Genomic DNA, 106,915 nt, shown 5'->3' with positions numbered 1-106,915 from the left:
ACTTGCGCTTTCGATCTCTCGTTAGCGGGAGGCGAATTCTACAGCGTTAGTCGCTGCTGTCAACACCTCTTTTTCTCCGCTTTCGACCGAGAGGATCGAACCGTCAATAAGGCGACAACACACTGCCCCACCAACTCCTTCTGGCTTCGATGAACTGAAGCGTAACCGCTGCCGAAAACTGTATAACTCATTGCTTATCAAGGAGTTTTCCGTTTCGACTGCGCCGGAAGTGGGGCGAATTATAGGCTTTCAGAATCTGCCGTCAACCCCTGATTTGGTTTTTCTATCAACAAACTATGGAAAGCCGAAAAACAGCGCCTTTCACTACTAGATAGAAGAGCAAAACTGCGCCCCTCTATATAGAAGGAATCCTCAGAGCACTCCGGACGCCTTGAACCCAGTAACGACACCAGCATCCAGACCCAATACCCGCTGCAGAACTTCCAGCGTGTGCTCACCCAACAAAGGCGGTGCACTACGGTACTCCACCGGAGTTTCGGACAGGCGTATAGGGCTCGCAACCTGCGGCACCATTCCGGCCAAAGCATGAGGCAGCTCAATGGCCAACCCACGCGCCTGAACCTGAGGATCGGCAAACACCTGAGCCAGATCGTTGATCGGCCCGCACGGCACGCCCGCCTGCTCCAACTGCGCCACCCATTCAGCAGTCGTCTTGAACACGGTCGCCTGGCGGATCAGTGGAATCAGCACTGCTCGGTTAGCCACCCGCAACTTGTTGGTCGCAAAGCGCGGATCATCCGCCCACTGCGATTGACCGGCCACCTCTGCAAACTTGCGGAACTGCCCATCGTTACCCACGGTTAGGATGAAATCGCCATCAGCCGTAGGGAAGTCCTGATAAGGCACGATATTCGGGTGAGCGTTACCCAGGCGTTTAGGCGCATTGCCTGTAGTCAGGTAGTTCATCGCCTGATTGGCCAGACAAGCCACCTGGACATCCAGTAATGCCATATCTATATGCTGACCGCCGCCCCCCTGATCCCGATGAGCCAAGGCCGCCAGGATCGCTACCGTCGAATAGAGACCGGTCAAAATATCTGTCAGCGCCACACCGACTTTCACCGGACCCGCACCTTCATCTCCTTCGGGACGACCGGTCAAACTCATCAGACCGCCCAAGCCCTGGATCATGAAGTCATAACCCGCACGCTTGGCATACGGACCTGTCTGGCCAAATCCAGTGATCGAGCAATAGATCAGCTTCGGATTAATCGCCTTGAGCGATTCATAGTCCAGCCCATAAGCTGCCAGGCCACCGACCTTGAAATTCTCAATGAGGATGTCCGACTTCGCCGCCAACTCACGCACAAGCTGCTGCCCTTCTGGCCGCGTGAAGTCGATGGTCACTGATTGCTTGTTGCGGTTGGCGGACAAGTAATAAGCCGCCTCGCTGGTGTTCTCGCCATAGGCGTCTTTAAGGAACGGAGGCCCCCAGGCGCGCGTGTCATCGCCATTGCCCGGGCGCTCGACCTTGATGACTTCGGCCCCAAGGTCCGCCAGGATCTGCCCGGCCCAGGGCCCGGCAAGCACCCGTGATAAATCCAGTACCCGTAGATGCGAAAGCGCGCCCATGGCCGTTCTCCTATTAATAGAACGCCTGGATGCCGGTCTGCGCGCGACCGAGGATCAGCGCGTGGACGTCATGCGTACCTTCATAGGTATTCACCACTTCCAGATTGACCAGATGCCGAGCGACACCGAACTCATCGGAAATGCCGTTGCCACCCAGCATGTCGCGCGCCATGCGGGCGATGTCGAGGGATTTGCCACAGGAGTTGCGCTTCATCATCGAAGTGATCTCGACGGCAGCCGTGCCTTCATCCTTCATACGACCCAGACGCAGACAGCCTTGCAGCGCCAGAGTGATTTCAGTCTGCATGTCAGCCAGCTTCTTCTGGATCAACTGTGTGGCCGCCAATGGACGACCAAACTGCTTGCGATCCAGGGTGTACTGGCGAGCGGTGTGCCAGCAGAACTCGGCAGCGCCCAGTGCGCCCCAGGAAATGCCGTAACGCGCCGAATTAAGGCAGGTAAAAGGACCTTTCAAGCCCCGGACATCCGGGAAGATGTTCTCTTCAGGGACAAACACGTTGTCCATGACGATCTCGCCGGTAATGGATGCACGCAGGCCGACCTTGCCGTGAATCGCCGGAGCGCTCAGACCTTTCCAGCCCTTCTCCAGAACGAAGCCACGAATGTCACCCGCATCATCCTTGCCCCAGACCACGAACACGTCGGCGATCGGGCTGTTGGTGATCCACATTTTGCTGCCGGTGAGGCTGTAGCCGCCTTCCACTTTGCGTGCACGAGTAATCATCGCGCCCGGGTCGGAACCGTGGTCAGGCTCAGTCAGACCAAAGCAACCGATCCATTCACCCGAGGCCAGCTTCGGCAGGTACTTCTGCTTCTGTGCTTCGGTACCGAATTCGTTGATCGGCACCATGACCAGCGAGGACTGCACGCTCATCATCGAGCGATAGCCAGAGTCGACACGCTCGACCTCACGAGCAATCAGACCGTAACTGACGTAGTTAAGGCCGCTGCCACCGTATTGCTCAGGAATCGTCGCACCCAACAGACCCACTTCACCCATCTCGCGGAAGATCGCCGGGTCGGTCTTCTCATGACGGAAAGCTTCGAGAACGCGCGGCGCGAGCTTCTGCTGAGCGAATTGCTGAGCGGTGTCGCGAATCATGCGTTCTTCTTCAGTGAGCTGTTGATCCAGCAGCAGGGGATCGATCCAGTTGAAGCTAGCTTTACCGCCCATGAGTGAGTCCTCTCGAATCGGGTCAAATAACGTGGAGTGATCCTAGGCCGGGTTTGGCTTCACGACAAACGAGGATTTTGCATACTGTTGTGCTAATTTCTCACTCCGTAACGTCGCAAAATGGCTTATATGCGATGTATTAGTGAGGTTGACGTACATGCGCAGGAAGATCCCCAGTACAACCGCCCTGATCAGTTTTGAAGCTGCAGCGCGCCACGAGAGCTTTACCAAGGCCGCCCAGGAACTTTCCCTCACGCAGGGAGCGATTTGCCGACAGATCGCCAGCCTTGAGGAGTTCCTCAGCGTCGAACTGTTCCGACGCTCGCGGCGTGGAGTGAAGCTGACAGAGGCCGGGCTTTCCTATAGCCGCCGAGTAGCCACACAACTCGATGCGGTTGAACGGGACACCTTGTCAGTGATGGGCCAGCAAGGCGCCAATGTGATCGAGCTGGCGGTGGTGCCAACCTTCGGGACTCAATGGCTGCTGCCACGACTCAAGGATTTTCAGCACAAACATCCGGAAGTGACAGTCAACCTCACCAATCGCACCCGCCCCTTCCTGTTTGCCGATACCGAATTCGATGCCGCGATCTATTTCGGCGACGCCGACTGGCCAGGTACCGAATCCCACAGGCTAATGGGCGAAAATCCGATGCCGGTGTGCAGCCCCACGTTATTGAGCAAAAAGACCAACCTGAGCCCCGGTGAAATCGCCAAACTGCCCCTGCTGCAACAGACCACACGCCCTTATGCCTGGCGCCAGTGGTTCAACTCTCAAAACCTTAATATCCCGCGAGACATGACAGGGCCGCGTTACGAGCTATTCTCCATGCTTGCTCAAGCTGCGATGCACGATATGGGGGTCGCGCTGATTCCACCGTTCCTGATTCAGCGCGAATTGGCAGAGAAGCGCCTGGTGATTGCCAACGCCCAGGCACTATCGAGCATCAAGGCCTACTACCTGATGATTCCCGAGCGAAAGGTCGAATCTGCCTCTTTAAAGGCATTTCGCGATTGGCTGGTGAATCAGGCACAAAGCTACAGCCTAGAAGGATAAAGGCTTCCCCCTATAAGCTGACCTCGTAGTCAGCAAAACAAAAGCACTACAGATATAAGTATTTGTCGCATATAGGCAGACTGTACTGAGGAGTAGCACAAACGTCCTACAAAGGCCTGAATACGTGGCCTTGAGCCTCTATTGGCAGGCAATGACGCCTCATTCACCGTGCCGATGTGTAAATTCTTGAATTTTGGACAGAATCCTCAGAAGCCACGGCCTGTAAGGGATTGCAATGACTGGTGCGACATTCGGTCACGGGGTGACTTGTAGTTAATTTTCCGTCACCCGTCATAATCCCTTGAAGGGCACAAAGTTCGCCTGCAAAATGCCGCGCCCCGCCTTGATTCGGCGGGATCGTGCTGATCGGCCGCCCCAGCCGCACCATCCGAAGTGCCTGGGTTTACTCAATAAGATCACGCAGGAGATTTGACGTGCACATTGGTGTTCCTCTCGAAACCCAGACGGGTGAAACACGGGTTGCTGCAACCCCGGAAACCATCAAAAAGCTGATCGGCCAGGGTCATAAAGTCACTGTGCAAAGCGGCGCCGGCATTAATGCCAGCGTTGTCGACAGTGCTTATGCAGCGGCAGGCGCGACCATTGGCAGCGCCAACGATGCGTTTGGCGCCGAGCTGATTCTCAAGGTGGTCGCCCCCAGCGACAGCGAGCTGACACTGATCAAGCGCGGCACCGTTGTGGTGGGCATGCTCAATCCGTTCAGCAATGAAACCATTGCCAAACTGGCCGAGTGCGGCATTACCGCGTTTGCACTGGAGGCCGCGCCGCGCACCTCCCGTGCCCAGAGCCTGGATGTGCTGTCCTCCCAGGCGAACATCGCCGGCTATAAAGCCGTGTTGCTGGCCGCTCACCACTATCCACGCTTCATGCCGATGCTGATGACGGCGGCGGGCACCGTGAAAGCGGCGCGTGTGCTGATTCTCGGCGCTGGCGTAGCCGGTTTGCAGGCGATTGCCACGGCGAAACGTCTGGGTGCAGTCATCGAAGCGTCCGACGTGCGTCCTGCGGTGAAGGAACAGATCGAATCGCTGGGGGCGAAATTTGTCGATGTGCCGTACGAAACTGATGAAGAGCGCGAATGCGCCGTCGGTGTCGGCGGTTATGCCCGCCCCATGCCGGCCAGCTGGATGCAGCGTCAGGCCTTGGCTGTGCATGAACGCGCCAAGCAGGCTGACATCGTCATCACCACCGCGCTGATCCCGGGCCGCAAGGCGCCGACGCTATTGAGCGCCGAAACCGTGGCGCAGATGAAGCCAGGCTCAGTGGTCATCGACCTCGCGGCAGCGCAGGGCGGCAACTGCCCGCTGACCGTGGCCGATCAGGTGGTGGTCGAGAATGGCGTGACCATTTGCGGCCCGACCAACCTGGCCGGCGCAGTCGCGGCAGACGCTTCGGCCCTGTACGCGCGCAACCTGCTGGACTTCCTGAAACTGGTGTTCACCAAAGAAGGCCAGTTTGAGATCAACCTCGAAGACGACATCGTCGCCGCGTGCCTGATGTGCCGCGACGGCCAAGTCATCCGCCAAAACGCCTAAGCAGGGATTCAGACGATGGAAGAGCTTATCTCCCCCGGTATCTACAACCTGATCATCTTCGTGCTGGCGATCTATGTCGGTTATCACGTGGTGTGGAACGTGACCCCTGCCCTGCACACGCCGTTGATGGCGGTGACCAACGCCATTTCGGCGATTGTGATCGTCGGCGCCATGCTGGCGGCGGCGCTGACCGTGACCCCATTAGGCAAGACCATGGGCACCCTGGCGGTGGCGCTGGCGGCCGTGAACGTGTTTGGTGGTTTCCTCGTGACTCGCAGAATGCTTGAGATGTTCAAGAAAAAAGCCCCGAAAGCCGTAAAAGAAGAGGCGCCCAAGTAATGAGCATGAATCTGGTAACGACGCTCTACCTGATCGCGTCGATCTGCTTCATCCAGGCCCTCAAAGGCCTGTCGCACCCCACCACGTCGCGGCGCGGCAATGTCTACGGCATGCTCGGTATGGCGTTGGCGATCCTCACCACGGTCGGCCTCATTTATAAGCTAGGGGCAGAGTTGGCTACAGCGGGCATTGGCTATGTCATCGTCGGTCTGCTGGTCGGCGGCACCGCTGGTTCGATCATGGCCAAGCGTGTTGAAATGACCAAGATGCCGGAACTGGTCGCCTTCATGCACAGCATGATCGGTATGGCCGCCGTGTTCATCGCTATCGCGGCGGTGGTCGAACCGCAATCGCTGGGCATCGTTAAACAGCTGGGGGATGCGATTCCGGCGGGCAACCGTCTGGAGCTGTTCCTCGGCGCGGCCATCGGTGCAATCACCTTCTCCGGTTCGGTGATTGCGTTTGGCAAGCTGTCGGGAAAGTACAAGTTCCGTCTGTTCCAAGGCGCACCGGTACAGTTCGCTGGCCAGCACAAACTGAACTTGCTGCTGGGTCTGGCGACGCTGGTATTGGGCATCACCTTCATGCTGACCGGCAGTCTCAGCGCCTTCGCACTGATGCTGGCCCTGGCCTTTGTAATGGGCGTGCTGATCATCATCCCTATCGGCGGCGCCGACATGCCCGTCGTGGTGTCGATGCTCAACAGCTACTCCGGCTGGGCCGCGGCGGGTATCGGCTTCTCGCTGAACAACTCGATGCTGATCATTGCCGGCTCGCTGGTGGGCTCAAGCGGTGCGATCCTCTCGTACATTATGTGCAAGGCGATGAACCGTTCGTTCTTCAACGTGTTGCTCGGCGGTTTCGGCAACACAGCAGATGCCGCTGGCCCGGCAGGCTCGAAAGAAGCTCGCCCGGTGAAATCCGGTTCGGCTGACGACGCGACCTTCCTGCTGACCAACGCCGACACTGTGATCATCGTTCCGGGCTATGGCCTGGCGGTGGCTCGCGCGCAGCACGCCCTGAAGGAGCTAACCGAGAAACTGAGCCACCGCGGCGTGACCGTGAAGTACGCCATTCACCCGGTTGCTGGTCGCATGCCTGGCCACATGAACGTCTTGCTCGCCGAGGCCGAAGTGCCTTACGACCAGGTGTTCGAGATGGAAGACATCAACTCCGAGTTCGGTCAGGCCGATGTGGTGCTGGTACTCGGCGCCAACGACGTGGTGAACCCGGCGGCCAAAAACGATCCGAAATCGCCGATAGCCGGCATGCCGATTCTCGAAGCGTTCAAGGCCAAGACCATCATCGTCAACAAGCGCTCGATGGCCAGCGGCTATGCCGGTCTGGACAACGAACTGTTCTACCTGGACAAGACCATGATGGTGTTTGGCGACGCCAAGAAAGTCATCGAAGACATGGTTAAAGCCGTCGAGTAAAACTCTTCGGAAACCTGAACGCCCCGACTTGTCGGGGCGTTTTTGTTTGTGGCTGTTACTGATCCTGTAATGGTGTTTTGTCTGAAAGGCGCAGAATAGACACCTCGAATGCGACCTTGGTAGCGGGACGGGCAACGATCAAATTCACTAGACTGCGCACCTTGCTTCCGTTGCCCGAGAAAACAATCATGTACCGTGACCGTATTCGCTTGCCTTCATTGTTAGACAAGGTGATGAACGCCGCCGACGCTGCCGCTCTGATTCAGGACGGCATGACCGTCGGCATGAGCGGCTTTACCCGAGCCGGCGAAGCCAAGGCCGTGCCTCATGCCTTGGCCGAGCGCGCCAAGGTCACGCCGCTGAAAATCACCCTGATGACCGGCGCCAGCCTGGGCAACGACCTCGACAAGCAATTGACTGAAGCCGGCGTACTGTCGCGACGCATGCCGTTCCAGGTGGACAGCACCCTGCGCAAGGCGATCAATGCCGGCGAAGTCATGTTCATCGACCAGCACCTGTCGGAAACCGTAGAGCTACTGCGTAACCAACAACTCAAGCTACCGGACATCGCGGTGATCGAAGCCGTGGCAATCACCGAGCAAGGCCATATCGTGCCGACCACCTCGGTAGGCAACTCGGCCAGCTTCGCGATTTTCGCCAAGCACGTGATCGTTGAGATCAACCTGGCTCACAACCCGAATCTCGAAGGCCTGCACGATATCTTTATCCCGACCTACCGGCCGACCCGCACGCCTATTCCGCTGGTGAAGGTCGACGACCGCATCGGCAGCACCGCCATTGCGATACCGCCAGAAAAAATCGTCGCGATCGTGATCACTAACCAGTCCGACTCGCCGTCCACTGTCTTGCCGCCGGACAGCGACACTCAGGCCATCGCTGATCACCTGATCGATTTCTTCAAACAAGAAGTGGCTGCCGGGCGCATGACCAACAAGCTCGGCCCGCTGCAAGCCGGTATCGGCACTATCGCCAATTCGGTGATGTGCGGCTTGATCGACTCGCCGTTCGAAGACCTGACCATGTACTCCGAAGTGCTGCAGGATTCGACTTTCGATCTGATCGATGCTGGCAAGCTGAGCTTTGCTTCGGGCAGTTCGATCACCCTGTCGAGCCGGCGCAATGCCGATGTATTCGGGAACCTGGAGCACTATAAGGACAAGCTGGTGCTGCGCCCCCAGGAAATCTCGAACCATCCCGAAGTGGTGCGGCGCCTAGGCATCATTGGCATCAATACCGCACTGGAATTCGACCTTTACGGCAACGTCAACTCAACCCATGTCTGCGGCACGCGAATGATGAACGGCATCGGCGGCTCCGGCGATTTCGCGCGCAATGCGCACCTGGCAATCTTTGTCACCAAGTCGATCGCCAAGGGCGGCGCGATTTCCAGCGTGGTGCCCATGGTCAGCCACGTCGACCATACAGAACATGACGTCGACATTCTCGTGACCGAGATAGGCCTGGCCGACTTGCGTGGCCTGGCACCGCGTGAGCGCGCCCGGGTCATCATCGACAACTGCGTTCACCCGGACTATCGCCCAGCCTTGAATGACTACTTCACTGCCGCTTGCGCAGTTGGCGGGCATACCCCGCACATTCTTCGCGATGCCCTGAGTTGGCACATAAACCTGGAAGAAACCGGGCGCATGTTGACGGTGTAATGGATCCAGATAGCAGCTGACGCAGACACAGTTTCGTCAGCTCGCTATTGCGATCTTCATTTCTATCTAAAACTGTACTGCTGTACCGGTCTTTTCCTACAGCAATTACCTACATTTTCGAGCCGAATGGACAAAAACGCACTATATCAGTGCGAACAGGTACAGTTGCCTCAATTTCGACCAGTACACCGCCGTTTAACAGTTAACTGGTCACTCACAATACAGGTGAACTGTATCTACAGAGACTGGCCAAACGAGAGGATCATTGGCTTCAGTTAAACCACTACCTAATCCCGCCATAAGCGGAAGGATGAAAACCATGGAACGTACACTCAGTTCCGAACTGTTCTTCGAAGACACCGCTGCAAAAACCCAGGCTTCCATGCCTCTGCGCGTTCTCGCCAACCTGATGCTGTGGCAGCGCCGCATTACCAGCCGCCATCAACTGGCTCGTCTGGATTCGCGTCTGCTGGCTGATGCCGGGATTAGCGAAGCACAACGCTACGAAGAGCTGAGCAAGCCGTTCTGGCGCTAAGTTAGCGTCGCTGGCTCTGATCCTCCGGATCCACCGCCAGCACCCCGAATTGAACAAACAAAACCCGTCGTGGGAAACTACGACGGGTTTTGTCGTTTTGGGGTTTCATACAGAGACAATCATTAAATAGGTACAGTTTTAAAATAACTTATATTTAACAAGTACAGTTTTATTGGACTGTTCTTATCGATGTGCACAGGCCTAATATCCAGACAGAACGTGGCGAACGCTTTACGACAGGCGTCTGATCCTGCGTCACCTCTCAATCGGTCTATTCAAGGAGCTACCCCATGTCCCGTCTTCGTCTGCTCAGCGCTGCCGCCTTGCTTGTCGTGGCTGCCAATGCCCATGCCACCAGTTTCATCGTGACCACCGATTCCATTGTTGGTGGGCTGAAGTCCTCTTCCGACGCTACTTCGGACATCTCGTCTTCCTTTCGCGACGACAAAATCGTCCGTGCTGCTCGTGACGATGCCGCCAGCTTCGTCGCCAGTGAAGGGGCCATTCGCGGTGTGAAACTGGAAAGCGCTCTCGACCATATCCGCCAACAGACTCCACAACTGAATGCGACCGACGCACAGCTGGCCCAGGCCATCCTGACGATCTAAGCGACAGCTCTGACGCGGGACACGTCCGCCGTGTCCCCATGCTTCGGCGCTGGCTCTAGCCCGGGCATTACGCTAGCCTTGGGACTCGCTTTCAGCTATCGAGTCTCATGCGTTTTCTTGCCAGTCTTTCGATCACTGCGGTTTTTCTTGGGGCTTGCTGGTCGGGTTCGACCCATGCCTTTGATGCTTTCAATCTGTCCACGCAAGGCACCGTGGCCAGTGGTTATGCCACCAGCCTGGTGACCTCCGCGCCCTTCGATCATAAACTGCTGATCGCCGCCCGGGATGACGCTGCCGCGTTCATTGCCAGTGACGGCCAACTGCAAGGAGCGCAACTGGAGTCCGCCCTGATTTACCTGCGCCGGACCCAGCCAAAACTTCATGCCAACGATCTTGAACTGGCACAGGCAATTCTCGTCCAATAGTTATCCCTTGTTCCTCCGGAGTCGTTCCATGCGTAGCCCGCTGATTGCTGCCACCCTTGGCCTGCTGTTGTTGGCCGATATGGCCCAGGCGCACACCCTGGTAGCCACCAGTAACATCATTATTCGTGCCTCCGAGCGCACGCTTGATTTCACGTCCGATACCACCACGTCCATTCGCGATTCGAAGATTGTCCGTGAAGCCCACGACGATGCGGCCAGTTTCGTCGCCAGCGACGGTGAAATCCGCGGTGCACACCTGGAAGCGGCCTTCGACACCTTGCGCACCCGCGTACCGGAAGCCCGCGACGCCAGTGATCAGGTTCTCGCCGAAGCCATCCTTGCACTGTGAAGTCCCTAGGCGTCTGGTTGCTGGCCGGGATCGTGTTGCTGCTTGGCAACACGGCTCAGGCCGGTCTGCAATTACGGCTCAAGACCGACGGTCTGAGTCCCGCGCAACAACAGGCCAGTCAGGCGCTGCTCGATGAAGCCATGCAGGCGTTACCGCCGCGCTTCATCGAGCAACTGGACCGGCGCATCGATGTCGGCTGGACCGACGATATGCCGAGCGATGCCTACGGTCAGGCGTCGCTGGTGTCGGAGCTCGACCTGAATCGCAATCTGCTCGTCAGCCTCACCAACGGCAGCGCCGCGATCCAAAAAACGTATCGCCCCCACGGTACCGTGCGCCGGGAAATGCTCGCCACGGTGTTGCACGAACTCACCCACATTTATGACCGTGCGCGCCTCTGGCCAACCGCCGAGCGCACACTGATCCAGCGCTGCAAGCAACGCAACAGCAGCTCCGGGCTGATCGGTATCCCCGATCAATGCCGTGGGCAGACGGAGCGACGTTGGACCCTCAGCGATGACCCTCGTCTGCTGGATTTGGCCGGTTGGCCGCAATACGTCGGCCGGCGTGGTGAGCGCGAACAGCACAACCGGCAGATTGCCCGCAGCCCGGACATTTACGAGACGAGCAGCCCGAAGGAGTTCGTCGCGGTCAACATGGAGTACTTCCTCCTCGACCCAAGCTATGCCTGCCGTCGTCCAGCGCTGTATCGCTACTACAAAGAACATTTCGGTTGGGCGCCCGCCGCCAAAGACACGTGCACCCAATCATTTGCCTTCCTCAATGCGGGTAACGATTTTGCCAAGCAGCCCTTGGGTCAGGTCGATCCGGAACGGGTTTATGCTGTTGATTATCTGCTGGCAGAAGCCAACCAGAACTGGGTCAGCCGCTGGGGCCACAGCATGCTGCGGTTGGTGATCTGCGCACCAGGTCGTCCTCGTGGGCCGGATTGCCGCCTCGATCTGGATCAACATCTGGTACTGTCCTACCGCGCCTTCGTCGGTGATGTACAGCTGTCGAGTTGGGATGGGCTGGTGGGTAAATACCCGTCGCGCCTGTTTGTCTTGCCATTGGCCCAAGTGATCGACGAATACACCAAGACTGAATTGCGCAGCCTGGCATCGGTGCCGCTGAATCTGTCGCGCAACGAAATCGAAAACGTAGTGGAACACGCCGCGGAGATGCATTGGGGTTACGACGGCAACTATTTCTTCCTGTCCAACAACTGCGCGGTAGAAGGCCTGAAATTACTGCGCAGCAGCACCAACAATGCGCAACTGGTCGGCCTCGACAGCATCATGCCCAACGGCTTGCTGGAAGTGCTCAAAGGCCGCAGGTTGGCGGACACCAGCGTGCTGGATGACCCTCGTGAAGCGTTGCGCCTGGGCTATCGCTTCGACTCCTTCCGCGAGCGTTATCAAGCGATGTTCGATGTGCTGAAGAAGCATTTGCCGATCAAGCAGGACAAGGTCGAGGACTGGCTATCCTTGAAAGCTGAAGAGCGCCGCAAATGGATTGACCAGGCTGACTTGCGCACCAGCGCGGCGTTGCTGCTGCTGGAGCAGGCCAGTTTCCGTCAGCAGTTGGTGCTGGCCCAGGACGAAGTGAAGCAACGCTATCTGGGCGCTCGGGAATTGAACAACGGCAGCCTGGATAAGGCCAATGGGACTTTGCAGCAGATTCTCGCCAACAGCGGCTTCCTCAGCCGTCCGGCGGAACTGCTCGGCACCACCGAGGGATATGGTTTGCCGCAACCGAACGAGTGGACGCGTTTGGAGTCGGAAAGCAACCTGCGCCAGAAACAGCTGCAAGCGCTGACCGGGGATCTCGATAAGGAAGTCAGAGCATTGCTCGAACCGAGTCGAGCCGCCGAGATGGCCGCCAACGAAGCCAACCTGAAGCAGGTTGGCGAACATTTGCGCAAGCTGCATAAGGCCGCGGGTGGGTTGGAATTGCCCTGAAGGACAGGCCCCCAAGAACAAGAAGGGCCTCAGAGCGTAGCCCTGAAGCCCTCGGTCTTGCTGCTTAGTGTCGTGAGGCACTGATTCCCCTGTATCAGGAACTTTATCTTCAGCTGACCCGCGCTTTACGTACACCGTCAGACAAGGCTGCGCACAGGCTGAGTACACCCTCCACAGCCTGATCCGGCGTCGAGGCATTGGCGATGTGATCGATCAGTGCCGACCCCACTACCACACCGTCAGCCAGACGCGCGATGGATGCTGCCTGCTCCGGTGTACGAATACCAAAACCGATGCTGATCGGCAGATCGGTATGGCGACGCAGACGGGTGACGGCTTCTTCGACATGCTCCAGAGTCGCCGCGCCCGCACCGGTCACACCCGCCACAGACACATAGTAAACAAAGCCGGAACTGCCATTCAGAACGGTCGGCAAGCGCACGTCATCAGTCGTCGGAGTGGTCAGGCGAATGAAGTCCAGGCCTGCCGCCTGTGCGGGATCACACAGCTCCCCGTTATGCTCCGGCGGCATGTCGACCACGATCAGGCCATCGACACCGGCCTCTTTGGCTTCAGCGATGAAACGCGGCACGCCGTACATGTGAATCGGGTTGAAGTAACCCATCAGCACCAGCGGCGTCTCGTTATTGCCTTCGCGGAACTCGCGAACCATTTGCAGGGTTTTCGCCAGGTTCTGTTTGGCGCCCAAGGCACGAATGTTGGCCAGTTGAATCGCCGGGCCATCGGCCATCGGATCGGTGAAGGGCATGCCCAGCTCGATCACGTCGGCACCTGCTCCCGGCAAGCCTTTGAGGATCGCCAAGGACGTGTCGTAATTCGGGTCACCAGCGGTCACGAAGGTCACCAGTGCGGCGCGATTCTGTTCCTTGAGTTCGGCAAAACGTGTCTGCAGGCGGCTCATCAGTGTTTCTCCTGCTGGGATTGCTTTTGTTGAGACTGTTCCATGTGGTGCATCACGGTCTGCATGTCTTTGTCGCCACGGCCGGACAGATTGACCACCATCAGGTGATCTTTCGGCAACGTCGGTGCGCGTTTGAACACTTCGGCCAGGGCATGGGCGCTTTCCAGTGCAGGAATAATCCCTTCCAGGCGACAGCATTTGTGGAACGCGTCGAGGGCTTCATCGTCGGTCACCGAGGTGTACTGGACGCGGCCGATGTCATGCAACCAGGCGTGTTCCGGGCCGATGCCCGGATAGTCGAGGCCGGCGGAAATCGAGTGGGCGTCGATGATCTGGCCGTCGTCGTCCTGCAACAGGAAAGTACGGTTGCCGTGCAGAACACCCGGTACGCCGCCGTTCAGGCTGGCCGCATGCTTGCCGGTTTCGATGCCGTAACCGGCGGCTTCGACGCCGATGATCTCAACGCTCTTGTCATCAAGGAACGGGTGGAACAGGCCCATGGCATTGGAACCACCACCGATGCACGCCACCAGACTGTCTGGCAGACGGCCTTCCTGAGCTTGCAACTGCTCGCGGGTTTCCTTGCCGATCACAGCCTGGAAGTCACGAACCATGGCAGGGTACGGGTGTGGACCGGCGACGGTGCCGATCAGGTAGAAAGTGCTGTCGACGTTAGTCACCCAGTCACGCAGGGCTTCGTTCATCGCATCTTTAAGGGTGCCAGTGCCGGCAACTACCGGGATCACTTCGGCGCCCAGCAGCTTCATGCGAAACACGTTGGCTTGCTGACGTTCGATGTCGGTAGTGCCCATGTAGATCACGCAATCGAGGCCGAAACGCGCGGCCACGGTGGCGGTCGCCACGCCATGCATGCCAGCGCCAGTCTCGGCGATGATGCGCTTCTTACCCATGCGCCGCGCCAGCAGGATCTGGCCGATGCAGTTGTTGATCTTGTGGGCGCCGGTATGGTTCAGCTCTTCGCGCTTAAGGTAAATCTTCGCGCCGCCGCAGAACTCTGTCAGACGCTCGGCGAAGTACAGTGGGCTTGGACGTCCGACGTAATCTCGCTGGAAGTAGGCCAATTCTTCTTTGAACGCCGGATCTTCCTTGGCCGCTTCATATTCACGGGCCAGATCGAGGATCAACGGCATCAGGGTTTCGGCGACGTAGCGGCCACCGAACGCGCCGAACAGGCCGTTGGCGTCGGGGCCGTTGCGCAGATTAGTCTGGGTCATGGGTCGCTCCAGTTGTATTCGAGAGGTGACGATGGCGTTCACTCTACCCCTGACGTCCCACGCTGAAAACCGATAAGATCGCCACAACCTGTCAGGAAAACTCACAGATAACATGAGCCACGACCTTCCTCCGCTGAACGCTCTTCGCGCCTTCGAAGCCACTGCCCGCCTGAACAGCGTCAGTCAGGCCGCCGAACAGCTACACGTCACTCATGGGGCGGTCAGCCGGCAACTCAAGGTACTGGAAGAACACCTCGGCGTGAGTCTGTTCATCAAGGATGGACGCGGCCTGAAACTCACAGATGCCGGCGTTCGTTTGCGCGACGCCAGTGGCGAAGCCTTTGAGCGATTGCGCAGCGTTTGCGCTGAATTGACCCAGAGCACCGCCGATGCGCCATTCGTGCTCGGCTGCTCGGGTAGCCTGCTGGCGCGCTGGTTCATTCCGCGTTTGGGGCGGCTCAATGCGGATCTGCCGGATCTGCGCCTGCATCTGTCGGCTGGCGAAGGCGATCTCGATCCACGGCGGCCCGGCCTGGATGCCTTGCTGGTGTTTGCCGAACCGCCATGGCCGGCGGACATGCAAGTTTATGAACTGGCCAGCGAACGCATCGGCCCGGTCATGAGCCCACGATTCGTCGGTTACGAAAGGCTGCAAAACGCGCCGCCAAACGCACTGTTGACCGAACCCTTGCTGCACACCACCTCACGTCCGCAAGCCTGGCCAAGCTGGGCACAGCAAAGCGGCCTCGACGCCAAGGCGCTGAAGTACGGTCAGGGTTTCGAGCATTTGTATTATTTGCTGGAGGCGGCAGTGGCCGGACTGGGGGTGGCCATCGCGCCTGAGCCATTGGTGACCGAGGACTTGAAGGCCGGTCGCCTGATTGCGCCATGGGGTTTCTGTGAAACCCCGGCGCAACTGGCGTTATGGCTACCCAAGCGCGCCGCGGACGGGCGCGCTCGGCAATTGGCGCAGTGGCTTAAAAATGAACTGCGTCAGGCACCTTAATTACCGCGTTTGCACAGCAGGTAGGCTGCCAGAAGACCCAATGCACCAACGGCGACACCGGCTGTAGTCCAAGGGTGCTCCTGGGCATAGTCACGTGTCGCGATCCCGGTTTCACGGGTTTTGACCTTGACCTCTTCATAGGCATCGGCGAGCAGATGACGTGAATGTTTCAGCGCGTTCTCGGCATTGCTTTTCAGCGCTTTAAGCGTTTTACGCGACTCGTCCGAGGCGTCCTCCTTCAGGCTTTCCAACGATTTCAGCAGACTCTCGATCTCGGCTTCCATGCTTTGCAATGAGGCTTTGCGTAACGAGGTATTGGCCATGGTGGCTCTCCTGCATTGTTGATGAGTGCGTGTGTTGGTTGGGACTTCAGAGGTTCGAGAAAGTGCAGTAAATCTGAGCTTTCCCCCGGATTGGTCGACAGAAGAAATAAAAAAAATCACTGCTAGGCTGTATTTCACATCCTGAGGAGAACGTCATGACTGACCATCACACCTACAAAAAAGTCGAACTGGTTGGCTCATCCACCACCAGCATTGAAGACGCCATCAACAACGCCCTGGCTGAAGCCAACAAAAGTCTCAAGTACATGGAATGGTTTGAAGTGACCGAAACCCGAGGGCACATCAAGGACGGCAAAGCTGCACACTTTCAGGTGACGCTCAAAGTCGGATTCCGGATTGCCAGTAGCTGAGTTTGAGCCAGGCTTCTGAACTTGCGCGGCGGCCGAGTGCCATAGGGATTGGCAAAGCGCTACGTGGCGTGCGCATCCGATGGTTGGATGCTCTCACCCTATTGTTCCGACCAGGGAGTGCAACCGATGAAGAAGTTTATTTTGGCAGTAGGTTTGTTGAGCCTTGCGGGAACAGCCTTTGCCCAAGGCAAGTCGTGCGACGAGCTGAAAGCCGAAATCGCAGCGAAACTGGATGCCAAAGGCGTTTCCAATTACACACTGGAGATTGTCGACAAAGGCGCTGCTGCTGACGGAAAAGTCGTCGGCATCTGTGAAAAAGGCTCCAGGCAAATCATCTACAAGCAGGGCTGACCCGCCCTCGAAAATGAAATAGCCGACGCAATGGCGTCGGCTATTTTGTGGGCGCTGTTTGCTCCTCAGCCCTTCATGACCTGCGCCAGCAACTCATAGGAGTGCAGGCGATCGGCATGTTCGTACAGGTCACAGGTAAAAATCAGCTCATCGGCCTGAGTCTGTTCGATCAGCACTTCCAGCTTGGCGCGAATCTTCTGTGGGCTGCCGACCATGGCCAGGCCAAGGAAATCACCGACCGCTTCTTTCTCATGGGGTAGCCACAGGCCGTCCATGGTCTTCACTGGCGGGCGTTGCACCAGGCTCTGGCCACGCATTAACGCGAGAATCCGCTGGTAGACCGAAGTGGCCAGGTAATCAGCTTGCTCATCGGTATCCGCGGCTACCAGTGGCACGCCGAGCATCACGTAAGGCTTATCCAAAACCGCGGAAGGCTTGAAGTGGTTGCGGTAAACGCGAATCGCCTCATGCATGAAGCGCGGTGCGAAATGTGAGGCGAAGGCGTAGGGCAAACCGCGCTCACCGGCCAACTGCGCACTGAACAGGCTCGAACCCAACAACCATATCGGGACATTAGTGCCGGTACCCGGCATGGCAATGATCCGCTGATCCGGCGTGCGTGGGCCGAGGTAGCGCATCAGTTCGGTCACGTCTTCCGGGAAGTCGTCGGCACTGCCGGAGCGCTCACGACGCAAGGCGCGGGCGGTCATCTGATCGGAGCCGGGGGCGCGACCCAGGCCCAGGTCGATCCGCCCCGGGTACAGGCTTTCAAGGGTGCCGAACTGCTCGGCGATCACCAGCGGCGCGTGGTTGGGCAGCATCACGCCACCCGAACCGACACGAATGGTCGAAGTGCCACCGGCCAGATAGCCCAGCAGAACTGAGGTCGCCGAACTGGCGATCCCGTCCATGTTGTGGTGCTCGGCAACCCAGAAGCGGTTGTAGCCGAATTTTTCGACGTGCCGCGCCAGATCCAGAGAATTGTGCAGGGACTGAGCCGCACTGCCGTTCTCCCGAACGGGCACCAGATCAAGGGTGGAAAACTTGATATCAGACAGTCGTTTCATCAACCTGCTTCTCCAATGGGTAAACAGGTTTTTTCACGACGAAAACCTGCCAAGTCTATAAGCGTGCTCTATGCAATGAGGGCATATACCCGAGTTTCAAGAGAACAGACAAAATTCCTACACGATTGGAGGACTGATCAGATGAGGTGAACTTTGCCTGACGGTCTATCCTCAGAACCCTGGCAACCGAAAACCACGAAGGCGCGACGTTTCGCGCCGGATCTTGAGGAGGCAGACATGGCTATCACAAAGAAAGCATCGGCTCATTGGGAAGGTGATCTGAAAACCGGTATCGGCTCGATTTCCACCGAAACCGGTGTCCTCAGAGAAGCACCCTACGGCTTCAAGGCCCGTTTCGAAGGCGGTAAAGGCACCAATCCGGAAGAGCTGATCGGCGCGGCTCACGCGGGCTGTTTTTCCATGGCGTTTTCAATGATTCTCGGCGAGGCCAACCTTAAGGCCGACAGTATCGACACCAATGCCGAAGTCACCCTGGACCAGGTAGACGGTGGCTTTGCAATCACAGCGGTAAAACTGATTCTCAAGGCGAAAATCCCCGGGGCGACCCAGGCGCAATTCGAGGAACTGAGCAACAAGGCCAAAGAAGGCTGCCCAGTCTCCAAAGTATTGAATGCGAAAATCAGCCTGGAGGCGACGTTGATCAGCTAAACCGATAAAAGATCGTCCGCACGCGGCCCGAGCCTTCGGCAGCTTCCTGTAGGAATTGCCGAAGCTGCGATCTTTTTTGTCCTGAATTACAGCCTGACCGGCGAAACTGTGGTCGAATAAATGACAGCAGCTTCAGCGCATCCCCCCTGCGCGCTGCCTCAAGGGAGCTTCAACCATGAAACGTTTTGCCTTGGCAGTTATCTGTTGCACGCTGGCCACATCGGCCCTCGCGGCACCGAAATCCTGTGAGGAACTCAAGGCCGAGATCGAAGCCAAGATCCAGGCCAATAACGTCACGTCCTACACCCTGGAAATCGTCACCAATGACGAAGTGCACGATCAGAACATGGTCGTCGGCTCATGCGAAGGCGGCACCAAGAAAATCATCTACCAAAAAAATGACCGCTGATCTGCCTCACATAACGCAGTTGGCCAATCGATCTTCAGCAACGATCTCCCGCTTGGCGTTGTACAACCGGGCGCTGGGGGTGAACGCTATAGAACGCGCTTCCAGCAGGTAACGCTGGCCGGCCTCGAAATGGTCGTAGTTGATGGTCAGGTAGCACAGCCGCTCCAGCGGAGCATTCATCAAGCCCGAGCCACCACCCATCACTTCAAAATCGAAACGTACTCTCAGCTCATGGCTACCCGGCGTGACCTGGAAGTAACGCCCGTCGCTCAGCCGCTGGTTGTCCAGCCGTTCGGCCATCAGCAATTTACCGCCAGGGCTCGGTGTAGCGAAGTCGACCCAGGCCATCTGCGGATCGACCGCCGGCAACGGACTCGCGCAACCGACAAAGATGCCAGCAGCGAGTAACAGCAACAACCTGCGCATGATGAATATCCCAAGGACTGGTCATTCAGCATAGCGCCGATCAGGTGCGCTGGCAGCCTGCCGGTGTGCCCTGCCCAATCACTTTGCGCTGTTGATCATAGAGCTTGGCCCACGGCCGAAAGCCGATATTCCCGGCTTGCAGCTGATACCGCTGACCAGCGTTGAAGTCCTTGAATTTCACATTCAACTGACAGTCGCGCCACAGCGGCTCGGCGTCGGGACCAATGTTGGTCGGCTGGACTGCAAACAAGTAGCGAACCGTCAGCTCATGGCTACCGGGCTGCACTTCGAAGTAGCGTTTGTCGATCGAAGCCTTGTCGTCGACTTCCAGCGCTTGCAGCGCGGTGTCTTCCAGCCGTGAATCCAGATCGATCCATGCCTGCGAAGGATCAGGGGTGGGCAATCCAGCACAACCGGCCAGCATCAGCAGGCCTCCCGTCAGCATCAACTTGCGCATAGCGGAGCTCCAATAGGCGGGATAGTCTTGCGGGCAGACTTTCCAGGGATGATTCATTTTGATCAGGCCGCGTCCAAGCCTTGGGTTACTTGATCGCGTTTTACGCATTTTGTTTCCGGGTGTGTTTCTTTTGTTGCTCAATGGCTGCGCAAGCATCAGCTATTACGGCCAATTGGCCAGTGGTCAGCTGCACTTGCTGCGGGCACGGGAGCCGGTTTCCAGTGTGATTTCAGATCCAGGCCGCGATCAGCAATTACGTGCGCGTCTGGCCCAATCACAAAAAGCCCGGACATTCGCCAGCCAACACCTGCACCTGCCAGACAACCCGAGCTACCGCTTGTACGCCGACATCGGTCGACCGTTTGTAGTCTGGAACGTCTTTGCCACGCCGGAGTTTTCGCTGAAGCCGCAGAACCATTGCTTCCCCATCGCTGGCTGCGTCGCCTATCGCGGGTATTACAGCCAGAGCGCTGCCCGTGGTGAGGCCGCCTTGCAGCGTTTGCAAGGTATGGACGTGTCGATCGGCGGCGTCGAGGCCTATTCGACGCTCGGTTGGTTCAACGACCCGATCATGAGCTCGATGATGGGGTGGGGCGACGAACGGTTGGCCACGCTGATTTTTCACGAGCTCGCCCATCAACGTTTTTATGTGAAAGACGACACCGAGTTCAACGAATCCTTCGCTACCTTCGTCGAACAGGAGGGTACTCGGCAATGGCGCGCATTCCGCGGCATGCCGCCGGATAATGGAGCGTTGGAGCAACAACGCGACCAGTTCATCCAATTGGTTCTGGACGCCCGCAAGAGACTGGAACGGCTTTACGCCCTGCCGCTGCCTGCCGGACAAATGCGTGAGCGAAAAGCGGCAGAGTTCGAACGATTGCGCCGTGAGTACCGGACGCTGCGCGACAGCCAATGGGCCGGGAATAAACGCTACGACGCCTGGATCAACGCCCCGATGAACAACGCCCGGCTACTGCCGTTCGGTTTGTATGACCAATGGGTGCCGGCGTTTGCCGCGCTGTTCAGGCAGGTTGATGGGGATTGGAAGAGGTTTTATGCGGCGGTGGAGAGGCTGGGCGCGTTGCCGGTTGGGGAGCGTAAGGCGGCGTTGAAAGTGTTGGCGGGATCAAAGATCCCCGGCGGCTGAGCGGGACTCTTCGCGGGCAAGCCCGCTCCCACACTAGGGCGGTGTATGCCAATTTTCTTTGGCCAGACACAAATCCCTGTGGGAGCGGGCTTGCCCGCGAAGGGTTTTGATCAGCGCTGCAAAAACGCCTGATGCAACTCATCCAGCGTCTCGAAGTGATATGCCGGACCTTCTGCGCTCAACTCCTCTCGGCTGCCAAATCCATAACCCACCGCCGCCGCGTCCAGTCCATTGCTGCGAGCACCGATCAGATCGTGTTTACGATCGCCAATCATCAGCGTATTGGCCGGGTCCAGGCCTTCTTCGCTCATCAAGTGCGCAATCAGCTCGACCTTGTCGGTTCGCGTGCCGTCCAGTTCACTGCCGTAAATCACTTTGAAATGCTTGGCGAAGTCGAAGTGCCGGGCGATTTCCCGGGCGAAAACCCACGGCTTGGAAGTCGCGATGTACAGCTGTCGCCCTTGCCCGCCGAGGGTTTCCAGCAGCGGCGTGACGCCATCGAACACGCGGTTCTCATACAGGCCGGTGACCTTGAAGCGCTCACGATAGAAATTCACCGCTTCCCAGGCCTTGGGCTCGTCGAAATCGTAGAACTGCATGAACGCCTGCAACAACGGCGGGCCAATGAAGTGCTCGAGCCTGGTCAGGTCCGGCTCATCGATGCCCAGTTTGCCCAGAGCGAACTGGATGGAACGGGTGATGCCTTCGCGCGGGTCGGTCAGCGTGCCATCAAGGTCGAACAGTACGGTTTGGTAATGCATGAAAATTCCTGAGCAGCGAGTCACTTTCCGTTATCAAGAGGCTTAGAGCTGGTCGTAGCCTTCGGCCAGATGCAGGTCCTTGAGCTTCACGTAGTTCGCCGCGCTGTAGGTGAAAAAGGCTTTTTCCTTGTCAGTCAGCGGCCGGATCTGTTTCACCGGGCTACCGACATAGAGGAAACCGCTTTCCAGGCGCTTGCCCGGGGGTACCAGACTGCCGGCGCCGATGATCACATCGTCCTCGACCACCGCACCGTCCATGACGATGCTGCCCATGCCGATCAGAATCCGGTTGCCCACGGCACAACCATGAAGCATGACCTTATGCGCGATGGTCACATCGTCGCCGATCAGCAGCGGGAAGCCATCGGGGTTGAACGGCCCGGCGTGGGTAATGTGCAGCACGCAGCCGTCCTGCACGCTGGTGCGCGCACCGATTCGGATGCGGTGCATGTCGCCGCGGATCACTGTCAGCGGCCAGACGGAGCTGTCTTCGCCGATTTCGACGTCGCCGATCACCACTGCCGAGCCGTCGACAAAGGCGTCTTTGCCCAGCAGCGGCGTGTGGTTCTGATACTTGCGAAGGGTCACGATAGGCTCTCTCTCTTTTGCTGATAGCTGCGGTGAGCGTCGATTGTAATTAAGATGGGGCCATCTTTCTTCCCGCATGTTTTCCAGCCAAGGTGCCAACCGTGAGCGTGAACAACCCTCTTCTGCAGTCCTACGACCTGCCGCCATTCTCGGCGATCCGTGCCGAACACGTGCAACCGGCCATTGAAAAGATCCTGGCTGACAACCGCGCCGCCATTGTCGACATCCTCAAAACCCAGGGCACACAACCGACCTGGGCCGGCCTGGTGCTGGCGATGGACGAGCTTAATGATCGTCTGGGCGCCGCCTGGAGCCCGGTCAGCCACCTCAATGCTGTGTGCAACAGCGCTGAATTGCGCGAAGCCTACGAGTCTTGTCTGCCGGCCTTGAGCGCCTACGCTACCGAGCTGGGCCAGAACCGTGAACTGTTCCAAGCCTATGAAGCGCTGGCCAACAGCCCTGAGGCCGCCGGTTTCGACGTGGCGCAGAAAACCATCCTGGAACACGCCCTGCGTGACTTCCGTCTGTCGGGTATCGACCTGCCTGCGCCTGAGCAAAAGCGTTACGCCGACGTGCAGAGCAAACTGTCGGAGCTGGGCAGCCGCTTCTCCAATCAATTGCTCGACGCCACCCAGGCCTGGACCAAGCACGTCACCGACGAAGCTGCCCTCGCTGGCCTGACTGAATCGGCCAAGGCGCAAATGGCCGCCGCCGCACAAGCCAAAGATCTCGACGGCTGGCTGATCACCCTGGAGTTTCCGAGTTACTACGCGGTGATGACCTACGCCCACGACCGCGCCCTGCGTGAAGAACTCTACGCCGCCTATTGCACCCGTGCATCGGACCAAGGCCCGAATGCCGGTCAGAATGACAACGGCCCGGTCATGGAAGAGATCCTCGACCTGCGTCAGGAGCTGGCAAAACTGTTGGGCTTCACCAGCTTCTCGGAGCTGAGCCTGGCCACCAAAATGGCCGAGTCCAACGATCAGGTGCTGAGTTTCTTGCGCGACCTGGCAAAACGCAGCAAGCCTTTCGCCGCCCAGGATCTGCAACAGCTCAAGGCCTACGCCGCCGAACAAGGTTGCCCGGACCTGCAAAGCTGGGACAGCGGTTTCTACGGTGAAAAACTTCGCGAACAGCGTTACAGCGTCGCCCAGGAAACGCTTCGCGCCTACTTCCCGATCGACAAGGTTCTGGGTGGGTTGTTCAACATCGTGCAGCGCCTGTACGGCATCGAGATCGCCGAGCTGAAAGGCTTCGATACCTGGCATCCGGACGTTCGCCTGTTCGAAATCAAGGAAAACGGCCAGCACGTCGGCCGATTCTTCTTCGACCTGTATGCCCGCGCCAACAAGCGCGGCGGGGCCTGGATGGACGGCGCTCGCGATCATCGCCGCACAATCAACGGCGTGCTGCAAAGCCCGGTGGCGAATCTGGTGTGCAACTTCACTCCGGCTGATAGTGGCAAACCGGCCCTGCTGACCCACGATGAAGTGACCACCCTGTTCCACGAATTCGGTCATGGCCTGCATCACCTGCTGACCCGCGTCGAGCATGCTGGCGTGTCCGGCATCAATGGCGTGGCCTGGGATGCGGTCGAGCTGCCAAGCCAGTTCATGGAAAACTGGTGCTGGGAGCCGGAAGGCCTGGCGCTGATTTCCGGTCACTATGAAACCGGCGAGCCATTGCCTCAGGATCTGTTGGAGAAAATGCTCGCGGCGAAGAACTTCCAGTCCGGGCTGATGATGGTCCGCCAGCTGGAGTTCTCATTGTTCGACTTCGAATTGCACGCGACCCACGGCGACGGTCGCAGCGTGCTGCAAGTGCTCGAAGGCGTGCGTGACGAAGTTTCAGTCATGCGTCCGCCGGCCTACAACCGCTTCCCCAACAGCTTCGCCCACATCTTCGCCGGCGGTTATGCGGCGGGTTACTACAGCTATAAGTGGGCAGAAGTATTGTCCGCCGATGCCTTCTCGAGATTCGAAGAAGAGGGTGTGCTCAATGCCGAGACCGGGCGTGCATTCCGTGAAGCAATCCTGGCGCGGGGCGGCTCTCAGGAACCGATGGTGCTGTTCGTCGACTTCCGTGGCCGTGCGCCGTCGATTGACGCACTCTTGCGCCATAGCGGCCTGAGTGAGGACGCGGCAGCATGAGTGAGGCACCCGTGATTACCAAAAAACGCTTTATCGCCGGGGCGGTGTGCCCGGCCTGCAGCGAGCCGGACAAGTTGATGATGTGGAGCGAAGACGCCGTTCCGCATCGCGAGTGCGTGGCCTGCGGTTATTCCGACACGCTGAATGAACAAGGTCTGTCGGTGCCTAAGGAATTGGGTACGCGAGTCAATACTTCGGCACTCAAGGTGCCAGATGCCAAGGTCCAGGCCGTGCAGTTTTTTCCGAACCCGAAGTTGAAGAAAAAGCCTGACGATCAGCACTGAGTGCTGGAAACCACCTTCCACTGCGCAACGCAGTGGAAGGTGTTACTTACTCGACATGGGCCGTTTAAACCAGCTCTTCATCAAGCAACTGTTAAACGGACTGGCAGTTTCGTTCAAGGATTTACAATACGGGCATATGCACTAGCCAAGGCCAGCAGTTTTACTTTGTCATCGGCATTGATAACGCCGTCGCCATCGACATCTTTATTGTTTTTACCGAGAGTGAAAGACTTACCGCCATCATTCGACGACGCGACTATCGTAGTGGAGTCCAGCAGGGTCTCAGTAACCATGGAGCTTTCAGCGTCCCAGCCTTCCTCTTTCAATGCAAACTGCATCGATACAAGTACTTCACCGGGACTCACAATCGTTGGGCCAAGCTTTTGTAGAAAAATGCCACGACGGTTAAAAAACGACATCATTAAATCCTTTTAAATGTTCTCTATGTTTATTGTTTGCAGCGACATGAATAGTACCGACACTTTCATTTCATCAACGAGCGCTTATATGTATCCGTTAGTTGCCCACCGGCACTTCACATCGACAAAAAACGAGTAGGCGCCGAACGGCACTGGTCGGCCGACTTGACTCGATATACTGTATGCGCATACAGCTATCAGGATTGCCCCATGCATACGCCATTGCCCCCACGTGGCCGCGGCACCGCGACCAACCCGCATAACCGTTTCGCGCCTAACCGCTCGGTGGCGGAGGACGACGGCTGGTATCAGGAAGTGCCGGTGACTCAAGGCACCGAGGTGCGCATCGAGACAGCGAAAACCATCATCACCCGTAACAATTCGCCGGATTTACCCTTCGATCGCTCGATCAATCCCTATCGCGGCTGCGAGCATGGCTGCATCTATTGCTACGCGCGGCCCAGCCACGCCTACTGGGACATGTCACCGGGGCTGGATTTCGAAACCAAACTGATCGCCAAGACCAACGCCGCCGATGTGCTGGAGGAGCAACTGTCCAAGCGCGGCTATCAATGTGCGCCGATCAACCTGGGCTCCAACACTGACCCTTATCAGCCCATCGAGCGCGAACACAAAATCACCCGCAAGACGCTCGAAGTGCTGCTGCGTTACCGCCACCCGGTGACCATCATCACCAAAGGCTCGCTGATTCTCCGCGATCTGGACCTGCTGGCCGAACTCGCCGAGCAAAGGCTGGTGGCGGTGATGATCAGCCTGACCACGCTGGATGACGAACTCAAACGCATCCTCGAACCTCGCGCCGCGGCACCCAAGGCACGACTGCGAGCGATCCGGGTGATGCGCGAAGCCGGGATTCCGGTGGGCGTTTTGTGTTCACCGATGATTTCAATGATCAACGACAGCGAACTCGAAAGCCTGCTGACCGAAGCCCATGCGGCCGGTGCGCAAAGCGCGGCCTACATGATGTTGCGCCTGCCGCTGGAAGTGGCACCGCTGTTCGAAGAATGGCTGGCCGCCCATTATCCTCAACGTGCGGCTCATGTATTGAGCCTGATCCGCCAAAGCCGTGGAGGCGAGCTTTACGACAGCCGGTTCGGTACCAGAATGCGCGGTGAAGGGCCATTTGCCGATCTGCTGGCACAACGCTTCGCCAAAACCATCAAGCGCCTGGGGCTCGATCGTCGGGAAGGTTTCAATCTGAATTGCGAAGCCTTTTGTCCGCCGGGTCGCCAAATGTCGTTGATTTAAGGACAATTGGCCCTATGGTTGAGTAGAGAAAACGATACACCGGTCACGCTCCCTGTGACCTGGAACACTCGTTCTAGAGCGTTTTAATTCAGTTTGAGTTAAGTTTCGACGGCTACCTTGTTCATCGAGTGACTGACGGGTCTGGCTTTTCGACCTGGATGTTTTTTATACAGCCACTGGCTTCACACCGGACAAAACGGGAAAATTCCCTGACTCCGCCAAAGAGGATGAATCATGAGTGACAAGGATAAACAGCCGTTGGCTGTGTCGGCTTCAGCCCAACCCGAGGCGGAAACCGCCGATGCAGCGCTGCAGCATATTGTTGACGGCTTTTTGCACTTTCATCACGAGATCTTTCCGCAGCAGGAAGAACTCTTCAAAAAACTCGCCACGGCCCAGCGGCCTCGGGCGATGTTCATTGCGTGTGCCGATTCACGCATCGTTCCCGAACTGATTACCCAAAGCGCCCCCGGCGACCTGTTCGTGACCCGTAACGTCGGCAACGTCGTGCCGCCTTACGGGCAAATGAATGGCGGTGTTTCCACAGCCATCGAATACGCGGTGCTGGCCCTCGGCGTGCATCACATCATCATCTGCGGGCACTCCGACTGCGGCGCAATGCGCGCGGTACTCAACCCGCAGAGCCTGGAAAAGATGCCGACGGTCAAGGCCTGGTTACGGCATGCCGAAGTGGCCAAAACCATGGTCCAGGACAACTGCAACTGCATTGACGAAAACGAAAGCATGCACATCCTCACTGAAGAGAATGTGATCGCTCAGTTGCAGCATTTGCGCACGCATCCATCGGTGGCCTCGCGTATGGCTAACGGTCAATTGTTTATCCATGGTTGGGTTTACAACATCGAAACCAGCGAAATTCAAGCTTACGACGCGGATCAGGGTTGTTTCCTGCCGCTCGATGGCAGTCATCCGATTCCGGTGGCGACGCCCAAAGCGCGCTTCTAAATCCTCCGTATGGTTTAGCCGAGGCTGCTGATCTGGCAGCCTGGCTTTGCCATGCCTGAAGAAAACTTCGGGAGAGTCACCATGGGTGCTACTCAATTAAAAGCTGTTCTGCCACGGGAGCTGCTGGCTTCGGTGGTTGTGTTTCTGGTCGCCCTGCCCTTGTGCATGGGCATCGCCATCGCCTCGGGGCTGCCGCCGGCCAAAGGCTTGATCACCGGTATTATCGGTGGTTTGGTGGTTGGCTGGCTTGCCGGATCGCCGCTGCAAGTCAGCGGCCCGGCGGCGGGTCTGGCGGTATTGGTGTTCGAACTGGTGCGCCAGCATGGTATCGCCATGCTTGGGCCGATCCTGTTGCTTGCGGGTTTTCTGCAATTGGTGGCTGGACGCCTGAAGCTGGGTTGCTGGTTTCGGGTCACAGCGCCCGCGGTGGTGTACGGCATGCTCGCCGGGATTGGGGTGCTGATCGTGCTGTCGCAAGTGCATGTGATGCTCGATGCCGTGCCCAAGCCGTCGGGGCTGGATAATCTGGCGGCCTTCCCTGCTGCCGTGATTCAGGCTTTGCCGTCGCTTGGTTGGCAAGCGGGTTTGCTTGGGCTGTCGACCATTGCCGTGATGTGGCTGTGGGAAAAACTACGCCCGCATTCCCTGCGGTTCGTTCCCGGAGCATTGCTCGGGGTCGGCCTGGCAACGGTCGCCAGCCTGGTGCTTGCATTGCAGGTCAAACGCGTGGAAGTCCCGGCCAACCTGGCGGAAGCCATCGACTGGCTGCGTCCGGCGGATCTGCTTAACCTGGCTGACCCGGCGCTGCTGATCGCGGCCTTCGCCGTGGCCTTTATCGCCAGCGCCGAAACCCTGCTCTCGGCCGCCGCCGTGGACCGCATGCACAGTGGACAACGCTCGGACTTCGACCGCGAATTGTCGGCGCAAGGCGTCGGCAATATGCTCTGCGGTTTGCTCGGTGCGCTGCCGATGACCGGAGTTATCGTGCGCAGTTCGGCCAACGTTCAGGCCGGCGCCACCACCCGACTGTCGACGGTGTTCCATGGTCTGTGGTTGCTGGCGTTCGTGCTGCTGCTATCGAGCGTACTGCAAAGCATTCCAGTGGCGAGCCTGGCGGGCGTCCTGGTTTACACCGGTTTCAAACTGGTGGACCTCAAGGCCTTTCGCGGCCTGGGCCGTTATGGCCGGATGCCGATGTTCACTTATGCGGCGACCGCACTGGCGATCATCTTCACCGACCTGCTGACCGGCGTGCTGATCGGCTTCGGTCTGACACTGGCCAAACTGGCCTGGAAGGCTTCGCGCCTGAAAATCAGCCTGATCGATCTTCCAGCGGACGGCGAAATGGAACTGCGACTGGTGGGGGCGGCGACTTTCCTCAAGGTACCGGCGCTGACCCAAGTGCTAGGGACCATTCCAGCAGGCGCAACGGTGCATGTGCCGCTCAATAATCTGAGCTATATCGATCACTCGTGCCTTGAGTTGCTGGAGGAATGGGGCCGGGCCAATGCGGCCAAGGGTTCGAAGCTACTGATTGAGGCGCGAGGGTTGAAGCGCAGGCTTGAAGGACGGTTGCGTACTACAACCGGTGTAGGCTCAACCGCTTAAACCACCTGTAGGAGCGAGGCTTGCCCGCGAAGGCGGCGTTACATTCAACATTGATGTCGACTGACACGCCGCCTTCGCGGGCAAGCCTCGCTCCTACAGGTATTGCATAGACTTACGCCGCTGGCTGATCCAGCTCAAGGCCCACGCCCAACTGGCGCGACAGGCACGGCCAGCGCTTCCAGGCAGCGCCGGTGTCCGGGCTGTTGAGCTTATCGCGGTAGGCTTCTACCGACTCCAGCGCGAAACTTTCATCGTTCAGCATCTCGTCCACAGCGTGATGCACCGCCTCATCCAGCTGATTGGCAAATTCCTCGCCAATCAGTTGGTGGGCAATCAGGTTGGCAACCGTCATGTCCAAGGGGATCAATGGCTGGCCAAAATGCTTGATGTACAGGTCGTTGACCTCTTCGACCAACCGATGCGCCAGATAAGCTTCATCCAGCAGGCCGTCCAGGCCGATATGACCGGCCATGATCGCCGGCGGCTGAAGGAAGAAGTGCTCGGCAATTTTCAATACCGGCTTGATCTGCGATTCGATGCCCGCTTCCCTGGCGACTTCATTGGCTGCATCCAGCAGGTCCGGCACTTGTTCTATATACGCGGCCACAAAACGCGTCATCACGCCGTTGGCATCGATATCCGGCAATTGGATGGCCGCATGCAGGTGCGGCAGTTGAGTTTCCAGTTGTCGGGTCAACAGGCCGGTCTCGGCTTCATGTTGTTGGGCTTTTTGGATCTGCTCGCGCAATGCGGCGGTGTTCATGAAAACTCCAGGAAACAAGGCAATGAAATAGGGAAAACAAAACGTAGCTGGCTTATGAAAAATGCTAAGACGCATTTGTCATAATTATTTCATCCTTGAGACTTCAAAGTTATATCTATTTGCCACCACTCGTCTGCATCCTTCTCCATTCGCGACCTGGAACGCAAGTCCAACCTGTTTCGATTGATTTACGCCATCGCGTTGCGAGGTGGCAGTCGCTGTCTATACTCGGTTCTGAATGGAGTTAGCTGATGACGCCCGACTGCATATGCAGCAAGGCTCGGCGATTCAAGTTCGTAGTCTGAAAAAGCCGCTCCCTTGCCGCAGGTGAAAGCCGGCGGGATAAAAAGAACTATAAGGGGAACCCGCAATGATGCGACATCCACATGTCTGGATGGGCCTCCTGTTGTGGTCGATTTTCAGTCAGGCACAAGCGGCCTGGACTGTGAATATGGCGCCTGGAGCGACTGAAATCAGTCACGCAGTATTCGATCTGCACATGACCATTTTCTGGATCTGTGTAGTGATCGGCATCATCGTCTTCGGCGCCATGTTCTGGTCGATGATGGTCCACCGCCGCTCTACCGGGCAGGTGGCCGCCAAATTTCATGAAAGCACCACCGTCGAAATTCTCTGGACCATCGTGCCCCTGCTTATTCTGGTGGCCATGGCGGTCCCCGCAACCGCCACCCTGATCAAGATGTACGACAACACGGAGCCGGATATCGATATCCAGGTCACCGGTTATCAGTGGAAATGGCACTACAAATACCTTGGCCAGGACGTCGAGTTTTTCAGCAACATGGCCACTCCCGCCGATCAGATCCAGAACAAGGAAACCAAGGGCGAGCATTACCTGCTGGAGGTCGACAAGCCGCTGGTGCTGCCGATCGGTGCCAAGGTGCGCTTTCTGGTGACCTCCGCCGACGTCATCCACTCCTGGTGGGTGCCGGCCTTCGCGGTCAAGCGCGATGCGATTCCGGGCTTCGTCAATGAATCCTGGACCCGTGTTGAAAAGCCCGGCATCTACCGTGGCCAGTGCGCCGAGTTGTGCGGCAAGGACCATGGTTTCATGCCGATCGTGGTCGAGGTCAAGGAAAAGGCCGATTACGAAACCTGGCTGGGCGAACGCAAAGCGGAAGCCGCGCAGCTCAAAGAGCTGACCAGCAAGGAATGGACCCTCGACGAGCTCAAGGAGCGCGGTGACAAGGTCTATCACACTACCTGCGTGGCCTGTCACCAGGCTGAAGGCCAGGGTCTGCCGCCGATGTTCCCGGCACTCAAGGGCTCGAAAATCGCCACCGGGCCGATCAAGGATCACCTGAACATCGTCTTCCACGGCAAGCCCGGCACCTCCATGGCAGCGTTCGGCAAACAGCTGTCGGAAGTCGATATCGCGGCGGTCGTGACCTATGAACGTAACGCCTGGGGCAACAACAAAGGCGACATGGTCACCCCTAAAGAAGTGCTGGAGCTGAAACAGGCGGAAAGCCAATGACCCGGTCTATTGCGTACGTCAGGAACCGCTCGGGGCATGATGCCTCGGCCCGCCCAGCCCATCCGTTTGCAGGAGACAGGACATGACTGCTGTAGTCGATGACCATGTTCATACCGGCACCGCTCACGCCCACGGCCCCGCCAAAGGCCTGATGCGCTGGGTGCTGACCACCAACCACAAGGATATCGGCACGCTGTACCTGTGGTTTGCGTTCTCCATGTTCCTGCTGGGCGGCTCGTTCGCCATGGTGATCCGGGCCGAACTGTTCCAGCCGGGACTGCAAATCGTCCAGCCGGAATTCTTCAACCAGATGACCACCATGCACGGCCTGGTGATGGTGTTCGGTGCGGTGATGCCGGCCTTCGTCGGCCTCGCCAACTGGATGATCCCGTTGATGGTTGGCGCGCCGGACATGGCCTTGCCACGGATGAACAACTTCAGCTTCTGGCTGTTGCCGGCAGCGTTTCTGCTGCTGGTATCGACCCTGTTCACCCCCGGTGGCGGGCCGAACTTCGGCTGGACCTTCTATGCACCGTTATCGACGACCTACGCGCCGGAAAGCGTGACGTTCTTCATCTTCGCCATCCACTTGATGGGGATCAGTTCGATCATGGGCGCGATCAACGTGATCGCGACCATCCTCAACCTGCGCGCCCCCGGCATGACGTTGATGAAAATGCCGCTGTTCGTCTGGACCTGGCTGATCACCGCATTCCTGCTGATCGCGGTGATGCCGGTATTGGCCGGCTGCGTGACCATGATGCTGATGGACATCCACTTCGGCACCAGTTTCTTCAGTGCCGCCGGTGGCGGTGACCCGGTACTGTTCCAGCATGTGTTCTGGTTCTTCGGTCATCCCGAGGTGTACATCATGATCCTGCCGGCCTTCGGTGCCGTCAGCTCGATCATTCCGGCGTTTTCGCGCAAACCACTGTTTGGCTACACCTCGATGGTCTACGCCACGGCGAGTATTGCGTTCCTGTCGTTCATCGTCTGGGCGCACCACATGTTCGTGGTCGGCATTCCGCTGGTGGGCGAGTTGTTCTTCATGTACGCCACGCTGCTGATCGCAGTGCCCACCGGGGTCAAGGTGTTCAACTGGGCCAGTACCATGTGGCAAGGCTCGCTGACCTTCGAGACGCCGATGCTGTTCGCCGTGGCGTTCGTCATCCTGTTCTCCATTGGCGGTTTCTCCGGGCTGATGCTGGCCATCGCCCCGGCGGACTTCCAGTACCAGGACACCTACTTCGTGGTCGCGCACTTCCACTATGTGCTGGTGCCGGGGGCGATCTTCGGGATCTTCGCCTCGGCCTACTACTGGATGCCGAAATGGACCGGCCACATGTACGACGAAACCCTCGGCAAGCTGCACTTCTGGCTCTCGTTCATCGGCATGAACCTGGCGTTCTTCCCGATGCACTTCGTGGGCCTGGCGGGCATGCCGCGGCGGATTCCGGACTACAACCTGCAATTCGCCGACTTCAACATGGTGTCGTCGATCGGTGCGTTCATGTTCGGGGCCACGCAGATCTTCTTCCTGTTCATCGTGATCAAGACCATTCGTGGCGGCGAGCCGGCACCGGCCAAGCCGTGGGATGGCGCCGAAGGCCTGGAATGGAGCATTCCATCGCCCGCGCCGTATCACACCTTCACCACGCCGCCGGAAGTGAAATGAACGCACACCCCGTAGGAGCTGGCTTGCCAGCGAAGGCAGCGATTCGGTGTGTCAGACATACCGCTTTCGCTGGCAAGCCAGCTCCTACAGGGGTCTATGTAGAGGGCTTTCAACGTGGCTGATTCGATTTCGACGAAGAAACTCGTCACCCGCCTGTTGCTGGTGGTGGTGGCGATGTTTGTTTTCGGCTTTGCCCTGGTGCCGATCTACGACGTGATGTGCCAGGCCTTCGGCATCAATGGCAAAACCTCCGGGCAGTATGAAGGCGAGCAAACGGTCGACGTCTCGCGGCAGGTTCGCGTGCAGTTTCTGTCGACCAACTCCGCCGACATGATCTGGGATTTCTATCCCAAGAGTGATGAGCTGACCGCTCATCCGGGGGCGGTGAACGAGATGATTTTTATCGCCCACAACCCGACTGATCGGCCGATGAGCGCCCAGGCGGTGCCGAGCATCGCGCCCAGCAACGCAGCCGCGTACTTCCACAAAACCGAATGTTTCTGCTTTACCCAGCAAGTGCTTCAGCCCGGTCAACGCATCGAGATGCCGGTACGGTTCATCGTTGACCGCGACATGCCCAAGGAAGTGAAGCACCTGACGCTGTCCTACACGCTGTTCGATATCACCGCACGTCATCCGCCCGTGGCTGTTGCAGCAAGCACCGGCGGCTAGACGTATAGCGTGCCCGATAAGGAGAACAATAAATGGCAACTCATGAACATTATTACGTTCCAGCCCAGAGCAAATGGCCGATCATCGCCACGGTCGGCATGTTCGTCACGGTGTTCGGCCTGGGCACCTGGTTCAATGACCTGAAGGCTGCGCGGCCGGAATCCCACGGCCCGCTGATCTTTTTCGTCGGTGGTCTGCTGCTGGCCTACATGTTGTTCGGCTGGTTCGGTACGGTGATCAAGGAAAGTCGCCAAGGGTTGTACAGCGCTCAGATGGATCGCTCGTTCCGTTGGGGCATGAGCTGGTTCATTTTCTCGGAGGTGATGTTCTTCATCGCCTTTTTCGGTGCGCTGTTTTATGTGCGCAACATCACGGGCCCGGCATTGGGTGGTGAGGGCACTAAAGGCCTCGCCCACATGTTGTGGCCTACGTTCGAATTCACTTGGCCGCTGTTGAACAATCCGGACCCGAAACTCTTTCCTCCACCCAAGGAAGTCATCAGTCCCTGGGGCCTGCCGCTGCTCAATACCGTGCTGCTGGTGAGTTCCAGCGTCACCGTGACCATCGCTCACCACGCCTTGAAGAAAGGCCATCGCGGCGCACTGAAAATCTGGCTGGCGCTGACCGTATTGCTCGGTTGCGCGTTCCTCGGTTTCCAGGCCGAAGAGTACATCCACGCTTACCACGAACTGGGCCTGACGCTGGGTTCCGGCATCTACGGCGCAACGTTCTTCATGCTCACCGGTTTCCACGGGGCCCATGTGACCATCGGCACCATCATTCTGTTCGTGATGCTGATGCGGATCATGCGCGGGCACTTCGATGCCGACCACCAATTCGCCTTCGAGGCGGCGAGCTGGTACTGGCACTTCGTGGATGTGGTGTGGATCGGGTTGTTCGTTTTCGTCTACGTGCTGTAGGAGCGAGCTTGCTCGCGAAGGTGTGTCAGACACTTTGATTTCGACTGAGACACCTTCGCGAGCAAGCTCGCTCCTACAGCTACCAAGGCACGTGAGATACCAACTGGCCGCTGAAAAAACCCCAGGCGATCAAGCCGACAGTGGTGGCGGCCAGCGCAACACGAACACTCAAGGCGATGACCAGGCGATTCGAGTGGCTGTCGTCCTTGACCAGAAAAAACAGGCCGCTGAACAGGCTGACAACCGTGGCAATCAGCATCAGGACGATGGCTGCTTTGAGCATGGTGACACTCCGGGGGACAGGCGATGCATTTGAGTATAGCTATCGCGATTACCGACTTTCTGGCGATGCCATGAAACGCTTCCGGCCGGGCCTGGTGCCGACCTTGGTGGTCGCGGTGCTGCTGCCCTTGCTGGTGTCACTCGGGTTCTGGCAGTTGAGCCGGGGCGCGGAGAAAAGCGCACTGCTGCAAAGCTACGCCGAGCGTCGGGCGGCCGAACCGATGGCCAGCACCGAACTGCAACACACTGAAGATCCAGCCTTCCGCCGGGTTCGCCTGCATGGCCAGTTCGATGCCGAACACAGCCTGCTGCTGGACAACCGTCAGCGCGACGGCAAGGTCGGGGTCGAGTTGCTGCAACCGTTTCAGGACCGGGCAACCGGGCTGTGGCTGCTGGTCAATCGCGGCTGGTTGCCGTGGCCGGATCGGCGCACACCACCGTCATTCACCACGCCGACTCAGCCAATGAGCCTCGACGCCTGGGTCTACGTATCCCCCGGTGCAACGTTCCAATTGCACGCCGACCCAAACGCCACGACCTGGCCACAACTGATCACCGCCGTTGAGCCGGCCAGGCTCTGGGCGGCGCTTGATCGTGACGGTTTCGCCTACGAATTACGCGCGCAAAGTGGTCCCGCGACCTACCAGGCCGATTGGCCGGTGGTGGCCATGGGGCCGGAAAAACACGTGGCTTATGCCGTGCAGTGGTTCGCCCTGTCGATCGCCCTGCTCGGCCTTTACCTCTATCTCGGCTGGCACAACGAAAAGGAGAACAATAATGGGAGCGGCCATGAATCCACCCGGCATGTCTGAGGCGAAAACGCCGGTAAATCGGCGACGCGGGCGCTTGCAGTTGCTACTGATCCTGTTGGGAGTGGTGGGTCCGATGATCCTCGCCACCGGCATGTACACATTGCAATTCTGGGTACCCGAGGGCCGCAGTTATCACGGTGAACTGATCGGCAACGGCCAGACCCGCGCCGACATCGGCGTGCAGGCGCAAGAAGACCGCTGGCAGTTACTGGTGACAGCGCCCAAGGATTGTTCGGTGGACTGCCAGCAGTTGGTGTATCTGGCGCGCCAGATCCAGATCGGCCTCGGTCGCGAGGCCTCCCGCGCCAGCCATGCGCTGGCCATCGCACAGCCGCTGAACAGCGATTACGCGACTAAACTTCAACGCGAGTACCCGCAGTTGCAGCGCTATTCGCTGGACCCGCCGACCTACATCAAAGGCGCTCAGAGCAATGACACGCCGCACCTGTGGATCATCGACCCTCACGGCAACCTGGTGCTGCGCTACGACCCGACGGTGAAGGGCAAGGACCTGCTCAACGACCTGCGCCATTTGCTGAAACTGTCGAACATCGGATAAGGGCATCGTCATGGCCAAACCTGGATTTCGCCTCGCGCTGTTTGCCACCTTACTGGCACTGATTGTGGTGTTGCTCGGCGCCTACACACGCCTGACCCACGCTGGCCTCGGCTGCCCGGACTGGCCCGGCTGCTACGGTTTTATCAGCGTGCCGAACAGCGAAGCCCAATTGGCCCATGCCGAACTGCATTTTCCCGATACGCCGGTAGAAGCCCACAAAGGCTGGAACGAGATGCTTCACCGCTACTTCGCCGGCACGTTGGGGCTGTTGATCACGGTGCTGGCGGGCCGCGCCTGGGCCCACCGTCATCACCCGGGGCAGCCGGTGAAACTGCCGTTGTTCTTGCTGGCGGTGGTGTTCGCCCAAGCGGCGTTCGGCATGTGGACGGTGACGCTCAAGCTCTGGCCGCAAGTGGTCACCGGGCATTTACTTGGCGGCTTTGCGACGTTGAGCCTGTTGTTTCTGCTGACCTTGCGCCTGTCCGGCGTGTTGCCGGCGCTGACCGTGCCCCGGCGTTTGCAGCACTGGGCGACCGCCGGGTTGTTGCTGGTGATCCTGCAAATTGCCCTGGGTGGCTGGGTCAGTTCCAATTACGCGGCGGTGGCCTGCATCGACTTTCCCACCTGCCACGGGCAATGGCTGCCACCGACTGATTTTGCCAACGGCTTTCACCTGACCCAACACATCGGCCCCAATTACCTGGGCGGGCAATTGGACAGCGAGGCCCGCACCGCGATTCACCTGACTCACCGCATCGGCGCATTACTGGTCACCTTCGTTTTGCTCGGTCTGGCCTGGCAGTTGAAGGTCGTCGGCATGACGCGCCTGGCTGCCATGGTGTTGATCGCCCTTGCCGCACAAATCACCTTGGGCATCAGCAACGTGCTGTTTCATCTACCTCTGCCGGTGGCTGTCGCCCACAACGCCGGTGGCGCAGCGCTGCTGCTGACGATGGTGCTGGTCAATTATCACGCGCGAACCAGTCTGGTTCGGGTCAAGCAGCCGACACGCTGGCGCTTCAGCCCGCGTAAACATTCAGCCGGGCCCATAACAATAAAAGGAGAGATGCCATGGCGATTCTGATCGGCGAACGTCACAGTCAGGCAATCTGGCGCGATTACCTGGAGCTGACCAAGCCGAAAGTGGTGGTGCTGATGCTCATCACCTCGCTGGTCGGCATGTTCCTCGCGACCCGCGCCGGGGTGCCGTGGACGGTGCTGGTGTTCGGCAATCTGGGGATTGCCTTGTGTGCCGGCGGTGCGGCGGCGGTCAACCATGTGGTGGATCGGCGCATCGACGCGGTCATGGCCCGGACTCACAAGCGGCCCTTGGCCGAAGGTCGGGTAACTCCGAGTGCTGCGCTGACTTTCGCTCTGGTATTGGCGGTGCTCGGTCAGGCTTTGTTGTTGGCCTTCACCAATCCGCTGACCGCGTGGCTGACCCTCGCCTCGCTGCTTGGCTATGCGGTGGTCTACACCGGCTTCCTGAAACGCGCGACGCCGCAGAACATCGTCATTGGTGGCCTCGCCGGTGCGGCCCCGCCGCTGCTCGGCTGGACCGCCGCCACCGGTCATGTCAGTGCCGAACCGTTGCTGTTGGTGCTGATCATCTTCGCCTGGACCCCGCCGCACTTCTGGGCGCTGGCGATCCACCGCAAGGAGGAATATGCCAAGGCTGACATTCCGATGCTGCCGGTGACCCATGGCGAGCACTACACCAAAGTCCACATCCTGCTTTATACCTTTGCGCTACTGGCCGTCAGCCTGATGCCCTATGTGATCCACATGAGCGGCGTGCTCTACCTGATATGTGCCCTCGCACTGGGCGCGAGGTTTCTGCAATGGGCCGTGGTGCTGTACCGTGGCACTCGGCCGCACGCGGCGATCAACACGTTCAAGTACTCTATTTACTACTTGTTCCTGCTGTTTATCGCGCTGCTCGTAGACCACTACTTACTGTTGATCCTATGACCCGAACCCAGAAAACCGTCTTCATACTCGTCGCCTTGATCGCGCTGATCCTGGGCCTGACCATCAATAAAGTACTGACCGGAAAAAACCAGGGCGACCCGACGGCACTGATCGATGCGGGAATCATCCTGTTGCCCCAAAGCCGTAACCTGCCGGACGTGAAGATGACCGATCAGGACGGTAAGCCAGTGGCGGTCAACGAGCTGAAAGGCAAATGGAGCCTGCTGTTCTTCGGCTACACCTTCTGCCCGGACATCTGCCCGACCACCCTCGCCCAGCTGCGGCAGATCAAGAGCGAACTGCCAGCGGATGCTGTGGACAAGTTGCAGGTCGTTTTGGTCAGCGTCGACCCGAACCGCGACACGCCCAAGCAACTCAAGCAGTACCTGGGGTACTTCGATCCACAGTTCATCGGGCTGACCGCATCTTCGGTCGAAGACATTCAGAAACTGGCCAATGCGGTGAGTATTCCGTTCATTCCGGCGGACACCAGCAAGCCTAATTACACCGTCGACCACAGCGGCAACCTCGCAGTGATCGGCCCGGACGGGACCCAGCGCGGGTTCATTCGTGCACCGCTGAACAATCAGAAGCTGGTGACGCAGTTGCCGGTGATGCTCAAGCGCGAATAAGCAACACCACCCCCTGTAGGAGCCCGGCTTTCCGGCGAAGGCGATCTCACGGGCGCCTTCGCCGGCAAGCCGGGCTCCTACAGGGTTGGTATTTCAGGCATAAAAAAAAGAGGACGCAATCAATGCGTCCCCGTTTTTCTTATGATCGTTCCCACGCTCCGCGTGGGAATGCAGCCAGGGACGCTCTGCGTCCCCTTCAGTATCAGAACGCCGGCAGTACCGCGCCTTTGTACTTCTCGAGAATGAAAGCTTTCACTTCCGGGCTGTGCAGGGCAGCAACCAGTTTCTGCATCGCTGCGCTGTTTTTGTCGTCCGGACGGGCAACGAGGATGTTCACGTATGGCGAGTCGCTGCCTTCGATGACCAGCGCATCCTTGGACGGATCGAGCTTGGCTTCCAGCGCGTAGTTGGTGTTGATCAGCGCCAGGTCGACCTGGGTCAGCACGCGCGGGATGGTCGCGGCTTCCAGTTCGCGGAATTTCAGGTCCTTGGTGTTCTCGGTGATGTCCTTCACGGTCGACAGGATGTTGTTCGAGTCCTTCAACTTGATCAGGCCAGCCTTCGCCAGCAGCAACAACGCACGACCGCCGTTGGTGGCGTCGTTCGGGATCACCACGTTGGCGCCGCCCGGCAGCTCGGTCAGCGTTTTGTGTTTGCTGGAGTAAGCGCCCAGCGGTTCCAGGTGCACGCCGGCAACGCTGACGAGGTTGGTGCCCTTGGCCTTGTTGAACTCATCCAGGTACGGTTGATGCTGAAAGAAGTTGGCGTCCAGACGCTTCTCGGCCACCTGCACGTTCGGCTGGATGTAGTCGGTGAAGACCTTGACCTTCAGGTCCACGCCTTCTTTGGCCAGGGCCGGTTTAACGAACTCGAGGATTTCCGCGTGAGGTACCGGGGTGGCCGCGACCGTCAGGGTGTCGGCAGCGTGTGCGGAAAAGGCTGCAACGGCAGCGAACGCGACGAGTAGTTTTTTCATTCAGCTAACTCCTTGTGGGTACCCGCTTGCGGCGCCCGTTTGGCGCCTGCCAGCGAATGGCCGGCTCATGACTTATTTACGTGAGAAGTGGACAACCAATTTGTCGCCAACGGTTTGCAGCACTTGAACCAGCATCAGCAGCAACACCACCGTCACAACCATCACATCCGTCTGGAAACGCTGGTAACCGAAACGGATCGCCAGGTCGCCCAGGCCGCCAGCGCCGACCACACCGGCCATTGCCGTGTAGGACACCAGTGTAATCGCTGTCACAGTAATCGCCGCGAAGATGCCGGGACGGGCTTCCGGCAGCAAGGCATTGGTGATGATCTGACGTGTCGTCGCGCCCATGGCCTGGGTCGCCTCGATAATGCCGCGATCCACTTCACGCAGGGCGGTTTCCACCAGTCGTGCGAAGAACGGCGTGGCGCCCACCACCAAGGGTGGAATTGCGCCGGCGACACCCAGGGAAGTGCCCGTGATCAACACGGTGAACGGAATCATCACGATCAGCAGAATGATGAACGGCAGCGAACGCAGAATGTTCACCATCAGCGACAACATTGCGTAGACGCCTTTGGCTTCCAGCAACTGGCGCGGGCTGCACAGGAACAACAGCACGCCCAGCGGCAGACCCAACAGCACGGTGAACAACAGCGAACCGCCGAGCATCAGCAGGGTATCGCAGGTAGCCAGCCAGATTTCGTACCAGTCGATATTGGAAAAGAAACTCATCAGGACTTCCATCAGCGCAGCACCTCCATGTGGACGTCAGCTGCGGTGAAGTGCGCAAACGCCGCTTCCATGTCGCCACCGGTGACGGCCAGGGTCAATTGCCCGTAAGGGACGTCTTTGATGCGATCGATGCGACCGGCCAGGATGCTGTAGTCCACGCCCGTTTCCCGGGCGACGGTACCCAGCAACGGCGCGTAGGTCGATTCGCCCTGGAAGGTCAGACGCACAATGCGCCCCGGTACGTGGGCGAAGTCATCGCGCTGTTCGCTTTCGTCGATTTGCTCGTCTTCCTGCACGAAGCGCTTGGTGGTCGGATGCTTGGGGTGCAGGAACACCTCGGCCACCGAGCCTTGTTCGACGATCTTGCCGGCATCCATCACCGCCACTTGATCGCAGACCCGACGGATCACATCCATTTCGTGGGTGATCAGGACGATGGTCAGTTTCAACTCGCGGTTGATCTCGGCCAGCAATTGCAGGACCGACGCCGTGGTTTGCGGGTCCAGGGCACTGGTGGCTTCATCGCACAGCAAGACTTTCGGTTTGGTTGCCAGGGCGCGGGCGATGCCGACACGCTGCTTCTGACCGCCAGACAGTTGCGCCGGGTACTTTTTCGCATGGTCAGACAGACCGACCCGCGCCAGCAACTCCGCCACACGCCGGTCGATTTCGCTACGGGACAGTTCACCGGCGAGGGTCAGCGGCAGCGCGACGTTGTCGGCCACGGTCTTGGACGCCAGCAGGTTGAAGTGCTGGAAAATCATCCCGACCTGCTGACGGAAGCGCCGCAGGCTATTGGCGTCCAGCGCGGTGACTTCTTCGCCATCGACGATGATCTTGCCGCCACTGGAGTTTTCCAGACGATTGATCAGACGCAGCAGGGTACTTTTTCCCGCGCCGGAATGGCCGATCAGGCCAAAGACCTGACCATTCTCAATCGTCAGATTGGTTGGATGCAGGGCGGGAATATCCTTACCGGCGACGCGGTAAGTTTTATGGACGTTTTGAAACTCGATCACGTAGCGAACCTTGTGGGGCGCGTTAGAAAGGGATCAGCGGTTAGCCGGGCGCGCATTTTAGCCTGTCCGTATAGAGGTTCTTAGCATTTATTTCGTATTCAACCAGCGATTTGGCGATAAGGCGATCAAAGGTCAGAAAAAAGGAACGGCGCCAGCTCCTCATCAGTCACTCATTAAGCAACTCGAAAATGCCTGGATGCCGTGCCTGGACAATGGCTCATAAGTCCTGGCCACGACAGGAATCGCAACGAGGAGTTTACGTGTGATGAGTACAAAAAAGCCTGCCGCCCCTAAAAGCGCACTGGCCGGGACCGAAACCCTGGACCGCAACAACACCAATGCCAAGCTCGACAGCCTGGAAAAATTTCGCTCCGACGCCACCGAGCAGGCCCTGCGCACCAACCAGGGCGTGAAGGTCGCGGACAATCAGAACACGTTGAAGGGCGGTGCCCGCGGGCCGTCGTTGCTGGAAGACTTCATCATGCGTGAAAAGATCACGCACTTTGACCATGAACGCATTCCCGAGCGCATCGTTCATGCCCGTGGTACCGGTGCCCATGGTTACTTCCAGACATACGAAACCCATTCCGTGCTGACCAAGGCCAGGTTCCTACAAGACCCAAGCCAGAAAACACCGGTTTTTGTGCGCTTTTCCACAGTGCAAGGCCCACGCGGGTCAGGCGATACCGTGCGGGACGTACGAGGTTTCGCGGTGAAGTTTTTCACCGACGAAGGCAACTTCGATCTGGTGGGCAACAACATGCCGGTGTTCTTCATCCAGGATGCAATCAAGTTTCCTGACTTCGTCCATGCGGTAAAACCCGAGCCCCACAACGAGATTCCTACCGGTGGTTCGGCCCACGATACGTTCTGGGACTTTGTTTCCCTGGTGCCGGAATCCGCGCACATGGTGATGTGGACCATGTCCGACCGGGCGATTCCCAAAAGCCTGCGCACCATGCAGGGTTTCGGCGTGCACACGTTTCGCATGATCAATGCCGAAGGCAAGGCGCGCTTCGTAAAATTCCATTGGCACCCCACCGCCGGCACCTGCTCGCTGGTGTGGGATGAAGCGCAGAAGCTTGCCGGCAAAGACACCGACTTCCACCGTCGTGATCTCTGGGAGGCCATCGAGACGGGGGACTATCCGGAATGGGAATTAGGCGTGCAAATCATCGAGGAAGAAAACGAACATGCCTTCGATTTCGACCTTCTCGATCCAACCAAAATCATCCCCGAGGAAGTCGTCCCTATCACTCCGCTGGGCAAGATGGTGCTCAACCGCAACCCGGACAATTTCTTCGCCGAGACCGAACAGGTTGCCTTCTGTCCCGGGCATATCGTGCCGGGTATCGACTTCTCCAATGACCCGTTGCTGCAAGGTCGGTTGTTTTCCTACACCGATACGCAGCTCAGCCGACTGGGTGGGCCGAATTTTCATGAAATCCCGATCAACCGTCCGGTATCGCCATTCCACAACGGTCAACGGGATGCGCAGCACCGCACCACCATCGACAAGGGACGCGCCTCCTACGAGCCGAACTCTATCGACAGCGGCTGGCCCAAGGAAACCCCACCGGCAGCGCAGGACGGCGGCTTCGAGACTTATCCGGAGCGTATCGACGCTGCGAAAATCCGTCAGCGCAGCGAGTCGTTTGCCGACCACTTCTCCCAAGCGCGGTTGTTCTTTCACAGCATGAGCAAGCACGAACAGGAACACATCATCGCCGCTTACAGCTTTGAGCTGGGCAAGGTTGAACGCGAATTTATTCGTGCGCGGCAGGTGAATGAGATCCTGGCCAATATCGATCTGGAATTGGCCAGGCGCGTGGCGCAGAACCTGGGCTTGCAGGTGCCGACCGCCGGAACGGTCGAGGTGCGTCAAACCTCATTGGACCATTCCCCCGCCCTGAGCCAGGCCAATCTGTTGTCGGGGGACATCAAAACCCGAAAAGTGGCCATTCTGGCGGCCAACGGGGTGGATGGCGCGGCGATTGATGCGATGAAGAAGGCTCTGATGACCGAAGGCGCGCACGCCAAACTGCTCGGCCCGACCTCGGCCCCCGTGACAACCGCCGATGGCAAAGCGCTGCCGGTGGATGCGTCGATGGAAGGTTTACCGTCTGTGGCTTTCGACGCGGTGTTCGTGCCGGGTGGCGCGGCGTCGATCCAGGCGCTGAGCACCGATGGCGTGGCACTGCATTACCTGCTTGAGGCGTACAAACACTTGAAGGCAATCGCGTTGCATGGCGACGCAAAGCAGCTGTTGGATGTGTTGAAGCTGGAGGTTGATGCGGGGTTGATCGTGGGTACAGATACCACGCTGTTCAAGGCGTTTTTTGCCGCGATCGCTCAGCATCGGGTGTGGGAGAGGGAGCCTAAGGCGAAGGCGGTTCCGGCTTAGGATTTTTATCGTTAGGAAGGGCGCCTTCGCGGGCAAGCCTCGCTCCTACAGGTTTAGTGTCGTTCGTTGATTAAGGAAACGATACCAACCTGTAGGAGCGAGGCTTGCCCGCGAAGCTTTTAAGGCTTACGCGGACTCAGAACCATCTGCGCCGGGATATTGCGCAGAATCTGCTTCTCCAGCTTCAGATCAAACCCCGAATCCAGTTTTTTCACCCGCTTGGTCAGTAATGTAGCCAACCATGGGTAATCCTGAGTGCGCGGAGCCTGAATACTCACATCGCACTCATAATTCACAACATCAGCGGCGATAGCATCCAGTTGACGACGAAGTTTGCTCATATCGGCAAGATTCAACGCCACCGTCGTGCTTTCAGCCGTGGGGTCGATGACTTTGGCCTGCGGTTTGGCTTCGGCAGCCTTGAGCGCCGCTTCGGCTTTATCCAGTTCAGCCTTGCGCGCATGAACGATGGCGCTGTTGACGCCACCGGTCAGCGCCGGAGCCTTGGGCATCAATACCCGGGCACGGCTCAATGCCGTGGCCGCGGCATTCACATCGCCTTTTTGCAAGACGATCTGGCTGCGCAGCAAATAAGCCTCGGCCAATTGCCGCTGGTATTGCTCAAGGGATTGATCGTTGGGCGACTCGGCCTGCAAGGCTGCCAATTGTCCTTCGGCCGTGGCCAGCTCGCTGCTGGCCAGGCTTTGTTCCAGCTGTGCAATGGCCGTGGCCCGCGCATCGGGGACTTCGGTGGCCGCCGGTGGCGTGCTTTGGCAAGCGCCCAGCAGCAACGAAAATGCGACAAGGAGCAGATAACGGGAGGCGAACGGCTTCATTCCTGCGACTCTCTATTTGCGCAAAAAACGAGCAAGTCTACACCCCTCGACGGGGCAGGACAAAACTCAGCAGAAACAGCGCGGCGGCCGTCACCACAATCGACGGGCCGGCCGGGGTGTCCTTGAACCAGGACAATGCCAGCCCGCCACACACTGCGAGCATGCCCAGCAGACTCGCGCCCAGTGCCATCTGCTCCGGCGAGCGGGCGTGACGCTGTGCCGCAGCCGCCGGAATAATCAGTAACGAAGTAATCAGCAACACCCCGACGATTTTCATCGCCACCGCGATCACCACAGCGATCAGCAACATCAGGGCCAGGCGCAACGCCGCCACGGGCAAACCTTCCACTTTGGCCAGTTCTTCGTGCACCGTGATCGCGAGCAAGGGCCGCCACAGCGTGACCAGCAATGCCAGCACCGCCGCGCTACCGCCGAGGATCCAGGCCAGATCGGTCGGGCTGATCGCCAGCAAGTCGCCGAACAGATAGGCCATCAGGTCGATCCGCACTTCATGCATGAAGCTTAGTACCACCAAGCCAAGCGAGAGCGTACTCGGTGCGAGAATTCCCAAAAGCGTGTCGGACGCCAGTGGCTGCCGTTGTTGCAACGTCACCAGCAATACCGCCAGCAACAAGCAACCTACCGTGACGGCAACGGTCGGGCTGACATCCAGCAGAAAACCCAATGCCACACCGAGTAGCGCCGCGTGGGACAGGGTGTCGCCGAAATAGGCCATGCGCCGCCAGACCACGAACGAACCCAACGGGCCCGCGACCAGCGCCAGGGCCAGACCTGCAAGCAGGGCGAAGAGCAGAAAATCAGCCATGCTTGCAGCTATCTCCATGAACGTGGGTAGAGGCCGACGGAGCCGCGCTGACCACTGAGCCATGCAGATCGTGGGCATGGTCGTGATGGTGGTGATAAATCGCCAGGCTTTGTGCGTTTTTTCCGAACAGCTCGACGAATGCCGGATCGCCGCTGACTTGCTCGGGATGTCCGGAACAGCAGACGTGGCGATTCAGACACACCACTTGGTCGGTGGTGCTCATCACCAGATGCAAATCGTGGGAGACCATCAAAACGCCGCAACCATGACGGTCGCGCAGTCGCGTGATCAAGCTGTAGAGCTCGGCTTGACCGGCGACATCGACGCCTTGCACCGGCTCATCAAGCACCAGCAGTTCCGGCTCGCGCAGTAATGCCCGCGCCAGCAGCACTCGCTGCATTTCGCCACCGGAAACACTTTGCACCGGGCTGTCGATGACTTGTTCGGCGCCGACTTCCTTGAGGGCCGCCAAGGCCCGAACGCGATCTACGCCTGGCACTAGACGCAAGAAGCGCAGCACCGACAGCGGCAGGGTCGGATCGACGTGAAGTTTTTGCGGCATGTAACCGACCCGCAGTTTCGGCTTACGCCACACACTGCCGCTGTCCGGCTTCAACAGGCCAAGCACCGCGCGTACCAGCGTGGTTTTGCCGGCACCGTTGGGGCCGATCAAGGTGACGATCTGCCCTGGCTCGACACTTAGCTCGATGTTGTCCAGCACGTTTTGCCCGGCAAAGGTGACGGCCACCTGTTCGAGGCGAATCAGCACGTTGCTCATCAAGCCCCCTGGCAACCCGAGCAGAGACCGATGACTTCAACGGTCTGGGCCTCGACGATAAATCCGACATCCTTGGCGCTGCCGATGATCGCGTCGCTGATGGATTTCTGTTCGAGTTCAATGGCGGCGTGGCATTCACGGCAAATCAGGAACTGTCCTTGATGGGCATGTTCCGGGTGATTGCAGCCAACGAAGGCGTTGAGTGAGGAGATGCGGTGCACCAGGCCGTTTTCCAGCAGGAAATCCAGCGCGCGGTACACGGTCGGCGGCGCGGCGCGGCGGCCGTCCTGCTCGCTGAGCACCGCCAGAATGTCGTAGGCACCCAGCGGTTTGTGGCTTTGCCATACCAATTCCAGCACCCGCCGGCGCAAGGCAGTCAGCCGCAGCCCCTGACGAGCGCACAAGGCATCGGCCTCAGACAGTGCGCTATGGACGCAATGAGAGTGGTCGTGGGGACGGCTGGCAATCGGTGTTTTAGGCATGAGCGGCGACGAGTTTTGTGAGAGACGTTATTATGTTACCCGTTCTCGCCTCTTCGAGTGGTCATCGTGTCCCGACTTTTTTCTATCTTTGTCGCATTTGTCGCCAGTTTCTTGCTGATCGGATCAGCTCAAGCCGAAGTCAAAGTGCTCACCAGCATCAAGCCCCTGCAGCTGATCGCCGCTGCGGTACAGGACGGTATAGTGGTTCCGGAAGTTTTGCTGCCGCCCGGCGCTTCGCCCCATCACTATGCCTTGCGCCCTTCCGACGTACGGAAAGTGCAATCGGTGGAACTGGTGTACTGGATCGGCCCGGACATGGAAGGTTTTCTGCCTCGCGTGCTGAAAGGTCGTACGCTGCCCAACATCGCGGTGCAGGATTTGCCTGGCCTGAAACTGCGACATTTCACCGAAAATAACCACTCCGAAGCCGAAGAAGCGGACGAGCATGATCACGATCACCGCCCCGGCAATCTGGATGCGCATTTGTGGTTGTCACCGATCAATGCCCGCGTGATCGCCACCAAAATGGCCACTGATCTGAGTGCTGTAGATCCAGCCAATGCGGCGCGCTACCAGAGCAATCTCAAGGCGTTCGATCAGCGTCTGGATGCTTTGGACCTGCGCCTGAAGGCCCGTTTGGCGAGCATCGCGGGCAAACCTTACTTCGTGTTCCACGAAGCCTTCGACTACTTCGAAGACGCTTACGGCCTCAAGCACACCGGCGTGTTCAGTGTCGCAGCCGAAGTCCAGCCCGGTGCCCAGCACGTGGCAGCGATGCGCACGCGGTTGCAGGAAGTCGGCAAGACCTGCGTGTTCAGCGAACCACCGCTGCGCCCGCGCCTGGCAGAAACCCTGGTGGCCGGGTTGCCGGTGAAACTGGCGGAACTGGATGCATTGGGCGGGTACACGCCAGCGACCGCTCAGGGGTATGAGCAGTTGCTGGAAAAGCTGGGGAATGATTTAGCGGGGTGTCTAGAGTCGTTGTAACCGCTGAATTTGCGGCGTCCCCTTCGCGAGCAAGCCCGCTCCCACATTTAACCTCAGTCGGTCACAGAGTTTGTGTACACAGGCGATCCAATGTGGGAGCGGGCTTGCTCGCGAAGCTTTTAAAGGGCGAACGGCAACGGCGTGCCGACCTTCTGCCGCTGCGCCAACCGCAGCTGAAATTCCATCGGATCGTGAATCAACACGTCCTGCCCGGCGAAAGACTCCGCGGCGATCAACCGCGACAACCAGAACCGTACGCACGCCACGCGCAGCATGGTCGGCCATAGCTCGGCTTCGGCAGCGGTAAACGGTCGCAGCGCGGCATAAGCGCCCAACAATGCCCGCGCCCGAGCGCCATCAATCTGCCCTTGCTCATCCGAACACCAATCGTTCAAGGCAATTGCCACGTCATAGAGCATCGGCCCCGAACAGGCGTTGTAGAAGTCAATCAACCCGGTCAGGTGCGTGCCTTCGAACATCGCGTTGTCGCGGAACAAGTCCGCGTGGATGTTGGCCCGCGGCAGTGCCAGAATTTTCGTCTTCTGCTGCGTGATTTCATCCAGAGCCCGTTGCAGCAGATCGCTTTGCTCGGCATTCAGGTGTGAGAGCAACTGCGTGCCCTCCTCCAGCATCCAGTCCAGGCCACGATCGGTTTTACGTTTGATCATGTTGGCCTGGGTCGCGAGGTGCAGATGAGCCAGCAGCTCGCCGACCTGAGCGCAATGCTGCGCATTGGCGTCCTTGATGTGCTTGCCCGCCAGACGTGGCTGCAACAGCGCAGGTTTACCGGCCAGTTCGCGCAAGGCGATGCCGTCGGTGGTGCGCAGTGCATAAGGCACCGGCAGATCAGCGTCGTGCAGTACATCGAGCAATTCGATGAAAAACGGCATCTCCTGCACCGGACCGCGCTCGACCAAGGTCAGGACAAACTCGCCCTGCTCCAGGCTGATAAAGAAATTGGTGTTTTCGCTACCAGCGGCGATCCCCTGGAAATCAAGCAGGCGGCCGAGCCCGTAAGGGGCGAGAAAGGTTTCCAGCTCGGGCCGAGCCAGGGGGGTGAACACAGACATGGTTAAAACTGCCAGTACGGGCGCTGCGACTGCCTGCGCCAATTTAAGTTAGGAGCGGTTTACCACTCGAATATTTTCCACGACGGAATCAGCATATCCGGCTGATCCGAGCGAATGAAGTTACCGTCCGAGCCATCAGCGCGCACCAGGAAATACGGTTTACCGACTTTCGGGGTCACCTTGATGGCATACAAAAAGCCATTTTGCCGATATTCCTGAATGGTTTTATCGCCTTCCGTGCGGATCGTTACATCCGGGTCCGCCGAGGGCGCGTCGTCCGCCGCCATGACAGCCAATGGAGTGATTGCAAACAAGCCAGCCAGCAACAAGCGATTTAGTGTGCGCATGATAACCTTGTCCCTTTGTCGTCAACGGTCCCGCTATTCTAGCGCCGGACCCGCCGAAAAGGTTGATCCTGCTCATGAGCCAAGCCCCCCTCGTCCTGGTGGACGGTTCTTCTTATCTGTACCGCGCCTTTCACGCGCTGCCACCGCTGACCACGTCCAAAGGCCTGCCGACCGGAGCGGTCAAAGGCGTATTGAACATGCTCAAGAGTCTGCGCAAACAGTACCCGGACAGCCCGTTCGCCGTGGTGTTCGACGCCAAGGGCGGGACGTTCCGAGACGCGATGTTCGCCGAATACAAGGCCAATCGCCCCAGCATGCCTGACGACATGCGGGTCCAGATCGAGCCGCTGCATGCCAGCGTCAAGGCCCTGGGCTTTCCATTGCTGTGCGTGGACAACGTTGAAGCGGACGACGTGATCGGCACCCTGGCCCGCAGCAGCGCGGCCGCCGACCGCCCGGTGGTGATCTCCACCGGCGACAAGGACATGGCGCAACTGGTCGACGGGCACATTACCTTGGTCAATACGATGACCGGTAGCGCGCTGGACGTGGAGGGCGTGAAGGAGAAATTCGGCGTCGCTCCCGAGCAGATCATCGATTATCTGGCACTGATGGGCGATTCGTCCGACAACATTCCGGGCGTTCCGGGTATCGGTCCCAAGACCGCTTCCGGCCTGCTGGTCGGCGTCAACGGTGGCCTGACCGAGCTCTATGCACAGCTCGACATCGTCCCGACCCTACCGATTCGCGGCGCCAAAACCCTGCCGGCCAAGCTCGAAGAGCACAAGGAGATGGCGTTCCTCTCCTATCAATTGGCAACCATCAAGATCGACGTACCGCTGGACATCGGTCTCGACGATCTGAAAATGGGTAAGCCGGATCACGACAAGCTCGCCGAGCTCTACACCCTGCTGGAATTCAAGAGTTGGTTCGAAGAGAACCAGCGCGATGCCAAGCGCTCGGGTCAGGACATTGTCGAGGTCGTTCAGGAACAGCCGGGCGCCGCCGAAGCGAAGTACGAAACTATCCTCGACCAGAAGCACTTCGAGACCTGGCTGGACAAGCTCGACAAAGCGCCGTTGATCGCCTTCGTCACCGAAACCAACGGCAACGATGCGCAACATGCACAACTGGTGGGTCTGTCCTTTTCCGTCGCGGCCAACGAAGCGGCCTACATTCCGCTGACCCATTCCTACATGGGCGTGCCGGAGCAACTGGATCGCGACACCGTGCTGCTGGCACTGAAGCCGCTGCTGGAAAACCCGAACAAACTGAAAGTCGGCCAACACGCCAAGTTCGAAACCAATATCCTCGCCAACTGCGCCATCGGTGGCGATCAGAGCAACGGAATTGTTGTTCGGGGTATTGCCTACGACACCATGCTCGAGTCTTACGTACTGGACTCGACGGCCACCCGCCACGACATGGACAGCCTGGCGCTCAAATACCTGGGCCAAAGCAAGACCGACATTCAAGAGATTGCGGGCAAAGGCGTCAAACAGCTGAGCTTCGACCAGATATCTCTTGAGCTCGCTGGCCCCTATGCCGCCGAAGACGCCGACGTCACCTTCCGCCTGCATCTGGCATTGCAGGAAAAACTGGCAGCGACGCCAAGCCTGGGCAAAGTGCTCAACGACATTGAAATGCCGCTGATGCCGGTTCTGGCCCGAATCGAGCGCCAGGGCGCGCTCGTGGACGCCAACCTGTTGGGCATCCAGAGCGTCGAGTTGGGCGAGAAACTGGTCGCCCTTGAGCGTGAGGCTTTCGCCATTGCCGGTGAAGAGTTCAACCTGGGTTCGCCGAAGCAACTGGGCGTGATCCTCTACGAAAAGCTCGGCTTGCCCGTCCTCAGCAAGACAGCCAAGGGCCAGGCCTCGACGGCCGAGGCGGTATTGGCCGAGTTGGCGGAACAGGACTACCCGCTGCCCAAGGTACTGATGCAGTACCGCTCGCTGAGCAAGCTCAAAAGCACCTACACCGACCGTTTGCCAGAGCAGATCAATGCTCGCACCGGGCGCATTCATACGTCTTACCAGCAAGCGGTCGCGGCCACCGGACGTCTGTCGTCCATCGACCCCAACCTGCAGAATATTCCGATCCGTACCGCCGAAGGTCGTCGAATTCGTCAGGCGTTCGTCGCACCGAAAGGCTACAAGCTGCTGGCGGCGGACTACTCGCAAATCGAACTGCGGATCATGGCGCATCTGGCCAAGGACGAAGGTTTGCTGCACGCCTTCCGCAATAACCTTGATGTACACCGGGCAACGGCCGCAGAAGTGTTTGGCGTGGAGTTGGATGCGGTCACCAACGATCAGCGTCGTAGCGCGAAAGCCATCAACTTCGGTTTGATCTACGGCATGAGCGCGTTTGGCCTGGCCAAGCAGATCGGCGTTGACCGCAAACAGTCCCAAGCCTACATTGACCGCTACTTCGCCCGTTACCCCGGCGTGCTGGAGTACATGGAGCGCACGCGCGCCCAGGCCGCCGAGCAAGGTTTCGTCGAGACCATTTTCGGTCGTCGTCTCTACCTGCCGGAAATCAATGCGAAAAACCAGGCTCTGCGCAAAGCTGCCGAGCGCACGGCGATCAATGCCCCGATGCAAGGCACCGCGGCGGACATCATCAAGAAAGCCATGGTAGCGGTGGACAACTGGCTGACATCGTCAGGCCTGGACGCCAAAGTCATCCTGCAGGTGCACGATGAATTGGTGCTTGAGGTACGTGAGGACCTGATTGACCAGGTACGTGAGGAGATTCGTGTGCACATGAGCAACGCCGCCCAGCTGGATGTACCGCTCCTGGTCGAGGTGGGCGTAGGCAACAACTGGGATGAGGCGCACTGAACCGACTGAACGCTCGTGCTGCGGCCTTATGCCGCAACACAAAATAACGAAGGGCTATAGTGCGGAAAATGACGTCGATTATTTCCAAAGGTTTTTGAAAATAGTCTGAACTAAATCCGTGAACCGCCACTCAGAGATACTGAATGGCTGGTGAAGCCCTTCGATGCTCCTATGTTGTGTTAAGTGTTGGCAGATATCTGGACCCCGCCCTAGCGGTCCGGAAACTTGAACCCCGGAACTTCTCCCTCCCCATACGAAGTCCGGGGTTTTTTTTGCCTGCTGATTTGTCTGGAGAGTTTTACTCGGCCGCCTCAGCGCCTTTATCCGCCAGCTCCATCCAGCCCGCCAATACAGTGTAGGCGTCTTCCAGCCCCATGCGTTTAGGTGCCGAAAACAGCTGGATAGTGATCGTATCGCCCCAGCCCTTGCGGATTTCCGACTGAACCTTGAGCAGCGTGTTCTTCGCCGCGCCGTAGGTCAGCTTGTCTGCCTTGGTCAGCAAAATATGCATCGGCATGCCACTGGCGACGGCCCAATCGAGCATCAGCAGGTCGAAATCGGTCATTGGATGACGGATGTCCATCATCAAAATCAAACCTTTCAAACTCTCCCGACCGCCCAGATAGGCTTCCAGGTGACGCTGCCAGTGCATCTTCAACGGGATCGGCACTTTCGCGTAACCGTAGCCCGGCAGGTCGACCAGACGGCGTTCATCGTCTAGCTTGAAGAAGTTCAACAGCTGCGTGCGACCCGGAGTTTTCGAGGTGCGCGCCAGGCTGGCGTGTGTCAGGGTATTCAACGCGCTGGACTTGCCGGCGTTGGAACGCCCGGCGAAGGCCACTTCAAAGCCTTCGTCGTCGGGGCATTGGTCGACTTTGGCGGCGCTGAGCATGAAGGTGGACTGTTGGCACAGGCCGAGGATGGGATTCTTGAGTTGCATGGGATTTCCGATGTGGGCGGCGCCGGGAATGGACGCGGCAAGCAGTGTCGTTTCCGTTTCAGTGACGCCAGTATATAATGCCGCAGATTTTGTGTGCGCTTTGTCCCAGCGTAGGATGAAGTTCACGAGAGCGATTGACCTTGATTGCGCATTAGAACGCAGCACGCTCTCAACCCTGAAAAGGTCGTTTTATGACGAAATGGCTGCTAGCTGCCGGTGTCTTGATGCCGCTTTACAGCGCTCAGGCTACACAGGATCCGGAAGCTGTGTACAACCGTGTTTGTGGTGCCTGTCATTCCGGCCAACTACCCATGGCGCCCCGCAAGGGCGATCAGGAAGCCTGGACGCCGAGGTTGGCGAAAGGTATGGAGACGCTGGTGCAACACGTGACCCAGGGTTTCAAGGCGATGCCGCCGCGTGGTTTGTGCATGGACTGCAGTGCCGAGGATTACCGAGCCATCATCCAGTGGATGAGCGAGTAAACCCGGTCCATAACTCTTTAACCCTTAGCCGTAGTTGGATTAGCTGATGAACAAATTGATCGTGAGTCTGCTGTTGACCGTGGGGATCTCCGGCATTGCCCATGCTGCAGGTGATGCGACTGCTGGTCAGGCGAAAGCCGCAGTATGTGGCGCCTGTCATGGCCCGGATGGCAATAGCATGGCGCCTAACTTTCCGAAACTGGCAGGTCAGGGCGAGCGTTATCTGAACAAGCAGCTGCACGACATCAAGTCCGGCAAACGCACAGTACTGGAAATGACCGGCCTTTTGACCAACCTGAGTGATCAGGATCTGGCTGATATCTCTGCCTACTTCGCCAGCCAGAAAGGCAGCGTTGGCGCTGCCGACCCGAAAGTCGTGGCTCGCGGTGAAGCACTGTTCCGTGGAGGCGATCTGGCCAAGGGCCTGCCAGCCTGCACCGGCTGCCACTCTCCAGACGGCAAGGGCAACGCAGCTGCCGGCTTCCCGCATCTGGGCGGCCAGCATGCTCAGTACATCGGCAAGCAACTGACCGACTTCAGAAAAGAAGAAGGTGGCCGGACCAACGACGGCGATACCAAACCGATGCAGAGCATCGCGAAAAAGCTGAGCGACGAAGAGATAGCCGCAGTCTCCAGCTATATTCAAGGCTTGCACTAAGGCCTGCGATCGAGTGTTGCGAGGGGTGTAGATCTCTTGCAACGTTAACACTCGATTAATCCGTCGATGCAAACATAAAAAGGGTAGCTTTGGCTGCCCTTTTTTGTGGCCGCTGCCGTTACACTACAAACTCAAGCCCGCCAGGATCTGTCTGAAAACAGATCGCGCGAGGCGACCCAATTGTCCAGGAGTAAAGCATGCGTAATCTGATCATCAGCGCCGCGCTCGTCGCTGCCAGCCTGTTCGGCATGACTGCCCAAGCCGCCGAAAAACCTGAAGCGCCCTATGTCGAGCTGAGCAATCCGGTCCCGGTGGCCGTGCCTGGCAAGATCGAAGTCGTGGAGCTGTTCTGGTACGGCTGCCCGCATTGCTATGCCTTCGAACCCATTGTTAACCCATGGGCTGAAAAGCTGCCTTCGGACGTGAACTTCGTGCGCATTCCGGCCATGTTTGGCGGCCCTTGGGACGCACACGGCCAGATGTTCCTGACCCTTGAAGCCATGGGTGTCGAGAACAAGGTTCACGCAGCGGTGTTCAACGCGATTCAGAAAGAACACAAGAAACTGACCGACAAAGAAGACATGGCTGACTTCCTGGCAACCCAAGGTGTAGACAAGGACAAGTTCCTGGCCACCTTCGACTCCTTCGCCATCAAGGGCCAGATCAACAAAGCCAAAGAACTGGCCAAGAAATATGAAATCACCGGCGTGCCTACCATGGTCGTCAACGGCAAATATCGCTTTGACATCGGCTCTGCCGGCGGTGCCGAACAAGCGCTGAAACTGGCCGACCAACTGGTCGCCAAAGAGCGAGCGGCGACTAAGGCCGTCGCCAATTAAGCGCGGCACCTGCCATGCGCCGCTGGGGAACTGAACGCATCGTTGGCCTGCATCATCCGCAGGTCAACGAGCATCACCTGGAATCGACGGGGTTGCCCGTGGACAGCCGTCTGCGCTTGCTCAGTTTCAATATCCAGGTCGGCATCAGTACCGAGCGCTATCGGCACTATCTGACCCGTGGCTGGCAGCATCTGTTGCCGCACACCGGGCGTGCCGACAACCTGCAAAAAATCGGTAATCTGCTGGGCGACTTCGATCTGGTCGCCTTGCAGGAGGCCGATGGCGGCAGCCTGCGCTCGGGCTACGTCAATCAGGTCGAACACCTGGCACAGCTCGGCGCCTTCCCCTACTGGTATCAACAACTCAATCGCAATCTTGGTCATCTCGGCCAGCACAGCAATGGCGTGCTCAGCCGCCTGCGCCCGTGGGCGATTGAAGATCATCCCCTGCCAGGGCCCAAGGGTCGCGGGGCGATTCTGGTGCGCTTCGGCGAAGGTCCGGAGGCGCTCGTGGTGGTGATGATGCATCTGGCGCTGGGCGCTCGCACCCGTAGCCTGCAACTGGCCTACATCCGCGAATTGATCGGCGGTTATAAACACCAGGTGCTGATGGGCGACATGAATACCCATGCCAGTGACTTGCTGCAAAACTCCCCGTTGCGTGATTTGGGCCTGCTCGCGCCGCAACTGGAAGCGACCTTCCCCAGCTGGCGCCCACAGCGTTGCCTGGACCATATTCTGCTCAGCCCCACCCTGACCCTTGAAAAGGTCGAAGTGCTGGCACAACCCATTTCCGATCACCTGCCGGTCGCGGTAGAGATTCGTCTGCCGGGTTCGCTCACGGCCGATGCATTACCCGCGTTGAGTCCTGCCTGAATGAGCGACGAAACACAGCGCTGGAAAGAGAAATACCTCAAAAGCATCGAACAACAGGAAAAGCTGGAGCGTCGATGGGACGCCCGGCTCGACCTGCTGCGCCGTGGGCTGGTGCGCAGTACCCTGGCCGCAGAAGGTACCGATCGCGCCGTTGACCAATGCATGAAGGAAATGCGCGAAGTCGTACGCACCGATGACATGGACGCCGGCCTGGCTGCCTTGCTGCCGCGCCTGGAAAAAGCCGTGCTCGACTCCGAGCAACGCCGGGAAACCCGGGTCGATCAAGTCAGTGCCGCCCTGACGGCGCTGGTCTCTCAGCTGCAAGCGTTGCCTCTGCCCCGTGAAGTGAGCCGGCCGCTGAAAAATTTCGCCAAGCAGCTGGACAGACGCGTAGGCCAGGCCCGCGAAATCCCGTTGCTGCTCAGCGAGCTGAGCGGCTTGCAAGGCAAAGCCTTGAACCTGCTGGAGACTCCTGCCGAACCTGATCGTCCAGGTTTTCTGCAGCGCCTGTTCAGCAGGGAAACGGAGGAGACCGCGCCACAGATCATCGCCGCCGTATCGCAAATGCTTGCCCCGCAACCTGTCGAATCGGTTGCAGCATCGGCCGAGCCCCCACAAGCAATGGCCAATCTCACGCCAGCCGCCGTTAAACCGCTAGTGGCGTTGCCAACCGTAGCAGTCGCCCTGCCTACCGCTTCGCGCACTGAGCCACCGCAGACTCAGACGCCAACAATAATGGCACCTGCAACTGAAGTCGTGGCGTTTGACCCGCCCGTCCTTGAGCCCGAAGCTACGAGCAGCCAAGTCCAGGAGTTACAAACCCGTCCGAATATCGAGCCGGTTCCATCGATCGCCACACAGGCTCCGTCGGCAATCAATCCCGATGAATTGACACCGGAGGCCATCGATTCAGAGCCTTCCGAGCACGATATTCTGTATGCCCTGCCGGATTCACCGGAGCCGTCCTACAGCTCTGTCGCCAAGCACATCGAAGATACGCTACTGGGCCTTCTCGATGACCTGGCGTTGCCCGAACGCTATCGTCCACAAGCCGAGGCGATGCGCGATCGTCTTCAAAACGGCTTGAACTGGTACGAATTGCTACCCATCCTCGATGATCTGGCAACGTTGATGCTGGCAATTACCGACAGCGGCCAGCACGAATTCGAGGCGTACCTGCAGCAACTCAACGAACGCCTCGAGTCCTTTCAGAGCAACCTGCAAGCGGCGAGCGACGGCCACGCCGACAACCGCTCGGCCGCGCGGGAAATGGATACGCAAATTCGCGAGCAAGTCGATGGCTTGCAAAGCAGCATGCAAGAAGCGGCGGACCTTGATGATCTCAAGCATGTGCTGGAAAACCACCTCGAAGGCTTGCTCGGCACCATGGACCAGCACCAGAAACAGCGCGACGAGCGTGAGCAGGAAGTAGCCGCCCGCTTGCAAAGTCTGGCCGAAAGGGTTGCCCATATGGAGGAGGAAGCCCTGGGTTACCGCGAGCATCTCGAAGAGCAGCGTCAGAAGGCGCTGATCGATCCATTGACCGGCCTGCCGAATCGAGCTGCCTGGGGCGAACGCCTGGAGCATGAAATCGGCCAATGGCAACAACAGGGCAATACCTTGTTGCTGGCAATGCTCGACCTCGACCATTTCAAACGTATCAATGACAACTATGGCCACCTGGCAGGCGACAAGGTGTTGAAAATCATCGCCAACGTGCTTCGCAAGCGTCTGCGCGGGACTGATTTCATTGCCCGGTTCGGCGGTGAGGAGTTTGTACTGTTGATGCCTGCCACACTACCTATGGTCGGCGCGAAACTGCTGGAAACCTTGCGCGCATCGATCGAAGCCTGCCCGTTTCACTTCAAGGGCAAGCGAGTCACCATTACCATTTCCATGGGACTAAGCGCCTTCAGACCAGGCGAACATAGCGATCTTGTGCTTAAAAGAGCTGATCAGGCGTTATACCGGGCGAAAAATACCGGACGAAATCGAGTTGAACTGGGCTAACGGGCCAATTGTTCCATTTTGTTTAAAGGAGCGTTTTTTGCCGTTAGCGCCGCAAGGCAACACGTTACACTGTTGCATTATTGTCTTTGCGTGTACTGTCTCCTGCCATGAAATGTCTTATTTTTATTGCGTCGCTGCTTCTATTAGCCGGTTGTGCCAGCGGCCCACGAATTGATACCAGCCACTCTTCAGCCAATCACGACAGCCGTATTCAGTTCGTGGTGATGCATTACACGTCCGCATCCCTGGAAAACTCGTTGCAATTGCTGACCCATGGCGAGGTCAGCAGCCACTACCTGATCAGCGATGACAAGCGCGCCACTATTTATAAGCTGATGGATGAAAATGTCCGGGCCTGGCACGCTGGCGAAAGCGAATGGCAAGGCCGGACCTGGCTGAACTCCAGTTCCATTGGCATCGAAATCGTTAATCAGGGCTTTGAGGACACCCCGACCGGGCGTCTCTGGTATCCCTATAGCGAAGCCCAGATTCAGTCGATGATCTTCCTGCTCAAGGACATCAGCAAGCGCCAAGGCATCAGCCCCCGCCATATCATTGGCCATAGCGACATCGCACCGATGCGCAAGCTCGACCCCGGCCCGCTGTTCCCCTGGAAGCGCCTGGCCGCCGAAGGTTTGGGGATCTGGCCGAATGAACAGGCCGTGGCGCGGCAACAAGCGCAGTTCGCCGTGCAATTACCCAGTATCAGTTGGTTTCAGGCACAGCTTGCCCGCGTGGGGTACGCCACGCCGCAAACCGGCGAACTGGATGCAGCGACACGCAATGTGCTGGCGGCCTTTCAACTGCATTTCCGCCCTTCCCGTTTCGACGGCACACCGGACGCACAAACCGCGGCGCTTCTTCAGGTGTTGAACCAGACAAAATAATGACGCCCGCCCGACGGTCAGCGCTTTTTCCTGATCAGCAGCTATAACTCATTGGTAATTCTTCGGATATTCCATGATGACTGCTGCTCGGGAGAGACTGCATAGCTGGTTCTATCGCCCTTGGTTTTTGGCGATGCTGGCGACTGCCTTGAGCGCAACGATCCTAACGGTCGGCAGTTTGTTCGTGGCGATGAATCAAGTCGAGCACAACGAAAGCCAGGAGATGAATGCCCAGGGGGAGCGCTTCCTGGCCCGCCTGGAGCAACTGTTCGGACAACTGCGCGAAAGCCTCGATGACCTGCAAGCCCAGCCGCTGCGACGTTGCGATGACGAAATGATCGCCACCCTGCAGCAGGTCAGCTTCAATTACCGCTTCGTTTATGAAGCCGCTTATATGGACACTTCGCGAACCTGCTCCAACCGCCCCCGCCAGGAGGGGCTATCGCTGATCCGACCACCGGACATCAAAGGCCCCACCTACAGCTATTGGTTGAATACCACCACCGAACCCGATGAGAACCGCGCCGCACTGATGCTTGGGCGTGGCAATTTCAGGGTGGCGACGTCGCGCGGGCATTTGACCGACATGGTCGATCTGTCTCCGGGAAGTAGCCTGTTGGTGGTGCTCGACCACGGCAGCCGGGCTGTTCCGGTACTCGGTGTCGCGCAGCCCTGGCCCCCGGCGGAACCATGGCCCCCGAAAAGCCGCGATGCGCTGCACGTTACTGATACCCACCTGATTTACCAAATGCCCAGTAACACACCCGACTACCAACTGGTACTGATCACCCCTCGCACCGGAATGCATGTACCCGCGGTATGGTGGTGGCTACTGCCGGCCAGCCTGGCGCTGAGTGCTTGTGTCGGCATTCTGGTGTTTCTGCTAGTGCGCCAGCGGCAATCGCTGGATGCCGAACTGCAAGGCGCCATTCGGCGAGGCGAGTTGCAGGTGTTGTATCAACCGATCTTCGACCTCGACAGCCGCAACTGCGTCGGCGCCGAAGCCCTGCTGCGCTGGCGAAGGCCGGACGGTACGCTGACCAGTCCCGACCTGTTCATTCCGATGGCGGAGAATACTGGCCAGATCCGCCAGATGACTGACTTCGTATTGCAGCGCCTGCTGGAACAGCTCGGGCAACTGTTGCGGTCCAATCCGCAATTGTACATTTCGGTCAACCTGGCGGCCTGCGATGTCATGGTGCCGCGTATTGGTCAGGTAATGGCGCGCCTGTTGAGCTTGCACCGAGTGGCGGCCAGGCAGATTGCCTTTGAAGTGACCGAGCGCGGTTTGGTGGATGTGGTGGTGGCCAGAGAAAACCTGCAAGCCCTGCGGGATGTCGGGCATCAGGTGCTGATCGACGACTTTGGCACCGGCTATTGCAGCCTCGCCTACCTGCAAACCCTACCGGTGGACTGCCTGAAAATCGACAAGGCGTTTATCGACGCGCTGGGCCATGATGCCGCCAGCAGCGGCGTGGCACCGCACATCATTCGCATGGCTCAGGCCCTGCAACTCAAGGTCATTGCAGAAGGCATCGAACATGAAGCCCAAGTGCTGTTTCTGAGCAGCGAAGGGGTGAAGTTCGGTCAAGGCTGGCTGTTCTCTCACGCACTGAGCGCCGTGCAGTTCATCGAACTGATCACCCGTGGCCGCCGACTGACCACGCGACGTCTGGATGACGACGCCTGAGATGGATCAGGCTTATACCACCAGCGCCATGTAGAACTGCGTGCCCTGTCCAGGCCGGGAGTAGACACCCATCCGCCCGCCATGCAGCTGCACGATTTCCTTGCACAGCGCCAGACCGAGCCCGGCCCCGCCCTTTTTGCGGCCGACCTGGACAAAGGGTTCGAAGATCCGTCCCTGCTGGCCATAGGCAATGCCTTCGCCGTTGTCCTCGACACTGATAATCATCCGCTCCCCATGCCGCCTGGCCTGCAAACGTATCAGCCCGTCACGGGAGGTATGGCGCAAGGCGTTGTCGATCAGGTTGTCGAGCACCCGCTCCAGTTGCACCTGATCGGCTTGCAGTCGCGGCAACGGTCCCTGCACTTCCACCAGCAACTCAATGCCCTTCTCCTGCGCCGAGCCGGCAAAACGTACCTGGGCCTGCTCCAGCAAATCCTCAATGGAGCACGGTGCCAGCGTGAGTTTTTGCAAGCCATTCTGATACCGGGAGAAATTCAGCAGATCATTGATCAACTGCATCAGGCGCTGCATTTCTTCGTTGACCGTGTCCAGCAAGTCAGCCTCGCGGGAGTCTTCGGCAAAATGCACCCGCTCGCGGAACAGACCGAATGCCATGTGCATCCCGGTGACCGGTGTGCGCAACTCATGGGAAGCACGCAAGACGAACTCGCTGCGCGCCCGTTCGAATGTGCGCTGCTCGGTGACGTCATGCAGCACCATCACGGCGCCGAGAATATGCCCTTGGGTATGGCTGACCGGCGTCAGGCTATACGTCAACAATCGCGACTCACCATCGACCTCGATGCTCAGGTCGTCCGGCGCTCGCTCCAGCGTGCCGCCGCGCAGCACCAGTTGCAGCTGTTCATCCAGTTCGGGATGCTCAAGCGCCGTGCCCAGTCCTTGACCGAAACGATCGCTGTCCCAGCCTAACTGGCGCTGAGCCACGGGGTTAAGGTGTTCGAGATGACCTTGACGATCAATGATCAGCAAACCGTCGTCGATGCTGTCGAGCACCGCTTGCAAACGTTGTTGGCCGGCGAGCAGTTCGTCGATATTGGTCGCCTGGTGCTCACGCAAGGCCTCGGCCATGATTCCAAAACGCCGGGTCAACTGGTTCATTTCCACCGCGGAAGAAATCGGCAGGGTCACTTCGAAATTGCCCTGGCCGATATTGTCAGCGGCCTGCACTAGCGCCTCGATCGGAGTCCCGAAACGCCGGGCGATCGCATGGGCGGTAATGAAGCCGATAAACAACACCCCCACCCCGACCAACCCAAGCAGGCCGGCAACCAACAGAGCCCGCTCCCGGGCCTGACGTTCGATCTCAGTGATGCTATCGAGTGCGCGCTTCTGTTCGGAGATCAAACCGTTGCGCAACGCGTTGAATTTTTCCGTGAGATCCCCGTCATCACTGACTACCTGTACCGGAGCGCGGGAAAGATCAAAGGCCTGCAGCAAGCTCTGATAATCAGCCTTGGCCTTTTTGAAACTGTATTGGGCACCCTCGCTGGACGGCTCGCGGGCAATGCCTTCGTCGAGCAATTCAAGGGAATGCTGCCTGGAGGCCTCGAACGCCGCAGGATCAGGGTGTTCCTCAAGCATGATGATCAATTGATCACCCAGGGTCTGACGCAGCTTCAATCCCAGATCCAGCGTGACGAAGTTGTCACGGATCAGGGCTTCCTGAGTCCCTGCCATCTGCATCACGCTGACCAGCCCGAGCAACAGCCCAAGCAGCGCCACGGTCATCAGCGCGGAAATACTCAGAAACAGCCGGGTGCGCAACGTCATCGCCAGTTTCATCGATTACGACTCACAGATTGTACTGCTTGCGTTTGCGGTACAGGGTCGAAGCATCGATACCCAGGGTCTTGGCCGCCTGATCCAGCGTATCGGCCGTGGCCAGGACCGCGCCAATGTGAGCTTTTTCCAATTCATCCAGGCTCAATGCAGCGCCGATGCGCGGCGTGTGGTTGGTCGGGGTCTCGGCCATGCCCAAGTGGCTGAGCTCTACCCGCTCCTGCGGACAAATAATGCTCGCGCGCTCCACCACGTTGCGCAGCTCGCGAATGTTGCCCGGCCAGCGGTAGCCGAGCAGCGCTTCGCGGGCCTCGTCGCTGAAACACCGGGCCGGGCGCGAGTATTCCTTGACGAAGCGTGCCAGGAAACGGTCAGCCAGGTTCAGAATGTCTTCCCTGCGTTCGCGAAGCGGTGGCAGGTGCAAGGTGATGACGTTCAGGCGATAGAGCAAGTCTTCACGAAAACGGCCATCTCGAACCATGTCTTCAAGGTTGAGGTTAGTCGCTGCGAGGATTCGCACATCGGCACGGCGGGTCACCGGGTCGCCCACACGTTCGTATTCCTTGTCCTGAATGAAGCGCAGCAATTTTGGTTGCAAGGTCAATGGAAAATCGCCGATCTCGTCGAGAAACAACGTTCCGCCGTCGGCCTGGTTGACACGACCCAAGGTACTTTCACTGGCCCCGGTGAACGCGCCGCGGCTGTGTCCGAAGAGCTCGCTGTCCATCAACTCTGCTGTCAGGGACGGGCAGTTGACGGTGACGCAGGACTTCTTCTGGCGTTTGCTCCAGCCGTGAATGGCCCGTGACAGCTCACCTTTACCCGTGCCGGATTCGCCGAGAAGCAGGATATTGGCGTCAGTACTGGCGACCTGGCGCGCGGTTTCGAGCACCACTTTCATGGCCGGACTGTGCGAATCCAGGCCCTCCTTGGGTTTTCGCACTTCACCTTCGAGGGCTTCCAGGCGCGCCGAGAGTTGCCGTACTTCCAGCTGTTTGGCAGTGGCCAGACGCAACTGGTCGGGGCTGCAAGGCTTGACCAGGTAGTCGGCGGCGCCAGCCTGAATCGCATCCACGGCGGTGTCCACGGCCGAGTGAGCAGTGACGATCACCACCCGCATCCAGGGCGCCTGGATGCGCATCTGGGCCAGCACATCCAGGCCGTTATCTTCCCCCAGGCGCAAATCGAGGAAGCACAGATCGAAAACCTGGCGCTGCAACAAGGCTTCGGCCTGAGCAGCGCTGGTCGCGGTGGCCACGCTGTAGCCTTCGTCTTCGAGGCAATAGCGAAAGGTTCGAAGGATGGCGGATTCATCATCCACCAGCAGAATGCGGCCTTGATGCTCAGTGGCTGATTCCATGTTCCTACGCTCCTTTATTGATGATTGGGTTAGTCCCGGAAAAAATCGGGCAAGTTGCATGATTGAGTGTGGTCGATTCCAGACAAAACAGCGGAGCTATCTGCTCAGCAACAATATAATTCACTGATTTATCTGATTTTTTATTAATAGATCATTCTTCGGCGATTGCCTGCGTCCCTTTCTGACATCTGTGCCCTTCCCTCAATTCCAAAAATATTGAAAGTTTCGGCGAGCTCATCGTGCATTACGCACGACCTCAGAAGAGGCATCGTGCAGGATGCGTCTGAAACGATTTTCACAGACCATGTAACTTATTGATTTTAAACGTATTAAACCTAACAAAAAGGTGGCATGCAGACTGCAGGAGTCTGGGTAGTCAGGGCATTTAATGAACAAGCGCCCGCCAAAGAATACGACCCAGCGTGGGGAGGAACTTCAGGATGAATCGCCAAGGTGCCGCCCAATTGCGTATCTCCCCATTGCATGTCCAGCAAGGCCTGATTGCCTTGCTGGCGCTGTTAATCACCTTGATTGGAGGTCAGCAATTCTTGCGTTGGGAACAGAGCCAGCAGCCGGAGACGCCGCACCTGTCGATTTCACATCCCCCCCAAACCCATTTCAGCGCTGGCAGCAACCTGACTGACAACGACTCAATGCGAATGATGGACGTCGACCAGGCGCAGCCTGTTGATGAGACGCCTCAAGAACGTTGGGTGTTTTAAGCAAACGAACTTGGCGTGCTCGACACGCCCGGAAAGCACCACAAGCAACACCTTTAAACAGATGCGTAAGGAGAATCACCATGTTGAGCTGGGCAATCACATTCTTGATCATTGCCATCATCGCCGCAGTACTGGGCTTCGGTGGTATCGCGGGCACCGCCACGGGTATCGCCAAGATTCTCTTTCTCGTGTTCCTGGTGATGTTCATTGCTTCCTTCTTCTTTGGCCGCCGCGGTCGAGGCTGAAATAACTGAAGAAAGGGTTCGAAACACGAAAGAGGCCACAGCGCTTCTTTCCATTGCGCTACCCGAGGACGGTAGACGCATGACCAAGGGGTCGGGACGCTCTGACTGCTTCAGGGTCGCAGTGACCTACAGGTACAGGGAGTACCTGCGCAAGGGCCGGGTCAGGTAAAGCTGCGACGCAAGTTCGCCGGGCCCCCGAGGTGGGCTCGACGAACTTGCGGAGGGCTTCGACGTGCAAAACGTTGATCTAGAGCACTCAGCTCATCTGCTATTGCTGCATATTCCCCGCAAAACCGTTTCGCGGTGTTTCTTCGTGACCGTATATCGAGAAAGCTCCGACGTTCTCGATAAGATAATTCGCCGCCAAACGTAGGCCTTTTCCCAAATTTCCATCTATTTAAAAAACATCGACCTGCGCTGAAATGGCCGGTTCACGGCACTTATGCCCGCCTGAATGTCGTATTCAAACCGGCTGGGACGCAGGTTACAGTGAAAAAATCTCATGCCGATTCGGCATAGGGTAGGCGTTTACGGCATTAGACGGCGCTTGCCGGCATCGGAATAGTTGCGCCTTTTTTCGCCGCCCGAGAGCCGTAAATGCTCGCTCGCGGGGACCTTATACGGGGGTCGGTGCAAAACGTGTTCGCCATTGGGTGTTTCAGTTCATGCATCGGTCTGAGTCAAACGCAAGTAAGGGTAAAGATATGAAGAAGGCAAAGCTTAGCCTCGCCTGGCAGATCCTCATCGGTCTGGTTCTGGGGATAGCAATTGGTGCACTGCTCAACCATTTCAGTGCCGAAAAAGCCTGGTGGATCAGCAATGTCCTGCAACCGGCAGGCGATATCTTTATCCGTCTGATCAAGATGATCGTGATCCCGATCGTGATCTCCTCGCTCGTCGTCGGCATTGCTGGCGTGGGTGACGCGAAGAAACTCGGTCGCATCGGTCTGAAGACCATCATTTACTTCGAAATCGTCACCACCATCGCCATTCTGGTCGGTCTGGTGTTGGCCAACGTGGTCCATCCGGGCAGCGGCATCGACATGAGCACCCTGGGTACGGTGGATATTTCCAAGTACCAGGCCACCGCCGCCGAGGTTCAGCATGAACATGCGTTCATCCAGACCATCCTCAACCTGATCCCGTCGAACATCTTTGCAGCCATGGCCCGCGGCGAGATGCTGCCGATCATTTTCTTCTCCGTGTTGTTCGGTCTCGGTCTGTCGAGCCTGCAATCGGACCTGCGCGATCCGCTGGTGAAGATGTTCCAGGGCGTGTCGGAGAGCATGTTCAAGGTCACTCACATGATCATGAACTACGCGCCTATTGGTGTTTTCGCTTTAATCGCGGTGACCGTGGCCAACTTCGGCTTCGCCTCTCTGCTGCCGCTGGCCAAACTGGTCATCCTGGTTTACTTCGCCATTGCCTTCTTCGCCTTCGTGGTGCTGGGCCTGATCGCTCGCCTGTTCGGCTTCTCAGTGATCAAGCTGATGCGCATCTTCAAGGATGAGCTGGTCCTGGCCTACTCCACCGCCAGTTCCGAAACCGTGCTGCCGCGCGTGATCGAGAAGATGGAAGCCTACGGCGCGCCGAAAGCCATTTGCAGTTTTGTGGTGCCGACCGGCTACTCGTTCAACCTCGACGGCTCGACCCTGTACCAGAGCATCGCGGCGATCTTCATTGCCCAGCTTTATGGCATCGATCTGTCGATCAGCCAGCAATTGCTGTTGGTGCTGACGTTGATGGTCACTTCCAAAGGCATTGCCGGCGTACCGGGCGTGTCCTTCGTGGTGCTGCTGGCCACGTTGGGCAGCGTCGGTATTCCACTGGAAGGCCTGGCATTCATCGCCGGTGTCGACCGCATCATGGACATGGCGCGTACCGCGTTGAACGTGATCGGCAACGCCTTGGCCGTATTGGTTATCGCTCGTTGGGAAGGCATGTACGACGATGCCAAGGGCCAACGCTACTGGAACTCCCTGCCGCACTGGCGCAGCAAGGAAAAGCTGCCGGCTGGCGAAATTTCCAGCAACTAACGTAGATCCTTGTAGGAGCGAGGCTTGCCCGCGAATGGGACGCTGCGGTGTTTCAGTTGCACCGCGTTATCGTTCTTCGCGGGCAAGCCTCGCTCCTACAGTACGAGGTTGCACGCACATTAGGTGTATGACGCAATCTCGCAAACAAACCCCGGAGAATTCCGGGGTTTGTCGTTTCTGCCTGCCCCGCTATCATTCGCCGCATCTTCCGGGGGATTTGACTGATGCTTAATGGGCTGTGGCTTGGCTTCTTCATCGTGGCAGCCGTGTCGGCGTTCGCGCAGTGGCTGATCGGCGGTAACGCCGGGATCTTTGCGGCGATGGTGGAAAGCATTTTCGCCATGGCCAAATTGTCGGTCGAGGTCATGGTCTTGCTGTTCGGCACCCTCACCCTCTGGCTGGGTTTTCTGCGGATCGCCGAAAAGGCCGGGATCGTCGAATGGCTGGCCAAGGCATTGGGCCCGCTATTCCTGCGCCTGATGCCGGAAGTACCGCCCGGGCATCCGGCCATCGGTCTGATCACGCTCAACTTCGCCGCCAATGGCCTGGGGCTGGACAACGCCGCCACGCCGATCGGCCTCAAAGCCATGAAGGCGCTGCAAGAGCTCAACCCCAGCGACACCATCGCCAGCAACGCGCAGATCCTCTTCCTGGTACTCAACGCCTCCTCCCTGACCCTGCTGCCGGTGACGATCTTCATGTACCGCGCCCAGCAAGGCGCACCCGATCCGACTCTGGTGTTCCTGCCGATTCTGCTCGCGACTAGCTGCTCGACTCTGGTCGGTCTGTTGTCGGTGGCGTTCATGCAGCGTCTGCGCCTGTGGGATCCGGTGGTACTCGCCTACCTGATTCCCGGTGCCTTGGCCCTCGGCGCGTTCATGGCGCTGCTGGCGACGCTTTCGGCGACTGCGCTGGCGAGCCTGTCATCGATCCTCGGCAACCTGACGCTGTTCGGGCTGATCATGCTGTTTCTGGTGATCGGCGCATTACGCAAAGTAAAGGTCTACGAGGCGTTCATCGAAGGCGCCAAAGAAGGCTTCGACGTGGCCAAGAACCTGCTGCCCTATCTGGTGGCGATGCTCTGTGCCGTGGGCGTGCTGCGGGCATCCGGGGCGCTGGACTTCGGTCTGGACGGGATTCGTCATCTGGTGGAGTGGGCCGGTTGGGACACGCGCTTCGTCGATGCGCTGCCCACGGCCATGGTCAAACCTTTCTCCGGCAGCGCCGCCCGGGCAATGCTGATCGAAACCATGAAGACCTCCGGGGTAGACAGCTTCCCGGCACTGGTGGCGGCGACGGTTCAGGGCAGTACCGAAACGACCTTCTATGTGCTGGCGGTGTATTTCGGTGCCGTAGGCATTCAGCGTGCACGGCATGCGGTGGGCTGTGCGTTGCTGGCGGAGTTGGCAGGTGTTCTTGGCGCGATCGGGGTTTGCTACTGGTTCTTCGGTTGACCGAGAACCCTGTGGGAGCGGGCTTGCTCGCGAAGAGGCCGGTACATTCAACATCCCTGTTGACTGACACACCGCCTTCGCGAGCAAGTCGAATCGTCGCACCGCCGCTCCCACATTAAAAATGCGTCCGACCTTTATGGCCTCAACGGCGGCACAACCTTCTGACCTTGCTCCACCGTCCAAGCCACCACCTGCGCCGTCAATTGATCGCTGGCCTGGCCAAAACCGGTCACCACCGCCGGCACCTTCACATCGCTCAACGGCTGACGCACTTCAAAGCGCCGGCTGGCGAGGACTCGCTGGTCATACCCACGCACCAGCAACGCATCCAGGCGCACGACCACGCTCGCCGCCGTGCCTTGGTACTCGGTCTGGAACGCTTGCAGGTTACCGCCCAGTTCCAGGTCTGCCTGGAAATTACTGTCATCGGTGCTGAGCAACGGCACGCGACCGTCACGCTGGAAACCATCGAGCAGACGGTTGCGCAACAGCACCGGTGCCGGGTCGCTCCAGCGGGAAGCCTTGTAGCTGCTGATCAGATCACCTTGAGGGATTACGGCGATTTTCGGGTTGTTCAAGGCTTCGCTGGTCTGAGGCTTGGACAGGCGCAACGACCAGCGCTGCGGCGCGCCGTGATGGGGCGATGTCTCGCTCTGTGCCGATGGCAGTCGATAGACATCGGACGGCTCGGTCTTGGGGAAAATCGAACAGGAAGCGACCAACGAAAAACCGGCGAGGAGGGCGAGATGGGCCAGCTTCATGGCGTGAATTCCTTATTCTTGTCATTGCCCAGCAGGTAACCGCTGGGGTTGGCCTCAAGCCGCTGGGAAATGGTCCGCAACGAACTCAAGGTATCGCGCAGCTCACGCACCGCAGGTGCCAGGCCATTGAGGCCCTGCATGCCATTGTTGAGGGAATCCTGATTGGCGGAGAGCAACGCGTTGATGGTCGCGCTGCTTTGTTCCAGGGACTTCATGGCTTGCTCGGCACTGCCGAACATCAGCTTGCCCTGATCGTTGAGCAAGCCGTTGGCGTTGCGCATCAATGCGGTGGTCTGTTCCAGGGTGGCGCTGGCTTGCTTGCCAACCGAAGCCAGTTGCTGCATCGCCTGACGAATATCCCCGCGCTGGTCGGCGATGGTGCCGGTGGTTTGCTCCAGGTGCTCCAGGGTGCTGCTGATACGCGCGACGTTCTCCGAGGAAAACAACTGATTGGCGTTGTGCATCAACACGTTCACGCCCGCCATCAGATCGTTACTGTCATTCATCAACCGGGCAATGGGCGAGGGCGATGCAACGATTGTCGGCAAATTGCCGTCCTTGTCCTTGAGCGTCGGACTTTGTGGCGTGCCGCCGCTGAGCTGGATGATCGAGGTCCCGGTGATCCCGGTCAGCGCCAGTTTGGCCTGGGTGTCTTCTTTGATCGGAGTATCTCCGCTCAGGCGAATCCGCGCCAACACCCGGCGCGGATCATTCGGGTCCAGGCGCAGCATCACCACGTCGCCGACCTTGATCCCGCTGTACTGCACGGCGCTGCCCTTGGACAGGCCGCTGACCGCCTCGTTGAAGACGATTTCGTAATCCTTGAATTCGGTATCGACGCTGGACTTGGCCAGCCACAGACCAAAGAGCAAGGCACCTGCCACCACTATGACGGTGAACAGGCCGATCAATACGTGATGGGCTCGGGTTTCCATGTCAGACCTCCTTGAGCTGGTTAGCGGCCATCAGCGCCGCGCGGCCGCGAGGGCCATGGAAGTATTCGTGAATCCACGCATCATCGGTTTCCGATACCTTGTCGATGGCGTCTGCCACCAGCACTTTCTTCTGCGCCAGCACCGCCACCCGGTCGGTGATGGTGTAGAGCGTGTCGAGGTCGTGGGTCACCAGAAACACGCTCAGGCCCAAGGCATCGCGCAGAGTCAGGATCAGCTGATCGAAACCTGCGGCGCCAATCGGGTCTAGACCGGCGGTGGGTTCGTCGAGAAACAGGATATCCGGGTCCAGGGCCAAGGCACGGGCCAGGGCTGCGCGTTTGATCATGCCTCCGGACAGCGAAGCGGGGTATTTGTCAGCCGCCGACAACGGTAGCCCGGCCAAGGCCAGTTTCACTGCTGCCAGGTGTTCGGCGTCGGCGCGGCTCAGACCCGCGTGTTCAATCAGGGGCAGGGCGACGTTCTCGGTCACGGTGAGCGAGGAGAACAAGGCACCTTTCTGGAACAACACGCCGAACCGCCGCTCGACCAGCGAGCGCTCGTGTTCCGACAGGCTCGGCAAGTTCTCGCCGAAGACCTTCACCAGACCTTCGCTGGGCTGACGCAGGCCGACAATGCTGCGCAGCAGCACCGATTTGCCGCTGCCGGAACCGCCGACCACCGCCAGAATTTCGCCCCTGTACAAGTCCAGGTCGAGGTTCTCATGCACGCTCTGGCGGCCGAAGCGATTGCACAGCCCACGGACTTCAATCACCGCCTCTGAAGGCGCTCGGGGTAAACGACTCACCAGTCCATCTCCATGAAAAACAATGCAGCCACGGCGTCGAGAACGATCACCACGAAAATCGACTGCACCACACTGGACGTGGTGTGCGCGCCGACGGACTCGGCGCTGCCACTGACCTTGAAGCCCTCGAGGCAGCCGATAGCGGCAATCAGGAACGCAAAAATCGGTGCTTTGACGATCCCCACCAGAAAGTGCTGAACACCGATGTCTGACTGCAGCAGTGACAGGAACATCGCCGGCGAGATATCCAGCGACAGCGCGCAGACTACGCCACCGCCGATAATCCCGGACAGCATCGCCAGAAAGGTCAGCATCGGCAGCGCCACCAGCAACGCCAGGACGCGAGGTACTACCAGCAACTCCATCGGGTCAAGGCCGAGGGTGCGGATCGCGTCGATTTCTTCGTTGGCCTTCATCGAACCGATCTGCGCGGTGAACGCACTGGCGGTGCGGCCGGCCATCAAGATCGCCGTGAGCAACACGCCGAACTCCCGCAGAAAAGAGAACGCCACCAGGTCCACGGTAAAAATGCTCGCGCCAAAACTGGCCAGCACCGTCGCCCCGAGAAACGCCACTACAGCCCCCACCAGAAAGGTCAGCAGGGCGACGATGGGCGCGGCGTCGAGACCGGTCTGCTCGATGTGGGCGACCATCGGCGTGAGGCGCCAGCGCTTGGGCCGGAACAACCCGCGAGCGATGGTTTCCAGGATCAGGCCGACGAAACCCAACAGTTGCAGGGTGTCCTGCCAAACAGCGTCGACTGCGCGGCCGATGCGGGTCAGCAGTTGAATGCCGACGCTGATTTCCGGTTCTTTGATCGGCACGCAGAAATCAGTCAGCGAACAGTACACCGTCTGCAACAAGGCGCGATCCGCGGAAGAAAGGGTGCAATCGGGGTGTTCGGCAGATTTGCCCAGACGCTCGGCCCCCAGCAACTCCACCAGCAATGACGCACCCGCCGTATCGAGTGCGCCGAGGCCATTGAGATCGATGTGGGTGTCGTTGTCGTATTGGCCATGGAGCTTTTCGCTCAGGCGGCTGAGATCGGCGTAATGGGCGAGCGTCCAGTCACCCGTGACCCGCAACAGGGCGGGGCTGTGCGAGGTGTCCAGTCGGGCACTGCCGGGCATTGTGCTGCTGGTCATAAGCTCCGTGCTTGTTCGGCGATTGCGCAGACCAGACTAATAGCACGAACCGCGTTACTTTTCTTTGACGGGTGTGCTGTCCATGACCTTGAAGCGCAACACGCCGATCAATTGACCGTCTTCGGTGAGCACCCGAACCTGCCATTTGCCCGTGGGGTTACCGGGGAAGTTCTGCTTGTGGGTCCAGGCGCGGTAGCCTTCCTTGCGCCCGCCGTTGATGTCCAGAGGGATTCGGTCGACTTCCTTACCGTTGAACATCCAGACGTGATAAATCCGTTCGGCCAGACCCCGCGGAGCGTTGATCGCGGTGTATGCGTACAGCCCACCTCCGCGAATCTGTTCGGCGCTGACTTCTTCCAGGCTCTTGCCAGGGGTGCGGTCCTGCATTTGGGTGCTGATCGCCACATCGGTCAGCCACAAGGTCGCCGGTGGCACCCAGGAGCGCAGCACCCAACCGGCGGCGCCAATGCCTACGGTGATGCTGAGGATCGCCAACGCATTGCGCACGGTGCGAATCGGGAAGATCGAGGCCAGGCTCGGGAACGACAGCACCATGGCTATGCCCAGCGCCAGCTTGAAACTCTGGGCGGTGGTCAGGTGCAGGATCACGGGCAGGGCGGTCAGCAGGGCCGCGAACAGTGTCAGGGTATGCAGCGCCAGAAATGCCCAGCGGCGTGGCGCCAGCCATTTGTAGTAGAGCGGGTCGATGATCGAAATCAGCGCCGCCATGCTCAGTAATCCCGTGAAGAATAACTGGCCGCTGTTCCAGGTGGTGGTGATTAAAAAGAACGGCAGGACAAAGAACAGGCTTTCCTGATGAATCATCTGCGTTGCATACCGCAGCAACGGCTGGGGTATTTCGCGCTTGAAGACCCTGGCGAACAGCTTGGTGAGGCTGTTTTCCAGCATCAGCCAGACCCAGCTGACCAGCATGATGGTGGTGATCCAGGTCGCCAGACCCTGTTGACGATCCACCAACATGAAACTGCCAACCCCTGAAATGAAACCGCCAAGCGCAATGACCCCGGGATAACGCTTCATCAATTCGAGGATGCGCTGTACGTACAGGGGTAGATTCGGCATTCGGCGGTTCACAATAGTCGTGGGGAAAATCCTCGACAGGGTACCGCCCGGGGGGGGCCTGTGGCGAGGGGGCAATGCCGCGACGAGGATCCTGTAGGAGCGTGGCTTGCCCGCGAAGAACGATGACGTGTAATACCTGAAAAACCGCGGTGCATTCTTCGCGGGCAAGCCTCGCTCCTACAGGTTCTGCGCCTTGCCACAGGGAATGCTTACTTTCTGCGATGGAAACGCCAACCCAATATTCCAAGCACCATCAATCCAAATCCCCCGACAATCGCCCACATCACCTGGTCATAACTCATCAGCGGCTTCTCGATCCGCAGGTACCCCGGCTGCAGTAGCAACTGACGCATTGCCTTGTTCGCCTCGGCCAGTGTCACGCCTTGCAACGCCCTGGCCGGGTTGACGAAATGTCCGTCTTCGTAATCGCCAAGGGCGCTCCAGTAATAGTTCGCCAGGGCGCTATTGCCTTGCACGGCCCAGGCCTGGCGAGCGATGGCCGCTTGCTTGAGACGGGCGAAGGTGGCGGCATCGAGGCCGTTCTTGAGCAGATCGGCTTTGAGCTCATCCAGCAACTGTTGCGCTGCCGACACGTCGTCGCGATCAAGGTCCGCGTTCAGGCTCATGAAGCCCACCCCGCCAAATACCTCGCGCTCGGCCGAGGGGCCGTAGGACAATCCATGGGCCAGGCGCAATTGGCGATAAAGCGCCCAGTCCAGATAGTCCTTGAGCAGGTCGAAGGTTTCGTCGTGCTGGTCTTGCAGCACCGGTTCCGGCACCAGCCAATGTAATTTGGCACCGCCGCCGACGAAACCGTTACTCAAATTTCGCTCGTGGGCCGCGCTGGCCTGAATGTCTGGCAGCGGCAGGTGAGCGCTGGGCTCAACCGCTTCGAGTGCGCCATAGGCCCGTTCCAGATAGGCCGGCAATAGGCGGTCGAGATCACCGACCACGATCAGGCTCATGTTGTTGGGCGCGTACCAGGCGTCGCGCACTTTCTCCAGTTGCTCGCGGGTCAGGTGATCGACTTGCGCGTGCTCAGGGCATTTGAGGCCCAGTTCCACCGCCAACTGATTACTCGCGGTATGCCCCACGTCCTGGCGATCCAGCCAGCGTTGCAGGTGCGAGTAATGACCGCCATCTTCGCGCTCGACTATTTGCTTGGCGACGTTAATGGCATTGTCGTCAATACGGGTCTGGGTCAGCAGCGCCAACAGCAGGTCGAGGACCTTGCGCTGGTTTTTCGCCGGGGCTTCGATGACGAAGGTCGTGTCGGCATTGCTGGTGTAAGCATTCCACTCACCGCCCAGGACCTGCATGCGTTCTTCCAGACCGTCTTCGCCGGTGGCGTCGATGCCGCTGAACAGGAGGTGTTCGAGCAAATGCGGCAACTCCTTGTCGGCACAGCTGAAATCATCCAGGCCAACGCCAACCACCAACCGGATTGCCACATGCCCGCGCTCGGTGCCCGGTTTGAGCACCAGTTGCAAGCCGTTGGGCAACGTATAGCCCTCGACCTGAAAGCGATCCTGGGCAAATGAAGGCAGTGAGCCAAGCAATAGACAAGCGAACAACAAACAGCGCATAACGAAATTCCTACGACCAGCGTAAGTTCAACAGACTTCAGGCAATGATGGACGTTCAGGGTGAATGAGTGATGTCAGCCGTATCATCGACTGCCAGAGCGCCAGTGTCTGAGGTGCCCAACACCGCATAGGCACTGCTGCAAAACAATGAATTCAAGCGTCTCATGTCGGCAATCAATTCCAGATGCAACGAACTGGTCTCGATACTTTGCACGATCTTACGGTGTAAACGGCTGACATGAGCATGGGCGAGGCGGCGTTCCTGTGCACGAAAGCGACGTTTCTCACGCAGCAACTGGCGGGCACTTTCCGGATCGGCGCTGAGAAACACCGACAATCCCAGACGCAGATTGGCGATCAGCTGACTGTGCAGCCCTGCCAACTCCTCCAGACCGACCTCGGAGAAAGACCGGCGCTGCGAGGTTTTCTGCTGCTGAACCTTGCGCAGCATACGTTCGATCACGTCGCTGGCCAGTTTCAGGTTGATTGCCAGCTCGATGGTTTCCGCCCAGCGCCGGCTATCCTGCTCGCTGAGGTCTTCGCGGGGCATTTGCGCCAGATAGAGTTTGATGGCGCTGTAGAGCGCTTCGACATCATCGGTCAGGCGTCGCACTTCCTGGGTGACGGCGGTCTGTTTGCCGCGCAGCACGTCGAGCATGGCTTCGAGCATGCTGTCGACCAGATCGCCGATGCGCAGGGTTTCCCGAGCAGCATTGGCCAGCGCCAGACTCGGGGTAACTAATGCAGTCGGGTCAAGATGACGCGGTTTGGCCGTGCCGTTGATGTCCGGCCGCTCTGGCAACAACCACGCACAGAGCTTGGCCATTGGTCCAACACTGGGCAACAGGATCAGGCAGCGCGCGGTGTTGTAGAGCAGGTGGAAGCCGATGACCATTTCCTGAGGGCTGAAGTCGAGGCTGTCGATCCAGTGCACCAGCGGATCGAGCACCGGAATGATCAGCAGCAGACCAATCAGTTTGTACAACAGGCTGCCAAGCGCCACCTGACGGCCGGCTGCGTTCTGCATGCTGGTGCTGAGGAAAGCAAGAATGCCGCTGCCGATGTTGGCGCCGATCACCAGGCCGATGGCCACTGGCAAACTGATCACGCTGGCACCGGCAAGGGTCGCGGTCAGCAGGACGGCAGCCAGGCTGGAATAGGAAACCATCGCGAACAGCGCGCCGACCAAGGCATCGAGCAGAATGTCGCCGGTCAAAGAGGCGAAGATGACTTTCACCCCTTGCGCCTGAGTGATCGGCGCGGCGGCCTCGACGATCAGTTGCAGCGCCAGAATGATCAGCCCCAGACCAATACTGACCCGGCCCATCTGCCCGACCCGGGTCTGCTTGCGCGACAGAAAGAAAATCACCCCGAGGAAAATCAGCAACGGCGACAGCCACGACAAGTCGAGGGTCAGTACCCGCGCCATCAGTGCGGTACCGACGTCGGCACCGAGCATGGTCGCCAGAGCCGGGGTCAACGCCATCAGGCCTTGACCGACAAACGAGGTAACGAGCATGGCAGTGGCATTGCTGCTCTGAACCATGGCGGTCACCATGATGCCGGCAACAAACGCCAACCCGCGCCTGGACATGTTATGGGCGATCACGTGACGCAAGTTGGAACCATAAACCCGCAGGATGCCGGTTCGGACGATATGCGTGCCCCAGATCAAAAGGGCCACGGCTGATAACAAATTGAGCAGGGTGAGCATGCAGACCCCCTGTGGCGCCCCAGTGGGGCAAGTCGACGGTGCCGCGCGTTTTTCTACGTTCTGTACTTAAGCTGTAGTTGGCTAACGGTCTGGACGCCAGCATCGCATAGCTAAAGAAGGGATTGAAACAAAAGTGTCATGAAAACAGTTTGCTGCAGGCAGGAAGAAGGATGCCTGTTCATCAGGCAAAAAAATGTGGGAGCGAACCTGTCTGTAGGAGCGAGGCTTGCCCGCGAAGCGGTGTGTCAGTCGACATTGTTGTTAACTGACACACCGCTTCGCGGGCAAGCCTCGCTCCTACAGGCAGGCTAGCTCCCACAGATTCAGGTTACTGACCCGGAATATCCTTACGCAGTTTCACCGGCTCCTGCTGTTTGCGCTTTCTCGCCATCGCGGTGCGCATCTTGATGTTGATCGCTTCCACCGCCAGCGAGAACGCCATGGCGAAGTAGACGTAGCCTTTTGGCAAGTGCACGTCGAGCGATTCGGCAATCAGCACGGTACCGACCAGCAACAGGAACGACAGCGCCAGCATCTTCAACGACGGGTGCTTGTCGATGAACTCGCTGATGGTGCCGGAAGCCCACATCATCACGAGTACCGCAACGACAATCGCCGCGACCATGACCGGTACGTGGGACACCATGCCAACGGCAGTGATGACCGAGTCCAGCGAGAACACGATGTCGATGATCGCGATCTGAATAATGGTGTAAAGGAAGTTGCCACCCTTGCCGCTCGGCTCGTCGCTGGCTTCGTCTTCGCCTTCCAGCGCGTGGTACATCTCTTGCGAGCTCTTCCACAGCAGGAACAGACCACCGAAGAACAGGATCAGGTCACGCCCGGAAATACCCTGGCCGAATACTTCGAACAGGTCTGCGGTGAGGCGCATGACCCAGGTGATCGACAGCAGCAACAGGATCCGCGTGATCATGGCCAGCGCCAGGCCGAAAATCCGGGTGCGCGCCTGCATGTGCTTGGGCATGCGGCTGACCAGGATCGAGATCATGATGATGTTGTCGATGCCCAGGACGATTTCCAGGGCAGTCAGGGTGAAGAAGGCAACCCAGATTTCAGGGTTGGTCAGCCATTCCATGTGTATTCCTTTGAGGATGTGTTAAACCACGAAGGGCCCAGGCTTCAAACAGCAAAGCCTGGACCCGTCATGGTAAGTCTTGGGCTTATAGAGTGCTGAACAGCGGAAAAATCCCCATCAGCAACGCAGCGACCAGTATGCACAGGCAAACCAGCACTGCCCACTTCAAGGTGAACCGCTGATGGTCACCGAATTCGATACCGGCCAGGGCCACCAACAGATAAGTCGAGGGTACCAGCGGGCTCAGCAAGTGGACGGGCTGACCGACGATCGAGGCACGTGCCATTTCCACCGCGGTTATACCGTAATGACTGGCGGCTTCGGCAAGTACCGGTAACACGCCGTAATAAAATGCGTCGTTCGACATGAAGAACGTGAACGGCATGCTCACCAGCGCGGTGATCACGGCCAGATACGGGCCGAGGAAATCCGGGATGACCGCCAGCAGGCTTTTCGACATGGCATCGACCATGCCGGTGCCCGACAGGATACCGGTGAAGATACCCGCGGCAAAGATCAACCCGACCACCGCCAGCACGCTACCGGCGTGAGCCGCGACGCGGTCCTTCTGCTGTTGCAGGCACGGGTAGTTGACGATCATCGCGATACTGAACGCCACCATGAACAGCACCGGCAGCGGCAACAGGCCGGCGACCAGCGTGCACATCAGCGCCAGGGTCAACGCGCCGTTGAACCAGATCAGCTTTGGACGACGGGCGTCCGGGAACTGCGAAACGCTGATTTCGCTGTGATCGACTTCATCACCGACCAGATGTAGCTCACCCAGACGCGCACGCTCGCGTTTACCGTAGAAGTAGGCAATCGCCAGAATCGCCACCACGCCGGCCAGCATCGCCGGAATCATCGGTACGAAGATGTCGGACGGGTCGACATGCAGCGCACTGGCCGCACGAGCCGTCGGGCCTCCCCAAGGGGTCATGTTCATCACGCCACCGGCGAGGATGATCAAACCAGCCATGATCCGCGGGCTCATGCCGATGCGGCTGTAGAGCGGCAGCATGGCGGCCACGCAGATCATATAAGTGGTCGCGCCGTCACCATCAAGGGAAACGACGAGCGCCAGTACGGCGGTACCGACCGAAACTTTCAACGGGTCGCCCTTGACCAGTTTGAGGATCTTGCGCACGGCCGGGTCGAACAGGCCGGAGTCGATCATCAGGGCGAAGTAGAGAATGGCGAACATCAGCATCACGCCGGTCGGCGCGAGCTTGGTGATGCCTTCGAGCATCATCGGGCCGATCTTCGGCGAGAAGCCGCCGAACAGGGCGAAAATGATCGGGATAATGATCAGAGCGATCAGCGCAGACAGGCGCTTGGTCATGATCAGGAACATGAACGTGATGACCATGGCGAAGCCAAGGAAAGTCAGCATAGGAATACTCCAGACGTGGCGCGGCTAGGGAATGGCGAACCGGATGGGGGTCAGCGCAGAACGGGAAGCACGAGACGTACGGGCGGAGTGACAGCGAAGAGGCGGGTAGTAGCGGACATCAGAATCACCATTGTTGTTGTTTAATGGACCGGGCGGGCGATAAAACACTCGCATTGGCCAACCGGTCTGTTGCCGGCAGTGAGGGCGATCCTAATCGGGGAAGCTTTCAGCCAGCTTTCGAGGGTGAAAGCATTGACCGAATGTACAACCGGTCGTCGGCCGGGTTGAGCGTCCGTAAACACGGGTCAGGAGGAAAAAACATGAGCGAACTTCACACCGGCGGCTGCCACTGCGGACAAATGCGCTATCAATTCAGCGGGCCATTGCACGATATCGCCCACTGTCATTGCTCGATTTGCCGCCGGGTCAGCGGCGGGATCGTGACCACTTGGATCACCGTGCCCGCCTCAGCATTTAAATGGATGGCGGGTACGCCATCCCGGTACGAGTCTTCGTCTACTTGCGTGCGATATTTCTGCCCAAACTGTGGGGCGCAACTGGCGCTGGTGACGCAGCTAAGCCCCGAGAGCATCGACGTGACCATCGCCACACTCGACCATCCCGAGCAAGCGCCGGCCGAAAGGCATATCTGGACCGACAGTCGTTTGCCCTGGCTGCATCTGGATGAGCATTTACCCGCAGAGGCTCAAGAACAACTCTGATCAGAATACAGACAGGTTCAGCGGCCGGATCGCGCCCATCCAGATCGCATGTTCGGTGTGATCGAGCAGATCGTCGCCCGTGTCCGGATGCAGAAACACCACTAATCCCTTGCGGTTGAGCGCCAGCCACGGCAACACCTCGCCAATATATTGCGGCTCGAAAGCCAATTGGCAGCTCCAGTCGGGATGCGGGCCGACCGGGCGTTCGTGCAGGCGTCCCATCTTCAGTGGAAACAATTGCGCTGCCTGCTCACACAAGGCCCGTGCCTGAGGCAGGGTGCTGGCATCGAAATAGACATGGGCATGGTAGCCCTTGATCGTTTGCATCTGACCCCCCTCTGAAACCTTGTCGAACCCTCGCCGCTGCCCGCGGGTCACACACCATATATGCAGGAAAGAAGGGAGCACGGCCATGAAAAATGCCGAAACCCCGGTGATGAAGGTAGTGCTTTATGGTGCCATGAGTAGCCTGGGCAGTGCGCTGATGGCTGAAATGCTGCGGCGTCAGCATGAAGTGATCGCGATTATCGACGACCTGACGGCGCTCGCCCCGCGCCCGGGATTGCGCACCAAGACCGGCGACCTGTTCGATGCCAAGCGGGTCAAGCAGAGTGTGGCCGGCTGTTCGGCGGTGATCTGCCTGCTCGATGCGCCAGGGTTGCCGATGAACAGTGAACATATCGAAAAATCCTTTGTGCCCGGCCCGGTCGAAGAGGTGCTGGCGGTGGATGCGCTGATCGACGGCATGCAGGCGGCGGGCATCGCCCGGCTGTTTGTGGTGGGCGATTTCGAAGTGCTGGACGATCCGGAAATAGAAGATCCGCTGCAGCGCCACGCCGCCGAAGAAATCCGCGAGGCTCTGCAAAGCAGCTCTTTGCACTGGACCTTGGTGAATGCACCACGCCGCGTGCCCGGGCTGACCATCGAGCATTTCAGTCACGTCAGCAGTAGTCTTGAGCCTGGCCTGGCCGCAGCGCTGGAACAGTTGAATCGAGTCGCTGTGGGGATTGCCGATGAGCTATGGCTGAATTTGCATGTCGGGGAGCATGTGAGTTTTGTTGCGACTTCGGAACCGTAAAAGCCTTCATACCGCAATCGAAGGCAAAGGAAGACCATTGAGCGATTGCGCACTGCTGGCCTGTTCCGCCATCAACCAATCCACAAACAGCTGAATCAACGCCCCGCGCCGTTTGCGCTGGGGTAGGACCACGAAATAGCCCAGCCTGGAAATCACCGTATCGGCAATCGGGCGACACAACAGACCTTGCGCCAATAAGTTATCCACAAGGTGCCGCCACCCGATCGCGACGCCTTGGCCACCAATCGCCGCCTGAATCAGCAAGGTGTAGTTATCGAAGCGCAATTGCCCCGGCGCTGGGGCCGAGGTGATCCCCAGTTCGCGAAACACGCCGCTCCAATCGAACCAATTGCTGCTGTGTTCGCCTCGCAGGTGCAGCAGTGGAAACTCCAGCAATGCCTGAGCCGGCATGGGCAGGGGACGGTCCTTCAACAGCAACGGGCTGCACACCGGAAACACCTCTTCGCTGAACAGCCAATGGCTTTCCCCTTGCTTGAACCGGCCATCGCCGAACAGCACCGCCACATCGATATCGGTGCGCAACATGTTGTGGCTGCGTTCGCTGGTGACCAGGCTGACGTCCACTTGAGGGTTGGCGGTGTGGAAGCGGTGCAGTCGCGGCATCAGCCAGTACGCGGCAAAGGCGAAGTCGGTGGCCACCTGCAGCACTTCGTGTTGCTGCTGTGCGCTGATTGCGCTCAATCCTGCATCGATATTCTGCAAACCGAGCTGAACTTGCTCGAACAGAATCATCCCGGCCTCGGTCAGTTCAATACCGCGATAAATCCGATCAAACAACCGTATAGCGAGTTGTTCCTCCAGCCGTTTGATCTGCTGACTGACGGCCGGTTGTGTGGTGCCAAGCTCCACCGCGGCAGCGGTGAAGCTGCGCTGACGGGCCGCCGCTTCAAAAGCGCGGAGCAAATCCAGGGACAGATCACCAAGGGCGTCATACATAAGCTGTGCTTATCCTAGTCATTGCCTGACATGGGCTTTACCACAAAGGTAATGGGTTTCATGCTCGATCCCAGCACTCTCGCATAAATATCCACTATGGAATGCCGCGATCACATGAAGCGCAAAAATATTCTTTTCATCATGGCCGATCAAATGGCCGCGCCAATGTTGCCGTTCTACGGCCCTTCGCCTATCAAACTGCCGAATCTCAGCCGCCTCGCCGCCGAAGGCGTGGTGTTCGACGCCGCGTACTGCAACAGCCCACTTTGTGCACCGTCGCGTTTCACCCTCGTCAGCGGTCAGTTGCCGAGCAAGATCGGCGCTTACGACAACGCGGCCGATTTCCCCGCTGACGTACCAACGTATGCCCACTACCTGCGGCGTCTCGGTTATCGCACCGCGCTGTCGGGCAAGATGCATTTCTGCGGCCCGGACCAGTTGCACGGCTATGAAGAACGCCTGACCAGCGACATCTACCCGGCCGACTACGGTTGGGCAGTGAACTGGGACGAACCGGATGTGCGGCCAACCTGGTACCACAACATGTCATCGGTGCTGCAAGCCGGGCCTTGCGTGCGAACCAATCAACTGGATTTCGACGAAGAGGTGGTGTTCAAGGCCCAGCAATACCTGTTCGATCACATCCGCGAGGAGGGCGATCAGCCGTTCTGCCTGACCGTGTCGATGACTCACCCACACGACCCGTACACGATTCCCAAAGCTTTCTGGGATATGTACGACGACGCCGACATCCCTTTGCCCGAAACACCCGCACAGGATCAACTTGATCCTCACTCCCAGCGTTTGCTCAAGGTCTATGACCTATGGGACAAGCCGCTGCCTGTGGATAAGATTCGCGACGCGCGTCGTGCCTACTTCGGTGCGTGCAGCTATATCGATAGCAACGTCGGCAAACTTCTGCAAACACTCGAGGAAACCGGGCTGATCGATGACACCATCATCGTGTTCTCCGGTGATCACGGCGACATGCTCGGCGAGCGCGGCCTCTGGTACAAAATGCATTGGTACGAAATGGCTGCCCGGGTACCGCTGCTGATCAGTGCACCAGGGCAATTCGGGGCCGGGCGGGTGAGCGCGGCAGTCTCCACCGCCGACCTGCTGCCGACCTTTGTGGAATTGGCCGGCGGCTCGCTGGAACCGGGTCTGCCGCTGGACGGCCGCTCACTGGTTTCGCACCTGCAAGGGCAGGGTGGTCACGACGAAGTGTTCGGTGAGTACATGGCCGAAGGCACCATTAGCCCATTGATGATGATTCGCCGTGGCGCCTACAAATTCATCTACAGCGAAGACGACCCTTGCCTACTCTTCGATGTACACAACGATCCGAAGGAACAGGAAGAACTCAGCCAGTTGCCGCAGTATCGGCAGCTTTTCGAGGAGTTGCTCGCCGAAGCGCGGGCCAAATGGGATATCCCGGCGATCCACCAACAGGTGCTCGCCAGTCAGCGACGCCGGCGTTTCGTCGCCGACGCCCTGACCATCGGCAAGCTGAAGAGCTGGGATCACCAGCCTCTGGTGGATGCCAGTCAGCAGTACATGCGCAACCACATCGACCTCGATGATCTGGAGCGCAAAGCACGTTATCCACAACCCTGCCAAAACCAATAATGTTAAGGGGAAGTCCATGCAAAGGTTATCCACAGTACTGACGGTCGGGCTTCTGGCTCTTGGCAGCGCCTCGGCTTATGCGGAGCAAGGCTGCGAGACAGTGAAGATGGCCGATCCTGGCTGGAGCGACATCGCTGCAACCAACGCCATCACCGGGTTTCTGCTGGACGGCATGGGCTATAAGGCCAAAGTCGACACGCTGGCAGTGCCGATCACCTTTGGCGGTCTGAAGGATGGCCAGGTGGACGTGTTCCTGGGTAACTGGATGCCGGCGCAGCAAGGCTTCTACGACAAGTTCGTGGCCAACGGCGACGTGACTCAACTGGCGAAGAACCTCGACGGCACCGAATTTACGCTGGCGGTCCCGGATTACGTTTGGGACGCGGGTGTGCATAACTTTAACGATCTGAACAAATTCGCAGACAAATTCGACAGGAAGATCTATGGCATCGGCTCCGGTGCCCCGGCGAACATTTCGCTGCAAGAGATCATCAAGAAGAACGACTTCGACCTGGGTCAGTGGAAGCTGATCGAATCCAGCGAGCAGGCGATGCTGGCCGAAGTGTCTCGTGCGGTGAAGAAACAGAAGTTCGTGACCTTCCTCGGCTGGACGCCACATCCGATGAACGTGCAGCTGAAAATGCATTACCTGAAGGGCGGCGAGAAGTACTTCGGTGACACCGGCAGCGTTTATACACTGACCCGTAAAGGTTATGCACAGGCCTGTCCGAATGTCGGCAAGCTGCTCACCAACCTGAGTTTTACCCAGGAAATGGAGAACAGCATCATGGCCGAGGTGGTGAACAAAAAGGTCAGCAATGCCGCGGCGGCCAAGGCCTGGATCAAGGCCAATCCGCAGGTGCTGGATAAGTGGCTGGACGGTGTGAAGACCGTGGACGGGAAGGATGCGTTGCCGGCCGTGAAAGCCAAGCTTTAAGTTCATGTGGGAGCGGGCTTGCTCGCGAAGGGGTCATCAGATCCGGCATTTATGTCGACTGACACACCGCATTCGCGAGCAAGCCCGCTCCCACAGTGGGAACGATCAGCGTGGGCCCTGATACTCTTCCGTAAAACCCTGCCCGAGAGGACCCATGGCCTTCCCCAGCCGCCATTCACTCTTTCCCTTCCTGACCTGGTTGCCCCGGCAAACCCGCGCCAGTGTTGGTCGTGACCTGATTGTTGGCCTGAGCGGTGCAATTCTCGCGTTGCCACAATCCATTGCCTACGCCCTGATCGCCGGCCTCCCACCGGAATATGGCTTGTACGCCGCGATCATCCCGGTGCTGATCGCCTGCCTCTGGGGTTCGTCGTGGCATTTGATCTGCGGTCCTACGGCGGCCATTTCCATCGTCCTGTACGCCAGCGTCAGTCCTCTGGCCGTCCCCGCGTCGCAGGACTACGTCATGCTGATCCTGCTTCTGACACTCCTTGCAGGCATTTTCCAGTGGTTGCTGGGTTTGCTGCGTTTCGGCGCCCTGGTGAATTTCGTCTCTCACTCAGTGGTGCTGGGTTTCACCCTTGGCGCAGCGGTGGTGATTGCCATTGGGCAACTGCCGAACTTCCTGGGGCTGGATGTGCCCAACCAGGCCACGGCGCTGAACAGCCTGGTGCTGCTGTTCAGTCATCTGAGTGAGGTGGACAAACCTTCGCTGGTACTGGGTCTGGCCACAGTCGTGGTGGGCATCGTGCTGAAACTGCTGGTGCCGCGCTGGCCGACGCTGTTGATCGCTCTGGCCCTGAGCGGATTGCTGGTGTGGCTGTGGCCAGCGATGTTCGGTCATGTGAAGCTGGTCAGCGCCTTTGTCGGACGGCTGCCACCCTTTAGCCCGTTGCCGCTGGATCTGGACCTGGTGTTGCGCCTGCTGCCCAGCGCGGTGGCGGTCGGCATGCTTGGGCTGGTGACGAGCCTGTCAATTGCCCGCTCCTTGTCGGCGCGCTCGCAGCAGTTGCTCGACGCCAATCAAGAAGTCCGTGCCCAGGGTTTTTCGAACATGGTCGGGGCGTTTTTTTCTGGCTCGCTGTCAGCCGGTTCCTTCACCCGCTCGGCCCTGAGCTATGACGCCGGTGCCTGCTCACCGCTGGCGGGGGTTTTTTCGGCCGTGTGGGTGGCGCTGTTCGCTATCTTCGGCGCGGTATTGATCGCGCACATTCCGATCCCGGCCATGGCCGGCAGCATTTTGTTGATCGCCTGGGGATTGGTCGACCATCGCGGCATTCGCGCCTTGTTGCGGGTCAGCCGTGCCGAGTTCCTGGTCATGGCGCTGACCTGTGTCGCGACGCTGTTGCTGGAGTTGCAAACGGCGATCTACGCTGGAGTGCTGGCCTCACTGTTCTTCTACCTCAAACGCACCTCGCAACCTCGGGTGCAGCATTGGCGTGAGGGCGACGAGGACATTCTGCGAGTCGGCGGTTCAATCTTTTTTGGCGCCAGCCATTACCTGCAAGTGCGTTTGCAAAGGATGCACGGTGCGCGGGTGGTGATTGAGGCGCAGCAGATCAACTTCATCGATTATTCGGGGGTGGAAATGCTGCACCAGGAAGCGCGACGGCTGCTGCGCCAGGATCGCAGCCTGACCCTGCGGCGAGCACGGCCGCAGGTGGTGGAAGAATTGAGAAAGCTCGAAGGCGCGGAGAAATGCCCGATTCGCTTCGAAGATTGATAGCCCCCTGTAGGAGCGAGGCTTGCCCGCGAAGGGAGCGCCGCGGTGATTCAGGCATACCGCGTTATCGTTCTTCGCGGGCAAGCCTCGCTCCTACAAGGGGATTACAGCGCGAGCTGGCGGCGGAGTTCGGCCAATACTGGCGCTGTATCCGGACGCAAACCGCGCCATAGATAGAAAGCTTCCGCCGCCTGCTCGGCCAACATGCCCAGGCCATCCATCGCCACCGCCGCGCCGTGCTCACTGGCCCAGCGGCAGAACGAAGTCGGGTCTTTGCCGTACATCATGTCATAGCAAACCGTCTTGCCCGGCTCGATCAAACTGCTGGCAATCGGCGGTACATCGCCTGACAAACTGGCGGATGTAGCGTTGATGATCAGGTCCACCGGCTCCTGCAGCCAATCGAAACCACTGGCCGATACCGGCCCCAGATCCGCGAACAATTGCGCCAGGAATTCGGCTTTTTCCACCGTGCGATTGGCGATGATCACCGACGCCGGTTGCTCCGCCAACAACGGCTCCAGCGCACCGCGCACCGCACCGCCAGCACCCAGCAGCAGGATGCGTTTGCCCTTGAGGCTAAAACCCGCGTTAACCGTCAGATCCCGCACCAGTCCGGCGCCGTCGGTGTTATCGCCCAGCAACGTGCCATCGGCGAGTTTGCTCAAGGTGTTTACCGCACCGGCCCGTTGCGCCCGCTTGGTCAAGCTGTTCGCCAGGCGATAGGCGTCTTCCTTGAACGGCACCGTCACATTCGCCCCGCGACCTTCGAGGAAAAATGCCCGGGCACAGCCGGAAAAATCGTCGAGGGGCGCCAGCAAGGTGCTGTAGTCCAGTTTTTGTCCCGTCTGCTCGGCGAACAAACGGTGGATCAGCGGCGACTTGCTATGGCCAATCGGGTTACCGAATACGACGTAACGATCCATCAGGATTCCTCGTTCTTGGCCAACCAATCGCGGTCTTGCAGGAAGTACTCGGTCAGGCGCGCCTCTTCACTGCCCGGCTCGGCCTTCCAGTCGTAGGCCCATCGCACTTGCGGCGGCAGTGACATCAGAATCGATTCGGTACGCCCACCCGATTGCAGGCCGAACAGCGTGCCGCGGTCATAGACCAGGTTGAATTCGACGTAACGGCCACGGCGAAACTCCTGGAACTCACGCTGTTTGGCGGTGAACGCATCATTCTTGCGGCGCTGCACGATCGGCAGGTAAGCGTCGATGAACGCATCGCCGATGGCGCGCATGAAGGCGAAGCTGGTGTCGAAGTCCCACTCGTTCAAGTCATCGAAAAACAGGCCGCCGATGCCACGCGGCTCGTGGCGATGCTTGATGTGGAAGTAACTGTCGCACCAGGCCTTGTAGCGCGGGTAGACGTCCGGGCCGAACGGCGCGCAGGCCTGTTCGGCGACGCGATGCCAGTGCACGCAGTCTTCTTCATTGCCGTAATAAGGGGTCAGGTCAAAGCCGCCACCGAACCACCAGACCGGCTCTTCACCTTCTTTTTCAGCGATGAAAAAGCGCACGTTGGCGTGGGATGTCGGTACATGGGGATTGTGCGGGTGAATCACCAGAGACACGCCCAAGGCTTCAAAGCCTCGGCCGGCCAGTTCTGGCCGATGAGCGCTGGCGGAGGGTGGGAGACCGCTGCCAAAGACGTGGGAAAAGTTGACGCCGCCCTTTTCGATCACCGCGCCGTTTTCGATCACCCGGGTGCGACCGCCACCGCCAGCAGGTCGGGTCCAGGCGTCTTCGACGAAACGCGCGCCACCATCTTCGGCTTCCAGAGCAGCGCAAATACGGTCTTGCAGGTCAAGCAGGTAGGCTTTTACGGCCTCGGTGCGGGTAGTCATGGCATCACCTTGAATCGGGCAAAGCTACGCGGCGCTCATACAGGCCGGCGGCAAATTGCTGCGTAGGATAACACTGCACCTTGTGCCGTCGCAGTTGACGAAGATCAAGCTTAAGAGTCCGATAGGGCGCTCGGCAAAATGACCTGAAGGAAAGTGCAGATGGCAAAGCGTATCCAGTTCCGCACCCATGGCGGCCCCGAAGTACTCGAGCATGTCGATTACCAACCCGCCGAACCTGGCCCGCTGCAGGTGCGCGTGACCAACAAGGCCATCGGCCTGAACTTCATTGACACCTATTACCGCGGTGGCCTTTATGCGCCACCCGCCTTGCCGTCGGGCCTGGGCGCTGAAGGCGCTGGCGTGGTTGAAGCAATCGGAAGCGAAGTTACTCGCTTCAAGATCGGTGATCGCGTGGCATACGGCAGTGGCCCATTGGGCGCTTATAGTGACGTTCATGTCTTGCCGGAAGCCAATTTGGTGCATCTGCCGGACGCCATCAGTTTCGAACAGGCCGCCGGCGTGATGCTCAAAGGCCTGACCGTGCAGTACTTGCTGCGTCAGACGTATGAACTCAAGGGTGGCGAAACCGTTCTGTTCCACGCAGCGGCTGGCGGCGTCGGCTCCCTGGCCTGCCAATGGGCCAAGGCCTTGGACGTGAAGCTGATCGGCACGGTCAGTTCAGCAGAGAAAGCAGCCTTGGCGAAAGCCAATGGTGCCTGGGCGACCATTGATTACAGCCATGAAAATGTCGCACAACGCGTACTGGAATTGACTGACGGTAAAAAAGTACCGGTGGTATACGACGGCGTAGGCAAAGATACCTGGCTGACATCGCTCGACAGCGTCGCGCCTCGGGGGCTGGTGGTGAGTTTCGGTAATGCTTCGGGCGCCGTAGATGGAGTGAATCTGGGGATTCTCGCGGGGAAGGGTTCGCTGTACGTAACCCGACCGACTCTGGCGACCTACGCTAACAACGCTGAAAACCTGCAAAGCATGGCCGATGAGCTGTTCGGGATGATCATCAGCGGCAAGTTGAAGGTGGACATCAGTCAGCGCTATCCATTGGCTGAAGCGGCGAAAGCGCAGACTGAATTGTCGGCGCGACGTACGACGGGCTCGACTGTTTTGTTGCCTTAAGATTTTTGGTGTCTGAAAGGGCCTCTTCGCGAGCAAGCCCGCTCCCACACTCGATTATTGTCGAACACAAAATTTGTGTTCACCGAAGATCTACTGTGGGAGCGGGCTTGCTCGCGAAGAGGGCCAACTCGGTCTCAATCCGGGCGCACAACGCGGCCGGTGGCCAGATCGCGAATCACACTCGGATTCTTGCGCCCACCCAGATTGCCACCCAGCACCCAATCAACCTGCCCACGGAAATACTGCTCCACGCGAATCCGTGTCCGCGCTGCAGGCCGCCCCTGAGGATTGGCCGAGGTCGACACCAATGGCCCGACCAACGCACACAAATCCCGCACCAATGGGTGATCGCTAACCCGCAACGCCACTGTTTCGTGCACGCCGGTAATCCACTGGGGCAACATATTTTGATGCGGCACCAGCCAAGTGTTGGGGCCAGGCCAAGTGCTGGCCATGCGGTCCATCCACAGTTCAGGGAAGTCTTCGAAGAGGAAGTCGAACTGGCGAATATTGTCGGCCACCAGAATCAGGCCTTTATCCACAGACCGTCCCTTGATCATCAGCAGACGATCCACCGCTTCTTCGTCCCACGGGTCACAACCCAGGCCCCAGACAGCTTCGGTTGGATAGGCAATGACCGCCCCGGCGCGAATTTCTCGTGCGGCTTGTTGCACACGCCAACTGTTAACCATGAAAAACTCTCCGGAATAAGGCTCTGCGCAGTTTACCGATCTTCCTTATAAAACCTAGTTTACCCGTGCAAACCATCGGCCGCTTTCACAGACCGCACGGCCATCCATTTCCAGTTCCGTCAGCGCTACCAGCACTTTCGGCAACGCCCAACCGCTGCTGACCGCCAAGGCTTCGCTGGTATGGGGCGCCGCGTGGAGCAACAGGAGCAGCGGATGAGTTTCTGTCACCGGCGGCGTTTCTGTGGATAACGGCAGCCGTTGCCAGCCGCGCAAGGCTTCGAGGATGTGCTCGATGGTTTCCACCAGCACCGCCCCGTCGCGGATCAGCTGATGGCAACCCTTTGCCCCGGGATGATGGATCGACCCTGGAATCGCATACACCTCACGCCCCTGTTCCGCCGCCAGCCTCGCGGTGATCAATGAACCACTGGCCACACTCGCCTCGACCACGAGCACGCCGAGGGACAAACCACTGATGATTCGATTGCGCCGGGGGAAATTGCTGGGGGAAGGGCCGGCGTCCAGCGGGAACTCCGACAGTACTGCGCTTCCCGAGGCGATCATGGCGTCCGCCAATCGTCGATTGCGCTGTGGATAAAAATTTTCCAGCCCTGTGCCAAGTACGCCGATCGTTTGCCCGCCAACATCCAGAGCTGCTTGATGCGCGGCAGCATCGATTCCCAGGGCCAGACCGCTGGTGATGACAAAACCGGCACCGGCCAAAGTGCGGGAAAACGCGGTAGCAGTGTCCATGCCCGGTCGCGAAGCACGACGGCTGCCGACCATCGCCAGCTGCGGTTTTTCCAGAATGCCCGGATCGCCCGCGACGAATAACAGTGGCGGCGCATCACTGATTTGCGCCAGCAACGCGGGGTAGTCAGGTTGGTCCCACATCAGTAAATGCTGGCCCTGGCACTCTAACCAGGCCAATGCGTGACTAGCGCCGTCACGGACTTCAATAGAGCGCCGGCCCTCCGCGCAAGCGAATGGCAGGCCCAATGCACCCCAGGCGCTGGCCGGTGCGCTGATGGCTTTGGAGGCAGAACCGAAGGCCTCGAGTAACTTCTTGAAACGCGCAGGGCCGAGTTCCGGCAAACGGTGCAGGCGTAAACGAGCTTCCAGTTCCGCAGGGGAAACGGACGTACAGGCAGACAGCGACATGGATCATCCTTGATCGTTATAAAGTCCCATCGAATCGGGAATAAGCTGTGGATAACTCTGTTGGTAACTTGTGAGCAGGCTTAAGGATTTCGCACCTTGTCCATCACCGCCAAAGAGCGCGATGCGTTAAGGACCAGCCCGTAGCTGAGCTTGTCGTAGGTGCGGAAGACCATCAGCAAACCGGCCCGCTCGTCGGGAATTTTCAAAGGCTGGCCGGTGATCCGGTCACGCACGGTTTCACCGGTTTTCATCACCACCAGCACATTGCCTTCGGCCAGGCCATCGCGCTGCCCCTTGTTGAGCGTGACGACATCCAGCGCGCCGATCTGGGTCACCCCACGCGGTACATCGATAATCAAGCCGTCGATGTCGGTAGTTGGCGCACTGGGCATGAAGGTCGAATTGATCGAGCGCTCTTCGCCGCCGAACAACCGGTCGCCGAGTCGCACTTCCTGAGTGGTGCGCTGCAGGGCCAGGGTAGCGACGTCGCCCTCGGTGGCAATGATCTCGCCGCCACCGATGTCGTCGGCGTTGATCCCCAGAAACTCCTTGCTCTGCGGGTCGGTGTAGACCTTGCCCTGACGGAAGATGCCGTACACCGGTTGGGCCGGGTCGAAATGGCCACGGGCGAATATCCGATCACCGGTGCCACTGAGCACCCGTTCGGCATCACCGGCGACGATGTAGGGCGCCTTGTCGAAATCCTCTGCCTTGTCGACGATGCGATTACTCAGCAGAAAGCTATTGATCGATTTCAGCGGAATGCTCGGAATGGCGTCGGCCACCGGCGAGCTGCGGATTCGTGGCGAAAGCTTGATGGTGCCCCGTGAAGCGCCACGATTGAGGGTCAGGCGGGGCTGACCGTTGACATAGACCAGCGACAGCGTATCGCCCGGATAGATGAGATTGGGGTTTTCGATCTGTGGATTGGCCTGCCAAAGCTGCGGCCACTCCCACGGCTCACGCAGGTATTTCGCGGAAATGTCCCAAAGTGTGTCCCCTGCCACCACGGTGTATTGCTGTGGAAAACCTTCCCTGAGTTGCACTTGCCCATGCGCAAAACCGGCCGAGGCCAGAAGGAGCAAGGCGAGTAGTGATTTCCTCATGCGGTGAATCCCTTTATTATGTACGTTCGCGTGAAACGCCAGAGCCCTCGTGGCTCGCTTCCGGCTCATTATTGAAAAGCCGGAAGCTACGTTCACAACGGTAGCCTGCATCCTCGGACTCGCCAGGCCATCGACCCGACTTTACCTCACACGTGCAGCAATTGAGCTTATGGCCATTTTAGACATCCTCGAATTTCCCGACTCGCGCCTGCGCACTATCGCCAAACCAGTGGCCGTAGTGGACGACGAAGTGCGTCAGTTGGTCGATGACATGTTTGAAACAATGTATGAAGCGCCAGGCATCGGCCTCGCCGCGACCCAGGTCAACGTGCACAAACGTATCGTCGTGATGGACCTCTCCGAAGACCGCAGCGAACCGCGGGTGTTCATCAACCCCGAGTTCGAAGTCTTGACCGACGAGGTGGACCAGTACCAGGAAGGCTGCCTTTCGGTGCCGGGTTTCTACGAAAATGTCGACCGCCCGCAAAAGGTCAAGATCAAGGCTCTGGACCGCGACGGCCAACCGTACGAACTGATCGCCGAAGGCCTGCTCGCGGTCTGCATCCAGCATGAATGCGACCACCTCAACGGCAAATTGTTCGTTGATTACCTGTCTACGCTCAAACGCGACCGGATCAAGAAGAAACTGGAAAAGCTCCATCGCCAGAACGCTTGATGCCCTTCTTTCAAAGGCTTGCTGCGGCAAGCCTTTTTCTTTTCAAGACGCTTTGTAACTGAGAGTTTTCATGACTGAGCCACTGCGCATTGTCTTTGCCGGTACCCCGGAATTCGCCGCCGAACACCTCAAGGCCCTGCTCGACAGTCCTTACGAGATCGTTGCGGTCTACACCCAACCGGACCGTCCGGCGGGCCGTGGACAGAAGCTGATGCCAAGCCCGGTCAAGCAGTTGGCGTTGGAAAACAACATCCCGGTGTTGCAGCCGCCAACCCTGCGCAACGAAGACGCTCAGGCTGAACTCGCCGCACTGAAGCCGGATTTGCTGGTGGTGGTCGCCTACGGCCTGATCCTGCCGCAAGTTGTGCTGGATATTCCGCGTCTGGGCTGCATCAACAGCCATGCTTCCTTGTTGCCACGCTGGCGCGGTGCAGCACCGATCCAGCGCGCCGTTGAGGCGGGCGACCGCGAAAGTGGCGTGACCGTCATGCGCATGGAATTGGGTCTGGATACGGGGCCGATGCTGCTCAAAGTCACTACGCCGATCAGCGCTGAAGACACCGGCGGCAGCCTCCACGATCGCCTCGCAGAGATGGGCCCCCCGGCCGTGATTCAGGCGATTGCCGGCCTGGCTGCAGGCACTCTGGAAGGCGAAGTGCAGGACGACAGCCTCGCCACCTACGCACACAAATTGAACAAGGACGAAGCGCGCATCGACTGGAGTCGCCCGGCTGTTGAGCTGGAGCGCCTGGTTCGCGCCTTCAATCCCTGGCCGATCACCCACAGCACGCTAAACGGTGAAGCGCTGAAAGTGCTGGCCGCGAGCCTGGCCGAAGGGCAGGGTGCGCCGGGTGAAATCCTCAGTGCCAGCAAGGACGGCTTGATCGTCGCCTGCGGTGAACAGGCGCTGTGTCTGACCCGTCTGCAATTGCCCGGCGGCAAGGCGCTGAACTTCAGCGACCTGTTCAACAGCCGTCGTGAGAAATTCGCCCTCGGCACCGTTCTCGGGCAAATGGCGGACGCTCAATGAATCCACGTCTGGCCGCCGCCAAGGCACTGGCTGCTGTTCTTAACGGAAAAGCCTCACTCAACAGTTCTCTGCCGACGCAAATGGACAAGGTCGAAGACCGTGATCGCGGCTTCACCCAGGACCTGGCGTTCGGCACGGCTCGCTGGCAGCCACGTTTGTCGGCGTTGGCGGCCAAGTTGCTGCAAAAGCCGTTCAAAGCAGCTGATGCCGATGTCGAGGCACTGTTGCTGGTCGGCCTCTACCAATTGCTCTACACCCGGGTTCCGGCCCACGCGGCCATCGGCGAAACCGTCGGTTGCGCCGACAAGCTGAAAAAGCCATGGGCCAAAGCCCTGCTCAATGCCGTGCTGCGCCGCGCCCAACGGGAAAGCGAAGCGCTGCTGGCCGAGCTCGAACGCGACCCAGTGGTGCGCACCGCTCACCCGCGCTGGCTGCAAAAATCCCTCAAAGCCTTCTGGCCGCAGCAGTGGGAAGCCATTTGCGCGGCGAACAACGCTCACCCGCCGATGATTCTGCGGGTCAACCGTCGCCATCACACCCGCGATGCTTATCTCGGGTTGCTGACTGAAGCGGGCATCGCTGCCACGCCGTGTGTTTACAGTCGGGACGGCATCATCCTCGACGCAGCCGCCGACGTGCGCAGCCTCCCGGGTTTCGCCGAAGGCTGGATCAGCGTGCAGGACGAAGCCGCGCAACTGGCCGCCGATCTGCTGGACCTGGCGCCGGGCCAACGGGTGCTGGACGCCTGCTGCGCACCGGGCGGCAAGACCTGCCACATCCTGGAAGCCGAGCCAAAACTGGCCGGAGTGGTGGCGGTGGACCTGGAAGCCAAGCGTCTGGTACGAGTGCGGGAAAACCTCGAACGCCTGGGCCTGAGCGCCGAACTGATCGCCGCCGACGGCCGCGACACTGCGACCTGGTGGGACGGCAAACCGTTCCAGCGCATCCTGCTGGATGCGCCATGCTCGGCCACCGGGGTGATCCGTCGTCACCCGGACATCAAACTGACTCGCCAACCCGACGACATCGCCGCGCTGGCGGTGCTTCAGGGTGAGCTGCTCGATGCCATGTGGATAACGTTGGAAGTGGGCGGCATTCTGCTTTACGCCACCTGCTCCACGCTGCCGACCGAGAACACCGAAGTCATCGAAGCGTTTCTCGCTCGCACGCCGGGCGCCCGTGAACTCGACATCGCCAGTCAGGCCGGCATCAAGCAGCCCCATGGTCGTCAGTTGCTGGCCCAGGAAGGCGGCCACGACGGGTTCTATTACGCCAAGCTGATCAAGATCGCCGCCGCGCGCGGTTAACCGGTTTTAAAGGAGTGACTGGATGAAAATCATCATCCTCGGCGCAGGTCAGGTCGGCGGTTCGCTGGCAGAACACCTGGCCAGCGAAGCCAACGACATCACCGTGGTCGACACCGATGGCGAACGCCTGCGCGACCTCGGCGATCGGCTGGACATCCGCACCGTGCAGGGTCGCGGTTCGCTGCCAACCGTACTGCGTCAGGCCGGTGCCGACGACGCCGACATGTTGGTTGCGGTGACCAATAGCGACGAAACCAATATGGTGGCCTGTCAGGTCGCTCACACCTTGTTCCACACGCCAACCAAGATCGCCCGGGTCCGCGAAGCCGCGTACCTGACTCGCGCCGAACTGTTCGATAACGAAGCGATTCCGGTCGACGTGCTGATCAGTCCGGAGCAAGTCGTTACCAACTACATCAAGCGCCTGATCCAGCATCCGGGTGCGTTGCAGGTCATCGACTTCGCCGAAGGCAAGGCGCAACTGGTGGCCGTGAAGGCCTATTACGGCGGTCCGCTGGTGGGTCAGCAACTGCGACAGTTGCGCCAACACATGCCGAATGTCGAAACCCGCGTGGCGGCGATTTTCCGTCGTGACCGGCCGATCCTGCCCCAGGGCGATACGGTGATCGAGGCTGACGACGAAGTATTTTTCATCGCCGCCAAAGCGAATATTCGCGCGGTGATGAGCGAAATGCGCCGCCTCGACGAGAGCTACAAACGCATCGTCATCGCCGGTGGCGGGCAGATTGGCGAGCGTTTGGCCGAGGCCATCGAAAGCCGCTATCAGGTGAAGATCATCGAGATGAACCCGGCCCGCTGCCGCCATCTCTCGGACACTCTCGACAGCACCGTGGTGTTGCAGGGCAGTGCCTCCGATCGCGATTTGCTGATGGAAGAGAACATCGCCGACGCCGACATCTTCCTGGCGCTGACCAACGACGACGAAGCCAACATCATGTCGTCGCTGCTGGCCAAGCGTCTGGGTGCGAAGAAGGTGATGACAATCATCAATAACCCGGCTTACGTCGACCTGATCCAGGGCGGCGACATCGACATCGCCATCAGCCCGCAACTGGCGACCATCGGCACCTTGCTCGCCCACGTGCGACGCGGCGATATCGTCAGCGTGCACTCATTGCGTCGAGGGGCGGCGGAAGCCATCGAGGCCATCGCCCATGGTGATGAGAAGTCGAGCAAGGTGATCGGCAAGGCCATCGAAAACATTGGCCTGCCGCCGGGGACCACCATCGGCGCGATCATCCGCGACGAAGAAGTGATCATCGCCCACGACAAAACAGTGATCGAAGCCGGCGACCATGTAATTCTGTTCCTTGTGGACAAGAAGCATATTCGGGATGTGGAAAAGCTGTTTCATGTGGGGTTGAGCTTTTTCTGATGATCGTTCCCACGCTCTGCGTGGGAACGCCTCAACGGACGCTCCGCGTTCGGCTTTGAATGGGACGCAGAGCGTCCCGGGCTGCATTCCCACGCGGAGCGTGGGAACGATCACTGACTGAGGAAGCACCGATGATCGAATCCCTGGAAAAAATGCTCGCCAAGGGTGTGGATAACTCGCTGCTGCGCTTCGGTCTGGGCAAGGGCTATCTGGATCTTGGGGAAAATGCCAAAGCCGCTGAGCATTTCCAGCGCTGTGTCGAGTTCGATCCGAAGTATTCGGCAGCCTGGAAGCTATTGGGCAAGGCCCATCTGGCGCTGACGGATTACGCAGCAGCGCGTCAGGCTTGGGAACAGGGCCTGGAAGCCGCCCGCAACCATGGCGACAAACAAGCAGAGAAGGAGATGACGGTGTTTCTGAAAAAGCTCGAGCGTCAGATCTGACACCACCCCCTGTGGGAGCGGGCTTGCTCGCGAAAGCGGTGTGTCAGGCGACATCAATGTTGACTGTGCCGCCGTCTTCGCGAGCAAGCTCGCTCCTACAAGGGACCACCGCGTTAGATCATCCGGTGTCTCAATACCACCGTGCCTCACCCGGCGGACGCTTCTTGAAGCGCTTCATGCTCCACATATATTGGCTCGGATAAGCCCGCACGTAGCGCTCGACCACCTGGCTCATCGCCGCGCAGGACGTTGCGGTATCGGTGCTATACATGGCCTCGGGCGCAGCTTCCAGGATCACCTTGTAGCCCGAACCATCCGGCAACCGCAGGGCATGCAGGAATACGCCAACGGCTTTTCCACCGGCGAGCATGTTCGGCACGAACTTGCTGGTGAGTGCCTGGGTGGCGAAGAACGGCACGAAGATCCCGGCGGATTCGGCCGGTTCCGGGTCAGCGGGAATGCCCACTGCACCACCTTTGCGCACTTCCTTGATCACGCTGAGAATGCCTTCTTTGGTGGAAGCGGCAACCTTGTTGCCCAGTTGCACCCTTTGCTTTTGCAGCAGCTCATCCACCGCCTTCAATTTTGGCGGACGGTAGAAAATGATCGGTTTGCACTGGCTGCAATAGAAGTGGTTCAACACTTCCCAGTTGCCCAGGTGGCTGGTAATGCCGACCACGCCTTTGCCGGACGCCAAAGCCTCTTTCAAAACGTCGAGACCTTCGACTTCGCGCACCAGATCAATGGAACGCTGAGCCGGCCAGATCCACGCGCAAGCGCTCTCGGTCAGGGATTTGCCAATGTCTTTCAGGCTCTGGCCCACCAGACGCTCGCGCTCGGCAGGGTCCATCTCTGGAAAGCACTTGGCGAGGTTGATCCGTACCACGTCGCGGGAACGGTTGGGGGTTTTCCACATGATCCAGCCAATCGCCGAACCCGCCGCCTGCACTGCCCGCCACGGCAGCAGGGCAAACAACCGCAGAGCGCCTACCAGCAAGGCGCCTTTCAACTTATCCACAGGTCACTCCTGATCTTGTGCTGTGCGCGAGGCGGCTATTCTAACCGCCGTTCGCCAAGGTGGCGTAGCGATCGCAATCCCGGGTGTGGTCCATGACCATGCCCGAAGCCTGCATCAGCGCGTAACAAATGGTCGGGCCGACGAACGTGAATCCGGCTTTTTTCAGGCCTTTGCTCATCTCGACGGCACTCGGTGTCACGGCCGGTACTTCACTGCGATCCTTGAAATGATTGATCACCGGCGCTCCGCCGACGAACGACCAGAGAAACCCCACCGGGTCCTCCAGCGCCAGCCAGGCCTGGGCATTGCGTCGGGCCGCATTGAGTTTGAGGCGATTGCGGATGATCCCCGGATCGAGCATCAATTCATCGATTTCCGCATCGCTCATTTGCGCCACACGCTGCACGTCGAAGCCAAACAGCACCTCGCGATAACGCTCTCGTTTGCGCAACACGGTGATCCAGGAAAGCCCGGCCTGGAACCCTTCGAGCAAAAGCAACTCGAACAAACCCTGCGCATCGCGTAGCGGCGTGCCCCACTCCTGATCGTGATAAGCCATGTACAGCGGATCTTCGGTACACCAAAAGCAGCGTGGCATAAGGCTCCAGGGGGCGTGCGCAGGACCGAATCGGGTATACTCCCGCTCTTTAAATCGCAGCCCAAGAAACAGGTGAATTTCGTGAGCCAGCCTACGCCAGCCGTGCGTACCTTCCAAGACTTGATCCTCGCCCTCCAGCAATACTGGGCCGAGCAAGGTTGTGTGGTACTTCAGCCCTACGATATGGAAGTAGGCGCCGGCACTTTCCACACTGCCACGTTTCTGCGCGCCATTGGCCCGGAAACCTGGAACGCCGCTTATGTGCAGCCCAGTCGTCGCCCGACTGACGGCCGCTACGGCGAAAACCCCAACCGTCTGCAGCACTACTACCAGTTCCAGGTAGTCCTGAAGCCGAACCCGGACAACTTCCAGGAACTGTACCTGGGCTCCCTCAAGCACGTAGGCCTCGACCCGCTGGTGCATGACATCCGTTTCGTCGAAGACAACTGGGAGTCGCCAACGCTGGGCGCCTGGGGTCTGGGCTGGGAAGTCTGGCTCAACGGCATGGAAGTGACGCAGTTCACTTACTTCCAGCAAGCGGGCGGCATCGAGTGCTACCCGGTGACCGGCGAGATCACTTACGGTCTGGAACGTCTGGCCATGTACCTGCAAGGCGTGGACTCGGTCTACGACCTGGTCTGGGCTGATGGTCCGTTCGGCAAGGTGACCTACGGCGACGTGTTCCACCAGAACGAAGTGGAGCAGTCGACCTACAACTTCGAACACGCCAACGTCGAGAAGCTGTTCGAACTGTTCGACTTCTATGAAAGCGAAGCCAAGCGCCTGATCGAACTGGATCAGCCGCTGCCGTTGCCGAGCTACGAAATGGTGTTGAAGGCCTCCCACACCTTCAACCTGCTGGATGCGCGCCGGGCGATCTCGGTGACCGCGCGTCAGCAATACATTCTGCGTGTACGCACCCTGGCGCGTTCCGTTGCGCAAGCCTACTTGTTGGCTCGCGCCAAGCTGGGCTTCCCGATGGCGACCCCGGACCTGCGTGATGAAGTACTGGCCAAGCTGGAGGCTGCACAATGAGTGCTCAAGATTTTCTGGTTGAATTGGGCACCGAAGAACTGCCACCCAAAGCCCTGAACACCCTGGCCGAAGCGTTTATGGCCGGTATCGACAAAGGCCTGCAAGCTGCCGGCCTGAACTACGAGACCAAAACCGTCTACGCCGCGCCACGTCGTCTGGCCGTGCTGATTACCGCGCTGGCGACCCAGCAGCCGGATCGCAGCATCAACCTCGACGGCCCGCCGCGTCAGGCCGCGTTCGATGCCGAAGGCAACCCGACTCAAGCAGCCCTGGGCTTCGCCAAGAAGTGCGGCGTCGACCTGAGCGAAATCGATCAGAGCGGTCCGAAACTGCGCTACAGCCAAAGCATCGCCGGCAAGCCGACCGCGAGCCTGATGCCAACCATCGTCGAAGATTCCCTGAACGACCTGCCTATCCCCAAGCGCATGCGCTGGGGTGCGCGCAAGGAAGAATTCGTTCGTCCGACTCAATGGCTGGTGATGCTGCTCGGTGACCACGTCATCGACTGCTCCATCCTTGCGCAAAAGTCCGGCCGCGATTCCCGTGGTCACCGCTTCCACCATCCTGAAAGCGTGCGCATCACCTCGCCGGCCAACTACCTGAGCGATCTGCGTGCAGCTTACGTGCTGGCCGACGCCAACGAGCGTCGCGAGCTGATCAGCAAGCGCACCGAAGAATTGGCCACATTGCAGGAAGGTACGGCGATCGTGCCGCCGAGCCTGCTCGACGAAGTGACCGCGCTGGTTGAATGGCCGGTGCCGCTGGTGTGCTCGTTCGAAGAACGTTTCCTCGACGTGCCGCAAGAAGCGCTGATCACCACCATGCAGGACAACCAGAAGTATTTCTGCCTGCTGGATGCCGACGGCAAGTTGCTGCCACGTTTCATTACCGTGGCCAACATCGAAAGCAAAGACCCGCAGCAGATCATCGCCGGTAACGAGAAAGTGGTTCGACCACGCCTGACCGACGCCGAGTTCTTCTTCAAGCAAGACAAGAAGCAAAAACTCGAAGACTTCAACCTGCGTCTGCAGAACGTGGTGTTCCAGGAAAAACTCGGCAGCGTCTACGACAAGGCCGAGCGCGTGTCAAAACTGGCGGCGTACATTGCCGCTCGCATCGGCGGCAATGCTTCCTGGGCCGCTCGCGCCGGCCTGCTGTCCAAATGCGACCTGGCGACCGAGATGGTCGGTGAGTTCCCGGAGATGCAAGGCGTCGCCGGTTACTACTACGCCCTCAACGACGGCGAGCCGGAAGATGTTGCACTGGCGCTGAACGAGCAGTACATGCCGCGCGGTGCCGGCGCTGAACTGCCGACCACGCTGACCGGTGCGGCCGTGGCCATCGCCGACAAGCTCGATACGCTGGTGGGTATTTTCGGTATCGGCATGCTGCCTACCGGCAGTAAAGACCCCTATGCCCTGCGCCGCGCCGCGCTGGGTGTGTTGCGGATCCTGATCGACAAGAAACTCGAACTCGACCTGAATGACGCCGTGGCGTTTGCCGTGAATGCGTTCGGTACCAAGGTCAAGGCTGCCGGCCTTAACGACGCCGTGCTGGAATTCATCTTCGACCGTCTGCGTGCCCGTTACGAAGACGAGGGCGTGGATGTCGCGACCTACCTGTCGGTACGTGCCCTGAAACCGGGTTCGGCCCTGGACTTCGACCAGCGCGTACAAGCGGTAGAAGCGTTCCGCAAATTGCCGGAAGCCGCTGCCCTGGCCGCCGTGAACAAGCGCGTTTCGAACTTGCTGAGCAAAGTCGAAGGTTCCGTGCCGACGGTCGTTGAAGCCAAGTATTTCGACAACGCCAACGAGTTCTCCCTGTATTCGGCGATCCAGCAGGCTGACCAGGCTGTTCAGCCAATGGCCGCTGCGCGTCAGTACAGCGAATCGCTGGCGCGTCTGGCGGCATTGCGCGAGCCGGTGGATGCATTCTTCGAAGCGGTGATGGTCAACGCCGAAGATGCCAAGGTGCGAGCCAACCGCTATGCGCTGCTGGCGCGTCTGCGTGGTTTGTTCCTCGGCGTCGCCGACATTTCGCTGCTGGGCTAAGGGGCTGCTGTTGAAACTGCTGATTCTCGATCGGGACGGAGTGATCAATTACGACTCCGATGCGTACATCAAGTCGGTGGAGGAGTGGATTCCGCTCCCCGGTTCGATCGAAGCGATCGCGCAGTTGAGCAAGGCCGGCTGGACGGTAGCAGTCGCTACCAACCAGTCAGGCATCGCTCGCGGCTACTACGACATCGCCACTCTGGAGGCCATGCACGCTCGTTTGCGCGAACTGGTGGCGGAGCAGGGCGGCGAAGTCGGGCTGATCGTCTATTGCCCACACGGGCCAGACGATGGCTGCGATTGCCGCAAGCCAAAACCCGGGATGTTGAAAACCATCGCCGCCCATTACAACGTTTCGCTGACGAATCTATGGTTCGTCGGCGATACTCTCGGTGACCTGGAAGCCGCCAAAGCCGTCGACTGTCAGCCAGTTTTGGTAAAGACCGGGAAAGGCGAAAAGACTCAGGGCAAAACCCTACCGGCGGGTACCTTGATTTTTGACGATCTGGCGGCGATTGCCGCCGAACTTATCCACAACTAAGACTCTTCTGACCATCCTGGCCAAGGACTGATCGGGAGTGCGCTTGAATAGGCGGGCAATGCCCGCAACGGTAAATGTCGCCATGTCGATACTGCAGGCCATCAGAACTTTCCTCTTTTACCTGCTGCTGGGCACCAGCTCCTTGCTCTGGTGCACCCTGAGCTTTTTTATCGCGCCGTTTCTGCCATTCAAGGCGCGCTATCGCTTTATCAACGTGTACTGGTGCCGCTGCGCCTTATGGCTGAGCAAAGTCTTTCTGGGTATCCGTTACGAAGTGAAGGGTGCCGAGAACGTGCCTGACCAGCCCTGCGTGATTCAGTCGAACCATCAGAGCACCTGGGAGACATTCTTTCTCTCAGCCTATTTCTCGCCCCTGAGCCAGGTGCTCAAGCGCGAACTGCTCTACGTTCCATTCTTCGGCTGGGCCATGGCCATGCTGCGACCGATCGCCATCGACCGTGGCAACCCGAAAGCTGCGCTCAAGCATGTGGCGAAGAAGGGCGATGAGCTGCTCAAGGACAATGTCTGGGTGCTGATCTTCCCTGAGGGAACTCGCGTTCCCTACGGCACCATCGGCAAGTTCTCCCGTGGTGGCACCGCGTTGGCCGTCAATGCGTCATTACCGGTGCTGCCGATTGCGCACAATGCCGGCAAGTTCTGGCCAAAAACGGGTTGGGCCAAGCGACAGGGCGTGATCACGGTAATCATCGGTGCGCCAATGTATGCCGAGGGTAGCGGGCCACGAGCTATTGCCGACCTGAATGATCGGGTGCAGGCCTGGAACGAACAGATGCAGCGCGAGATGGGTTCGCTGCCAGCAACCCCGGCGGCACCCAGCGCTACCGATCAAGCGACTGCCTGAGATTCTGTGGATAACCTGTGTACCGTTTTGTTGAAAACCGTCGTTTTTCCTTTTTAAGTTTATGATTTACATACATATTTCTTAGGAACATAAAGCGTCGAAAAAGGTGCATAAGTTTATTTCGGACATAAAAAACCGGCTGATATAGCCGGTTTTTTTATGCCCGTTGAAAGTGTCTGACTTCACTCGCTCAACAGCGGCAAATGGACACTGAACGTCGTGCCTTGCCCCACCACGCTATGACAGGAAATCCTCCCGCCATGACGATCCACCACCGCCTTGACCATGGACAAACCCAGCCCCAGGCCGTCGCTGTCATGCGCCGAAGTAAAACGCCGATACTGACTGAACAACTCGGGAAGTTCATCGACAGCAATCCCTCGGCCCTTATCGGCGATCTCGCACATCAACCATCCCTCGACACAACTGACCCGTACCGAGATTCGCGAATCCGCCGGACTGTATTTAATGGCGTTTTCCAGCAGGTTGAACAGTGCCCGTGTCAGTAGCGACTGGTCGGCCAGGATCAGCGCTTCAGCGTCTTCGTCGAGGTCATGCACCAACTGAATGTTCTTCAGATGAGCGATGCTCGAGGCCTGATCGAAGGTATCGAGCAACAACATCGCGAACATGCTCGGCTGAAACTGGTAAGCCTCGGACTCGGCCTTTGCCAGCTGCACAAAAGCCTCGGTCAGGTTCAGCGCCTTGCGCACTTGTAACTCGATCTGACTGAACACTTGAGTGTCACCGGATACCTGATGCCGCTGAACGTCGAGCAAGGCGAGTATCGCCGAATGGGGAGCTCTAAGGTCATGAGATAAAAAGCGCAGCAATACGGCTCGCTGTTCTTCGGCATCGCGCTCGACACTCAAGTCAGTGAGGCTCAGTAGCCAGCCAATCACGGAGTCTCCTTCGGCTGGCAATAGCGGCTCCAGGTCCAGACGCAGGCTGCGTGCCTGGGTGTCACGAAACTCCAGTGGCTCCAGGGTCGACAACGCAGACGGCGTTCCGTTGGACGGCACCGGGTAACCCAGGTCGCTCAGTTGTTCGAGCATGTCCTCGCCCACCAGGCCACGGTCAAATACCTCTCGAGCCTTGCGGTTGGCTAGCAGAATGCGCCCTTGCGGATCGCTGATCAGCGTGGCCACCGGCAGGTATTCAAGTCCATCGGCAATGAAACGTCGGGTGTCGCGGGTCCGGCTCATGGCCTGCTCCAGCGCGACGATTTGCCCTTGCAGCACATCACCGGCTGGGGCTTGGGTACGACGACGTTCGGGAAAAACTTTTGGCTCGCTGTCCAGGCGCGCCAGTTCCCAGCCGAAATAGGCGAGCACCGCGTTCAGCCTTCGCCAATTCCAGATCAGGTAGCCCAGCATCATCCCTAGCAGGCTCGCAGCCGGTGACCACCACCAGCCGAGCCGCATCAGTACAGCCGAACCCAGTAGAGCGGCCGCCATTGCACCCAGCGTCAGCCATAGGGCGCGACGCGGACGTACCAACAGCAAGCCCAGCAACTCACCGACAATCACCACCGATAGCAACGCCGCCAAGCGCTGATCGAGCACCACGACGTTGCGTTGTTGCAGCAGTCCGTTGAGGATATTCGCCTGAATCTCGATGCCCGGCGTGGTGCCAATGCTGGCCGATTGTGGTGTTACGTAGCGGTCACCCAGACCTGGAGCGGTCGAGCCGATCAGGATCAAGCGATCACGCAACAACTCGGGCGGGACTTCACCGCGCAATACGCTGACGTAGGGCACGCTGGGAAAGCCCGCGTCGGAATGGATGAAAGGAATTCGTATTTCGTGGGCTCGCTGCCAACCTTGCACCGATGGCAGGGCCGGGGTACCGGGCATCGGGGCATTTCCCTTGTCGGCAAAGGTTTCTTCGTACAACAGCCAGGCCAGTTGCGGGCGTGTTTTTTGCGCCGGTCCTTCGCTTAAATACACGCTGCGCACAATTCCATCGGCATCCGCTTCGGTATTGATATGCCCAATGCCTTTGGCACAATGGCTCAACGCAGCCACCGGTTCAATTTCCCCCAAGGGTTGCCCAGATCGCGCGACGCCTTCACGCAGCAGCGGCACGAAAACATTCCCGGCTCGACAGGTCGCCTGGGCCAAAAGCTGATCGTTGTCGGGATGGCTATCGGGCTCGCTGAAGATTACGTCGAACAGAACGCCTTTAACGCTCGCGGCGCTGAGCCGATCGAGCAGTTGCGCGTGCATGGCCCGCGACCACGGCCACTGGCCCAGCTGCTGCAAGCTGTAGTCATCGATCGTGACGATGAGTATTCGCGGGTCCACCGGCAGAGGGCTCAGCCGGCGCAGGTTGTCATACAGCAGATTGCTCAGGGCCAGCCCCTGATTCATGGACAACATCGCCGTCAGCGGCAACAGGATCAGACAGACCCACAGCCACTCGCGGACCATCCGCTGAAACAACCGCTGAGCCTGAGTCGGCACGCGGCCATCCTTCCTTGGCCGTCTCTTCATCGGCCGTCGGCCAGGGCGCTATTGGACACGGGTGGTCCTGGGGTAATAGAAAATGTCATACACCCCGGTCTCTCCCTCTAACCCCTGAGCGTCATAGGCCGACAGGCGAACATGGTAGAAAAATGCTTTCAGCCCGCTGAATTTGAACTCTGGCGTGCTGGAAAACTGCTCTTGCCTGATGTCCAGAAAGGCAGCGTCGGTGGCCACTTGCGCCCGATCACGCCTGGCCCCTTCGATGGGTTTCATTATCAATTGCCAGACCGTGGAAGCAATAAGGTCATGGGGTTCATGGATTGCTTTTTATGCTCTTGTAGAGATCATGCCGGGAAATGCTCGGGCTTGGCGCACGATACCTGAGCGGACGCTCTGGCAGATAGCCATGGGAACAAAGGACATAAGATGACACATCCTTGTGTCGGAACCGAGCAGGCACTCCTTGTGTTTCCCCTTAACAGGAGACCGCCGAAAACCGGCAATCGACGGTCCCGCCAGGTTGGTTGACGCTCCTGCGTCGGAGCACATCCCAATGCCCCTGTGCCGCTCAGCGCGAACGAATTTACCGGCATAAGGAAGCTGCGAGCTGATTCTCAATATTTGTTCAGAATTGGCAAACACTAAAACACTCAGCCTTCGCGACACGTGGGAACTTCCCAGTTCAGATTCAATCAATCAGCCTGAACTAAGTAGGAATTTTCTTAAACCTTTGCATTTACGAGATAAAGGAAACACTCGGCATGCGTGTCGCAATACTGGATGACGAACCCGCCGAACTCCGCCGGGTAGAACAGACACTGCGACAGATCCCCGCAACGGGAGAGCGGGCGTGGACGTTGCACAGTTTCGAGCGGGGAGAGGATTTGCTTCGGCAACTTCGACGGGGGACCTTCGACCTACTGATCCTCGATTGGCAACTGCCCGATTTCAGCGGCCTGTCATTGTTGCGCTGGACCCGTGAACACATGGACGCGCCACCCGCCGCGATCATGCTCACCAGTCGCGATACTGAAAGCGATATCGTCCAGGCATTGAACGCCGGGGCCGATGATTATGTGAGCAAACCGTTTCGTCCCAACGAGCTGATGGCTCGGGTCAACGCGGTGCTTCGCCGGCATGGACTGCAACGCGCGGCAGCCACCGAAATACTGACTTTCAATGACCTTGAATTCGACGACGCCGAACTCACCGTCACCCGCGCCTCCACCCCCATCAGCCTGACCGAACGGGAATACCGTCTCGCCCGTTGCCTGTTCGCCAATCTGGGCCGACCTTTGTCCCGTGAATACTTGTATGAACGCTTTTGGAGCCATGAAGAAGTGATGTCCTCCCGCCCGCTGGACACCCATATCTATCGCCTGCGTAACAAACTGGGCCTGACGGCTGATCGCGGTTGGCAACTGCTGACGATTTACGGATATGGGTATCGGCTTGAGAGCGTGGCCAACGCTAGCGAATGACCACGTTTCGACGATTAATAAAAAAAGGCCAACGATAAACGTCGGCCTTTTTTTTATTTTAGCGGTCCTGCTGTAGGGTCATCTGAACCAGTCTTAAGATACTTTTTTCGAGGACAAACAAAACCCCTACCTGCAGATGCAGATAGGGGTTTCGGAATTTAATCTTGACGATGACCTACTCTCACATGGGGAAACCCCACACTACCATCGGCGATGCATCGTTTCACTGCTGAGTTCGGGAT

General features: G+C 58.8%; 104 protein-coding genes, 1 rRNA gene and 1 pseudogene. 60 read left to right on the top strand and 46 right to left on the bottom strand.

Going from position 1 to position 106,915, the window contains the following annotated elements:
• Positions 1-372 precede the first annotated feature (372 nt).
• Positions 373-1,593: a CaiB/BaiF CoA transferase family protein gene (locus tag MEB48_RS21165; protein ID WP_237885863.1), complete on the bottom strand. Its 1,221-nt coding sequence runs from the start codon at positions 1,591-1,593 to the stop codon at positions 373-375.
• A 13-nt stretch (positions 1,594-1,606) separates the two neighbouring features.
• Positions 1,607-2,788: an acyl-CoA dehydrogenase gene (locus tag MEB48_RS21160; protein ID WP_030129615.1), complete on the bottom strand. Its 1,182-nt coding sequence runs from the start codon at positions 2,786-2,788 to the stop codon at positions 1,607-1,609.
• A gap of 157 nt (positions 2,789-2,945) precedes the next feature.
• Here MEB48_RS21160 and MEB48_RS21155 point away from each other — a divergent pair, with 157 nt between their 5' ends.
• From MEB48_RS21155 to MEB48_RS21110, 10 genes are all read left to right on the top strand, one after another.
• Positions 2,946-3,845, top strand: coding sequence for a LysR family transcriptional regulator (locus MEB48_RS21155; RefSeq protein WP_237885862.1), 900 nt, complete (start codon positions 2,946-2,948; stop codon positions 3,843-3,845).
• Positions 3,846-4,279: 434 nt separating this feature from the next.
• Positions 4,280-5,401, top strand: a complete 1,122-nt coding sequence (locus MEB48_RS21150; RefSeq protein WP_237885861.1) for a Re/Si-specific NAD(P)(+) transhydrogenase subunit alpha — start codon at positions 4,280-4,282, stop codon at positions 5,399-5,401.
• A 15-nt stretch (positions 5,402-5,416) separates the two neighbouring features.
• On the top strand, positions 5,417-5,740 hold the full coding sequence (locus MEB48_RS21145) for an NAD(P) transhydrogenase subunit alpha (protein WP_003187010.1): 324 nt from the start codon (positions 5,417-5,419) through the stop codon (positions 5,738-5,740).
• A complete protein-coding gene (locus MEB48_RS21140; protein WP_237885860.1) occupies positions 5,740-7,176 on the top strand; it encodes an NAD(P)(+) transhydrogenase (Re/Si-specific) subunit beta in 1,437 nt (478 codons plus the stop codon). The genes MEB48_RS21145 and MEB48_RS21140 overlap by 1 nt, the downstream gene beginning before the upstream one ends.
• Positions 7,177-7,364: 188 nt before the next feature.
• Positions 7,365-8,858, top strand: coding sequence for an acetyl-CoA hydrolase/transferase family protein (locus MEB48_RS21135; RefSeq protein WP_237885859.1), 1,494 nt, complete (start codon positions 7,365-7,367; stop codon positions 8,856-8,858).
• A gap of 319 nt (positions 8,859-9,177) precedes the next feature.
• Positions 9,178-9,393, top strand: coding sequence for a DUF1127 domain-containing protein (locus MEB48_RS21130; RefSeq protein WP_095055374.1), 216 nt, complete (start codon positions 9,178-9,180; stop codon positions 9,391-9,393).
• Between the two features lie 290 nt (positions 9,394-9,683).
• The gene (locus tag MEB48_RS21125) at positions 9,684-10,001 is read left to right on the top strand and encodes a DUF2388 domain-containing protein (protein WP_237885858.1); all 318 of its coding nucleotides are present in this window, start codon (positions 9,684-9,686) and stop codon (positions 9,999-10,001) included.
• Between the two features lie 107 nt (positions 10,002-10,108).
• The gene (locus MEB48_RS21120; protein ID WP_237885857.1) at positions 10,109-10,426 is read left to right on the top strand and encodes a DUF2388 domain-containing protein; all 318 of its coding nucleotides are present in this window, start codon (positions 10,109-10,111) and stop codon (positions 10,424-10,426) included.
• Positions 10,427-10,454: 28 nt separating this feature from the next.
• Positions 10,455-10,775 carry a DUF2388 domain-containing protein gene (locus MEB48_RS21115; protein ID WP_237885856.1) on the top strand — a complete coding sequence of 107 codons (321 nt, stop codon included), beginning with the start codon at positions 10,455-10,457 and terminating at the stop codon, positions 10,773-10,775.
• Complete coding sequence (locus tag MEB48_RS21110) at positions 10,772-12,736, top strand: DUF7844 domain-containing protein (protein WP_237885855.1); 1,965 nt, start codon at positions 10,772-10,774, stop codon at positions 12,734-12,736. Before MEB48_RS21115 ends, MEB48_RS21110 begins: the two co-directional genes overlap by 4 nt.
• Positions 12,737-12,845: 109 nt before the next feature.
• Here MEB48_RS21110 and trpA read toward each other — a convergent pair whose 3' ends face one another.
• Positions 12,846-13,658 (bottom strand): tryptophan synthase subunit alpha, encoded by an 813-nt coding sequence (trpA, locus tag MEB48_RS21105; RefSeq protein ID WP_237885854.1) that lies wholly within the window; start codon positions 13,656-13,658, stop codon positions 12,846-12,848.
• Positions 13,658-14,893, bottom strand: coding sequence for a tryptophan synthase subunit beta (gene trpB, locus MEB48_RS21100; protein WP_237885853.1), 1,236 nt, complete (start codon positions 14,891-14,893; stop codon positions 13,658-13,660). Before trpB ends, trpA begins: the two co-directional genes overlap by 1 nt.
• A gap of 112 nt (positions 14,894-15,005) precedes the next feature.
• On the opposite strand from trpB, the gene MEB48_RS21095 reads away from it, so the two are divergent.
• On the top strand, positions 15,006-15,899 hold the full coding sequence (locus tag MEB48_RS21095) for a LysR family transcriptional regulator (RefSeq protein WP_237885852.1): 894 nt from the start codon (positions 15,006-15,008) through the stop codon (positions 15,897-15,899).
• On the opposite strand, the gene MEB48_RS21090 is transcribed toward MEB48_RS21095, so the two are convergent.
• Entirely contained in the window at positions 15,896-16,222 is a 327-nt protein-coding gene (locus MEB48_RS21090; RefSeq protein WP_237885851.1) for a DUF883 family protein, read from the bottom strand. The genes MEB48_RS21095 and MEB48_RS21090 overlap by 4 nt on opposite strands.
• Before the next feature lie 155 nt (positions 16,223-16,377).
• On the opposite strand from MEB48_RS21090, the gene MEB48_RS21085 reads away from it, so the two are divergent.
• Together MEB48_RS21085 and MEB48_RS21080 are read left to right on the top strand one after the other, a co-directional pair.
• Entirely contained in the window at positions 16,378-16,593 is a 216-nt protein-coding gene (locus MEB48_RS21085) for a dodecin (protein WP_007902773.1), read from the top strand.
• A gap of 126 nt (positions 16,594-16,719) precedes the next feature.
• Positions 16,720-16,944, top strand: a complete 225-nt coding sequence (locus tag MEB48_RS21080; RefSeq protein WP_237885850.1) for a DUF1161 domain-containing protein — start codon at positions 16,720-16,722, stop codon at positions 16,942-16,944.
• 65 nt (positions 16,945-17,009) lie between these two features.
• Here MEB48_RS21080 and MEB48_RS21075 read toward each other — a convergent pair whose 3' ends face one another.
• Complete coding sequence (locus MEB48_RS21075) at positions 17,010-18,011, bottom strand: LLM class flavin-dependent oxidoreductase (protein WP_237885849.1); 1,002 nt, start codon at positions 18,009-18,011, stop codon at positions 17,010-17,012.
• Between the two features lie 237 nt (positions 18,012-18,248).
• Here MEB48_RS21075 and MEB48_RS21070 point away from each other — a divergent pair, with 237 nt between their 5' ends.
• Together MEB48_RS21070 and MEB48_RS21065 are read left to right on the top strand one after the other, a co-directional pair.
• Positions 18,249-18,680, top strand: coding sequence for an OsmC family protein (locus tag MEB48_RS21070; protein ID WP_237885848.1), 432 nt, complete (start codon positions 18,249-18,251; stop codon positions 18,678-18,680).
• Between the two features lie 175 nt (positions 18,681-18,855).
• On the top strand, positions 18,856-19,089 hold the full coding sequence (locus tag MEB48_RS21065; RefSeq protein WP_030129631.1) for a DUF1161 domain-containing protein: 234 nt from the start codon (positions 18,856-18,858) through the stop codon (positions 19,087-19,089).
• 6 nt (positions 19,090-19,095) lie between these two features.
• Here the strand turns inward: MEB48_RS21065 and MEB48_RS21060 are convergent, their stop codons facing one another.
• Both MEB48_RS21060 and MEB48_RS21055 read right to left on the bottom strand, forming a co-directional pair.
• On the bottom strand, positions 19,096-19,515 hold the full coding sequence (locus MEB48_RS21060; RefSeq protein ID WP_237885847.1) for a PA0061/PA0062 family lipoprotein: 420 nt from the start codon (positions 19,513-19,515) through the stop codon (positions 19,096-19,098).
• Between the two features lie 40 nt (positions 19,516-19,555).
• The gene (locus MEB48_RS21055; protein ID WP_237885846.1) at positions 19,556-19,972 is read right to left on the bottom strand and encodes a PA0061/PA0062 family lipoprotein; all 417 of its coding nucleotides are present in this window, start codon (positions 19,970-19,972) and stop codon (positions 19,556-19,558) included.
• Positions 19,973-20,030: 58 nt separating this feature from the next.
• Between MEB48_RS21055 and MEB48_RS21050 the strand changes: the two genes are divergently transcribed.
• A complete protein-coding gene (locus MEB48_RS21050) occupies positions 20,031-21,122 on the top strand; it encodes an aminopeptidase (protein WP_237885845.1) in 1,092 nt (363 codons plus the stop codon).
• 110 nt (positions 21,123-21,232) lie between these two features.
• Here the strand turns inward: MEB48_RS21050 and MEB48_RS21045 are convergent, their stop codons facing one another.
• Positions 21,233-21,883, bottom strand: a complete 651-nt coding sequence (locus MEB48_RS21045; RefSeq protein ID WP_237885844.1) for an HAD family hydrolase — start codon at positions 21,881-21,883, stop codon at positions 21,233-21,235.
• A gap of 42 nt (positions 21,884-21,925) precedes the next feature.
• Positions 21,926-22,471: a gamma carbonic anhydrase family protein gene (locus tag MEB48_RS21040; RefSeq protein ID WP_237885843.1), complete on the bottom strand. Its 546-nt coding sequence runs from the start codon at positions 22,469-22,471 to the stop codon at positions 21,926-21,928.
• A gap of 101 nt (positions 22,472-22,572) precedes the next feature.
• Between MEB48_RS21040 and prlC the strand changes: the two genes are divergently transcribed.
• Positions 22,573-24,624: an oligopeptidase A gene (gene prlC / locus MEB48_RS21035; protein ID WP_237885842.1), complete on the top strand. Its 2,052-nt coding sequence runs from the start codon at positions 22,573-22,575 to the stop codon at positions 24,622-24,624.
• Positions 24,621-24,908: a YheV family putative zinc ribbon protein gene (locus MEB48_RS21030; RefSeq protein ID WP_237885841.1), complete on the top strand. Its 288-nt coding sequence runs from the start codon at positions 24,621-24,623 to the stop codon at positions 24,906-24,908. The genes prlC and MEB48_RS21030 overlap by 4 nt, the downstream gene beginning before the upstream one ends.
• Positions 24,909-25,021: 113 nt before the next feature.
• On the opposite strand, the gene MEB48_RS21025 is transcribed toward MEB48_RS21030, so the two are convergent.
• Entirely contained in the window at positions 25,022-25,327 is a 306-nt protein-coding gene (locus MEB48_RS21025) for a hypothetical protein (RefSeq protein WP_237885840.1), read from the bottom strand.
• Between the two features lie 210 nt (positions 25,328-25,537).
• On the opposite strand from MEB48_RS21025, the gene MEB48_RS21020 reads away from it, so the two are divergent.
• From MEB48_RS21020 to MEB48_RS21010, 3 genes are all read left to right on the top strand, one after another.
• Positions 25,538-26,596: a PA0069 family radical SAM protein gene (locus MEB48_RS21020; protein ID WP_237885839.1), complete on the top strand. Its 1,059-nt coding sequence runs from the start codon at positions 25,538-25,540 to the stop codon at positions 26,594-26,596.
• A gap of 234 nt (positions 26,597-26,830) precedes the next feature.
• Entirely contained in the window at positions 26,831-27,562 is a 732-nt protein-coding gene (locus MEB48_RS21015) for a carbonic anhydrase (RefSeq protein WP_237885838.1), read from the top strand.
• A gap of 81 nt (positions 27,563-27,643) precedes the next feature.
• Positions 27,644-29,170: a SulP family inorganic anion transporter gene (locus tag MEB48_RS21010; protein ID WP_237885837.1), complete on the top strand. Its 1,527-nt coding sequence runs from the start codon at positions 27,644-27,646 to the stop codon at positions 29,168-29,170.
• Positions 29,171-29,282: 112 nt separating this feature from the next.
• Here MEB48_RS21010 and MEB48_RS21005 read toward each other — a convergent pair whose 3' ends face one another.
• Positions 29,283-29,933, bottom strand: coding sequence for a hypothetical protein (locus tag MEB48_RS21005; RefSeq protein ID WP_237885836.1), 651 nt, complete (start codon positions 29,931-29,933; stop codon positions 29,283-29,285).
• A 370-nt stretch (positions 29,934-30,303) separates the two neighbouring features.
• On the opposite strand from MEB48_RS21005, the gene coxB reads away from it, so the two are divergent.
• From coxB to MEB48_RS20985, 4 genes are all read left to right on the top strand, one after another.
• Positions 30,304-31,431, top strand: coding sequence for a cytochrome c oxidase subunit II (coxB, locus tag MEB48_RS21000; RefSeq protein WP_237885835.1), 1,128 nt, complete (start codon positions 30,304-30,306; stop codon positions 31,429-31,431).
• An 82-nt stretch (positions 31,432-31,513) separates the two neighbouring features.
• Positions 31,514-33,106, top strand: a complete 1,593-nt coding sequence (gene ctaD / locus MEB48_RS20995) for a cytochrome c oxidase subunit I (RefSeq protein ID WP_095055398.1) — start codon at positions 31,514-31,516, stop codon at positions 33,104-33,106.
• A gap of 114 nt (positions 33,107-33,220) precedes the next feature.
• Positions 33,221-33,778, top strand: coding sequence for a cytochrome c oxidase assembly protein (locus MEB48_RS20990; protein WP_237885834.1), 558 nt, complete (start codon positions 33,221-33,223; stop codon positions 33,776-33,778).
• Between the two features lie 32 nt (positions 33,779-33,810).
• Positions 33,811-34,698, top strand: coding sequence for a cytochrome c oxidase subunit 3 (locus MEB48_RS20985; protein WP_237885833.1), 888 nt, complete (start codon positions 33,811-33,813; stop codon positions 34,696-34,698).
• A gap of 79 nt (positions 34,699-34,777) precedes the next feature.
• Here the strand turns inward: MEB48_RS20985 and MEB48_RS20980 are convergent, their stop codons facing one another.
• Positions 34,778-34,981, bottom strand: coding sequence for a twin transmembrane helix small protein (locus MEB48_RS20980; protein WP_030129650.1), 204 nt, complete (start codon positions 34,979-34,981; stop codon positions 34,778-34,780).
• A gap of 70 nt (positions 34,982-35,051) precedes the next feature.
• Here MEB48_RS20980 and MEB48_RS20975 point away from each other — a divergent pair, with 70 nt between their 5' ends.
• The 5 genes from MEB48_RS20975 to MEB48_RS20955 are packed head-to-tail and all read left to right on the top strand — an operon-like array spanning position 35,052 to position 38,954.
• Complete coding sequence (locus MEB48_RS20975) at positions 35,052-35,792, top strand: SURF1 family protein (RefSeq protein WP_237885832.1); 741 nt, start codon at positions 35,052-35,054, stop codon at positions 35,790-35,792.
• Positions 35,758-36,351 (top strand): hypothetical protein, encoded by a 594-nt coding sequence (locus MEB48_RS20970; RefSeq protein WP_237885831.1) that lies wholly within the window; start codon positions 35,758-35,760, stop codon positions 36,349-36,351. Before MEB48_RS20975 ends, MEB48_RS20970 begins: the two co-directional genes overlap by 35 nt.
• A gap of 10 nt (positions 36,352-36,361) precedes the next feature.
• Positions 36,362-37,435, top strand: coding sequence for a COX15/CtaA family protein (locus tag MEB48_RS20965; protein WP_237885830.1), 1,074 nt, complete (start codon positions 36,362-36,364; stop codon positions 37,433-37,435).
• Positions 37,423-38,322, top strand: a complete 900-nt coding sequence (gene cyoE / locus MEB48_RS20960) for a heme o synthase (RefSeq protein ID WP_237885829.1) — start codon at positions 37,423-37,425, stop codon at positions 38,320-38,322. The genes MEB48_RS20965 and cyoE overlap by 13 nt, the downstream gene beginning before the upstream one ends.
• A complete protein-coding gene (locus MEB48_RS20955) occupies positions 38,319-38,954 on the top strand; it encodes an SCO family protein (protein ID WP_237885828.1) in 636 nt (211 codons plus the stop codon). Before cyoE ends, MEB48_RS20955 begins: the two co-directional genes overlap by 4 nt.
• Positions 38,955-39,156: 202 nt before the next feature.
• On the opposite strand, the gene MEB48_RS20950 is transcribed toward MEB48_RS20955, so the two are convergent.
• From MEB48_RS20950 to MEB48_RS20940, 3 genes are all read right to left on the bottom strand, one after another.
• Positions 39,157-39,930 carry a MetQ/NlpA family ABC transporter substrate-binding protein gene (locus MEB48_RS20950; RefSeq protein WP_237885827.1) on the bottom strand — a complete coding sequence of 258 codons (774 nt, stop codon included), beginning with the start codon at positions 39,928-39,930 and terminating at the stop codon, positions 39,157-39,159.
• Between the two features lie 72 nt (positions 39,931-40,002).
• Positions 40,003-40,677 (bottom strand): methionine ABC transporter permease, encoded by a 675-nt coding sequence (locus MEB48_RS20945; protein WP_030129657.1) that lies wholly within the window; start codon positions 40,675-40,677, stop codon positions 40,003-40,005.
• Positions 40,677-41,684: a methionine ABC transporter ATP-binding protein gene (locus tag MEB48_RS20940; RefSeq protein WP_237885826.1), complete on the bottom strand. Its 1,008-nt coding sequence runs from the start codon at positions 41,682-41,684 to the stop codon at positions 40,677-40,679. The genes MEB48_RS20945 and MEB48_RS20940 overlap by 1 nt, the downstream gene beginning before the upstream one ends.
• A 265-nt stretch (positions 41,685-41,949) precedes the next feature.
• On the opposite strand from MEB48_RS20940, the gene katE reads away from it, so the two are divergent.
• Positions 41,950-44,088 carry a catalase HPII gene (gene katE / locus MEB48_RS20935; RefSeq protein WP_237885825.1) on the top strand — a complete coding sequence of 713 codons (2,139 nt, stop codon included), beginning with the start codon at positions 41,950-41,952 and terminating at the stop codon, positions 44,086-44,088.
• A gap of 119 nt (positions 44,089-44,207) precedes the next feature.
• Here the strand turns inward: katE and MEB48_RS20930 are convergent, their stop codons facing one another.
• Genes MEB48_RS20930 through zur form a run of 4 tightly spaced genes read right to left on the bottom strand, consistent with a single transcriptional unit; the run spans position 44,208 to position 47,010 of the window.
• Positions 44,208-44,924, bottom strand: a complete 717-nt coding sequence (locus MEB48_RS20930) for a PA5502 family lipoprotein (RefSeq protein WP_237885824.1) — start codon at positions 44,922-44,924, stop codon at positions 44,208-44,210.
• A gap of 37 nt (positions 44,925-44,961) precedes the next feature.
• Complete coding sequence (gene znuB, locus MEB48_RS20925; protein ID WP_123500522.1) at positions 44,962-45,750, bottom strand: zinc ABC transporter permease subunit ZnuB; 789 nt, start codon at positions 45,748-45,750, stop codon at positions 44,962-44,964.
• Positions 45,743-46,528 (bottom strand): zinc ABC transporter ATP-binding protein ZnuC, encoded by a 786-nt coding sequence (gene znuC, locus MEB48_RS20920; protein ID WP_237885823.1) that lies wholly within the window; start codon positions 46,526-46,528, stop codon positions 45,743-45,745. The genes znuB and znuC overlap by 8 nt, the downstream gene beginning before the upstream one ends.
• Positions 46,528-47,010 (bottom strand): zinc uptake transcriptional repressor Zur, encoded by a 483-nt coding sequence (gene zur, locus MEB48_RS20915; RefSeq protein WP_237885822.1) that lies wholly within the window; start codon positions 47,008-47,010, stop codon positions 46,528-46,530. Before zur ends, znuC begins: the two co-directional genes overlap by 1 nt.
• Positions 47,011-47,076: 66 nt before the next feature.
• On the opposite strand from zur, the gene MEB48_RS20910 reads away from it, so the two are divergent.
• Positions 47,077-47,997: a zinc ABC transporter substrate-binding protein gene (locus MEB48_RS20910; RefSeq protein WP_237885821.1), complete on the top strand. Its 921-nt coding sequence runs from the start codon at positions 47,077-47,079 to the stop codon at positions 47,995-47,997.
• A gap of 119 nt (positions 47,998-48,116) precedes the next feature.
• Here the strand turns inward: MEB48_RS20910 and MEB48_RS20905 are convergent, their stop codons facing one another.
• On the bottom strand, positions 48,117-49,067 hold the full coding sequence (locus tag MEB48_RS20905) for a homoserine kinase (protein ID WP_237885820.1): 951 nt from the start codon (positions 49,065-49,067) through the stop codon (positions 48,117-48,119).
• A gap of 59 nt (positions 49,068-49,126) precedes the next feature.
• Complete coding sequence (locus MEB48_RS20900) at positions 49,127-49,414, bottom strand: DUF2782 domain-containing protein (protein WP_008076254.1); 288 nt, start codon at positions 49,412-49,414, stop codon at positions 49,127-49,129.
• Positions 49,415-49,488: 74 nt separating this feature from the next.
• Between MEB48_RS20900 and polA the strand changes: the two genes are divergently transcribed.
• Positions 49,489-52,257, top strand: a complete 2,769-nt coding sequence (gene polA / locus MEB48_RS20895; RefSeq protein ID WP_237885819.1) for a DNA polymerase I — start codon at positions 49,489-49,491, stop codon at positions 52,255-52,257.
• Positions 52,258-52,555: 298 nt separating this feature from the next.
• Here the strand turns inward: polA and yihA are convergent, their stop codons facing one another.
• The gene (gene yihA / locus MEB48_RS20890; RefSeq protein ID WP_030127882.1) at positions 52,556-53,197 is read right to left on the bottom strand and encodes a ribosome biogenesis GTP-binding protein YihA/YsxC; all 642 of its coding nucleotides are present in this window, start codon (positions 53,195-53,197) and stop codon (positions 52,556-52,558) included.
• Positions 53,198-53,388: 191 nt separating this feature from the next.
• Here yihA and MEB48_RS20885 point away from each other — a divergent pair, with 191 nt between their 5' ends.
• From MEB48_RS20885 to MEB48_RS20855, 7 genes are all read left to right on the top strand, one after another.
• On the top strand, positions 53,389-53,679 hold the full coding sequence (locus MEB48_RS20885) for a c-type cytochrome (RefSeq protein WP_003196231.1): 291 nt from the start codon (positions 53,389-53,391) through the stop codon (positions 53,677-53,679).
• A 46-nt stretch (positions 53,680-53,725) separates the two neighbouring features.
• Positions 53,726-54,337 (top strand): c-type cytochrome, encoded by a 612-nt coding sequence (locus MEB48_RS20880; protein ID WP_237885818.1) that lies wholly within the window; start codon positions 53,726-53,728, stop codon positions 54,335-54,337.
• A 197-nt stretch (positions 54,338-54,534) separates the two neighbouring features.
• Positions 54,535-55,176, top strand: a complete 642-nt coding sequence (dsbA, locus tag MEB48_RS20875) for a thiol:disulfide interchange protein DsbA (protein WP_237885817.1) — start codon at positions 54,535-54,537, stop codon at positions 55,174-55,176.
• Between the two features lie 14 nt (positions 55,177-55,190).
• The gene (locus MEB48_RS20870; RefSeq protein ID WP_237885816.1) at positions 55,191-56,051 is read left to right on the top strand and encodes an endonuclease/exonuclease/phosphatase family protein; all 861 of its coding nucleotides are present in this window, start codon (positions 55,191-55,193) and stop codon (positions 56,049-56,051) included.
• Positions 56,052-58,061 carry a GGDEF domain-containing protein gene (locus MEB48_RS20865; protein WP_237885815.1) on the top strand — a complete coding sequence of 670 codons (2,010 nt, stop codon included), beginning with the start codon at positions 56,052-56,054 and terminating at the stop codon, positions 58,059-58,061.
• 107 nt (positions 58,062-58,168) lie between these two features.
• Entirely contained in the window at positions 58,169-58,948 is a 780-nt protein-coding gene (locus tag MEB48_RS20860; protein ID WP_237885814.1) for an N-acetylmuramoyl-L-alanine amidase, read from the top strand.
• A 73-nt stretch (positions 58,949-59,021) separates the two neighbouring features.
• Positions 59,022-60,638, top strand: a complete 1,617-nt coding sequence (locus MEB48_RS20855) for an EAL domain-containing protein (RefSeq protein WP_237885813.1) — start codon at positions 59,022-59,024, stop codon at positions 60,636-60,638.
• Between the two features lie 12 nt (positions 60,639-60,650).
• Here MEB48_RS20855 and MEB48_RS20850 read toward each other — a convergent pair whose 3' ends face one another.
• Together MEB48_RS20850 and algB are read right to left on the bottom strand one after the other, a co-directional pair.
• Positions 60,651-62,441 carry an ATP-binding protein gene (locus tag MEB48_RS20850; RefSeq protein WP_237885812.1) on the bottom strand — a complete coding sequence of 597 codons (1,791 nt, stop codon included), beginning with the start codon at positions 62,439-62,441 and terminating at the stop codon, positions 60,651-60,653.
• A 10-nt stretch (positions 62,442-62,451) separates the two neighbouring features.
• Positions 62,452-63,798 carry a sigma-54-dependent response regulator transcription factor AlgB gene (algB, locus tag MEB48_RS20845; protein WP_237885811.1) on the bottom strand — a complete coding sequence of 449 codons (1,347 nt, stop codon included), beginning with the start codon at positions 63,796-63,798 and terminating at the stop codon, positions 62,452-62,454.
• Positions 63,799-64,238: 440 nt separating this feature from the next.
• Here algB and MEB48_RS20840 point away from each other — a divergent pair, with 440 nt between their 5' ends.
• From MEB48_RS20840 to MEB48_RS20825, 4 genes are all read left to right on the top strand, one after another.
• Positions 64,239-64,520, top strand: a complete 282-nt coding sequence (locus MEB48_RS20840; protein ID WP_237885810.1) for a hypothetical protein — start codon at positions 64,239-64,241, stop codon at positions 64,518-64,520.
• Positions 64,521-64,600: 80 nt separating this feature from the next.
• The gene (locus tag MEB48_RS20835) at positions 64,601-64,765 is read left to right on the top strand and encodes a DUF1328 domain-containing protein (protein ID WP_237885809.1); all 165 of its coding nucleotides are present in this window, start codon (positions 64,601-64,603) and stop codon (positions 64,763-64,765) included.
• 704 nt (positions 64,766-65,469) lie between these two features.
• Positions 65,470-66,801, top strand: coding sequence for a glutamate/aspartate:proton symporter GltP (gene gltP, locus MEB48_RS20830; RefSeq protein WP_237885808.1), 1,332 nt, complete (start codon positions 65,470-65,472; stop codon positions 66,799-66,801).
• Positions 66,802-67,025: 224 nt separating this feature from the next.
• Positions 67,026-68,255, top strand: a complete 1,230-nt coding sequence (locus tag MEB48_RS20825) for a nucleoside recognition domain-containing protein (RefSeq protein ID WP_237885807.1) — start codon at positions 67,026-67,028, stop codon at positions 68,253-68,255.
• Between the two features lie 134 nt (positions 68,256-68,389).
• Here the strand turns inward: MEB48_RS20825 and MEB48_RS20820 are convergent, their stop codons facing one another.
• The 9 genes from MEB48_RS20820 to MEB48_RS20780 form a co-directional block, all read right to left on the bottom strand.
• The gene (locus MEB48_RS20820; protein WP_237885806.1) at positions 68,390-69,016 is read right to left on the bottom strand and encodes an ABC-type transport auxiliary lipoprotein family protein; all 627 of its coding nucleotides are present in this window, start codon (positions 69,014-69,016) and stop codon (positions 68,390-68,392) included.
• Positions 69,013-69,951, bottom strand: coding sequence for an MlaD family protein (locus tag MEB48_RS20815; protein ID WP_237885805.1), 939 nt, complete (start codon positions 69,949-69,951; stop codon positions 69,013-69,015). Before MEB48_RS20815 ends, MEB48_RS20820 begins: the two co-directional genes overlap by 4 nt.
• 1 nt (position 69,952) lies before the next feature.
• Positions 69,953-70,756, bottom strand: coding sequence for an ABC transporter ATP-binding protein (locus MEB48_RS20810; RefSeq protein WP_237885804.1), 804 nt, complete (start codon positions 70,754-70,756; stop codon positions 69,953-69,955).
• The gene (locus tag MEB48_RS20805) at positions 70,753-71,901 is read right to left on the bottom strand and encodes an ABC transporter permease (RefSeq protein ID WP_237885803.1); all 1,149 of its coding nucleotides are present in this window, start codon (positions 71,899-71,901) and stop codon (positions 70,753-70,755) included. Before MEB48_RS20805 ends, MEB48_RS20810 begins: the two co-directional genes overlap by 4 nt.
• 54 nt (positions 71,902-71,955) lie before the next feature.
• Positions 71,956-72,984 (bottom strand): DUF5924 family protein, encoded by a 1,029-nt coding sequence (locus MEB48_RS20800; RefSeq protein WP_237885802.1) that lies wholly within the window; start codon positions 72,982-72,984, stop codon positions 71,956-71,958.
• 209 nt (positions 72,985-73,193) lie between these two features.
• Positions 73,194-74,570, bottom strand: coding sequence for a M16 family metallopeptidase (locus MEB48_RS20795; RefSeq protein ID WP_237885801.1), 1,377 nt, complete (start codon positions 74,568-74,570; stop codon positions 73,194-73,196).
• Between the two features lie 55 nt (positions 74,571-74,625).
• Positions 74,626-76,284 (bottom strand): Na/Pi cotransporter family protein, encoded by a 1,659-nt coding sequence (locus MEB48_RS20790; RefSeq protein WP_237885800.1) that lies wholly within the window; start codon positions 76,282-76,284, stop codon positions 74,626-74,628.
• Positions 76,285-76,612: 328 nt separating this feature from the next.
• A complete protein-coding gene (locus MEB48_RS20785) occupies positions 76,613-77,380 on the bottom strand; it encodes a TerC family protein (RefSeq protein ID WP_237885799.1) in 768 nt (255 codons plus the stop codon).
• 85 nt (positions 77,381-77,465) lie between these two features.
• On the bottom strand, positions 77,466-78,773 hold the full coding sequence (locus tag MEB48_RS20780) for a CitMHS family transporter (protein WP_095055434.1): 1,308 nt from the start codon (positions 78,771-78,773) through the stop codon (positions 77,466-77,468).
• A gap of 320 nt (positions 78,774-79,093) precedes the next feature.
• Here MEB48_RS20780 and MEB48_RS20775 point away from each other — a divergent pair, with 320 nt between their 5' ends.
• Positions 79,094-79,495, top strand: a complete 402-nt coding sequence (locus tag MEB48_RS20775) for a GFA family protein (protein ID WP_237885798.1) — start codon at positions 79,094-79,096, stop codon at positions 79,493-79,495.
• On the opposite strand, the gene MEB48_RS20770 is transcribed toward MEB48_RS20775, so the two are convergent.
• Positions 79,496-79,822 (bottom strand): DOPA 4,5-dioxygenase family protein, encoded by a 327-nt coding sequence (locus MEB48_RS20770; RefSeq protein ID WP_237885797.1) that lies wholly within the window; start codon positions 79,820-79,822, stop codon positions 79,496-79,498.
• 85 nt (positions 79,823-79,907) lie between these two features.
• Here MEB48_RS20770 and MEB48_RS20765 point away from each other — a divergent pair, with 85 nt between their 5' ends.
• Positions 79,908-80,573: an NAD(P)-dependent oxidoreductase gene (locus MEB48_RS20765; protein WP_237885796.1), complete on the top strand. Its 666-nt coding sequence runs from the start codon at positions 79,908-79,910 to the stop codon at positions 80,571-80,573.
• Positions 80,574-80,579: 6 nt separating this feature from the next.
• On the opposite strand, the gene MEB48_RS20760 is transcribed toward MEB48_RS20765, so the two are convergent.
• The gene (locus MEB48_RS20760) at positions 80,580-81,530 is read right to left on the bottom strand and encodes a choline sulfate utilization transcriptional regulator (protein ID WP_237885795.1); all 951 of its coding nucleotides are present in this window, start codon (positions 81,528-81,530) and stop codon (positions 80,580-80,582) included.
• 114 nt (positions 81,531-81,644) lie between these two features.
• Here MEB48_RS20760 and betC point away from each other — a divergent pair, with 114 nt between their 5' ends.
• The 3 genes from betC (at position 81,645) to MEB48_RS20745 (ending at position 85,819) form a co-directional block, all read left to right on the top strand.
• Positions 81,645-83,159, top strand: a complete 1,515-nt coding sequence (betC, locus tag MEB48_RS20755) for a choline-sulfatase (protein WP_237885794.1) — start codon at positions 81,645-81,647, stop codon at positions 83,157-83,159.
• Between the two features lie 16 nt (positions 83,160-83,175).
• The gene (choX, locus tag MEB48_RS20750) at positions 83,176-84,096 is read left to right on the top strand and encodes a choline ABC transporter substrate-binding protein (RefSeq protein ID WP_237885793.1); all 921 of its coding nucleotides are present in this window, start codon (positions 83,176-83,178) and stop codon (positions 84,094-84,096) included.
• A 154-nt stretch (positions 84,097-84,250) separates the two neighbouring features.
• Positions 84,251-85,819: a SulP family inorganic anion transporter gene (locus tag MEB48_RS20745; protein ID WP_237885792.1), complete on the top strand. Its 1,569-nt coding sequence runs from the start codon at positions 84,251-84,253 to the stop codon at positions 85,817-85,819.
• 104 nt (positions 85,820-85,923) lie between these two features.
• Here the strand turns inward: MEB48_RS20745 and aroE are convergent, their stop codons facing one another.
• Both aroE and hemF read right to left on the bottom strand, forming a co-directional pair.
• The gene (aroE, locus tag MEB48_RS20740; RefSeq protein WP_237885791.1) at positions 85,924-86,745 is read right to left on the bottom strand and encodes a shikimate dehydrogenase; all 822 of its coding nucleotides are present in this window, start codon (positions 86,743-86,745) and stop codon (positions 85,924-85,926) included.
• Complete coding sequence (gene hemF / locus MEB48_RS20735) at positions 86,745-87,668, bottom strand: oxygen-dependent coproporphyrinogen oxidase (RefSeq protein WP_095055443.1); 924 nt, start codon at positions 87,666-87,668, stop codon at positions 86,745-86,747. The genes aroE and hemF overlap by 1 nt, the downstream gene beginning before the upstream one ends.
• A 159-nt stretch (positions 87,669-87,827) precedes the next feature.
• Between hemF and MEB48_RS20730 the strand changes: the two genes are divergently transcribed.
• Positions 87,828-88,805 (top strand): NADPH:quinone reductase, encoded by a 978-nt coding sequence (locus MEB48_RS20730; protein ID WP_237885790.1) that lies wholly within the window; start codon positions 87,828-87,830, stop codon positions 88,803-88,805.
• A gap of 134 nt (positions 88,806-88,939) precedes the next feature.
• On the opposite strand, the gene MEB48_RS20725 is transcribed toward MEB48_RS20730, so the two are convergent.
• The 3 genes from MEB48_RS20725 to MEB48_RS20715 form a co-directional block, all read right to left on the bottom strand.
• Complete coding sequence (locus MEB48_RS20725; protein WP_237885789.1) at positions 88,940-89,497, bottom strand: L-threonylcarbamoyladenylate synthase; 558 nt, start codon at positions 89,495-89,497, stop codon at positions 88,940-88,942.
• Positions 89,498-89,551: 54 nt separating this feature from the next.
• Positions 89,552-90,658, bottom strand: a complete 1,107-nt coding sequence (gene dprA / locus MEB48_RS20720) for a DNA-processing protein DprA (RefSeq protein WP_237885788.1) — start codon at positions 90,656-90,658, stop codon at positions 89,552-89,554.
• A gap of 80 nt (positions 90,659-90,738) precedes the next feature.
• The gene (locus MEB48_RS20715; RefSeq protein ID WP_237885787.1) at positions 90,739-91,764 is read right to left on the bottom strand and encodes a LysM peptidoglycan-binding domain-containing protein; all 1,026 of its coding nucleotides are present in this window, start codon (positions 91,762-91,764) and stop codon (positions 90,739-90,741) included.
• A 169-nt stretch (positions 91,765-91,933) separates the two neighbouring features.
• Here MEB48_RS20715 and def point away from each other — a divergent pair, with 169 nt between their 5' ends.
• The 5 genes from def to MEB48_RS20690 all read left to right on the top strand — a co-directional run bounded on the left by def (position 91,934) and on the right by MEB48_RS20690 (position 96,616).
• A complete protein-coding gene (gene def, locus MEB48_RS20710; protein WP_008007919.1) occupies positions 91,934-92,440 on the top strand; it encodes a peptide deformylase in 507 nt (168 codons plus the stop codon).
• A 70-nt stretch (positions 92,441-92,510) separates the two neighbouring features.
• Positions 92,511-93,470 carry a methionyl-tRNA formyltransferase gene (gene fmt, locus MEB48_RS20705; protein ID WP_237885786.1) on the top strand — a complete coding sequence of 320 codons (960 nt, stop codon included), beginning with the start codon at positions 92,511-92,513 and terminating at the stop codon, positions 93,468-93,470.
• A complete protein-coding gene (gene rsmB / locus MEB48_RS20700) occupies positions 93,467-94,777 on the top strand; it encodes a 16S rRNA (cytosine(967)-C(5))-methyltransferase RsmB (RefSeq protein ID WP_237885785.1) in 1,311 nt (436 codons plus the stop codon). The genes fmt and rsmB overlap by 4 nt, the downstream gene beginning before the upstream one ends.
• A 22-nt stretch (positions 94,778-94,799) precedes the next feature.
• Positions 94,800-96,173, top strand: coding sequence for a Trk system potassium transporter TrkA (gene trkA / locus MEB48_RS20695; RefSeq protein ID WP_237885784.1), 1,374 nt, complete (start codon positions 94,800-94,802; stop codon positions 96,171-96,173).
• Between the two features lie 131 nt (positions 96,174-96,304).
• Positions 96,305-96,616, top strand: a complete 312-nt coding sequence (locus MEB48_RS20690) for a tetratricopeptide repeat protein (RefSeq protein ID WP_237885783.1) — start codon at positions 96,305-96,307, stop codon at positions 96,614-96,616.
• A 130-nt stretch (positions 96,617-96,746) separates the two neighbouring features.
• Here the strand turns inward: MEB48_RS20690 and MEB48_RS20685 are convergent, their stop codons facing one another.
• On the bottom strand, positions 96,747-97,634 hold the full coding sequence (locus MEB48_RS20685) for a lysophospholipid acyltransferase (RefSeq protein WP_237885782.1): 888 nt from the start codon (positions 97,632-97,634) through the stop codon (positions 96,747-96,749).
• Between the two features lie 40 nt (positions 97,635-97,674).
• A complete protein-coding gene (tag, locus tag MEB48_RS20680) occupies positions 97,675-98,232 on the bottom strand; it encodes a DNA-3-methyladenine glycosylase I (RefSeq protein WP_237885781.1) in 558 nt (185 codons plus the stop codon).
• A gap of 81 nt (positions 98,233-98,313) precedes the next feature.
• Here tag and glyQ point away from each other — a divergent pair, with 81 nt between their 5' ends.
• The 4 genes from glyQ to MEB48_RS20660 all read left to right on the top strand — a co-directional run bounded on the left by glyQ (position 98,314) and on the right by MEB48_RS20660 (position 102,724).
• Positions 98,314-99,267, top strand: a complete 954-nt coding sequence (glyQ, locus tag MEB48_RS20675) for a glycine--tRNA ligase subunit alpha (protein ID WP_003213601.1) — start codon at positions 98,314-98,316, stop codon at positions 99,265-99,267.
• The gene (gene glyS, locus MEB48_RS20670; RefSeq protein WP_237885780.1) at positions 99,264-101,318 is read left to right on the top strand and encodes a glycine--tRNA ligase subunit beta; all 2,055 of its coding nucleotides are present in this window, start codon (positions 99,264-99,266) and stop codon (positions 101,316-101,318) included. The genes glyQ and glyS overlap by 4 nt, the downstream gene beginning before the upstream one ends.
• A gap of 4 nt (positions 101,319-101,322) precedes the next feature.
• Positions 101,323-101,862 (top strand): D-glycero-beta-D-manno-heptose 1,7-bisphosphate 7-phosphatase, encoded by a 540-nt coding sequence (gene gmhB / locus MEB48_RS20665; RefSeq protein WP_177324973.1) that lies wholly within the window; start codon positions 101,323-101,325, stop codon positions 101,860-101,862.
• Positions 101,863-101,944: 82 nt separating this feature from the next.
• Complete coding sequence (locus MEB48_RS20660; protein WP_237885779.1) at positions 101,945-102,724, top strand: lysophospholipid acyltransferase family protein; 780 nt, start codon at positions 101,945-101,947, stop codon at positions 102,722-102,724.
• A 182-nt stretch (positions 102,725-102,906) separates the two neighbouring features.
• On the opposite strand, the gene MEB48_RS20655 is transcribed toward MEB48_RS20660, so the two are convergent.
• Together MEB48_RS20655 and MEB48_RS20650 are read right to left on the bottom strand one after the other, a co-directional pair.
• Entirely contained in the window at positions 102,907-105,219 is a 2,313-nt protein-coding gene (locus MEB48_RS20655) for a CHASE2 domain-containing protein (protein ID WP_237885778.1), read from the bottom strand.
• Between the two features lie 18 nt (positions 105,220-105,237).
• Positions 105,238-105,480 (bottom strand): annotated as a pseudogene (locus tag MEB48_RS20650) (hypothetical protein); the annotation flags it as partial.
• A gap of 473 nt (positions 105,481-105,953) precedes the next feature.
• Between MEB48_RS20650 and MEB48_RS20645 the strand changes: the two are divergent.
• Positions 105,954-106,673 carry a response regulator transcription factor gene (locus tag MEB48_RS20645; protein ID WP_237885777.1) on the top strand — a complete coding sequence of 240 codons (720 nt, stop codon included), beginning with the start codon at positions 105,954-105,956 and terminating at the stop codon, positions 106,671-106,673.
• A gap of 162 nt (positions 106,674-106,835) precedes the next feature.
• Here MEB48_RS20645 and rrf read toward each other — a convergent pair.
• Positions 106,836-106,915 (bottom strand): 5S ribosomal RNA (gene rrf / locus MEB48_RS29470); the annotation flags it as partial.

It is taken from the genome of Pseudomonas sp. PGPR40 (genome assembly GCF_022014505.1).
GTDB lineage: Bacteria > Pseudomonadota > Gammaproteobacteria > Pseudomonadales > Pseudomonadaceae > Aquipseudomonas.
This window is presented reverse-complemented; position numbering and strand designations above follow the sequence as displayed.

What these genes read in the sequence shown, in the direction of transcription:
- def (WP_008007919.1), top strand. Translation starts at nt 91,934, where the DNA reads ATGGCCATTTTAGACATCCTCGAATTTCCCGACTCGCGCCTGCGCACT.
- MEB48_RS21095 (WP_237885852.1), top strand. Translation starts at nt 15,006, where the DNA reads ATGAGCCACGACCTTCCTCCGCTGAACGCTCTTCGCGCCTTCGAAGCC.
- trpB (WP_237885853.1), bottom strand. Translation starts at nt 14,893, where the DNA reads ATGACCCAGACTAATCTGCGCAACGGCCCCGACGCCAACGGCCTGTTC.
- MEB48_RS21090 (WP_237885851.1), bottom strand. Translation starts at nt 16,222, where the DNA reads ATGGCCAATACCTCGTTACGCAAAGCCTCATTGCAAAGCATGGAAGCC.
- MEB48_RS21125 (WP_237885858.1), top strand. Translation starts at nt 9,684, where the DNA reads ATGTCCCGTCTTCGTCTGCTCAGCGCTGCCGCCTTGCTTGTCGTGGCT.
- MEB48_RS21120 (WP_237885857.1), top strand. Translation starts at nt 10,109, where the DNA reads ATGCGTTTTCTTGCCAGTCTTTCGATCACTGCGGTTTTTCTTGGGGCT.
- dsbA (WP_237885817.1), top strand. Translation starts at nt 54,535, where the DNA reads ATGCGTAATCTGATCATCAGCGCCGCGCTCGTCGCTGCCAGCCTGTTC.
- trpA (WP_237885854.1), bottom strand. Translation starts at nt 13,658, where the DNA reads ATGAGCCGCCTGCAGACACGTTTTGCCGAACTCAAGGAACAGAATCGC.
- MEB48_RS21055 (WP_237885846.1), bottom strand. Translation starts at nt 19,972, where the DNA reads ATGCGCAAGTTGATGCTGACGGGAGGCCTGCTGATGCTGGCCGGTTGT.
- MEB48_RS20885 (WP_003196231.1), top strand. Translation starts at nt 53,389, where the DNA reads ATGACGAAATGGCTGCTAGCTGCCGGTGTCTTGATGCCGCTTTACAGC.
- MEB48_RS20950 (WP_237885827.1), bottom strand. Translation starts at nt 39,930, where the DNA reads ATGAAAAAACTACTCGTCGCGTTCGCTGCCGTTGCAGCCTTTTCCGCA.
- MEB48_RS21160 (WP_030129615.1), bottom strand. Translation starts at nt 2,788, where the DNA reads ATGGGCGGTAAAGCTAGCTTCAACTGGATCGATCCCCTGCTGCTGGAT.
- MEB48_RS20725 (WP_237885789.1), bottom strand. Translation starts at nt 89,497, where the DNA reads ATGGTTAACAGTTGGCGTGTGCAACAAGCCGCACGAGAAATTCGCGCC.
- MEB48_RS21060 (WP_237885847.1), bottom strand. Translation starts at nt 19,515, where the DNA reads ATGCGCAGGTTGTTGCTGTTACTCGCTGCTGGCATCTTTGTCGGTTGC.
- MEB48_RS20980 (WP_030129650.1), bottom strand. Translation starts at nt 34,981, where the DNA reads ATGCTCAAAGCAGCCATCGTCCTGATGCTGATTGCCACGGTTGTCAGC.
- MEB48_RS21065 (WP_030129631.1), top strand. Translation starts at nt 18,856, where the DNA reads ATGAAACGTTTTGCCTTGGCAGTTATCTGTTGCACGCTGGCCACATCG.
- MEB48_RS21085 (WP_007902773.1), top strand. Translation starts at nt 16,378, where the DNA reads ATGACTGACCATCACACCTACAAAAAAGTCGAACTGGTTGGCTCATCC.
- MEB48_RS20870 (WP_237885816.1), top strand. Translation starts at nt 55,191, where the DNA reads ATGCGCCGCTGGGGAACTGAACGCATCGTTGGCCTGCATCATCCGCAG.
- MEB48_RS20900 (WP_008076254.1), bottom strand. Translation starts at nt 49,414, where the DNA reads ATGCGCACACTAAATCGCTTGTTGCTGGCTGGCTTGTTTGCAATCACT.
- hemF (WP_095055443.1), bottom strand. Translation starts at nt 87,668, where the DNA reads ATGACTACCCGCACCGAGGCCGTAAAAGCCTACCTGCTTGACCTGCAA.
- MEB48_RS21140 (WP_237885860.1), top strand. Translation starts at nt 5,740, where the DNA reads ATGAGCATGAATCTGGTAACGACGCTCTACCTGATCGCGTCGATCTGC.
- MEB48_RS20660 (WP_237885779.1), top strand. Translation starts at nt 101,945, where the DNA reads ATGTCGATACTGCAGGCCATCAGAACTTTCCTCTTTTACCTGCTGCTG.
- rsmB (WP_237885785.1), top strand. Translation starts at nt 93,467, where the DNA reads ATGAATCCACGTCTGGCCGCCGCCAAGGCACTGGCTGCTGTTCTTAAC.
- MEB48_RS21130 (WP_095055374.1), top strand. Translation starts at nt 9,178, where the DNA reads ATGGAACGTACACTCAGTTCCGAACTGTTCTTCGAAGACACCGCTGCA.
- fmt (WP_237885786.1), top strand. Translation starts at nt 92,511, where the DNA reads ATGACTGAGCCACTGCGCATTGTCTTTGCCGGTACCCCGGAATTCGCC.
- znuC (WP_237885823.1), bottom strand. Translation starts at nt 46,528, where the DNA reads ATGAGCAACGTGCTGATTCGCCTCGAACAGGTGGCCGTCACCTTTGCC.
- MEB48_RS20970 (WP_237885831.1), top strand. Translation starts at nt 35,758, where the DNA reads ATGGGAGCGGCCATGAATCCACCCGGCATGTCTGAGGCGAAAACGCCG.
- MEB48_RS20855 (WP_237885813.1), top strand. Translation starts at nt 59,022, where the DNA reads ATGATGACTGCTGCTCGGGAGAGACTGCATAGCTGGTTCTATCGCCCT.
- MEB48_RS20690 (WP_237885783.1), top strand. Translation starts at nt 96,305, where the DNA reads ATGATCGAATCCCTGGAAAAAATGCTCGCCAAGGGTGTGGATAACTCG.
- glyS (WP_237885780.1), top strand. Translation starts at nt 99,264, where the DNA reads ATGAGTGCTCAAGATTTTCTGGTTGAATTGGGCACCGAAGAACTGCCA.
- MEB48_RS20770 (WP_237885797.1), bottom strand. Translation starts at nt 79,822, where the DNA reads ATGCAAACGATCAAGGGCTACCATGCCCATGTCTATTTCGATGCCAGC.
- MEB48_RS20880 (WP_237885818.1), top strand. Translation starts at nt 53,726, where the DNA reads ATGAACAAATTGATCGTGAGTCTGCTGTTGACCGTGGGGATCTCCGGC.
- MEB48_RS20835 (WP_237885809.1), top strand. Translation starts at nt 64,601, where the DNA reads ATGTTGAGCTGGGCAATCACATTCTTGATCATTGCCATCATCGCCGCA.
- MEB48_RS20815 (WP_237885805.1), bottom strand. Translation starts at nt 69,951, where the DNA reads ATGGAAACCCGAGCCCATCACGTATTGATCGGCCTGTTCACCGTCATA.
- gltP (WP_237885808.1), top strand. Translation starts at nt 65,470, where the DNA reads ATGAAGAAGGCAAAGCTTAGCCTCGCCTGGCAGATCCTCATCGGTCTG.
- MEB48_RS20955 (WP_237885828.1), top strand. Translation starts at nt 38,319, where the DNA reads ATGACCCGAACCCAGAAAACCGTCTTCATACTCGTCGCCTTGATCGCG.
- dprA (WP_237885788.1), bottom strand. Translation starts at nt 90,658, where the DNA reads ATGTCGCTGTCTGCCTGTACGTCCGTTTCCCCTGCGGAACTGGAAGCT.
- MEB48_RS21145 (WP_003187010.1), top strand. Translation starts at nt 5,417, where the DNA reads ATGGAAGAGCTTATCTCCCCCGGTATCTACAACCTGATCATCTTCGTG.
- MEB48_RS20745 (WP_237885792.1), top strand. Translation starts at nt 84,251, where the DNA reads ATGGCCTTCCCCAGCCGCCATTCACTCTTTCCCTTCCTGACCTGGTTG.
- MEB48_RS20905 (WP_237885820.1), bottom strand. Translation starts at nt 49,067, where the DNA reads ATGTCTGTGTTCACCCCCCTGGCTCGGCCCGAGCTGGAAACCTTTCTC.
- MEB48_RS20790 (WP_237885800.1), bottom strand. Translation starts at nt 76,284, where the DNA reads ATGCTCACCCTGCTCAATTTGTTATCAGCCGTGGCCCTTTTGATCTGG.
- MEB48_RS20985 (WP_237885833.1), top strand. Translation starts at nt 33,811, where the DNA reads ATGGCAACTCATGAACATTATTACGTTCCAGCCCAGAGCAAATGGCCG.
- MEB48_RS21075 (WP_237885849.1), bottom strand. Translation starts at nt 18,011, where the DNA reads ATGAAACGACTGTCTGATATCAAGTTTTCCACCCTTGATCTGGTGCCC.
- MEB48_RS20775 (WP_237885798.1), top strand. Translation starts at nt 79,094, where the DNA reads ATGAGCGAACTTCACACCGGCGGCTGCCACTGCGGACAAATGCGCTAT.
- ctaD (WP_095055398.1), top strand. Translation starts at nt 31,514, where the DNA reads ATGACTGCTGTAGTCGATGACCATGTTCATACCGGCACCGCTCACGCC.
- MEB48_RS20805 (WP_237885803.1), bottom strand. Translation starts at nt 71,901, where the DNA reads ATGACCAGCAGCACAATGCCCGGCAGTGCCCGACTGGACACCTCGCAC.
- betC (WP_237885794.1), top strand. Translation starts at nt 81,645, where the DNA reads ATGAAGCGCAAAAATATTCTTTTCATCATGGCCGATCAAATGGCCGCG.
- MEB48_RS20765 (WP_237885796.1), top strand. Translation starts at nt 79,908, where the DNA reads ATGAAAAATGCCGAAACCCCGGTGATGAAGGTAGTGCTTTATGGTGCC.
- yihA (WP_030127882.1), bottom strand. Translation starts at nt 53,197, where the DNA reads ATGCAACTCAAGAATCCCATCCTCGGCCTGTGCCAACAGTCCACCTTC.
- MEB48_RS20860 (WP_237885814.1), top strand. Translation starts at nt 58,169, where the DNA reads ATGAAATGTCTTATTTTTATTGCGTCGCTGCTTCTATTAGCCGGTTGT.
- MEB48_RS21010 (WP_237885837.1), top strand. Translation starts at nt 27,644, where the DNA reads ATGGGTGCTACTCAATTAAAAGCTGTTCTGCCACGGGAGCTGCTGGCT.
- MEB48_RS20760 (WP_237885795.1), bottom strand. Translation starts at nt 81,530, where the DNA reads ATGTATGACGCCCTTGGTGATCTGTCCCTGGATTTGCTCCGCGCTTTT.
- trkA (WP_237885784.1), top strand. Translation starts at nt 94,800, where the DNA reads ATGAAAATCATCATCCTCGGCGCAGGTCAGGTCGGCGGTTCGCTGGCA.
- algB (WP_237885811.1), bottom strand. Translation starts at nt 63,798, where the DNA reads ATGGAATCAGCCACTGAGCATCAAGGCCGCATTCTGCTGGTGGATGAT.
- zur (WP_237885822.1), bottom strand. Translation starts at nt 47,010, where the DNA reads ATGCCTAAAACACCGATTGCCAGCCGTCCCCACGACCACTCTCATTGC.
- tag (WP_237885781.1), bottom strand. Translation starts at nt 98,232, where the DNA reads ATGCCACGCTGCTTTTGGTGTACCGAAGATCCGCTGTACATGGCTTAT.
- MEB48_RS20715 (WP_237885787.1), bottom strand. Translation starts at nt 91,764, where the DNA reads ATGAGGAAATCACTACTCGCCTTGCTCCTTCTGGCCTCGGCCGGTTTT.
- MEB48_RS20780 (WP_095055434.1), bottom strand. Translation starts at nt 78,773, where the DNA reads ATGCTGACTTTCCTTGGCTTCGCCATGGTCATCACGTTCATGTTCCTG.
- MEB48_RS20850 (WP_237885812.1), bottom strand. Translation starts at nt 62,441, where the DNA reads ATGAAACTGGCGATGACGTTGCGCACCCGGCTGTTTCTGAGTATTTCC.
- katE (WP_237885825.1), top strand. Translation starts at nt 41,950, where the DNA reads ATGAGTACAAAAAAGCCTGCCGCCCCTAAAAGCGCACTGGCCGGGACC.
- polA (WP_237885819.1), top strand. Translation starts at nt 49,489, where the DNA reads ATGAGCCAAGCCCCCCTCGTCCTGGTGGACGGTTCTTCTTATCTGTAC.
- MEB48_RS20645 (WP_237885777.1), top strand. Translation starts at nt 105,954, where the DNA reads ATGCGTGTCGCAATACTGGATGACGAACCCGCCGAACTCCGCCGGGTA.
- MEB48_RS21030 (WP_237885841.1), top strand. Translation starts at nt 24,621, where the DNA reads ATGAGTGAGGCACCCGTGATTACCAAAAAACGCTTTATCGCCGGGGCG.
- choX (WP_237885793.1), top strand. Translation starts at nt 83,176, where the DNA reads ATGCAAAGGTTATCCACAGTACTGACGGTCGGGCTTCTGGCTCTTGGC.
- MEB48_RS21115 (WP_237885856.1), top strand. Translation starts at nt 10,455, where the DNA reads ATGCGTAGCCCGCTGATTGCTGCCACCCTTGGCCTGCTGTTGTTGGCC.
- MEB48_RS20655 (WP_237885778.1), bottom strand. Translation starts at nt 105,219, where the DNA reads ATGAAGAGACGGCCAAGGAAGGATGGCCGCGTGCCGACTCAGGCTCAG.
- MEB48_RS20795 (WP_237885801.1), bottom strand. Translation starts at nt 74,570, where the DNA reads ATGCGCTGTTTGTTGTTCGCTTGTCTATTGCTTGGCTCACTGCCTTCA.
- MEB48_RS21025 (WP_237885840.1), bottom strand. Translation starts at nt 25,327, where the DNA reads ATGTCGTTTTTTAACCGTCGTGGCATTTTTCTACAAAAGCTTGGCCCA.
- MEB48_RS20800 (WP_237885802.1), bottom strand. Translation starts at nt 72,984, where the DNA reads ATGCCGAATCTACCCCTGTACGTACAGCGCATCCTCGAATTGATGAAG.
- MEB48_RS20785 (WP_237885799.1), bottom strand. Translation starts at nt 77,380, where the DNA reads ATGGAATGGCTGACCAACCCTGAAATCTGGGTTGCCTTCTTCACCCTG.
- MEB48_RS21135 (WP_237885859.1), top strand. Translation starts at nt 7,365, where the DNA reads ATGTACCGTGACCGTATTCGCTTGCCTTCATTGTTAGACAAGGTGATG.
- MEB48_RS20865 (WP_237885815.1), top strand. Translation starts at nt 56,052, where the DNA reads ATGAGCGACGAAACACAGCGCTGGAAAGAGAAATACCTCAAAAGCATC.
- MEB48_RS20975 (WP_237885832.1), top strand. Translation starts at nt 35,052, where the DNA reads ATGAAACGCTTCCGGCCGGGCCTGGTGCCGACCTTGGTGGTCGCGGTG.
- MEB48_RS20840 (WP_237885810.1), top strand. Translation starts at nt 64,239, where the DNA reads ATGAATCGCCAAGGTGCCGCCCAATTGCGTATCTCCCCATTGCATGTC.
- MEB48_RS21155 (WP_237885862.1), top strand. Translation starts at nt 2,946, where the DNA reads ATGCGCAGGAAGATCCCCAGTACAACCGCCCTGATCAGTTTTGAAGCT.
- coxB (WP_237885835.1), top strand. Translation starts at nt 30,304, where the DNA reads ATGATGCGACATCCACATGTCTGGATGGGCCTCCTGTTGTGGTCGATT.
- znuB (WP_123500522.1), bottom strand. Translation starts at nt 45,750, where the DNA reads ATGGCTGATTTTCTGCTCTTCGCCCTGCTTGCAGGTCTGGCCCTGGCG.
- MEB48_RS20730 (WP_237885790.1), top strand. Translation starts at nt 87,828, where the DNA reads ATGGCAAAGCGTATCCAGTTCCGCACCCATGGCGGCCCCGAAGTACTC.
- MEB48_RS21045 (WP_237885844.1), bottom strand. Translation starts at nt 21,883, where the DNA reads ATGCATTACCAAACCGTACTGTTCGACCTTGATGGCACGCTGACCGAC.
- MEB48_RS21165 (WP_237885863.1), bottom strand. Translation starts at nt 1,593, where the DNA reads ATGGGCGCGCTTTCGCATCTACGGGTACTGGATTTATCACGGGTGCTT.
- MEB48_RS21015 (WP_237885838.1), top strand. Translation starts at nt 26,831, where the DNA reads ATGAGTGACAAGGATAAACAGCCGTTGGCTGTGTCGGCTTCAGCCCAA.
- MEB48_RS21020 (WP_237885839.1), top strand. Translation starts at nt 25,538, where the DNA reads ATGCATACGCCATTGCCCCCACGTGGCCGCGGCACCGCGACCAACCCG.
- MEB48_RS20820 (WP_237885806.1), bottom strand. Translation starts at nt 69,016, where the DNA reads ATGAAGCTGGCCCATCTCGCCCTCCTCGCCGGTTTTTCGTTGGTCGCT.
- MEB48_RS20930 (WP_237885824.1), bottom strand. Translation starts at nt 44,924, where the DNA reads ATGAAGCCGTTCGCCTCCCGTTATCTGCTCCTTGTCGCATTTTCGTTG.
- MEB48_RS20825 (WP_237885807.1), top strand. Translation starts at nt 67,026, where the DNA reads ATGCTTAATGGGCTGTGGCTTGGCTTCTTCATCGTGGCAGCCGTGTCG.
- MEB48_RS21005 (WP_237885836.1), bottom strand. Translation starts at nt 29,933, where the DNA reads ATGAACACCGCCGCATTGCGCGAGCAGATCCAAAAAGCCCAACAACAT.
- MEB48_RS21080 (WP_237885850.1), top strand. Translation starts at nt 16,720, where the DNA reads ATGAAGAAGTTTATTTTGGCAGTAGGTTTGTTGAGCCTTGCGGGAACA.
- MEB48_RS20945 (WP_030129657.1), bottom strand. Translation starts at nt 40,677, where the DNA reads ATGGAAGTCCTGATGAGTTTCTTTTCCAATATCGACTGGTACGAAATC.
- aroE (WP_237885791.1), bottom strand. Translation starts at nt 86,745, where the DNA reads ATGGATCGTTACGTCGTATTCGGTAACCCGATTGGCCATAGCAAGTCG.
- MEB48_RS21070 (WP_237885848.1), top strand. Translation starts at nt 18,249, where the DNA reads ATGGCTATCACAAAGAAAGCATCGGCTCATTGGGAAGGTGATCTGAAA.
- cyoE (WP_237885829.1), top strand. Translation starts at nt 37,423, where the DNA reads ATGGCGATTCTGATCGGCGAACGTCACAGTCAGGCAATCTGGCGCGAT.
- MEB48_RS20965 (WP_237885830.1), top strand. Translation starts at nt 36,362, where the DNA reads ATGGCCAAACCTGGATTTCGCCTCGCGCTGTTTGCCACCTTACTGGCA.